This is a genomic window from Nocardia sp. NPDC024068 (genome assembly GCF_040638875.1).
Taxonomy (GTDB): domain Bacteria; phylum Actinomycetota; class Actinomycetes; order Mycobacteriales; family Mycobacteriaceae; genus Nocardia.
In genome coordinates this window covers 1-85699 of record NZ_JBEZYU010000023.1, presented here as the reverse complement: position 1 = coordinate 85699, position 85699 = coordinate 1, and the positions used below count along the sequence as shown (strand labels likewise).

Below are 85699 nucleotides of genomic sequence, written 5' to 3'. Positions count from 1 at the left end.
GGAGCGCAGCGACTGACCGGCGGGAGTGAAGAACCGGGTTAATAGGGCCCCACCCTCGAGCGGCGGAGCCGCTCCAAAATTACAGCCCGACCCTTCGCGGAGGCGTCGATCCGAACTCTCCTTGGCGGTGGGGTCGCTGCAACCTACCTTCCCGACCCTTGGCGGAGGCGTCGATCCGAACCCCCTTCGCGGAGGGGTCGCCTCAACCCACCCCTTCGCGAAGAGGCCACCCCAAATGCACCCTTGGCATACCGGCCACCCCAAATTTCTCTCTCGTAGGGGCCGCTCCCGGAACACTTTCCCTGAGTGCCTACTCCCAACCCCTCCCCGGCCCCCGCGGCTCCGGAGACGACGCCGATAATGACCCCATGAGCGGAGTGGAGCGGCCGCGGCGGTTGCGGCGTACGCCGGCACTGCGGCGGCTGGTGGCGGAGACCGGTCTGGAGCCGCGGCATCTGGTGTTGCCGATGTTCGTGGCAGACGGATTGTCCGAGCCTCGGGAGATCGGGTCCATGCCCGGCGTGTTCCAGCATTCGCTGGATTCGCTGCGCAAGGCCGCCGTGGAGGCGGTCGAGGCCGGTGTGGGTGGTCTGATGCTTTTCGGCGTGCCCCGGGCCGAGGACAAGGACGCGGTGGGCAGTGGTGCCACCGATCCGGAAGGCATCCTCAATCGCGGGTTGCGGGCGCTGGCGGCCGAGGTCGGTGACGCGACCGTGGTGATGGCGGATACCTGTCTGGACGAATTCACCGATCACGGGCATTGTGGGGTCCTGGATCCGGCGGGTGCGGTGGACAACGATGCCACCCTGCTCCGGTACGTGGATATGGCGCTGGCCCAAGCGGAGGCGGGCGCTGATCTGCTCGGGACCAGCGGGATGATGGACGGTCAGGTGGGGGTGATCCGGGATGCTCTCGACGAGGCCGGCCGCACCGATACCGCGATCCTGGCCTATGCCGCGAAGTATGCGTCGGCGTTCTACGGGCCCTTCCGGGAGGCGGTGTCCTCCTCACTGCAGGGGGATCGGCGGACCTATCAGCAGGACGCGGCCAACCGGCGGGAGTCGATTCGCGAACTCGAGCTGGATCTGGAGCAGGGCGCCGATATCGTGATGGTCAAACCGGCGATGTCGTACCTGGACATTCTGCGAGAGGTTGCCGACCGGTCGCCGGTTCCGGTTGCGGCGTATCAGATTTCGGGTGAGTATTCGATGATCACGGCGGCGGCCGAACGCGGCTGGATCGATCGGCAGGCCGCGATACTGGAGTCACTGACCGGTATCCGCCGTGCGGGCGCGGATATCGTACTCACCTATTGGGCGACGGAGGCAGCGCGCTGGCTATCGTGAACATGCCCGCGGATATCACTACCGCGCGGCAATTGTGGTGGGGCGTCATCGGTTTGGGTGTGGGACGGTTGTTCGTCTCCCTGGCCGATACGCTGGCGAACCGGGATCGGTTCAGTGCAGAGCTGCGGGAGCGAGTGCAGTCCACCGACCCACAGCTCACTCCGGCGATGACCGATCTGTTGGTGACCCTGGGTGCCGTCTTGGGCGTGATCCTGGGCCTGGCGGTCGCGGCGCTGGGTGTGCTGGTGGTTCACCAGCTGGGCAAGGGCAAGCTGTGGGCGCGGACGCTGCTCACGTTTGCCGGCGTGTGGCTGGTGATCACCGGTGTGGCCGCGTTGTTCTCCATCGGGATGGTGGACGGTGTCGGCCCGTTGGCCGGTGGCGCCGCGACGATCGTGCAGGCGGTTCTGGCGGGCGGCGCGATCTACCTGTGCCAGCGGCCGGAGGCGGCGAAGTGGTTCCTGCCGCGACGGCCGGGGGGCCCCGGAAATTCGTGAGAAGTCCTACCCGGCTTGCTGACCTGCATGTTGATTCCGGGTCACGGTACGACCCACATTCACATAACGAACGCGGAGTTTGTTTCCGGAATTCCGCCATGTATGGTGAGGGCTGTCACAGAGGACATGGGAACCGGTGGCCAGGGGTAATCGTCCGGTAGGGCGGCAGCTCAGGTCGTCCGGTGATCGGAGGCAACGATGCGAGTGGTGATCCAGCAGCCGCAGAGTATCCGGCGGGACATGCTCGTACTGAGCCTGTTGATTCTGTTCGGTGTCCTCACCGTCGCCGTACTGCTGATTCCCAGCATCGTCGGCTGATCCGGGTGCGTGTCGTCGCCGCCACGGATATCGATGGCTGAGCAGGCCGAAACCGCCGCGGAAACCGGAGAGATCCTGTTCTCGGAACCGGGTGCGCGCTGGCGGGCCGTGGCCTACGGTCCGATCGTCTGTTTCCTGCTGCTCGCGGTGGAGATCGCGGCGGGCGCCACTGTGCACTGGTTCGCGTTGCTGTTCTGCGCCGCCCTGATCGCCGCGTTCGCCGTCCTGCAGATATATGCCGCCCGGACACATGTCAGCGTCGAGCTCACCGATCGTTTCCTGCGCAACGGTCCGGAGACCACCACCGTCGCGTCGATCGCCGCGGTGTTGCCGGTCGATTCCGGCGAACCCTGGGAGGACGGCCGCGCTCTCGGTGAACTGACCGGGGTGCCGCGCCGGCGCACCGCGATCGGCCTGCGCCGTACCGACGGCGAATTGGTGCGGACCTGGGCCAAGGATCACCGCGCGCTGCGTGCCGCGCTCACCTCGGCGATCGAGCGACCCGCCGGGGACCCGGACACCGGTCGCGACGATTGATTATCGGCTCCGGCCCGGGCAGCATCAGGTGAATACACCGACCGACCGACCGGAGGAGATCCGTGAACCGCTCGTTCGTCGTCCCGGCCGCCGACCTCGCGGCGGCGATCCTGGCCCTCGCTCTGGCCGTGCTCTGCTGGCAGCTCGGCGTGCGGAACACCGACTTCCCCCCGACCGGTGAGGTACCGGCCTATACCGCGACCCGGTACGTGGCGCCGTGGCTGTTCCTGGCCACCGTGCTGGTGGCCGGGGCCGGGGCGGCGGTGATCGACGCGGCCGTGCGGGTGGTGCGGCGGGCGTGAGGATGTGTCGCGGCTCAGCCCACTGCTGATAAATGCGGCTCAGCCCCACTGCTGATAGATATCGAAGACCCGGCCGTGTGCTGCGCCCGGCGCGTGGAAGAACACGAGGACCGAGCCGTCGTTGTCGGCCGATTCGAGGATCACCTGACGCAATGAGGCGTGGACGCCGCCCTCTTCGTCACGGTAGAGACGGGTCTCACTGTTCAACCCGGCGCCGATCCGGGAGGGCGGGACCATATGGTCGACCAGGGCCGGGATCGGCCCGGCGGCCAGCGCTTGGGTTTCCTGGTGGTTGAGCCGGAGTCCGGCCCGGCTGTTGTCCGGGTCCACGACCGGATCGGCCGCGGCGGCCGTACCCGCTCCGAGACAGGTGGCCAGGACGCCGAACGCGACCGAGGCGAGTGACAGAGCCGCACCACTGATGGCAATACGCAAAACGACCTCCCCGGCCGGTGGTTCGCAGATTCTTCCGATTGAGACGACAGTACGCACTCGGGCCGCCGGCCTGCCGTATTTGGCTCGGCACGTGTCGAACGGGCGGCATATATCACGTATGCGCCACCCTGTCGTCGACTCTCCCGGAGGGGGCTGCCAAACTGGAGGCCGTGAGTTCTCTGCGCGTGGCCGGTACGGCAGTGCCGGCCTCCAGTCAGCTTTTCCAGCGAGCCGAAGCGGTTGTTCCCGGTGGGGTCAATTCCCCGGTGCGTGCCTTCGGTTCGGTGGGAGGCACGCCGCGGTTCATCACATCGGCGAAGGGCTGCTACCTGACCGACGCCGACGGTAACCAGCTGGTCGATCTGGTCTGCTCGTGGGGGCCGATGATTCTCGGGCACGCCCATCCCGCGGTGGTCGAGGCGGTCCGGGAGGTCGCCGGATCGGGTCTGTCGTTCGGCGCGCCGACGGCGTCCGAGGTGGAGCTGGCCGAGCTGATCGTCGAGCGGGTCGCTCCGGTGCAGAAGGTGCGGCTGGTGAACTCGGGGACCGAGGCCACTATGAGCGCCGTCCGGCTGGCGCGCGGCTACACCGGACGTACCAAGATCATCAAATTCGCCGGTTGCTACCACGGTCATGTCGATGCCCTGCTCGCGGAGGCGGGCTCGGGTGTCGCGACCTTCGCGCTGCCGAACTCGCCGGGGGTCACGGGGGCGCAGGCCGCCGATACGATCGTGCTCCCGTACAACGACCTCGAGGCCGTACGTGCCGCGTTCGAGGCGCATCCCGGCGAGATCGCCGCGGTGATCACCGAGGCCGCCGCCGGGAACATGGGCGCGGTGGCGCCGCTGCCGGATTTCAACGCCGGGCTGCGCCGGATCACCACCGACAACGGCGCGTTGCTCATCATGGACGAGGTGATGACCGGTTTCCGGGTGAGTCGTTCGGGCTGGTACGGGCTGGAACCGGTGGCTGCCGATCTGTACACCTACGGCAAGGTGATGAGCGGCGGCCTGCCCGCGGCGGCGTTCGGCGGCCGGGCCGATGTGATGGACCGGCTGGCGCCGTTGGGCCCGGTCTATCAGGCGGGCACGCTGTCGGGCAATCCGGTGGCCGTGGCGGCCGGTCTGGCCACGCTCCGCGCCGCCGGCGACGAGGTGTACGCGGCGCTGGACCGCAACAGCGAACGGCTCGGCATTCTGATCACCGAGGCGCTCACCGGCGCGGGGGTAGCGCACCGCGTGCAATTCGCGGGCAATATGGTCAGCGTGTTCTTCGCCGATTCTCCGGTACTCGACTACAGCACGGTCAAAGCCACCCAGACCTGGCGCTATCCGGCCTTCTTCCACGCACTGCTGGACGCCGGGGTCTATGCCCCGCCCAGCGCGTTCGAGGCCTGGTTCGTCTCCGCGGCGCTGGACGACGCGGCCTTCGACCGGATAGCCGCCGCCCTGCCCGCCGCCGCCGAGGCGGCCGCGAGCGCCGTACCCGAAGGAGCCGGCGCGTGAGCCGGCCCGAGCACGAGCAGGTGGCAGCCGAACCGGACGACCGTAGCGAACCGGTCCCGCCCGCCGACCCCGCCGCCGATGTCGCCGCCGCCCCGCCCCTGCCGGGCGACAGCGCGGCCGACGCCGAATCGGTCGAAACCATCGTGCATGTGCTGCGCCACGGCGAGGTGCACAATCCGCGCGGCATCCTCTACGGCCGGTTGCCCGGTTTCGGGCTGTCGGTCACCGGGCGCGCCCAGGCGGGCGCGGTCGCGCGGTCGCTGGCCGATCACGATATCGCCATGGTCATCGCCTCGCCGCTGCAGCGGGCGCAGGAGACCGCGGACCCGATCGCGAGCCGGCACGGACTCACCGTGCGCACCGACGAGAACCTCATCGAGGCCGGGAACACCTTCGAGGGCCTGCGGGTGTCGGTGGGTGACGGCGCGCTGCGCAAACCGCGGCACTGGTGGAAACTGCGGGACCCGTTCACCCCGTCCTGGGGCGAACCGTATCTGCAGATCGCGCACCGGATGCTGGCCGCGGTCAACAAGGCGCGGGTGGAGTCGGCCGGCCGTGAGGCCGTGCTCGTCTCCCATCAGTTGCCGGTATGGACGCTGCGCCGGTTCTTGCAGGGGCAGCGGCTCTGGCACGATCCGCGCGCCCGGCAGTGCGGTCTGGCCTCGCTGACCTCGCTGGTCTACCGGGGCGACACCCTGGTCGATATCGTCTACTCCGAGCCCGCGGGCGGTTCGGACCCGACGGTGCACGGCGCATGAGACGCCACATGGCGAGCGGGCCGGGCTCGGTGTCGGGATGAGACCAGCCGCCAAGGCGTTCGGGGGCCGGTTGTTGCCGGCGCTCGCCGCGCTGCTGTGCGTGGCGGTACTATCCGCCTGTTCCACCGGATCCGACGCGGTCGCCACCGGTGGCACTTTCGAATTCGTCTCGCCGGGCGGGCAGACCGATATCTTCTACGATCCGCCGTCCGCGCGGGGAACCATCGGGAAATTATCGGGTCCGGACCTCATGTCCGATGACGGCGAGACGGTCTCGGTGGACGATTTCCCCGGCCAGGTGGTCGTGGTGAATCTGTGGGGGCAATGGTGCGGGCCGTGCCGTGCCGAAGCGCCCGCGCTCGAACAGGTCTACGAACAAACCAAGGATCTCGGGGTCGCTTTCCTCGGGATCAATGTCCGTGATTTCCAGCAGGACAAAGCCCGTGATTTCGTGGTCGACAACCATATCGGTTATCCGTCGATCTACGACCCGTCTATGCGCACGCTGTTGGCGCTCGGTGGAAACTTCCCGACCAGCGTTATTCCCACCACATTGGTGCTGGATCGGGACCACCGGGTGGCGGCGGTTTTCCTGCGCGCCCTACTCGTTGAAGATCTAATGCCGGTGGTGCAGCGCATCGCCGCGGAGGGAGCATCATGAGAAGTCTTCGGTCTCGAGGCGTACGCCGGTACGGGGCGACTCGCCCGCCGCGCGGGGTACGTGCCGAGGTCCTGGTGAAATCGTCGCTGGGTTCGTGGGAGCTACAGCCCGCGACCACGACCGGTAGCGATCGGCGGGTGTCGAATTCGCGGCCGTCGGGCGCCCGGGGATCGACCGCGCCGGGTGGGCGTGACGAACGGCGCGCGAACACCGAACCCGATGCGGAGCGTAGTTCGCGTTGACGGTGCTGGCAGGAGTGGGGGAGTCATTTCAGCAGACAGCGGCCACGGGCCCGCTGCTGCTGGCCCTCGGCGCCTGCCTGCTGGCCGGTCTGGTGTCGTTCGCGTCGCCGTGCGTGGTGCCGCTGGTGCCGGGCTATCTGTCCTATCTGGCGGGTCTGGTGGGTGCGCAGGCGCCACCGGTGACCGTCGAGCAGGCCCGGCGCGAACGAGCCGGGCAACCGGTGCGCGGCGGGTCGACGGCGGTGCTGACCGAAACCGATCCGGCTGCCGAGGTCTCCGCGGCGACGCCTCCGGACTCCGCGCGGTTGCGGGTCGCGGGTGCGGCCGGGCTGTTCGTCGCCGGATTCACAGTGGTGTTCGTGCTGGCCACCGCCACGGTATTCGGGCTGATCCAGACTCTGAACGTCAATCGTGAGCTGTTGCAGCGGCTGGGCGGTGTGGTCACCATCGTGATGGGCCTGGCATTCATCGGCCTCATTCCGGCGCTGCAGCGCGATACCCGGATGGAACCCCGGCGGCTCGCCGGGGTCGCGGGCGCCCCGCTGCTCGGCGCGGTGTTCGCCCTCGGCTGGACCCCGTGCCTGGGACCGACCCTGTCCGGGGTGATGGCGGTGGCGGCCGGGACGGAAGGCACCACGGCGGCGCGCGGAGTCGCGTTGATCGTGGCCTACTGTCTCGGTCTCGGTTTGCCGTTCGTCGTGCTGGCCTTCGGGTCGGCCGGGGCATTGCGCGGTGTCGGATGGTTGCGGCGCAATTCGCGCACGATCCAGGTGATCGGCGGAATCCTGCTGGTCGCGGTGGGAATCGCACTGGTGACCGGGGCCTGGGATCAGTTCGTCGGCTGGGTGCGTGACGGTTTCGTCGCCGAGGTGACGCTGCCGATATGACCGTGACAGACCACCCCGAGGCGCCCCCGGTCCTACCGCCCCGGCAGTCCCCGCTGGGCCGTGCCCGGGCGGTGCTGCGTAACGGCTGGCGCGGGCTCACCAGTATGCGTACCGCGCTGGTGCTGCTGTTCCTGCTGGCGCTGGCCGCCATTCCCGGTGCGCTGCTACCGCAGCGGAGCCTGAACGAGCAGAAGGTCGTCCAGTACATCGCGGATCGCCCGGTGCTGGGCGAATGGATGGACCGTTTCGAGCTGTTCGACGTGTTCTCCAGTTTCTGGTTCACCGCGATCTATGTGCTGCTGTTCATCTCGCTGGTGGGGTGCATCCTGCCGCGCACCGTGGACCACTACCGGGCGCTGCGTACCCCGCCGGTGCGGGTGCCGCGGAATCTGGCTCGCCTGCCGCACCACCATCACGCGGAACTCGACGGAACCCCCGAGAGCGTCGTCGAACAGGCCCGCTCCCGGTTGCGCGGCTGGCGGACCGAGGTCCGCCCGGGTGAGCGCGACGGGGAGATGACCCTCTCCGCGGAGAAGGGCTACACCCGTGAGCTGGGCAATCTCGTATTCCATCTGGCCCTGGTCGGGCTGCTGGTGGCGATCGCGGCCGGGAAACTGTTCGGCTACGAGGGCAATGTGATCGTCATCGCGAACAACGGACCGGGGTTCTGCACCACCTCGCCGGCGGTGTTCGACTCGTTCCGGGCCGGCAATGTCAACGACGGCACCGGGATGACTCCCATGTGCGTGCGGGTGAAGAATTTCCGCGCCGACTATCTGGACAACGGCCAGGCCGAGATGTTCACCTCCGATATCGCCTATCAGGCGGGCGCGGATCTGGAGTCGGGAACCTGGCGCGACACCACCATCAAGGTGAACCATCCGCTGCGTGTCCACGGGGATCGCGTCTATCTCCAGGGGCACGGGTACGCGCCGACGTTCACGGTGACCTTCCCGAACGGCGAAACCCGCACCGAGACCGTGCAGTGGCAGCCCAACGATATGCAGACGTTCCTGTCCAGCGGTGTGCTGCGGGTCGATCCCCCCGGTGGGATGTATTCGAACGATACCGAGCGGCGGCAGAACCAGATCGCGATCGAGGGGCTGTTCGCGCCGACGGCCAGTTTCCACGGCACCTTGATGACGTCGGTGTTTCCCGGGATGACCGATCCCGCGGTGGCGGTGGACGTCTACCGCGGGGATACCGGCCTGGACACCGGCCGGCCGCAGTCGATTTTCGCGCTGGATCAAGAGATGGTGCGCCAGGGCCGGCTCGCCAAGGAGGCCCGGGTGAATCTGCGGCCGGGCGAATCGACCACGCTGCCCAACGGCACGCAGGTGCGGTTCGACGGTGCGGAAGAGTTCGCCAATATCCAGGTCTCGCATGATCCGGCGCAGCAGTGGGTACTGGTGAGCGCGCTGGTGATGATGGGCGGGCTGCTGGTCTCGCTGCTGGTTTCGCGGAGGCGGGTCTGGCTGCGGGTGACCCCGGAGGGTACCGTTGACCAACGACGCGTCGTAGTAGAGATGGGCGGGCTGGCCCGCACCGACCAGGCGGGCTGGGGCGGAGAGTTCGATCGTCTCCGGGAACGCCTGCTGGACGCGCCGGACAACCGGGCGTAGCGCCGAGGAGGCAGCGTGCCGCACCACATACTCGGCCACCGCGGTTGTCCACCGAGCACCGCGGTATGAACACGGGAGATGAATGATGCCGATCGACACCACTCTCGCCGGCTACAGCGACCTCGCCTACAAAACGGCGATCGTCGTGTACGCGCTGGTGCTGGTGCTACTGATCGTGCAGTACGCCTCGGCCCGCGCCAAACAGGTCAGCGAACGCGAACTGGTCCCGGCGGGCGGCGTCGCCGCGGGTAGCGATACCCCCGGCCGGATCCACGAGACACCGCGCGCCCCGCTGTCGCAGCGGCTGGGCAATATCGCCTTCTCGGTCCTGTTCGTGGCCGTGGGGCTGCATATCGCCTCGATCGTGCTGCGCGGTTTCGCGACCGGTCGCTTTCCGCTCGGCAATATGTACGAGTTCGTTTCCATGGCCACCGCGACCGCCGCGGTGGTCGGACTGGTGTTCATGCGCGACGAGCGCTACCGGGGGATGTGGGCGTTCCTGCTGGCTCCCCTGCTGGTCCTGATGTTCCTCGCGGGCACCCTGCTCTACGCCGACGCGGCGCCGGTCGTGCCTGCGCTGCGATCGTTCTGGTTGCCGCTGCACGTGACGATCGTGAGTATCGGCAGTGGTGTCTTCCTGGTCTCCGGTGTCGCGAGCCTGCTTTTTCTCTATCGGCTGCGTCAGCCCGAGGGTTCGGAATCGCGGAATGTGCTCGGCGCGATCGCGCGCCGGCTGCCGGACGCCCGCACGCTGGACCGGCTGGCCTACCGCACCACGATCATCGGCTTCCCGCTGTTCGGGGCGGGCGTCATTCTCGGCGCGATCTGGGCCGAAGCGGCCTGGGGCCGGTTCTGGGGCTGGGATCCCAAGGAGACCTGTTCGTTCATCGCCTGGGTGCTCTACGCCGCGTACCTGCACGCACGGGCCACGTCGGGTTGGCGCGACACCCGCGCGGCGTGGATCAATGTGGCCGGATTCGTGGCGATGCTGTTCAACCTTTTCATCATCAACCTGGTGGTTTCCGGTCTGCACAGCTACTCCGGACTGACCTGATTCGGTGCGGCATTTCCATCGTCGCAATGATCGTTATGCCCCCGCAATGCGCAGTTGCTATTGTTCGGTCGAGCAATAGCTGAACTGTTTGTGACTCGATGCGGTAAATCGGGTGCGACCGGTCATTTCCCCTCCACCACGCGGTAAAACGCGTCGAACAGCGAGGAGAGCGGCAGTGGATTCGGAGAATTTCAGTTCGGATACGGGCGGCGAGGTGGATTGCCGCACCTCGGAGGCCACGAATGAGGCGCTCATCTGTGGTTTGGAGCCCGACTCCCTGGTCAGACTGGTACGCACCGCGGTGGGGTTACCCGCCGACGCGCTCGACCGCCTCGCCGGGGTGGCCGATAAATTGCGGGCCGTGGAAGGACTACCGCAGGTCGACAGCACCGCCGATTAGCTCTCGGCCGGTACGCGGCGGGAAATGGCCCGGATAACGTGTTATCCGGGCCCGGCGATCAGGATTCCGTGGATTCCGAATCGCCGTCCCGGTGATTCCGCTGACGTGAGATACGCCAGAGGAATTCGGGGTCGTCATCGGGGCCGACGACTCGATTTCGACCGGCGCCCGGTGCGGGGGGACGCCCGGGGCCGAACGCCTTCCAGCACAGCACCGCGACCACCACGATCGCGATGAGTGCCAACAGGTAGATCACGTGGCTCACCTCCTCTATCGAGGTTAACCCTCTGGGCGACCGGCCGGTGATTCCGGCCGATCATCGCGGCCGATGCCGGCCGATCCCCGGCCGCGGGCGGCCGGGGTGCCGCTGCGGTTGCGCTGCCGCGTAGGCCCGGTGTCAGCCGTGCACGGTCGCCTCGGTGGTGAGCGATTCGAGCAACCGCATCACCTCCGATTCGCGGAACCGGCGATGGCCGCCCGGGGTGCGCAGGGAGCCGAGCCGCCCCGCATGTGCCCAGCGGGTGACGGTTTTGGGGTCTACGTGGAACAGGGCGGCAACCTGGCCGGGGGTCAGCAGGTTCTCCTGGGCCCCGACGGCAATCGCGGTCATGGCAAACCTTTCTGTTTCGTCACGTTTTCTCATCGGATTCCGACATAGTGGCACCGAGATGCCCGGGTACTCGAACCACCTACTGTTGGTAAAGGGGAAGTAATGGACAAAACGGATACGCCCGGGTGGCCGTTATCCGGAGTCCCTTACGCTGGTCAGGTGAGTGACGCGAACCAATCCGAGGATCAGACCACCCCCCGGCCCGGTGCGTCGCCGGGTCGCCGGCTCGCCCGCGACCTGGCGCTCTACACCCTGGCGCGGCTCGTACTGGTCGCCGTACTCACCGTGGTGATCATGGTCGGTGCCCGGCTGGTCGGTGTGGAGGTGCCACTGCTGGTGGGTGTGCTCTTCGCGATCGTGATCGCCATGCCGCTCTCGCTCACGCTCTTCAAGAGCCTGCGGGTGCGGGTGAACTCCGATATCGCGGCGGTCGACGAACGCCGCCGCCGGGACAAGGCTCAACTGCGGGCCCGGTTGCGTGGTGACACCACCGAAGAACTGTCCCGGACCGATGACGCGGACGCCGGTGACGAGACGCGGCCACCCGCCGAAGGGAAGACGAGGCCGGAGGGATCGGGCAGCGGCGGCCCGGAGTGAAGTCCTGCACACGCGGTAATCCGCGGGGCTGGGCGGACGAGGCGGTGCGTCTCATCGACGCCGACGCCCAGCGCAGCGCCGACACCCATCTGCTGCGTTATCCGCTGCCGGCCGACTGGAACGTGCAGCTGTACCTCAAGGACGAATCCACCCATATCACCGGCAGCCTGAAACACCGCCTGGCCCGCTCGCTGTTCCTGTACGCCCTGTGCAACGGATGGATCACCGAGGGCACCACGGTCGTGGAGGCGTCCTCGGGGTCGACCGCGGTGAGCGAGGCGTATTTCGCTCAGCTGCTCGGGCTCGAATTCGTGGCGGTGGTACCGGCCTCCACCTCACCGCAGAAGATCGCGCTGATCGAGGCGCAGGGCGGGCGCTGCCACTACGTGCGGCGGCCACCGGATATGTACACCGAGGCCGCGCGGCTGGCCGCGGAATGCGGCGGGCACTACCTCGACCAGTTCACCAACGCCGAACGCGCCACCGACTGGCGCGGCAACAACAATATCGCCGAGTCGATCTTCGACCAGCTACGGCTGGAAACCCATCCGGTGCCGGAATGGATCGTGGTGGGCGCCGGTACCGGTGGCACCAGCGCGACCATCGGCCGCTATCTGCGCTACCGCCGGCACAGCACCCGGCTGGCCGTCGTGGACCCGGATAATTCGGCGTTCTTCGGCGCCTACGAAACCGGAGCCCGTGATTACGCAACGGGTATGCCGTCGCGGATCGAGGGAATCGGACGCCCGCGGATGGAACCGTCGTTCGTGCCGGAAGTGGTGGATCGGATGATCCAGGTACCGGATCCGGCCTCGATTGCCGCGGCCCGGTTCGCGAGCCGGGGCCTGGGCCGGCGGGTCGGTGGATCCACCGGAACCAATTTCTGGGGCGCGTGCGCGCTGATCGCGGAAATGCTCGCCGCCGGGCGCAGCGGCAGTGTGGTCACGCTGCTCTGCGATGGGGGTGAGCGGTACGCGGGCACGTATTACAGCGACGAGTGGATCGCCGGACAGGGCTGGGACCTGAACGCCCCGACCGCTGTACTCGACGATTTCCTGACCACCGGTCGCTGGGACGCCTGAGGTCTGCCCCACGGCCGAGGTCTGTCCCACGGCTGGGATCTGTCGCACGGCTGGGATCTGTCGCACGGCTGGGATCCGCCGCGTGGCTGGGATCCGCCGCGTGGCGGCGGTCCGCTCGCAGCGGTGCGCAGCGCATACGATGGCTGCGGTATGGAGCGCGATCCGGGCCGCTCGGACGGCCCCACTCTTCTGAATCCGGTGCCGGCGGGCGAGTCGCTCGTCGTCGCCGTGCTGGGCCGGATCGCGCTGCGCCGCGAGACCGAGCTGGTGGCGGTTCCGGGTGCCCGGGCCCGCTCATTGCTGGTGGCGCTGGCGTTGCGGCCGGGTCGTAGCCGCACGGCGGCGGCCCTCATCGAGGAGGTCTGGGGCGAGGAACCGCCGCGGGCGCCGATGAACGCGCTGCATACGCAGGTCTCCCGGCTGCGCGCCGCGCTGCCGGACGGGGTGCTGGAGGCCGGGCCGGGTGGTTACCGGCTGGCGTTGCGCCCCGGCCAGGTGGATCTGACCGCGGTGGCGGAACTGATACGGCAGGCGCGTGCGTCGCTCCAGCGGGGCGATCCGGCGGCCGCGCAGGCGGCCGTACTGCGGGCGCGGGCGCTGTGGTCCGGTGAACCGGGCGCCGATATGCCCGCCGGCCCATTGGCCGACGAACTCGCCGGGGTGGCCGCCGATCACGCCGAGGCGCTCGACGATATCGATCTGGCGGCCCGGGAGGCGCTCGGCGATCTCGACGGAGCGGTAGCTCTGGGCCGCGCCCGGATGCGGGCCCGGCCGGTGGACGAGACCACCGCCCGCACCCTCATGCGACTGCTCGCCACCGCCGGGCGCGGTAACGAGGCGCTCGACGTTTTCGCGACCCTGCGTGCGGCTCTCGCCGCCGAACTCGGCACCGATCCGGGTCCCGCCGTCACCGAACTGAACACAGCCATCCTGCGCGGCCGCTTCACGGCGGGGGGTCCGCCGACCCCCGGCCGGGCGCCGGCGGACCCGCCCGTCACCGCGGCGGTGGGGGTGCGGGCGGCGCCCAATGCGCTGCTGGGGCGTGCGGACGATCTGGCCGAACTGTCGCGGCTGCTGCGGGTATCGCGGGTCGTCACGGTGCTGGGCCCGGGTGGCGCCGGAAAGACGAGGCTGGCCAACGAGATCGGGACGCGGATCGCGGCGGAACTACCGGTCGTGCTGGTGGAGCTGGCCTCTGTGCGCCCAGAGGGTGCCGGGTCCGGAGGGCGCCCGGAGGGTGTGGGGTCCGGAGGTGTCCTGGAGATCGAGACCGCCATAGCCACGGCGATGGGGCTCGGTGAGGCCGGTCGCGAACGCGGACTGCCGCCCTCGCGACCCCGGCCGGATACCGCCCGGCGGCTGCGGGACGCACTGTCCGCCCGCCCGATGCTGCTGGTGCTGGACAACTGTGAGCATCTGATCGACGCGGCCGCGGACGCGGTGGCGGACCTGGTGGGCAGCTGTCCGCAGTTGACCGTGCTCACCACGAGCCGTGGCCCGCTGGCCATCACCGCCGAGACCGTCTACCCGCTGGCCCCGCTGGCCATCGACCCCGCCGGGTCCCCCGCCACCGATCTCTTCACCGCCCGGGCTCGTGCGGTGCGGCCCTCGGTGCGGCTGGATATGGATGTCGTCGCCCGGCTGTGCCACAAGCTGGACGGCCTGCCGCTGGCGATCGAGCTGGCGGCGGTCCGGGCCCGGACGATGAGCGTGGAGGATATCGAACGGCGTCTCGATCAGCGATTCGCGCTGTTGCGCACGGGAGATCGCACCTCACCCGAACGGCACCGCACCCTGCACGCGGTGATCGAGTGGAGCTGGAATCTGCTCGAACCGGCGCAGCGGGTCACCCTGCGCCGGATGTGCCGGTTCCCCGCGGGTTTCACCTTGGCGGCGGCCGAATCGGTGGCGGGGGGTGCGGAGGTGGGCGATATCTCGGTTGCCGTGGACGGGTTGGTGGCGCAATCGCTGCTCACGGTTGTCGAAGAAGAGACCGAGGGCAGCGACCCGCGGTCGCAGGTCCGCTACCGGATGCTGGAAACGGTACGGGAATTCGGCGAGCAACAGCTCACCGCTGCCGACGACGCCGGATCGGAAACCGCTCTCGTGGAAGCGCGGATGGCCCGCTGGGCCTGCGAATTCGCGGTGGCGGTCGCCGATGATGTGCGCCGCGGCGACCAGCTGGAACCGGCGCTGCGGATGGCGGTCGAGCTGGACAATCTGGTGGCCGTGCTGCGGCGGGCCCTGGCGGTCGAGGATCGTGACACCGTGTACACGGTGTTTCCGGTGGTGGCCATGCGCTGGGTGGTCCACGGCGCGCATCTGGAATTCATGAGCTGGATTCCCCGGCTGTCCGCGGTCGCGCCACCGGCCCGGCCGTACGGGGTGTACGCCGAACTGGAGTTACTCGGCCATGCGCTGACCGCGCTGCATATGGCGTTCATGAACCGGGATCTGCGGGAACTGGCGCGAACCAGGCACCGGGTGCGTACGCTGCTGCGCACCGATACCGGGATGAGTGAGGCTTTCCGGTTCCAAGGGCGACTGCTGACCTGTCCGGCCGGTGGCATCCGATTGGCGCGGCTGCTGGCCCGCGGTGTGCGTTCGGCCGATACCGCGACCCGTGCGATCGCTCTGGTGGCCCGCGCGAACATCTGGGAGAACATGGGCCGCATCCACGGTTCGCGGCGCGACGGTCTGGCGGCGACCGCGCTCTACGGCGAATCGGAGGTCTGGAGCCGCGGGATGGTCGCGCAGCATCTGGGCTCCCTGGCCGGGCAGACCGGGCACTATCGCGAATCGGTGGCGCACTACGAGAACGCGGCCGCGTTGCTTCGCCGTATCCACGCCTACGAGGAAAGTCTGGAAGTCCATTCGTATCTGGCGATTTCGCTGGCGGGTATGGGGGAGACGGCGGCGGCGCGCCGGGAAATCGGCACGGCGCTGGGGCTTTCCGGTTCGGGCGCGCGGGGGCCGGAGCTGATCGACGACCCCGGTATCCGCTTCAACCACCGGTTGGCGATGATCGCGGCGGGGCTGGCCGAAATCGAGCTCGCCGAAGGCGATACCGACGCCGGGCTGGGGCATTTCCGGCGTGCCCTGCAATTGATGGGCTGGCCGTTTCGCGAAGCCGCACCCGGGCCGGGGACATTGCTGATGTGTTCGGCGAACCTGGCCGCGCATGTGCTGGCCGGCCGGGTGGAGCTGGTCGCCGATGTGGTACCCGCTGTCACGGCCTTCACGGCGACCCCGTTGGAGCAGGTACCGGATCTGCCGCGACTCGGCACGGTCGCCTGCGCGCTGGGTTCGGCACTGCTGGCACTGGACGAGCGGGACAGCCGCGGAGCGCAACTGCTCGCGCTTGCGCCCACGGTCGTGCCCCGGCAGGACTTTCCGGTGATGCGGTGGAAACGCCATCACGACCTGTGGCGGCCGCGCCTGGGATCGGCGTGGCCGGCGGTCGGACAGCTGACCCGCGGTACCGCCGGTGCGCGGATCGTGGAACTGCTGGGCGAGGTGGCCGCGCGGGGGCCCGCGGCCCCGGCGGGCTCGGCCGGGGGAGTGTGAACAACGGTCCGGCGAGCCCGCCGCGCGCTCAGGCCCGGCGCATATAGGCGCGGACGGTCAGCGGTGCGAAGACGGCGATGATCACCGCCGCGCCCACCAGCGACCACACCACATGCATGCCGACGTGCCCGTTGTTCATCAGGTCCCGGCAGGCCCACACCAGATGTGAGACCGGATTGATGTCGATGAACGCCTGCAGCCAGCCCGGCATGGTCTCCTTCGGGACGAAGGCCGGTGAGGCGAAGGTCAGCGGGAACATGACCATCATCGAATAGCCCTGTACCGCGGCGGCCTTGTTGGCGATCACACCGAAGAAGGCCCAGATCCAGCTGGTGGCGAACGAGCAGACCACGACCAGCAGGATCGCCGCGACGACACCGGCCGGATCGGGACGGAAGCCCATGATCAGGCCCATCACCAGGGTGAGGATCGAGGCGATCCCGTAGCGCACCATATCGGCGGTGAGCGCGCCGGACAGCGCCGAGATCCGGGCTATGGGCAGGGATTTGAAGCGGTCGAAAACACCCTTCTCCATATCTTCCTTGAGTTGCACACCGGTGACGACCGAGGTCATCACCACCGTCTGCACCAGGATGCCCGGGATGATCACCGGCAGATAGCTGTGCACATCTCCGGAGATCGCGCCGCCGAAGATGTAGGTGAACATGAGGGTGAAGATCACCGGCTGGATCACCACGTCGAACAGCTGCTCGGGATTGTGCTTGATCTTGAGCAGGCCGCGGTAGGCCATGGTCAGGGTGTTCTCGACGGTCCGGCGGAGGCCGATGCGGTCCGCCTGCCGGGGGATCGCCCCGGCCGCGGGCGGCGCGGGGGCGGTGAGGGTCGTGGTCATGCTGCGGTCCGTTCGGGGTCGGTATCGGTATCGGCCGGGTGGCCGGTGAGGGTGAGGAACACTTCGTCGAGGCTGGGCCGGCTCACACTGATCTCCTCGACGGCGATATCGCGTTCGCGCAGTCCGATCAGCAGGTCGGTGGTGTCGCCCGCGTCGGGCAGGGCGGCGGTGAGCCGGCCGGCCTCCGGGGTCGCCTGTGGTTCGGTGCCGAGCACCTCGGCCAGTACCCGGCGGGCGAGGTCGAGCTGGGAGCGGTCGGCCAGGGTCAGATGCAGGGAGGAACCGCCGATCGAGGATTTGAGCTCGTCGGCGGTGCCGTCGGCGATCACCCGCCCGCGGTCGATCACCGCGATCCGGTCCGCCAGCTGATCGGCTTCGTCCAGGTACTGCGTGGTGAGCAGCACCGTGGTGCCGTCCCGCACCAGGCCGCGGATGGTTTCCCACATCTGGGCCCGGGTGCGGGGGTCGAGGCCGGTGGTGGGCTCGTCCAGGAACAGCAGGGGCGGGGTCGCGATGAGCCCGGCCGCGAGGTCCAGGCGACGGCGCATACCGCCGGAGAAGTTCTTCAGCGGCTTGTCGGCGGCATCGGTGAGGGCGAATTCCTCCAGCAGGTCCGCGGTCCGGCGCCGGGACGCGGACCTGCTCAGCCCGAGCAGCCGGGAGAAGACCATCAGGTTCTCGGTGGCGGTCAGGTCTTCGTCCACCGAGGCGTACTGCCCGGTCACACCGATGAGGGAGCGGACAGTGGAGGGTTCCCGGACGACATCGTGTCCGAAGACCCGTGCGCTGCCGCCGTCAGGGCGCAACAGAGTGGCCAGCATCCGGATGGTGGTGGTCTTTCCGGCACCGTTGGGTCCGAGGACGCCGTAGACCGTGCCGGTCGGCACGGCCAGGCTCACTCCGTCGACGGCCCGCTGGGTGCCGAATACCTTGACCAGGTCGGTCGCCTCGATGGCGAGGCCGGCCGCTGATACGTGATTCGTCATGGGATTCACGGTCCCCTTCCGGTCTTGCATCGCTCTTGCACGGCGATTGCGCGCGCTGTCGTCAATTTTTGTTGACATTCCGCAGGGTGTCAATCAAAATTGACGCATGACGGAAGCGACGACACTGGCCGCGGCGGCGGGTAGCCCCGACCCCGCGGTCGGATTACGGGCTGTCCTGGCGTTGCGCAGACTGCTCGAGCGGCTGGAGGCGATCCAGGTGGCCAACGCCCGGAACCAGGGCTGGTCCTGGCAGGCCATCGCGGACGCGCTGGAGGTCAGCAAGCAGGCGGTCCATCAGAAATACAACCGGAAAGACAGGGGTCGGTAGATGTTCGAGAGATTCGCCAAGAGTGCCCGCTCGGCAGTGGTCGCGGCGCAGGAACAGGCACGCGCCCTGCGCTCACCGGAGATCCGGGTCGAACATCTGCTTCTGGGTTTGCTCGAATCGGGTGAGCCCCGGCTCCTGGCGCTACTGGAAGAGAACGGGGTGACCGGATCCGGGGCGTTGGACGAGCTCACGGAGGAGGTGAGCGGGTGGCCGCTCGGACCGGAGGACGCCGAGGCGCTGCGATCCATCGGTATCGACCTGGACGCCGTCCGTGAAAGCCTGGAGGCGAATTTCGGCGCCGACGCTCTCGACCGCGCGCGGCCGGCGCGGGAGTCCGAGGAGCACCGCGGCGGGTTGTTCGGTCATATCCCGTTCGAATCCGGCGCCAAGAAGGTCATCGAACTCGCGCTGCGGGAGGCGCTGGCCCGCAAGGACAAGACGATCGGAACAGGTCATATCCTGCTCGCGATCCTCCGCTCGCCCAATGCCGTCACCACCGAGATCCTCGGCGGCGCCGACCGGCTCGGTGGGCTGCGCCAACAGGTTCACCTGCTGCTGGACCAGGCGGCCTGAGCGGCCCGCGCATCGCGGGTGGGCCCAGGGTGCCGGGACCCGCCGCGGTGGCGCGGACGTTGTGCGGAGGTGCGAATTACCGGTGGATCCGCCGCGACCGCGCGCGGTGTGCTTAGCATGAGTCATGCAGCTTCTGCTCCGGTTGATCGGCACCGCATTCGCCATCTGGCTGGCCGCACTATGGGTCGGCGGCATCGAGATATTCTCCCCACCGGATCAGGGCAACGGTGCCAAAATCGTTGTCCTGCTCGCGGTCGCGGCGGTGTTCACCGTGGTGAACGCCTTCGTCAAACCGATCGTGCAGCTCCTGTCGCTGCCGCTGGTGATCGTGACCCTGGGCCTGTTCCTGCTGGTCATCAACGCGCTGATGCTGTGGCTCACCGCCTGGATCACCGAGGCCACCGATTACGGCCTGCGGATCGAGGGTTTCTGGGCGGCATTGCTCGGCGCGATCATCATCACGATCGTGAACTGGGCCCTGGGGATCATCCTTCCCGACAAGGACTGACCCCGAGCGGGCCCCGCGCAGGCCGGACCTATCCGGCCTGCCCGGCGGATGTCAGGTGCCGAGCCAGAGGGCGACAGCACTGAGCGCGGACCAGGCCAGCAGGGCCAGCCCCGAATCCCGTAGCGCGGGGATCAGCTCCAGACCGGAGCGGTCCGCGCGGACCGGGGCGTTCGCGCGGACCGCCAGCGGTACGGCCAGCAGGCCGGCCAACGCCCACGGGGTGCGCGCGAGCAGTACCAGGGTCATTCCGAACGGGACGGCCATCAGCACCAGATGCAGCGTGCGGGTCCGGGTATCGCCCAGTTTCACCGCCAGCGTCGTCTTGCCCGTTTCGGTATCGGTGGGGATATCGCGCAGATTGTTGGCAACCAGCACCCCGCTGGAGAACGATCCCACCCCGACCGCGAGGGCGGCCCCCGCCCAGTCGATCCGGCCGGCCTGCACGAACTGGGTGCCGAGCACCGCCACCAGACCGAAGAACACGAAAACGGCGACCTCGCCGAATCCGCTGTAACCGTAGGGTTTGCTACCGCCTGTGTAGAACCAGGCGCCCGCCAGGCAGACCGCGCCGACCAGCACCAGCCACCACGCGGACAGCGCGGCCAGGATCAGGCCGAGGATCGCGCCGACCGCCAGACAGGCCACCGCCGCCGCGCGCACCGCGGCGGGAGTGGCCAGCCCCGAGCCGACCAGCCGCAGCGGGCCCACCCGGTCGTCGTCGGTGCCGCGGATGCCATCCGAGTAATCGTTGGCGAAGTTGACTCCGATGATGAGCGCCATCGACACACCGAGCGCCAGCAGCGCCCGCCACCACACCGCACCGTCGATCGCGGCGGCGGCGCCGGTACCGGCCAGGACGGGGGCGATAGCGTTCGGCAGAGTACGGGGCCGGGCGCCCTCGAGCCATTGTGCTGCGGTAGCCATCACCGCAGCCTAGCCGCAGCGGTGATGGCCGTCCGGGCTCGTGACGGCGGGACCGGTCACTTGCCCGAACGGGCCGGTGCGGGCATCCTCGACAACGTTGGACTGATCTTCCTCTCGATGGGTAGCCGCCTGTCGAGGCGTAATCGGAGGAGAGGAGCCACAATGGCCCAGCGCAAGCCGCCCCGCACGACCGGACCCGGCGCTTTCGAGGAGGTGCCCGAGGCCGATCGCGCCGAACAGGCCGCGCCGGCATATCCCGACGATGCCCCCTACACCGATATCGACCCCCGTTCGGTACCGGACGACCAGGCCGTCCCCGACGAAGCGATTCCCGTGTTGGGCGATCGCGACACCTTGGAGGCCGATCCCGTCGATCTGGCCGAACAGGCCATCCCAGTTCCGCTGGGTGACGACTACGACGGCGCCTACACCGACGATGAACCCTGACCGCCGGCTCGGCAGGTCAGGAAGCCGAGCCGGCGAGCAGCGTTTTGCGTAGTTCGGCGCGGTCGGGTTTACCCGGGCCGAGCAGCGGGATCTCATCGACGAGCGTGAGATCGCGCGGTGCGGCGACCGCGTCGAGTTCGGCCAGCACATGGTCGCGCAGAGCGTCCAGGGTCGGCGGCGTAGCTCCCGGTGCCGGCACCACCGCCACCGCGACCCGCTGACCCAGCCGCTCGTCGGGCAGACCCAGCACTACGCATTCCGCTACCGCCGGATGCGTCGCCAGTACCGCCTCCACCACCTGCGGGATCACCAGCAGCCCGCCGGTGCTGATGGCTTCGTCCAGCCGGCCCCGCACGCGCAGCACACCGTCGTGGAACTCACCGGCGTCGTCGGTGCGGAACCAGCCCGGTTCGGCGAACGCCGGATGCTCGGGCATATTGCGATAGCCGGCGGCGATCATCGAGCCGCCGATCACTATGCGGCCGTTGTCTATCCTGATCTTCGCGCCGGTCAGCGGAACGCCGTCGTAGACGCAGCCCCCACAGGTCTCGCTCATCCCGTAGGTGCGCACGACGTTGATCCCGGCATCGCGGGCCTGCTCGTACACCGGTACCGGGGTGGCGGCGCCGCCGATCAGCACCGCATCCAGGTCCGCGAGCGCCGCGGTCGCGGCCGGCGCCTCGAGGACCTTGATGAGCTGGGTGGGTACCAGCGAGGTGTAGCGGCGTTCGCCGCGCATACCCGCGATGGCTCCCGTCAGCGCTTCGGGCAGGAAACCGCCGGAGACATCGACCACGGTGGGTTCGGTACCGGCCAGCAGCGAGCGCAACAGCACCTGGAGACCGGCGATATGGTGGGTCGGCAGGGCCAGCAGCCAGCTGCCCGGGCCGCCGAGCCGTTCATGGGTCGCGTCGCCGCTGGCCCGGAGGGCGGACGCCGTGAGCATGGCGCCCTTCGGCACCCCGGTCGTCCCGGAGGTGGTGACGACCAGCGCGATATCGTCGTCGATCGGTTCTCCCGGAGCGAGTGCGTCGCCGAGCCGCCGGGCCTCACGACGATCACTGGTCGGTACCGGCAGCCAGGCCGCCGACCCGCTGCCGTCCAGCACCTGACGCAGATGCGGTAGGACGTCGCTGACACCGCTGCCGGTGGGAATGGGCAGAGTACGCAAGGTTTTGCTCACGGCCGCGCCTTGTCCCCGGGTCGCCGGAAGGCCGTGCTTCGCTCGTCGTGCTCGCTCACGGCAGCGATGGTGTCATGACCGCGCGTACACGGCAGGCATGGGTCCGTGCTGCCGGGACAGGGCGCCGGCGCCGGATGATGGGATTGGGCTGGGCCAGGCATGGGACTGCGATTCACTCGACGGATGGTACGAAGGGGTCGCACCGGGCGTCGGTGATCGGGCGGCCATCCGATCGTATCGTCGCCCGGCGGGCCGGGGGTTGGCAACCCGGCAGAAAACCCGGTCGCACCCGCATCAGCGGGTATCGCGCCGCAGCGGATGCTGCTCCGGCACCTGTACCAGCACAATCGGCACCCCGTCCGGGTCTTTCAGCCACATCTCCATCAGACCCCACGGTTCGGTAACGGGCGCCCGGTCGATCACCACCCCCGCCAACGCCAGCTCCACCGCCACGGCGCTCACATCACGCACCTGCAACCAGATCGCACCCGCGAACCCCCGCGGAGAATCCGCCGACCCGCCGTGCCCGGCCACCTCGATCAAAGATTGCCCCGCGAAGAATACCGTGCCACCCGCATACTCCCGGGAAATCGCCAGCCCCAGGGCGTCCCGGTAGAAGGCCAGCGTCGTCTCGTAGTCCCGAGGCCGCAAAATGATCCGGCTACTGAGAATATCCATCGAGACCAGTCTATTTGGCCACCCCATGAAGTCGACCCCTCCCCGCCACCGAGTCCCTCCCCGGCACCCGGGAACGACCCACTCCCGCCCCTCGGTGCCGAGTTCAGCGAGGCCCTGAAAGGGTTCGGCCCGCGTCTGCTGTCAGCCCTCGAAGCGCACGTGGCGAAGCCACAAGTCTCGAGGGCTGACAGCAGACGCCAAGAGGGCCGAACCCCGCGCGCGCCAGCGCGCCAAAAACACAGCCGCGCCAATTTACACTGCAGACGTGGCCCGATGGCTGTTGCATGTCGACCTCGATCAGTTCCAGGCGGCGGTGGAGTTCCGGCGCCATCCCGAACTGCGCGGCCTGCCCGTGATCGTGGGCGGGAACGGGGATCCCGAGGAGCCCCGCAAAGTGGTGACCTGTGCCTCCTACCCGGCCCGTGCGTACGGGATCCGGGCGGGTATGCCGTTGCGTTCGGCGGCCCGCAAATGTCCCGACGCGGTGTTCCTGCCCTTGGACGTGCCCAGCTACGACGAGGCCTCCGACGAGGTCATGGCGGTGTTGCGGACCTTTACCGATCAGGTGGAGGTCTGGGGCTGGGACGAGGCGTTCGTCGCGGTCGATACCCAGGATCCGCCCGCTTCCGGCGAACCCGAGCGGACCGCCCGCGCGATTCGCGCTGCCATCGCCGAATTGGGCCTGACCTGCGCTATCGGTATCGGCGACAATAAGCTCACCGCCAAGTTGGCGACCGGATTCGCCAAATCCGTGGGGAAGTCGCCCGATACCCCGGCCGATCATCCGGGTTCGCGGGAGGGCATGTTCCGGCTCACGGCCGCGAACTGGTCGGAGGTGATGGCGCACCGGCCCACCAGCGCACTCTGGGGTATCGGGAACCGGATCGCCGCGCGGCTGTCCGAGCTGGATATTCATACGATCGGTGATCTGATGACGGCCGACCGGGCGCGGCTGGCCGCCGAGTTCGGCCCGACCAACGGACCGTATCTGTGGGTGCTGGGCCGCGGCGCGGGCGATACCGAGGTGGTGACCCGGCCGCCTCCGCCGGTAGGGCGTAGTAAATCGGAGACCTTTCCCCGCGACCTCACCGACCCCGTCGAGATCCGCGCCCAGGTCGCGCGGCTGGCGGCGGAGGTCGCCGAGGAGATCGCGGCGGCGGGCCGGATCGCGGTCCGGGTGGCGGTCACCGTGCGTACCAGCACGTTCTACACCCGTAGCAAACAGTCGAAGCTGGCCGAACCGACCACCGACGTGGCCACTGTCAGCGCGGCCGCGCTGCGCGTACTGGACCGGTTCCCGCTCGATCGGCCCGTGCGCCTGCTCGGGGTCCGCCTCGAACTGGCGCCCGTGGACGAGTCGCGCGACACCGGCCCTTGACCTAAATATTGGTTCAGCTTTTAGTGTCGGTGCTCTGGAGTTGGATCGACTCCGGAGCGGAAGGACACGTCCAATGAGCATGGAATCGGTCGCCTGGGACCAGATGTACCGGCGAATGAACGATCCCGGGGAGGAACGAGCGTTCAGCCTCGCCACGGCCCGGCGCATCCTCGGGTTCGCCCGGCCACATCGGCGCCGGATGAGCGCGTTCCTGGTATTCAGCGTGGTGGCGGCGGTTCTGGCGGTCGCCACGCCGCTGCTCGCGGGCCGGGTGGTCGACGATATCGTCAGCGGCTCCGCGCCGCGCACGGTGATCCTGCTGGCGGTGGGAATCGCCGTTCTCGCCGTTCTCGACGCCGGCCTGGGCCTGGTGATCCGCTGGCTGTCCTCCCGTATCGGTGAAGGTCTGATCCTGGACCTGCGCACTGCCGTGTTCGATCACGTGCAGCGGATGCCGATCGCGTTCTTCACCCGCACCCGCACCGGTGCGCTGGTCAGCCGCCTGAACAACGACGTGATCGGTGCCCAGCGCGCGTTCAGCGACACCCTCTCGGGTGTGGTGGCCAACCTGGTGACGGTGGTACTCACCCTGGTGGTGATGCTGCGACTGTCCTGGCAGATAACCGTGCTGGCGCTGCTCCTGCTACCGGCCTTCGTGATTCCGGCCCGGCGGATGGGCAACCGGCTCGCCCAGATCCAGCGTGAGGCCGCGGGCCTGAACGCGTCGATGAGTACGCAGATGACCGAACGCTTCTCCGCCCCCGGCGCGACGCTGGTCAAACTCTTCGGGCGGCCCCAGCAGGAATCCACCGAGTTCGCGCTGCGCGCCGAGCGGGTTCGCGATATCGGGGTGCGCACCGCGATGGTGCAGACCGTATTCGTCACCGCGTTGACTCTGGTCTCCGCGCTGGCGGTGGCTCTGGTCTACGGGCTGGGCGGATGGTACGCGCTGCGCGGTCAATTGGACGCCGGTGCGGTGGTGGCGTTGTCACTGCTGCTGACCAGGCTGTACTCACCGCTGACGGCGCTGGCCAGCGCCCGGATGGAAATCATGTCCGCCCTGGTGAGTTTCGAGCGGGTCTTCGAAGTGCTCGATCTGGAGCCGCTGATCACAGACTCCCCCACCGCGCGGCCGGTACCCGCCGGACCGGTCGCGGTGGAATTCGACGAGGTCCGGTTCGGATATCCGTCCGCGGAGAAGGTTTCGCTGGCCTCGCTGGAGGAAGTGGCGACCCTGGACGCCCGCGGCGGCGAGGAGGTTCTGCACGGCGTCACGCTGCGGGCAGAGCCCGGGCAGCTGATCGCACTGGTCGGCTCCTCGGGAGCCGGGAAATCGACCATCGCGCAACTGGTCTCGCGACTCTACGATGTCGATTCCGGCGCCGTCCGGCTCAACGGCGCCGATGTGCGCGAACTGACCACCCGTTCCATCCAGGACACGGTCGGGCTCGTCACCCAGGACGGGCATCTGTTCCACGACACCATCCGGGCGAACCTGCTGCTGGCCGACCCGGGGTCCACCGAGGAACAACTGTGGGACGCGCTGAACCGGGCCCGGCTCCGCGATCTGGTGGCCGCGCTGCCGGACGGACTGGATACGGTGGTCGGCGAACGTGGATACCGGCTCTCCGGCGGTGAACGGCAGCGGCTCACCATCGCCCGGCTGCTGCTGAAACAGCCGCGCGTGGTGGTCCTGGACGAGGCAACCGCCTCACTCGATTCCACCTCCGAGGCCGCGGTGCAGGCGGCGCTGACCGAAGCCTTACAGGGGCGGACGGCCCTGGTGATCGCGCATCGGCTCTCCACCATCCGCGCGGCCGACCAGATCCTGGTGGTGGAAGCGGGCCGGATCGTCGAGCAAGGATCGCATACCGAACTGCTCACCGCGGACGGTCGCTACGCCGAGCTGTACCGGACCCAGTTCGCCGACGAACCGGCGAAGGTCGTGGCCTGAGCCCGGCCCCGCCTCACCCGACGGTGACCGACCGGGAATGCCATCCGGTGGCGCCGTCGGGGGCGGGGCTCGCCCGCTGATCGGTCTGCGTGCTTCCCCGCCCGTCGGTGGCCCGGACCCGCAGGGTGTGGGTACCGGGCGGGGCATCCCAGCGCCACGTCCACTGCCGCCAGGTGTCGAGCGAGTACTCCGGCGCCAGCACGGCCGGCTGCCACGGACCGTCGTCGACCTGCACCTCGACCGCCGCGATACCGCGCTGCTGCGCCCAGGCCACCCCCGCCACGACGGTAGGCCCGGGCGCGAGGTCGCCGAAGGCGGCGGGGACATCGATCCGGGACGCGGTTTTGATGGGGCCGCGGGCCGACCAGCCGCGCTGGGTCCAGTAGGCCTCGGCCATATCGAATCTGGTGACCTCGAGATCGACCACCCATTTGGTGGCGCTGACGTATCCGTAGAGGCCGGGCACCACCATCCGAGCCGGATAGCCGTGCTCGACCGGCAGCGGCCGGCCGTTCATCCCTACCGCCAGCAGTGCGTCGCGGCCATCTGTCAGAGCGGCCACGGGGGTCCCGGCGGTGAAACCGTCGGCGCTGGTGGACAGCACCATATCCGCGTCGGGCCGCACCCCGGCCGCGGCGAGCAACTCCGCCAGCGGATAGCCGATCCAGCGCGCGTTGCCGATCAGATCGCCGCCGACCTCGTTGGAAACGCAGGTGAGCGTGACCACCTTCTCCACCGCGGGCCGCCGGCGGAGATCGTCCATACTCAGCACGATTTCGCGCTCGACCATGCCGTGAATACGCAGCCGCCAGTCCGCGCTGGTCACCGCCGGAACGCGGAGCGCGGTATCGATGCGGTAGAAGGTGTCGTTGGGTGTGACGAACGTGGTGAGACCGCGCACCGGCGGATCGGTTCCCGGCGGTACGGCCGCCGCGGGGACGCGCGGCCGGGGCAGGACGAACTGTTCCAGATCGGCCGCGACCGCGCGCATCCGCTCCCCGACCCAGCGCCCGGCGACCGCGCTTCCGGCCGCGACCGCGGCGGCACCGGCGGCGAGAGCCAGGAATCGGCGGCGGGACGGATCGGCGGCCGTACCCGTGATCGGTTCGGCCCGCGGGGCGCGCCCCGGCGCCCTGGCGATCAGGAGTCGCAGGGTACAGACACCGGCCGCGATCCCGAGCAGGATCGGAAGGGCGGAGACCGGAGTCGCGTTGGGGCGCAGCAGCACTACGACGCAGACGACCAGGCCGAGCGCCGCCAGCAGGAGACTGCCGTACGGGCCCCGCCGTTCGAGCAGTCCGGCGACGACGGCCAGGATCGCCATCACCACCGCCATGCACAGGAAGAGCACCGGTTTGTCCCGGGTCCCGAACTGGTCGATGGCGAACTCGCGCAGCGCGGCCGGGGTGTGGTCGACCACGGTGGCGCCGGTCGCCACGAACGGGGAGGCGTCGGGATCGATCAGGCCGGCGAGCAATTCCGCGATCCCGAGCACCATCGCGGCGGCGAGCAGACCGCACAGTCCCGCCGCGACCACGCCGATCCCGCGACCGGCCGGGCTTCGCGGATCGCTGCCCGTGGTTCCGGTGGTGTCCTGCATGAGCGCCCTCATTCCTGCGTCGGGCCGCCGGCCCGCTGCCCCCGGGGGTTCGTACCGACTCCCCATTGCGGATGGTGTCATTCCGGGCACGACCGGGGAAGACTGCCGGACCAGGCGTCACCGAACCGTCAGATATCGCGGGCGGGCGAACACCCGCCGTGACCGAATCGGTGCCGGGTGACGCGGTACGCGTCCGTCCCCGGCACCGATGAGTTGTGAGCCGCCTATCGCGGCCCGGGCGTGGGGCAACTCCGCCGGCCCGGGCGGCGGCAGCTTCCCCAGCCCGGGCGGCGGCAGCTCAGACGGACACCCACCGACGGGGGGCCGGAATGCGCACCCTCTTCGACGCTTTCCTCCCCCGGCCGGGCGGTGAACTCAGCCGAGTGTCACGGCGCCGAGCGGAGCGGTGGTCGGTGCCGGTGACCCGCCATCGGGTTCGAGGGTTACCGCGAGCCGGTCGGAGGTGGCGAACTCGGTGACATAGGGGTCGGCTTCCGCCGGCAGTTCGGGCAGCACACCGGCCGACCGCGGAACCCCGCTCGCATCGATCAGCCACAGCTGGTAGTCGCTGCCGTCCGGCGGCGCGGGTACCGCGTCGAAGGACACCGTGGCCGCGCCCAGCTCGGCGGATGTGTGCACGGTGAGTATTCCGGCACCGATGCCGACGGTGCTGGTCCGGGCATCCGGCCGGTCCCGAACCTGCTGCGCGGAGATGGTTCCGTCCGGACCTTCCTCCGCCCCCTCGAACACCCCGATACCGACGGCGACGCCGACCGCGACCACCACCGCCGCGGCGGCGGCCGCGAACCGTCGCAGAGTTCTGCGCCGCCGGGCCCGGGCCAGTTCGTCGGTACTCTCGGGTTCGGCGGATCCGGATTCGGTATCGACAACGGCATCCGTGTCATCCGGGTCGGCTTCCTCCGGCGACCCCGCAGTCGACGCACCGGTGTGCATGTCCGAGCGTGCTCCGGGCAGCGCGTCGAGTGCCGCGAGGATTCGGGCTTCCACCCTGGCCGGCGGCGGCTGCGCGTCGAGCACCGACAGCGCTCCCATGGCCTCCCGGACCTCGCAGACGGTGTCGTCGAAACGCTGGACGATATCCGGACCGGCGGCACGCAGGCGCTGTTCGATTTCGGCGCCTTCGGCATCCGATACGGCATCGAGGGCATAGGGAACGGCCAGATCCATCAGGTCGCTGCTGTTACCCGGCGAATCGGGCGGTGCGTGGTCAGGCATCGGAGGCAACCCCTGATAGGCAGTTCTGGAGCCGTTTCAGACCATCACGGATACGGCTCTTGATGGTGGGCAATGGTGATTCGAGCTGGTCGGCGACCTCCCGGTAGGTGCGACCGCTGTAGTAGGCGAGGGCGACCGCCTCCCGCTGTGTGGAGGTCAGTACCTCCAGACAGTCCCGGACGGCCGCCTCGTCCAGCCGCTGGTGCACGGTTTCGGAAACGATGTCGTGATCGCGACCCAGATGGGTGTGGCCGTAGACGATTTCGCGTCCGGCGGCCGACTCCTCGGCCCGCACCCGGTCGACCGCGCGGCGGTGGGTGATCATCATCAACCAGCCGATCGCGCTCGACCGGGCCGGGTCGTACCGCGCCGCCGCCGACCAGACCTGCAGGTACACCTCTTGGGTGGCCTCCTCGGCCGCGGTCGGGTTGCGCAGGATCCGCCGCGCGAGCCCGAACACCCGGGGGCTGGTCTCCCGGTAGAAATCGGTGAACGCTTGCCGGTCACCACTTCCGGCGGCCTGCAGGAGTTCGGAGTGACGACGGGCGGTGGCGTGGTCGTCGTGGCCGGCCGGGCGAGCCGCGCATACTTCGGGATTGTCGCTGGTCTCCGGTCCGGCGCCCCGGAGACGGATCGGTCCGGAGCCGGAGTCCTGCCGGTTCGTCATGATCGTGCCCTCCACTGCATGGGAAGGGGTTCGCCGCTCCCGTGCACGGGGATGGGTGCCCACTCCCCGTTGTTGTGCAGGTCACTGTGGCGATCCTGGCGCATCATGGGCTCAGTGTTGTCCACCGGGCAGGCGGGCGGGCACGAATCGCGCTCACGCGGGCGGCATGAGCACCCCGTCGATCATGTAGACGGTGGCGTTCGCGGTCTGCACACCACCGCAGATCACCGATGCGCCCTCGACCTCGAGGTTGTCGCCCGCACCGGTCACGGTCACGGGGGCGCCCTGCACGGTGGTGTGGTCACCGGCGATATCGCCGGGCTCGATCCGGCCGGGCACCACGTGGTAGGTGAGGATATCGGTGAGGGTCGCGGAATCGGTTTTCAGACCTTCGACGGCGGCCGGATCGAGTTTGCCGAACGCGGAATCGACCGGCGCGAAAACCGTGAACTCGCCGCCGTTGAGCGTATCCACCAGATTCACCTGCGGATTGAGCTGGCCGGATACGGCTTGGACCAGGGTTTTCAGCATCGGATTGTTCGACGCGGCCACCGCGACCGGATCCTGGGCCATCCCGCCGACCGAGCCCGCGCCGGAGGGCACCTGCGCGGCGTACTCGGCGCAGCCGGCTCCCACGAGCCCGGCGGCAGGGTCATCCGCGGCCCCGGCGGCGGAGGTCTGCGGGGCGCCGCTCGCGGGGGCGGGCGCGTCGGCGGAACTCTCATCGCTCGAACACCCCGTCGCTCCGAGGAGCGCGGTCGAGGAGATCGCTGCCAGCAGCACCACACGGTGTATGTGCTTCATGAGTTTCCATCACTTTCCGGCCAGGACGACCCGAGCGGCCGCGCTGCGAATATTGCTGGACGGAATTCGGCCGGCCCGGCGGCGCGGATGGGTGCGGGTGCGTATAGCCCGGGAAACCCGCCCACGTGAAAGCGGGCCGCGGAAACCGTTTCCGGTTCACCCGCGGCCCGCCGCTTCGGTGTGGATCAGGCGCTGACGGCCAGCGTCCGGTTATCCAGATCCGCTTCGCGGACCGGTTCGATGGCGTAGGCCAGGATCTCCGCGACATCGCCCACCGGCCGGACATCGAGATCGGCCAGCACATCGGCGGGGACGTCGTCCAGATCCGGTTCGTTACGCGCCGGGATGAACACCGTCTTCAACCCGGCCCGCTGGGCGGCCAGCAGTTTCTGTTTCACCCCGCCGATCGGCAGGACCCGCCCGTTCAGCGTGACCTCACCGGTCATCCCGACATCGGAGCGCACCGGGCGGCCCAGCGCCAGCGAGACCAGCGCGGTGACCATGGTGACACCCGCCGAGGGCCCGTCCTTGGGTACCGCGCCCGCCGGGACGTGGACGTGCAGATTGCGGTCCAGCACAGCGGGTTCGATACCGATCTCATCCAGATGCGATCGCACGTAGGTGAGCGCGATCCGCGCGGATTCCTTCATGACGTCGCCGAGCTGACCGGTCAGTGTCAGGGCGCGTTCGCCTTCCGCGGTGTTGGCCTCGATATAGAGGACGTCACCGCCGAGCCCCGTCACCGCCAGTCCGGTCGCCACTCCGGGCACCGCCGTACGTTCGGCCGAATCCGGGGTGAAGCGCGGCCGGCCGAGGTAGTCCTTCAGGTCCGCGATATCGATGACCAGGCCGTCGGCAACCGGCGCGGCCTCGCCGTCAGCGTCGTGACCCGGATCCGGGGCGGAGCCGAGTTCACCGGCGGACACCTCGGACAACCGAGTCGCGGCTTTGCGCAGCGCCTTCGCGATCAGCCGCTCCATCTGCCGCACACCGGCTTCGCGGGTGTAGTCGGCCGCGATCTCGCGCAGCGCCGCATCGGTGACCCGCACCTCGTCGGCGGTCAGCGCGTTGCGTTCCAGTTGCCGCGGCAGCAGGAAGTCGCGAGCGATGGCGACCTTGTCGTCCTCGGTGTAGCCGTCCACGGTGATCACTTCCATCCGGTCCAGCAGCGGGCCGGGGATGGTGTCCATGACGTTCGCGGTCGCCAGGAACAGCACATCGGAGAGGTCGAGATCCATATCCAGGTAGTGGTCCCGGAAGGTGTGGTTCTGGGCGGGATCGAGGACCTCCAGCAGCGCCGACGCGGGATCGCCGCGGAAATCGGCACCGAGTTTGTCGACCTCGTCCAGCAGCACCACCGGGTTCATCGAACCGGCCTCCTTGACGGCCCGCACGATCCGGCCCGGCATGGCACCCACATAGGTGCGGCGGTGTCCGCGGATCTCGGCCTCGTCGCGGACGCCACCCAGGGCGACCCGTACGAACTCACGGCCCAGCGCCCGCGCGACGGATTCCCCGAGCGAGGTCTTGCCGACCCCGGGCGGCCCGGCCAGCACCAGCACGGCACCGGATCCCCGCCCGCCCACGACATCCAGTCCGCGTTGCGCCCGCCGCGCCCGCACGGCCAGGTACTCGACGATGCGGTCCTTCACCTCGTCCAGTCCGTGATGGTCGGCGTCGAGCACGGCCCGCGCCGCCGCGACATCGGTGGAATCGGTGGTCTTGACCTGCCACGGCAGTTCCAGCACGGTATCGAGCCAGGTGCGGATCCAGCCCGTCTCCGGGCTCTGGTCACTGGACCGCTCCAACCGGCCCACTTCGCGCAGCGCGGCCTCCCGCACGGAATCGGGCAGGTCGGCCTGTTCGACCCGGGTGCGGTAGTCGTCGGCGCCGTCGGGCTCGTCCTCGCCGAGCTCCTTGCGGATGGCGTTGAGCTGCTGGCGCAGCAGGAATTCGCGCTGGCTCTTCTCCATGTTCTCGCGGACCTCGTCACCGATCTTCTCGGTGACCTCGGCCTCGGCGATATGCGCGGTGGTCCATTCGATCAGCCGGTTCAGCCGGACCGTCACATCCGGGGTTTCCAGCAGTTCGCGTTTCTGTTCAGTGGTCAGATAGGCGGCGTAACCGGCCGTATCGGCGATTGCCGAGGGGTCGGTGAGCTGGTTGAACGCGTCCACCATCTGCCACGCCTCGCGACGCTGCAGTACCGAGACGACCAGTTTCTTGTACTCCGCGGCGAGTTCGCGGGTACGGCCGTCGGCGGCGGGAGTGTCGACCGGTTCGGCCTCCACCCACAGCGCGGCACCGGGGCCGGTGACGCCGTGCCCGATCTTCGCGCGCCGTTCCGCCTTCAGCACCGCCGCGGGAGTGCCGCCGCGCATCCGGCCGATCTGTTCGATGGTGGCGATCACACCGTAGGAGGCGTAACCCTCGGTCAGGCGCGGGGCCAGCAGGACGGCTTCGGTCTTCGCGGCCTGTGCGGCGTCGATCGCCGCCTGTGCGGATTCGTCCAGTTCGATCGGTACGACCATGCCGGGCAGCACGATGGGATCGGTCAGGAACAGCACCGGAAGATTCTGGGGTGTAGTCACGAACGCAACCTCCAATACTTGAGCTACTGGGACTCAACTTCGAGAGGTTGGCCTTTGTTCCGCCCCGGCCCCGTGTTCGCCGACGGCGAATTTCCGGGCGCGATATAGCGGTCGCGGCTCAGGCTCAGTGACCCGCGAACGCCTCCGCCAGCCACCACGCGCCGCCGTCGCTGGTGATCTTCGCGTCGATCACCAGCGGGCGGCCGCGACCGGTCGCGCGGTACTCGTCGAGCCAGCCGCGTACCCCGGCGAGATCGGCGACCGTGCGCACCGTGATCCCGGTGGCGCCGAATCCCCGGCCGATGGCGGCGATATCGGTTTCCGGGAAGGTCACCGTGGTGTGGTCGGCGGCACCGAAATGATGGACTTCGGCGCCGTAGGCGGAGTCGTTGTACACGATCACCACCAGCGGCAGCTCGGCCCGGACCGCGGTGTCGAGTTCGGCGACGGCCATCAGGAAACCACCGTCGCCGGCACCCAGTACCGGCAGCCGTCCGGGCTGGGCGAAGGCCGCGCCGATGGCGGTGTGCAGGCCCAATCCGATGGATTGGAAGGCCTGGGTGAAACAGAAACCGAACTCGTCGGGCACCTCTAGGTGGGTGGCCGGGTAGCCCATGAAATTGCCGGAATCGATGGCGACCACCCGCTCGGACGGCAGCAGCTCGTCGAGTGCGATCGACAGCACCCGCGGATCGATCCGCTCGCCCGTGGAGGAGTCCGCGACGGGTACGTCACGCCAGCGGCCCCCCTCGACGAGCAACGCGGCCACTTCCGGGGTGCGGTAGCCGGTCACCGGCGCGGCGCCGGAGCCGCGGACCCGCGCCAGCACGTCCTCGGCGGTCAGTCCGCAGTCGCCGATCACGCCGAAGTCGACCGGGCGGTGCGCGCCGACGGCGTCGATATCGTCGTCGACCTGCACGACCGTGGCATCGGGGCCGATCAGGCGGCCGTGGCGCATGGTCCACATGTTCAGCGCGCAACCCCAGCCCACGATGAGATCGGCGCCCGCGATGAGATCGGCCACGACCGGTGTCGAGAACCCACCGGAGATACCCAGGCCGAACTCGTTCCCGGCGAAGAGACCGTTGGCCACGGCGGAGGTGGCGACCAGCGCGCCGCATTCCGCGGCAAGTTCGGCGAGGACCGGCCCGGCGCCCCGCGCGCCGCGGCCGGCCACGAATACCGGCCGTTGCGCCGCGTGCAGGGCCTCGGCGAGCCGGGTCACGGATCCGGTGTCGGGTCGCCCGCGCGCCGGGGCGACGGTCGATGCGATCGGTCCGGTCACGGTCGCGGGGGCCGCCGCGACGTCGATGGCGATATTCAGTACCACCGTGCGCCGCAGGGTGACGGCGGTTCGGTAGGCCCGGGTCACATCGGCGACCACGGTCTGCGCCGAATACACGCGGTCGGAGATCGCTCCCACACTGTGGGCCAGGGCGTCCTGATCCACCCGGAAGTTGGACCGCAACGCGGCCGCCGGACTGTCGGCGGCGAGCACGATCATCGGTGTCCGGCTCTTGGCGGCCTCGCCTATTCCGGTGACGGCGTTGGTGAGCCCGCACCCCTGATGCACCGAGACCACGCCGACCCGCCCCGACATCCGTGAGTACGCGTCGGCCATGGTGGCGGCGCCGCCCTCGTGCCGGGTCGCGGTGAACGGGGCCCCGCCCGCCCGCAGCGCGTTGGTCATCACGAAGTTTCCGCTGCCCACGACCCCGAAACAGTGGCCCGCACCGAGGTCTGCCAGCACCCGGCCCACCACGTCGGCGACAGTCGGGCCGTAGACCGCCTGTTCCGCTTCGGCCTTCAGCGGGTCGCTGCGCACTCGGCCGGCCGTCATGCGGCCGCGCCGGTGACGGCCAGTACGCGCGACGGGCTCCCGGTTCCGCCCACGATCGGCAGCGGGCTCACCACCAGCATCGCGCCGGTCGCGGGCAGGCGGCCGAGGTTTCGCAGCGAGGTGAGTCCGTATTTGTCGTTGCCGAGGAAGTAGTGGTGCACCGGGAAGGCGGGGTCGAATCCCCCGGCCAGCCCGGCGTCCACCCCGACCGTTTCCACGCCCAGGCCGGTGATATCGCGTTCGGTGGCCAGCCAGCGGGCACACTCGACCGCCACGCCCGGGGTATGCGAACCGGTGTCGTCGGTATTGAGGAATTCGGCCTCGGACCCGCCGCGCACCTCCCATCCGGTCCGCAGCAGCAGCCACGTCCCGGTGGTGAGGCGGCCGTGCCGGTCCTCCCAGGCCTCGACATCGGCGACCGTGAGCAGATAGTCGGGATCGGCCGCGACCTGCGCGGTGAGGTCGAGTACCGCCGCCGACCCGATGAGTCGGCGCACCGGGATCTGCGAGACATCGTCACCGTCGCGGCCGGTGATCCAGTGCACGGGCGCGTCGAGGTGGGTCCCGATATGTTCGCCGGTGTGGATGTTGTTGTGCCGCCAGAACGGGCCGGGCTCGTTGTAGGCGCTGACCTCCTCGAGACCGAAGTCGATCAGATTGGCGAACGGCGCGGGCAGGCGCAACGCGGGGGTGGCGCTACTCAGCGGGGTGGTGAGATCGACGACCTCGAGCCGGCCGGCGAGAAGGGCGTCGAGGAATTCGGTGAGCACCGGGGCGGGCGGCGGGTTGGTCATATCGGCACCTTATTCCTGAGCGGCGCTCACGGCCGCGGGTAGCGCTGATTGACACCCGGGACGGCCCGGTGACAATGTGATGATCTCCGATTCACAATCCGGCCCGAGGGGGAGCGCGCGATGATCACACTCTCGTCCGGAGTGTTGATCAACTGGGAGGAACTCACCGGTCAGACCAAATTCGTGGTGGATCTGGTCAGTTTCCCCATCTTCAGTGCCGCGGCCGGCTGGCTCACCAACTGGACCGGCGTGCTGATGCTTTTCTGGCCGCTACTGTTCCGGGGTGTCCGGATTCCCGGCCTGGATGTGCTCTACCCCTATCTGCCCCGGCGGGTGCAGGTGCTGCCGACCTTTTCCGAGGACGGTTCCCGTCTCGGTTTCCAGGGTTTCATCCCGGCGCGCGCCGAGAAAATGGCCAGTATCTGTGTCGACAAGGCATTGATGCGGATCGGCAGTCCACGGGATTTCATCCACGAACTGGATCTCGAGGGAATTGCCGATTACGTCGCCGCACTCGCCCAGAAACAGGTGAAGTCGATTGTCGACGAGGTGATGAACCGGGAAAACCCCGATTTGTGGCAGACCTTGCCCCGGGCCATGCGCCAGCTCATCTATCAACGGGTGGAGCGCGAGATGCCGGAGCTGGCCCGCCGGGCGTTCGACCAGCTCGGTGACAACGTGGATCAGCTCATCGACGTCAAGGGTTTCGTGATCCGGTATCTGCAGGACAATCCGCAGATCCTGAAGGATCTGACCACCACCATCGCGGCCCCGGAACTGAAGTTCATGGTCCGGATCGGTCTGCTGGGTGCGCCGTTCGGCCTGCTGCTGGCGCTCTATCTGCATATCCACCAAGACATTCCGGTGTGGGGATGGGTTCCGGCCTGGGTGATCGTGCTGCTGGTCTCGGCGGCGATCGGCGTGGTGGTGAACATCATCGCCATCCGGGTCGTGTTCACCCCCGGCGACCCGCAGCCCCGCTACAAGTACCTGTGGAAACAGGCGCTGCTGGCCAAACGGCAACCGCAGGCGGCGACCGATCTGGCGCATATCCTCGCCTACCAGGTGCTGACGCTGCCGAATCTGTCCGATGAGCTGCTGAACGGCCCCAACGGCGATAAGACCCGGATCCTGCTCGAACAGCTCATCTCCGATGAGATCCACCGTCAGCTCGGCCGGAGCACCTCGATGGTGCGCGCCGCTTTCGGCCGCCGGCAGTTCGACAACCTGAAGGTGGGCGCGGCGGGCGCGGCGGTGGGTCTGGCGCCTTCGCTGGTGGAGGATGCCGAATTCATCCGCGAGCAGGCGGAGACGATCGACGAGTTCGCGGCCCGCAAACTCCAGCAGCTGACCCCTGGTGAATTCATGGAGATGTTCTACGCCTCGGTGGAACAGGACGCCTGGCTGCTGTACCTGCACGGCGCGGCACTCGGACTGGTGGTCGGCGCAACCCACCTGCTGATATTCGGCTGGTAATCCCACGTACGGCCCGGCGTCAGCCGCGCGCGAAGCGACCGGCGGAATACAAGCAAGCGTGCTTGTATTTTTCGGGGGGCGCTGCGATGCTGGCAGAGCACCGGGACCGGTGCGCGACGGAGGAGAGCAACGATGGCCGACCTGAACGCGCTACTGCGCGATCTCGACGCGGAAGGCGCCGAACTGGAAGGTCTCGTCACCGGCCTGCCACCCGGCGACTGGGCCCGGCAGACCCCCGCCGCGGGCTGGACCATCGCCCATCAGATCGGCCACCTCGCCTGGACCGACGAGGTGGCGACGCTGGCCGCCACCGACGCGCGCACCGGCGGGACCGCCTTCACCGATCTGCTGACCGAGGCCGCGCCGCGGGTGGACACCTTCGTCGACGAGGCCGCCACGGAAGCCGCCGGGACCCCGGTACCCGAGCTGCTGAACCGCTGGCGCCGGGCCCGGACCGCACTCACCGAAGCACTGCGCACCGTCCCCGGCGATGCCAAGGTGCCCTGGTTCGGACCGCCCATGCGGCCCGGATCCATGGCTACCGCGCGCCTCATGGAGACCTGGGCCCACGGTCAGGATGTCGCCGATACGCTCGGCGTGCGCCGCGAACCCACCGACCGGTTGCGTGCCGTGGCCCATATCGGGGTGCGGACCCGGGATTTCGCCTATTCCGTCCGCGGCCTGCCCGCGCCCACCGACGAGTTCCGGGTCGAGCTGACCGCGCCGTCCGGAGCGGTGTGGTCGTGGGGCCCGGAAGGTGCGGCGCAGCGGGTCACCGGACCGGCTCTGGATTTCTGCCTGCTCGTCACGCAACGCCGTCACCCGGACGATCTGGCGCTGCGCACCACCGGGCCGGAGGCCGCCGAATGGCTCACTCTCGCGCAGGCCTTCGCCGGACCGCCGGGAAGCGGCCGGAAACCGGGTTCTTTCGCCTGACCCGCCGCGTCGGCGAGGCCGGCGAGCGTCACACCGGATCCGCGACAGCCGGACGTCGTTGGCCGGGTGCCTGCGCACGGCAGTCGAGTACGGCGCTCGCCGGCGGGTGAAAAGTACCCCCGGCCCGATACCCGAAACCTCCGATGAATCCTGTCCACCCGGGCAGATACTCACGAAATGTGACGCTTATCTCGGGTCCGGATGGGTAATCACAGGCAGTCGGCCCTCCACCTGGTCTGATACCGTCACCGGGCTCGTCGGCAGTGCATCACATGTGGTGTCCATCGGCTATCGAATCCGCAACTGCCCGAAATAAAACGGAAAGCTATAGTACTTTTGTCGGGCAGCCATGGAGGGAGGGCCCGTGGGCTTCATCAAATACGCAAGCGATGTGACGGCGCCGATCACCGTTGCCTTCGCTTATGCGGACAATCCCCTGTCCGTTCCGGACTGGCTGGCAGGGGCCCGGCACATCACACCGCACGGCAATGCGGAACGCGGCGATATCGAGCACGGCGTCGGCGCGCGATACGACATCGGCTACCGCTTCGGCCCGTGGCGGCCGACCCTGGTGTGCGAGGTCAGCGAACATCGCCAGGACGCCGTTCTCGGCTACACCTTGAGCGGCCCGCTATCGGCTCGGCTCACCCTGCGTTTCGACCCGCTGGGCCGTGGCAGATCGGTGCTCACCTGCGAGCTCGACTACGCCGACCCCCGCGGCGTCACCGCGATTCTGATCGACCGGCCGCGCGCGGCCCTGCTGCGCTCCGCCCTGCGTCGCACCGAGGCGCGGCTGCGCGCCGCGATCGAAGAGTTCCACGGTACGGACCTTGTCGGCCGCCATGCGTAGGGTACTGCCATGATCATCGTGAGTACCGACGGATCGTGCCTGCGAAATCCCGGTGGAGCCATCGGATGGGCGTGGGTGGACCACGCCGGTGGCACCGAAAGCGGCGGCGCGGCAACGGGTACCAATCAGATCGCCGAACTATGGGCTGTGCTCGAGGCCATCCGGGCCCATCCCGGCCCCGACCCTCTGTTGATCGAGAGCGATTCGCTGTACGCGATCAAATGCGCCTCCGAATGGCTGCCCAACTGGCGCAACAACGGCTGGCGCACCGCCAGCGGCGGCGCGGTGAAGAACCTGGAACTCATCCGGGATATCGATCACGCCATCGCGTCGCGCCCCGGCCCGGTGCGCTTCCGCTGGGTGCGCGGCCATGTCGGCAACTACTTCAACGAGCAGGCCGACGCCTTGGCCGGCGCCGCGGCCCGCAAAGCCGCGGCCACCTCCGGCACCGAACCCACCGGAACCCGTCCGGCCCCACAAACCTCCGCGGCAGCAGGGAAGGCTGCGGAACCGACGGCCACACCGGCCGTCGACTACGCGACAACAGCGCCGCTGCAGCTGTTCTGACCGTTCACACGGCCGGAATGCGCGCGCTGTTGTCGCCGTAGTAGTTTCAGACCGCCCGAATAGCCTCCGGCGGTGGTGGCTCGACCCACCGCCGGAGGCGCCCGGGGTTACACCCCGTCGACCTCGCGCTACTCCCGGAGCAGCATCACGGTGAGCCAGGTCAACCCGATGACGAGCACAACCAAGGCGAGATCGGCGCCGCTCACGACTCCACCACAGGCCATCGGTACCCGCGCGGGTAGACCTGCATCGGGGTCAGGAGTTGGGCGATATCGGTGATCGCGTGACGAACCGAGTCGGCATGCTCGAACGAGGGGACCACGACCGCGGACGCGTTGTGTTCCATCACGACACCGGCCACGATGAGCGCGGATGCCAATGGGCCGGTATCGAGGTAGACCGTCCAGACCAACCGGTACCCGTGCGTCTCCGCGACCCGGTAGACGTCTACCCCATCCCCTTGGACGTCGCTGCGGATCATCGCGACAGCTCGCGGCCGTTCGTCGGTCACTGCATACCCCTTGCGCCCGGCTCTCGGAGAGTGGATTGCACCCGCCGCCGGGGAAGCCGGGTCGACCCGGCGACGGGGCTGCGTCCAGACTGCTGTTCCACAAGGGAACATCCGACGACTCTCGAGGCGTCAATGCGTACATATTCCAGGCGACATTTAGGCGTCCAAGAGCTACCGTCTTGACATGGGAACCACGCCGAACACCGCACTGCGCGCGGCCCGGAACGCCCGCCTGATGAGTCAGGACGATCTCGCGCGTGCCCTCCGCGAGGCCGGTTGCGCCAGCGCAACCAAACGGCTTGTGCAGCGCTGGGAAGCCGGTCGTACGGTGAATCCACGTCCGTCACACGCGAGGGCATTGGAGAAGGTCATGGGACTACCGATCGAGACGCTCGGATTCGGCGCGGTTATGGCCGGCCGTAGCCTCTCCGGCCCGGACGGCAGTCAGCACGTCGAATCAGCCATCGGGAATATCGACCCCGCCCGGCGAACCGCAGCGCCGAGCGGCCGCACCCGCCTGCCCGGCTCGTACGCTGGTGTGTGGTTGTCCCGGTACGAGTACTACTCGAGCGGCCGGGACGCGACATTCACCGCGGCGCACTACGCCGTGGTGCTGCAGCACGACGACCGCCTGACGGTGCGGAGCCTGCCGGGTTCTTCTCCGTCGTCACTCGAGATGGATCTGAGCGTGGACGGGAATGTGTGCACTGGAACGTGGAGTGAGATCACCGCGCCGGGCGGCTACTATCGCGGCGCTCGGTACCACGGCTCGATCCAGCTGCTCATCGAGTTGACCGGTACCCGGATGGCCGGAAAGTGGGTCGGATTCGGTAAGGACTTCGAGGTGAACACCGGACCGTGGGAGCTGGTGTTGCAGGACTCCTCGACCTCGAAAGCGACTGTCGACACCTACAACCGAGCGCCGGACGGTACCTGACCGCGATATTCGGCAGCTGTCGGCGACATGTTGCCGACAGAAAGGTCCTGAAAAGCAGTCTTCCGGCGGTGGTTCGAACCACCGCCGGAAGACGCACAGACTATTCCGGAATCAGTTACCCGGTGCCGGAGCCGGCTGACCGCCTTCGGGGGCGGCGGGTGCCGGACCGCCGGGCGCCGGCGCGCCACCTTCGGCGCCCACACCCTGCAGCATCGCCAGGTCCCACTGGTTGACGATCCAGCGGTCGCCGTCCTTCTCCAGGCCCGCGACCACCGCGATGTCCTGCCGCTTCGGTTCGGGGGTCACCGCGTTGGTCTTCATCAGACCGATATTGACCAGCACCTTGGCGGACTTCTCGTCACCGGACTGGAAACCGCAGGTCGACTCGTCGACCCACGATTTCACCTTCGATTCGGTGAGCAACTGGCGCAGTACATCCCAATTCTGCTCCAGCGACTGCACGACGTCGGCGGTGGCGCCTTCCTTCATGGCGGTCATGAAACCGTCCAGATCGCCCTGATAGTCATAGGTATTCGTGGCCTGCGCGAAATCGCAGGCGGCCTTGGTGGATTCGTTCTGGGCGTTCAGTTCACCCTGGTTCTGCTGATAGGCATGGAAATACACCACTGTCGCGACGACCAGCGCCACCAGCACCACACCCGCCACGAAAGCGGCCACCATCGGCAGCAGTCCGGATTTGTTGTCGGAATCCTGGGCCGCCGCGGTCTCGTTCTTCGCCATAGCTTCGAGTCCTCGCTTCTCGTATGTCTCGCGGCCCGGTTACTGCTGCATCATCGGGGTATCGAAATTGGCCACCAGCCAGGTGCCGTCGATCTTCTGCATATCGACGTTCGCGGCGACCTTGACCCGGCCCGGCTGCTGCTGTGGCTGGGCGCCGGCGGTGGTGAACTGCTGGTCGATCACCAGCACCACGCGAGCGTTGTCGTCCGCACCGCTTTCGTAACCGCACTGCACGTCGGCGGCGGTGGAATTGACCTGGGTCTGGGCGAATCGCGTTTTCAATTCGGGGCCGATCTCGGAGACCAGTTTCTTCCATTCACCGGTGGCTCCCTGGTCCAGCCGGGAAATGTAGTCGTCGGCCTTGTCGCCACTGTAGGTGGCGAAACTGTTTCCGAAATCGCAGGCGGCCTTGGTGGCCGCGGCGCGGTGGTCCAATTCCTCCTGACGGTCGCCGGCCAGGAAGAAGAACACCCCGACCGCGACCACGGCCGCGACCAGCAGCACCGCGAACCCGGCCAGTGCGGGCAGCGGGAACCGGCGGGCCGCTCCTGCCTCGGATTTCTCGTCCTTGGCGTCGGACCCGGACTTTTCCGCGTCGCCGGACTCCGATGCCGTGACGGCGGCGGCATCCTTTTCGGCGGTGCCGGACTTTCCGAGCGAGACGCTGGCGTCGTCCCCCTCGTCCGATTTCGGCGCGGCGGCCTTGTCGACCTTCTCGGTCGCATCGGTGTCGACCTTCTCGGTCGCGTCGGGGTCGGATTTCACGCTGGCGTCGGTGCCGACCTTCTCCGTGGCCTCGGAGCCGGATTGCACGGTGGCGTCGGAATCGGCCTGCACCGTGGCATCGGGGTCCGCGGGCTTCTCGATCTTCTCGGTGGTATCCGCGGAATCCGTGGACTCGGACTTCGCGGTATCACCGCCGGTCGGCGCCTTCTCCGCAGTCTCGCTACCGGAGTCGGTGTGCTCAGCCGCGGCGTCCGCTGGCACACCAGTGCCTTCCGGCTCCAAGGGGTCGGAGACGGGTTTTTCTGTGGACATCTGTACTGATCACACCTTCCCGGCGCGGCTGGAGACGCGCCGTAATCTACCGGTCGGAAAACGACCGCCGGGTGTGGCGGGCATCTCTGCGAGAGTATGCACCGTCGCACCCGGCGCCGGACGACCGGTCTCTTCTACCGCACAGGCGGCAGCGTACGTTCGTTCGGGTCGACCCCCGGCGGGAGTGACGCCCCGTTGTCCGGGATATTGGGCCGCGGCGCGTTGACCGAACCACGGATCTGCTGCCCCGGCGGCGGGTTATCGCAGTAGTTCCACATCGGCAGGGTGCCGTCCTGGACCACCTGCGTCTTCACCGGAGTGGACTGGTACTGGCAGAAGGGCCGGAACCAGATATCCAGAATGGTGTGGAACTCGTTGTCGTGGGCCGGGACCCCGAGCGCCGCGCCGCCCTGTTCGAGCGCGGGGAACAGCGCGGCCAGCGCGGGCGTGCGCAACTGGGCCGCCCGGGTGACCGCGACGAAATTGTTGGTCAGCGCGGTGATCGGATCACTGGTGGTGTCCAGTGTCGCGGTCACGCTGGCGAACTGACCCGGCGCCTGATCCAGGACATTGATCAGCTCGGCATTCGCCTTGTTGAACTGGTCGAACAGTATCTGCGAATTCGCCGTCAGCGTACCCAGGTCCGGCTGGGCCTGGGAGGTGGTCGACGCGATGGTCCGCAGGTTGGCGATCAGATTCGTGGTCTGCGGCAGCAGCGACTCCAGGCCCGCGGAGACCAGGCTGACGCCTTCGATCAGCGAACGCAGCTGGTCGGGCCCACCGCTGAGCGCGGTATCGAGCTCGTTCAGGATCACCGCGAAATGCTCCGGATTCACCTGGGCGATGAGATCGCTGGAGTTCTCCAGCACCGATGACACCGGCACCGGGGTGCTCACCCGCTCCGGATCGAAGGTGATCTCCGAGCCGTCGGTCAGGAACGGACCCTGATCGGCGGCGGGCCGGAAGTCGATGTACTGCTCACCCGCACCGGAAAGCGCCTGCACGGCGACCTTGGTGTCCACCGGAATGTCGTAGCGCGAATCGATCTCGGCCTCGGCCTGGATGCCCGCGCCGTCGCCGACCAGCTCGAGTGAACTGACCTCGCCCACCCGGTACCCGCGCAGCGTCACATCGTTGCCGGGTTGCAGACCGCCGGAGCGGTCCAGATTCACCACGACCGTGTAGGTGCTGCGCAGCGGATTCACCCGCATGACGTTGACCAGCAGATAGGTTCCGCCGATCAGTAACGCCAGGACCAGGCCGATATTGGACAGCAGGATCTTGTGTTTGAACATCACTGGCCTCCCACCCGGTACTGCACGACCTGGAGGATCTGGATGAGGCTGCCCGCGAAGTCCTGGAGATCACGCACATCGTAGAAATGGCTGGTCCCGGGCGCGGTGAGCATGGCGATATCGAGGTTGGTGACATTGACCTGGGCTGCCAGGCTGCTGCCGCGGAAGGTGGCGTCCACCGGATCCCGCAGTTCGTGCAGGACATCCATCAGCGCACCGAAGTTGTCGCCGGTGGCCGCCAGCGCCGCCATCAGGTTGTTCAGATTGTCGAGGGTGCCGGCCAGATCGCCGCCGGTGGTCTTGGCGAAATCGCCGAGCGCGTTGCTCGTGGTGGCGATTTTGCCGAGCAGATCGCCCAGCGCCCGGTTGTTCTCGGCGACCGCGCCGATCATATCCGGGAGCGTATCGGCGACCTGGCCGAGTTCGGCCCGGCGGCTGTCGAGAGTGCCCGCGAGCGTACTGAACTCACCGAGCACACTGTCGATCCTGGCCGAGTTGGCGTTGATGCTGGACACCACGCCGGTGATCTCGTTGACCAGGTGCACCACCTGATCGCTACGGCCGCCGACGATCGAATCCAGTTCCGTGCCCAGCCGGGTCAGATGGGCGATACCGCCGCCGTTGAACATCAGCGATACCGACAGCAGCAGCTCTTCCACCGTGGCACCGGCGGAAGTCTGCTCGATGGGCAGCGTATCGCCGCTCTCGAGGAGTTGGGTCCCCTGTTCGGCGGGCGGTTTGGAGACTGCCACGAAGACATCGCCGAGCGGGGTCGCCTGCCGTAGTTCCGCGGTGGTGCCGACCGGCAGCTCGATATCCTTGCGGATCTCCATATCGACGATGGCCTGGAAGTTCTTGGTCTCGATATTGGTGACCACACCGACATCGGAACCGCCGACCTTCACCTTGGCCTGGTCGGGCAGGTTCAGCGCGTTCTCGAATACCGCCTGCAGTGTGAAGGTCTCACCGCCGGTGCCGGGTTTCGGCAGCGGGATGTCCTCCACGTTCAGACCGCAACCGGATGCCAGCAGCACGGTCCCGGCCGCCGCCAGCGCGGCGACGGTGCGGCGGGCCCGTCGGATCGTTCGCATCATTTCGTCAGTCCCAGCAGTGCGGCGGTGAGTCCGAAGTCGGGTCCGAAATCTTCGGGCCGGCCGGTACGGCAGCCGTCGGACTTCATCTGTATCCGTTCGCAGAAGAGGCTGACGATCTCGCCACCCGCGAGGTTGGTACCGATCAGCGCGTGCAGCCGGACATAGCCCTGCTCGTAGTTCATCGACCGGTGGATGTTCTGCAGCAGCATCGGCGCCACATCGACGACCTCGGTCACGCCACGCGAGTTCTGCCGCAGCTGATCGATCACCGTGTTCATCCGGGTCAGCGTGTCCACCAGCTGGTCCTGGTGGGCGGCGAAGATGGAACTGGTGTTGTTCAGGAAGTCGTACAGCTGCTGGAGTGTGCCCTGCAGACCGGGCGCCTGCTCGGCCAGCATGGTGGTCATCTGGGTGGCGTAATTGCTGAAATCGCGCACCGATTGGTCGTTCTCGGCCAGCATCGTGGTGAGCTCGTTGAGCTTGATGATGATGTTGGAGATGGCGTCCTTGTTGTCGACGCCGACCTTCAGCGCGCTGGAGAGCGCGTTGAGGGTGTCGCGCATCTTCTCACCCTGGCCGTTGAGCATCGGGTAGAGCACACGGCCCGACAGCGGCCCGACACCCTCCTGACCCTCCTGCGGTTTGAGCGCGTCGGCGAACTTGTCGATGGTCTTGAGCATCGTGTCCAGTTCCACCGGGACATCGGTGCGCTCCAGCGGCAGGTGATCGCCGTTTTCGAGCATATCGCCCTCGACGTAACGCGGGGTCATCTCGATATGGCGGTCGGTCACGATCGACGGCGACACCACCACGGCCATCGCGCTCTTCGGGATCTCCACGTCACCGTCGATGGTCATATGGACCTCGATCAGATCCCCGTGCGGCACGATCTTGTCGACCTTGCCCACCTGGAGCCCGAGCACGGTGATCGGGTTGCCCTCGTACATGCCGGCGATGTTCTCGAAATCGGCGGTGATCTTCATATCGCCGCCGATCACGTTGCTCACCGTCGAGCAACTGCCGATCGCCAGCGCCGACGCGCCGACCACGAGCGCCTTGGCCGCTTTCTTCGCGAGACCGATCTTCTTCGGATTCATCCCTGGCACCCCTCGGCGACTTGGGCGAAGCACAACCAGTTGTCCGGGAAAAGCCACGGGATACCGACCTCGGCGTAGTTGCCGTTACCCCAGGCGTTGGCCAGGTAGCGCACCGACGGCGGCATGATGGAAAGCAGCCGGTCCAGGTTGTCCTTGTTCTTCTGCAGACCCGCGGCCATGGTGTTGAGCTGGTCGAGGGTATTGCCGAACTGGTTGTTGTTCTGCGCGCCGATCGCCTGCAACTGGGCGGTCAGCGTAGCGGTGTTGTCGAGCAGGGTCCGCAGCAACTGCTGGCGTTCCACCACCCGCGAGGCGATGGCCTCACCCTGGGTGATGATCAGCAGCGCGCTGTTGCGGTTGTCGGCCAGGATGGTGGTCACCCGGTCGAGGTCCTTGAGCAGCTGCTCCACATCGCCCTTGCGGCTGTCGATCACCTTCGCGAGCGCACCGATACTGTCCAGCGACTGCACCACCAGCTCCGGGGAGCCCTGCAGCTGCTCATTGAACAGGTTCAGCGATTCCGAGAGCTTGCCCGGATCCAGATCCTGGAATTCCGGCGTGCCCTTGTCGATCACATCGGCGAGATCGTAGGGAACTGCGGTGTTGGTCTTCGGGATCCGATCGTCGGGCAGGCCGGAGCCGTCGCCGGGATCCAGATCGACGAAGCGGGCACCGAGCAGGGTCGCCATCTTGATGGACGCCCGGGCGTCCGGCCCGAGCTTCACATCATTTTTGACCTGCAGAGTCAGCAGAACATGGTCACCCTCGAGTTCGGCTCCCGAGACCCGGCCGACCGGCACACCGGCCACATCGACCTTATCGCCGATCGAGATACCCGCGGACTGCACGAACTCGGCCTTGATCGACTGTTCGCCGATACCGAGGGTGCGGAATCCGCTCGAGGCCAGCACCAGGATGGCCACCACGATGACCCCGATGATGCCGAGGCCGAAATAACGATTGTTGTTGAACCAGGTTTTGAATTTGGTCATGGCCGGCACACCGCCGATTGGGAATTGCCGCCGATCTGCGAGAACAGTCCGCGGGGGAACAGGACACCGTAGAGCGAGACATCCAGCCGGCAGATGTACGCGTTCGCGTATGCGCCTTCGGAGGTGAATCGTCCCGCGTCGGCGAGGATTGCGGGTAGGTCGATGGCGGCCTGATCCAGTTTCGCGCCGTTCGCCAGGAACAGCGTCAAAGCGTCACGTGTCGAATTCTGCACCGCCTCCAGCTTCGGCTGGATATTGCCGACCATTCCGACGAGTGCGGTGGTGGCGTCGGCGATCTGCTCGGTCGAACCGAGCAGCGACTGCCCCTGTTCGTACAGGCCGCCGATCAACGCCCTGGTCTGGGTAATCAGCGTCTCCAATTCGTCCCCTCGTTTGGCCAGGCCGGCCATCACACCACTGAGGTTGGTGATCACATCGCTGAGGATGGCGTCCCGGCGCTGGAAATCGGTCGCCATGGTCGCCGCCTGAGTGATGAACGAGCTCAGCGAAACCCGGTCACCCTGCAGCGCGAGGATGAAGGTCTCGGAGAGCCGGTTCACCTGTTCGGGTTCGAGCACCTCGAACAGCGGCTGGAACCCGTTGAGCAGCGCCGAGATATCGAACGACGGCTCGGTGCGGTCGACGGGGATGGTCGCGTCCGCCGGCAGCTGCGAGGAATCCCCGCCGGAACCGGGGGCCAGCGCCACATAGCGCTGACCGATCAGGTTCTGGTACCGGACCAGCGCCTTGGTATTGCCGAAGAGCGTCTGATCGTCCTGGACGATGAAGCTGATCTTGGCGTTGTGGTCGTCGGTGATCTCGATCTTCTCGACCTTGCCGACGCGGACGCCCGCCATCCGGACATCGTCGCCCTCGCGCAGGCCGAGCACATCGGTGAACACCGCGGAATAGGTCTTCGTCCCGCCGTCGACCGTACGGGCCAGCGTATTCCAGACCAGGACGGTGACCAGCACCGAAACGATCGCGAACAGGCCGAACCCGATCAGCGGTTTGCGTACCCCCTTCACGCGGCGGCCTCCTCGGTCACTCGCAGGGTTCCGCCTTCCATGATGGAACTCAACATCAGGTACTCCACGGACGACGGCTTGCGGCCGAGCAGTGTCTCCACCGCCGCGTCGCCCTCGTAGGTGATCGGCCGGGCCGCCGGAGCGGCACCGTTCCCACTGTCCGCCGCCGGCGCGGGGGCACCCGGGTCGGCCGGCGGGTTCTGCGGCTGTTCACCGGGCTGCGCGGCCGGCGCGGGCGCCGGTGCTCCGGGCAGACCCGGCAGTTGCGGAAGCCCCTGCGGGAAGAGACCTTCCAGCGGCGTTCCGGCGAACGGGTTGTTACCGGCCGGCGGCTGGGCCGGCGCGGGAGCACCGGTCTCCGTGGTGATGCCCGGGATCTGCGGCAGACCCGGGATCGGCGGTACCGGCGGCAGACCGTCGGCACCCGACAGCCGGCGCGGCTGCATCTGCTCGGGCAGGTAACCGGGGTCGGCCACGGCGGGCGCGGTAGCGCAGCTCGGGCCGGCCAGCTCACCGTAGCGCGGGCAGTCCGCCACGGTATTGGGGTTGAACGGGGTGAAGCTGACACCGGCGTTCCAGACCATCTGCCGCTGCGGACCCCAGGTGAACACCGTGCTCAGCTTGCGCGCCGAGGTGTTCAGATTGCTGATCGCATTGGTGATCGACGCCGGGTTGGAGGCCAGTGCGCCGAAGGTCTGGTTCATCCCCACGGTCAGCTCTTTGCCGAGGTTGGGATTACGGGCGAACAAGTCGTTCACCTGATCCACCGTGCCGCTGGCGCCGCTGATCAGATCGACCAGCTGCTGACGCCGATCGGCGATCGTGCTCGCGGTCTGCACCGAGGTGGCCAGTACGTCCATCAGTTCCGGCGCCGACTCGTTGAGCGCGTGCACCGAGCCCGACATATCGTCGAGGAAGACACCGAGGTCGGGGATCGACTGGTCCACCGAGGTGAGCCAGTTGTCGAGCCGCTCGACGGTCGACCCCGGTACCCGGCCGCTGCCGTCCAGCGCGTAGGACAGTGTGCCCAGCACCCGTCCGAACTGGATCGGGTCGATGGCGTCGAGGATGTTCTGCACCGTGGTCAGGGTGTCCTGCAGCGCGATGGTGCCCTGGCTGCGGTCCTCCTCGATCTCCGAGCCCTCGTCGAGGTGATCCTGGCTGGGCCCGTTGTACACCAGCTCGACCGAGGTGACGGCGAACAGGTTGCTCGGCACCACCCGGGCGGTGACCGTGGCCGGGATGCCGTCGGCGAACTCGGGCTTCAGCTCGATGTTCACCTCCTGCAGCTCGCCCTGGGCGGCCACCGACACGTCCTTCACCGCGCCCACGAGGACACCGCGGAATTTCACATCGGCCTGTTCGGGCAGACCGTCGCCGGTGGTGGTGAGATTCGCGGTGACCTTCACCTTCTCGACGAAATAGCCCTGATACCTGGCCATCAGAAAGCCGAGTATCACTGCGAAGACGACAAGGCCGCAGGTGCCCGCGATGAGCAACTGCTTCATCGTGGGCCCGCGCCCACTCGGATCGATGATCATTGCCTACCCCGAGATCCGGATTCCGGGGTTGACGCCCCAGATGGCCAAGGTCATGAAGAGGTCCGCGAAAACGACGATGATGATGCACATCTTGATCGCGCGGCCGGCCGCGACACCCACGCCCTCGGGGCCACCGGAGGCGAAGAAGCCGTAGTAGCACTGGATGAACGTGGTGATGGCGACGAAGACGATCGCTTTGAGCAGCGAATACAGCACATCCGTCGGAATCAGGAACTGATAGAAGTAGTGCTGGTAGGTACCGCTGGCGGTACCGCCGATCAGCTGCACGGTCAGCGAGCAGGAGATGTAGGCCATCGCCAGGCCGAGGCAGTACAGCGGCAGGATGGTGATCATCGCGGCGATCATCCGGGTGCTCACCAGATAGGGCAGCGGGCGGATCGCCACCGATTCCAGCGCGTCGATCTCCTCGGAGATGCGCATCGCGCCGAGCTGGGCGGTAAACCGGCAGCCCGATTGGGCGGCGAAAGCAAGGGCGGCGAGCAGCGGCCCGAGCTCACGCGTGGTCGCGAAGGCCGAGATGGCACCGGTGATCGGACTCAATCCGAGCAGGTCGAGCGAAGTATGGCCCTGGATGCCCACGGTGATCCCACCGAAAGCACTCAGGATGAGAACAACGCCGATGGTGCCACCACCGACGATGAGATTGCCGTTCCCCCAGGTGACATCGGAGAGCAGCCGCCAGACCTCTTTGGGGTACTGCTTGAACGCCAACGGCATCGAGCCGACCGAGCGCAGAAAGAAGAACACCTGATGCCCGAGCCGGGCCAGTAGTTCGACCGGTGCGCCGGCCGCATTTCGCAGTTGCTGCAGAGGTTTGAGCAGCGGGGGCACATAGGTTGCGGACACCGGTTCACACCACCTGTGGGGGGAACAAAGTGTTGTACACCTGGGTGAAGATCACATTAGCTCCGAACAACATCACCGCGGACATGACAACGGCGGTATTCACCGAGTTGGCGACACCGCCCGGACCACCGCGGGTATTCAATCCGGTATCGCAGGCGATGATTGCCGCGAGCAGACCGAACAACAGCGATTTCAACAGCGCGACAAACAGATCGAGCGTTACCGCAAACGACGCGAAGGTCGAGATATAGGAACCCGGCGTGCCACCCTGGGCGAAAATATTGAAAATGTAGCCGGTCAGAAATCCGACGAATACCACGAATCCGCAGAGCAGCACGCTGACCAGCATTGCCGCCCCGAGCCGGGGCGCCACGAGCCGGCGCAGCGGATCGACGCCCATGACCTTCATCGCGTCGATTTCCTCGCGAATGGTCCGGGAGCCGAGATCGGCGCAGATCGCGGAACCGACCGCACCCGCGATCATCAGCACGGTGACCAGTGGCGCGCCCTGCTGGATGATGCCGAGGCCGTTGGCCGCGCCGATGAACGATGTGGCGCCGACCTGCTGAGCAACCGCACCGACCTGGATGGATACGATGACACCGATCGGGATCGCCACCAGCAGAGTCGGCGCGGCGGCCACGTTGGCCATGAACGCGCACTGCCGGATGAACTCGTTCACCGGGAATCGGCCGCGGAAAATACTGACCACGAGTTCGGTAACCGCTTCGACCGCCATGGTCATCTGTCGGCCGAGCGTCTCCACTGAACGTCTGGGGTGGTCGCGCCAGTAGTCCCGCGTCCACTCGACCGCTCCGCTCAACCGAGAACCTGTTGGTGGACTCTTGGTCGACTGCACTGACTAACCCCTCTCGACGTCGGTTACCTACCCCGACGGCTGGTTTGCTTGAGGCACCTTACTACGTAGTAGTGCGGAACACACCATAGACGCGTGAGTGCGGTCATAGACGTTCGCCACCGCGCGCCGTGACCATCGAGTTATCCGAGACGCCTTGGTGTGTATCCCAACATGTCTCCGGCGATTTTGGAAGAACCTACAGCTGAGCGGGGGATAAACCGTTCTCGCTGCGCGAAAGCGACAAGAATCACGGTTCACTTAAATAACGGAGAGTATTCCTAAAAATTACCCATTCGCCGCGGCACGGAGATTCGACTGTTACTCGACCCGCGACCCGAAATCCGGGACGATTAATAGCGTTAAGCTATTCTTCCGAAGGTATCTTGGCCGGACTTCGCGCGGAATCCACCGCGTGCGGGAACCGCCCGGCCGAAGGCACGACCGATGAGCCGAACCCCGCTGTGGCACAAGCGAACCAGTGGGTAATGGTGACTCGGGGCGCGCATCGTGACGGTTGCTGCCACGATGAGGTGCCACACGTTGATATCGTGCGGGCTTCGAGGTCTGGAGGGATATGTTCAGGAAACTCGCCCAGGCGGCCGGTGCCGTCTTCGCCGTCGCGCTGAGTTCGGCGTTGCTCGGAACCGGGACGGTGGCCGCCGATCCCGGGCGGCCTGTACTCGGTGGGGGGTCGGGGCTCATCATTTCCTCTGAGCCGGGCCAAATGTCCGATATGGCGATTCAGTGCACACTGACCACGATCGGCCACGACGGCGCCGGCAGACTGGTCGGGCTCACCGCCGGCCACTGCGGAACCCCTGGGCACGAGGTGTATTCCGAACAGGACCCGGGAGCCGGCCCGCTCGGCCGGTTCGTGCATTCCAACCAGGAGCTGGACTACGCGATCCTGGAATTCGATCCGGGCCGGGTCACCCCGGTCAACCGGGTCGGCAACCTCAGCATCACCGGCCTCGGCGGGCCGGCGCAGTTCCCGATGATCGTCTGCAAGGAAGGCCGTACCACCGGCAACACCTGCGGTATCGCCTACGGCGACGTTTTCGCCAGCAGTATGGAGACCTGGTCGCAGATGTGCGTGATGGAAGGCGACTCCGGGGCACCCGTGGTCGTCGGCTCCACCCTGGTCGGCATGGTGAACGCCTATCTGGCGATCGCCTGCTTCGGCCCGGAGGTGGGTACGAATATGTCGACCATCATGGGCGATATCGACAACCGCAACAGCGTCGGATCGGGCTTCCGGCCGGTCTGACGGCGGTAGTCACCTACGAAAAAGAGCGGGCAACGTGCCCGCTCTTTTTCGTGTCGGCCCCTTGACGGGCGCTACGGGCGCGTCGTCACAGTTCGTCGACGCACACCACGAAGCGCCGCTCGGTGTAGACATAGCCGCTGCTACCGGCACCGCAGGCGCTCACATCGTCGGCGTTCTCCTCGATGGCGACCACCTTGACTCCGTCCACCGCCGAGGTGGCGGTGCAGTCGATACGCTCCGGGCCGGTAGTGCCCGTGCCCACATCCATACAGCCGCCGATGACCCAGTCGATATCGAGGCACAACGCGCCCATCTCGATCCCGTTGCGGCTCTCGGCGTAGTAGTTGTCGGCGTCGCCGACGCATTGCGCACTCTGCTCGGCCTTGCCGATCACCTTGTAGTTCGACTCGTTGCTCCCACAGGACGCCGCTTCGATCTCGGCGTCGGTGGTGGTCCCGGCCAGCGTGACGCAGTCACCCACCTCGGCATCGAAGCTCACCGAGCCACCCTCCTCGGTGGGGGTGGTGGTCGGCGCGGTCGATTCGGGCGTGGAGGTGGCGGTACCCGAACCCGGTCCGGTCACATCCACCGCGTCCACGGTCCCGGTCTCACTCATCGGTTGCGCACGACCCTCGATCGTGGAACTACAACCCGCGACCGCCAGCGCGGCCGCGGCCGCCAATCCGGCAATCGCCATCGTCACTCGGGACGAAGTCCATCCAGACACGCACAGTCCTCCCGCTGTGTCGCCGAACCCTGCTCCCGCGTCGAATCCGGACCTCATCACAGCCTTGCTTGGCACAACACGCCATGAATACACGATCGCGGCGCGACCGTCGACTCGGTGAGTCCGCGCACGTGCGGCGGGGCGCGGGCCGGTCGGCGCTGCCCGGGACGCGACCGAAATCCGGTGAGATATCTCATCGAGAGGTTTGACCGTGATCATTTCGTTTCCACTCCGACAGGCGGTCGGGGGGCCGGAAATGCCCGGGTGGGGGCATATCCCCCGGCCCGACCGGTAGCTCCGGCCGTAAAGGGTGACTACGACCACCGTTGATGCATAACAGCTATGTAACGACAATGGGCATTGGTCACGAAGACGTCAAGGCAGTAGGAAGGAAACCGGAGCGGAGGCGCACCAGTGTGGTTCGGGCACTATCAGCGCGACGCACCATCGCCCGTCGGGACCGCTCCACAACTCCACTACCGGCGGTGCTCGCACGACCTTTTCGACGGTTCTGGGAGTCCACGCGCGTGGAGGTGCTCCACCAAACTCCGCGAACACTCGCCGGGGTGCTCCGAAGGACGTCCGGTGGCCCACAGGCCCCGCACGCTCCAGAGTCGAAATGGACGGACGAACACTCTATGCATGTCACCGAGAACACCGGGTCGCTGTCGACCAGAAGCCGGGCTGCGCGCCGGCTCCGGCAGGGTGTCCTGTTGACGGCCGCGCTCGCCACTGCCACGACGGTGGCCACCGCGCCCGCCTACGCGCTGCCGAATCTGCCTTCGGGCTCGGCGGCGGGCGTCACCGAGCCCGGGCCGCCGCAGGCGAACTTCGCGCCCCCGGCGATCAACCCCTCCGAAGGGGAAGAGGTCGGCATCGCTCAGCCGATCATCATCAACTTCAAGGAACCGGTGCAGGACCGGGCCGCCGCCGAGCGGGCCATCAAGATCACCCCGTCGACCGAGGTCCCCGGGCACTTCTACTGGCGCAGCGACCAGCAGGTGCGCTGGCGCCCCAACGAATTCTGGCCCGGCCAGACCGATGTCGTGGTGGAAGCCGGCGGCAGCCGCAGCGCCTTCCATGTGGGCGACGCGGTGATCGCCACCGCCGATGACGCCACCAAAACCATCACCATCACGCGCAACGGCGAGGTCGAGCGCACCATGCCCACCTCGATGGGCAAAACCGACCACGAGACCCCCAACGGCACCTACATCGTCGGCGAGCAGCGCCGCGAAATGGTGATGGACTCCTCCACCTACGGTGTCCCGATCGACGACCCCGAGGGCTACAAACTCGACGTCGAGTACGCCACCCGCATCTCCAACAGCGGCATCTTCGTACACGCCGCCCCGTGGTCGGTGGCCTCGCAGGGTGTGGAGAACACCAGCCACGGCTGCCTGAACGTGAGCACCGAGGACGGCAAGTGGTTCTACGAGAACGTCAAGAAGGGTGACGCGGTGATCGTGCAGAACACCAGCGGCGGCACCATGAACAGCAGCGACGGCCTGGGCGATTGGAATGACGCCTGACGGTCTGTAGCCGGCAGATCGTGGCCCGCCCGGAATTCCGGGCGGGCCACTGCTGTCTATCGGCGCGGTGGTCTCACCAGATCCGGACCCGCTCGCCCGGGGCCAGGTAGAGGGCGTCTTCGGGGGTGAGTTCGAAGGCCTCGTGGAAGGCGTCGATATTGCGGACCACCGCGTTGCACCGGAATTCCGGCGGCGAATGCGGGTCCACCGCCAGCCGGCGCACGGCCTCCTCGGGGCGTACCTTGCTGCGCCAGACCTGCGCCCAGCCGAAGAACACCCGCTGCAGGCCGGTGAGGCCGTCGATCACGGGGGGCTGCTGCCCGTCCAAGGAGATCTTGTAGGCCTGTACGGCGATCGACAGGCCGCCGAGATCGCCGATGTTCTCGCCGATGGTGAACTCCCCGTTCACGGTGTGCTCGTCGGGGAGATCGGCGGGGGAGAGCCGGTCGTACTGGTCGATCAGGGCGCGGCTGCGTTTACCGAACTCCGTGCGGTCGGCATCACTCCACCAGTCGACCATATTGCCGTCACCGTCGTATTTGGCGCCCTGGTCGTCGAAGCCGTGGCCGATCTCGTGGCCGATCACCGCACCGATCCCGCCGTAGTTGGCGGCATCGTCGGCCTGCAGATCGAAGAAAGGCGGCTGCAGGATCGCGGCCGGGAAGACGATCTCGTTCATGCCCGGGTTGTAATAGGCGTTGACCGTCTGCGGGGTCATGAACCACTCGTCCCGGTCCACCGGTCCACCCAGTTTGTTCAGGTCGCGGTCGTGCTCGGCGGCGAAGCCACGCCGGTAGTTGCCCACCGGGTCGCCCGGGTCCACCGAAACCGCGGAGTAGTCGCGCCAGCGGTCCGGATAGCCGATCTTGGGACTGAACTTCTCCAGTTTCGCCAGGGCCGCCCGGCGGGTCTCGGGGCTCATCCACTCCAGTTCGGAGATATTGCGGCGATACGCCTCGCGCAGGTTCTCCACCAGCCGCACCATCGCGGCCTTGGCCTCGGGCGGAAAGTGCTCGGCGACATACAGTTTGCCCACGGCCTCGCCCAGCAGGTCCTGGACCAGCGAGACCCCGCGCTTCCAGCGTTCCCGGTTCTCCTCGGCGCCGGTGAGCGTCCGTCCGTAGAAGTCGAAGCTCTCCTCGACCAATGCGTCGGTGAGGTAGGCGGCCCGGGCCCGCAGCACCCGCCACCGCGCCCACAGCAGCCATTCCTCCAGCGGCTCGGACTCCCACACCTCGGCGAAAGTACGCAGGTAATCGGGCTGCCGGACAACCAGTTCCGCGAGCAGCTCCGGACCGGATGCCGAAACACCTTCGGCCAGACCGCCGACCCAGGCCGCCCAGTCGAATTCCGGGTGCCGCTCGGCGAGTTCGGCGAAGGTGGTGAGGTTGTAGCTCAGTTCGGCGTCGCGGCGGCGCACCACATCCCAGTGCCCCGCGGCGAGCTTACGTTCGACTTCGAACACCCGGGCTCCCACCGAGTCCCCGGATCCGGCCGAGTCCCCGCCCAGCAGGCCGGCGACGTGCGGATCGGCGGCGGCCAGCGCGAACATCCGGTCGATATGGGCGATATAGCTCTGCCGGACCTGGGCGTACTCATCAGAGCGGTAATAGGATTCGTCGGGCAGCCCGATACCGGACTGGGTCGCGTGCACCAGGTACCGCTGGGAGTTCTTGTCGTCGGTATCCACATACACCGCGACCGCACCGGAGACCCCGGTTCGTTGCAGCCGGCCCAGCAGCGCGGCGAACTCACCGCGATCGGTGATCCGGGCCAGGGCCGCCAGTTCGTCGGCGACGGGGGACAGGCCCGCGCTCTCGATCGCCTCGGTGTCCATGAACGAGGCGTAGAGGTCGGCGATCTTGCGGGCATCGGTACCGGGCTCGCCGGTGGCGGTGCGGATGATCTCCTGCACATCCAGCTCGGCCCGGTCGTAGAGCGTCCGGAAGGCGCCGTCCACCGCCCGGTCGGCCGGAATCTCGTACCCGGCCAGCCAAGCGCCGTTGACATGCGTGAACAGGTCGTCCTGCACTCGGACGGCCGGGTCGAGGTGGGTCAGATCGATACCGGAGGGGCTGGTCACGTCGGAAGTCACACAACCCAGTATGCCGGTGCCGCCCTCGTGCGGGCGCTACCTACGCCCGGCCCGTCCGGTCAGTTGGTGGGCTGCGGCGGTGCGATCGTCACCCCGTACTGGTCCTCGAATCGCTGGTTGAACTCGTCTTCGCATTGCGAGATCGCGGACTGGTCGCCCCCGGCCTTGCTCACACAGTCGACGAAGTCCTGGCCGCCGGAATCCTGCCAGATACCCCAGCCGACCACGGCGACCACGATCACGCCGATGATCCCCAGGATCCCGAGGATCAGCCCGATCACCGCCATGACCCCGCCGCCGCCGGTGCCGCGGCTCGACTTCACCATCGCGATCACGCCGAGAATCACCGCGATCAGCCCGAACAGGATGCCGCCGACGATGGTCCAGAAAGTCAGGACGGCGAGGATGCCGAGAACCAGGGCGGCGATCGCCATCCCCTTGCGCTTCGGCGACTCCTGCCAGTATTGCGGCTGTCCTCCGGGCCCCGGCCCCGGCCCCGGGCCCTGGCCGGGGTAGGGCTCCGGCGGCGGATAGCCGCCGGGCGGTTGGTACGACATACGTTCCTCCTCAGATGTCCGCACACCATTGTCGAGGTTCGACGCCACCGGGTCGACCTACCCGGACTATTCGGACGACTATCCCACGCCGAGCCGGGCGTGCATCTCCCAGATCAGTACTTCGGCGGGTTCGCGCGCGGTGAGGCGCTGCCCACCGGAAAAGGTCAGGCGCACCGCGTCACCCACATCGAGCAGGCCCACGCCCTCCATCTCGACCGCACCGCGGGCGACGAAGATATGCAGGTACGGCGCCTCCGGCAACTGCGTCGAGGACTCACCCTCCGGCGCCAGCTTCGCCACATGCAGCGCGGAATGGCTGCTGTTGATCGCGATCGCGGCACGGTCGCGGTACCGGGGCAGCCCGGACGCCACCGTCACCATGCCACCGGCGGCCAGCTGATCGTCGATCTCGAGTTGCTGATAGCCGGGGTCGATACCGGGTTCGTCGGGGACCACCCACATCTGCACGAAATGCACCGGTTCCTCATGCTCGGCCCGGCCCGGATCGACACGCCACGAGTCGTTCTTCTCCGAATGGCGGATACCGGTACCGGCGCTCATCCGCTGCGCGAGACCCGGATAGATGACGCCGCTGTGGCCCAGCGAATCCTGGTGTACCAGCGATCCCTCGAGGACCCAGGTCACGATCTCCATATCGCGATGCGGATGTGTTTCGAAGCCCTGGCCGGGCAACACGATATCGTCGTTGTTCACCAGCAGCAGCCCGTGATGGGTGTTCTCGGGGTCGTAGTGCGAACCGAAGGAGAACGAATGCTTGGAATCGAGCCAGGCTATCCGCGTTTTGAGACGATCACCCGCGCGATGGACTTCGATATGCGGCGTCGGCTGCGAGGACATCGCACGCCTCCCTTCCGGCTCGGGCACAATTACCTTTCTCGCGGGAAGTACCGCGGCGATACCCCGACCTCGTCGATTGTCCGCCCCCGGCATTTTACGCGAGCGACCTCGAAGTGAACGGATGGTGAGCACCCGCGGCCGAAACGGCGGCACGGCAGAAGTTCGCGGAAAATGGAATTACCAACCGGGGAGGTGAAAGATGCGGCCCGAAGCTCTCGCGCGAATCGAACAGCGGCTGCGCGCCGGTGCCGACCGCGACGGCATCACCGACCTGGTGGTGGGCGTCGCGGTCTTCCGGAACGGAAAACTCCTGGTGGTACGCCGGGTACCGGGCGACTACCTGGGCGGAATGTATGAACTCCCGGGTGGCGGGGTGGAATCGGGGGAGTCGCTGCTCGAAGGCGCGGTACGCGAACTGTTCGAGGAAACGGGGCTGGTGGCGCGGTGTATCACCGATTTCCTGGGCTGGTTCGACTACGCGACCCGCACCAAGGCCCGGGTGCGGAAATTCAGTTTCCTCGCCGAGGCCGAGCCCGGCGAGATAACTCTCGATCCGGATGAGCACGACGATTACACCTGGATAGACGCCGATTCGCTCGGTGCGCTGCCGATGGCCCCCGATATGCGCGAGGCGGTCGATCTGCTCATCGCCGAACGAGAGCCCGGTACGGCCGGAATACCCCCCGGGTCCCGAGGCCGGTAGCGTCGCGGCGGTGTCCAGCTCCGCGCCCGAACCCGCCGCCACGGACCGGACACCCGGCACGGGCGCACGCGACGACTCGCAGCGCGGGCACCGGCCCGGCGCGACCTCCCCGGACCCGAGCGAAAAGGTGAGGAAGACGCTCCGCGCTGGGCAGTGGAAAGCGCTCCGCGCTGGGCAGTGGAAAGCGCTCCGCGCTGCGGTCCGCGAGAGCCCCGGCGCCGTTCGCCTCACGCTGTTGCGGTTCACCGGGCAGTTCGGCGACGGGATGTTCCAGGCGGCGCTGTCCGGCGCGATCCTGTTCAACCCCGAACGCGAGACCGACCCGCTGGCCGTCGCCGCGGGATTCGCGGTACTGCTCCTGCCGTATTCGGTGATCGGACCCTACGCGGGGGCCCTGCTGGACCGGTGGGATCGGCGCCTGGTGCTGCTGATCGCCAATATCCTGCGGATGCTGCTGATCGGCGCGGTGGCCCTGGGCCTGCTGGCCGGAGCCGGGGCCGGGCCGTTGCTGTTGCTCGCATTGGCCGTCGTGGGAATCAGCAGGTTCACCGCGGCCGGGGTCTCGGCGGCGCTGCCCCTGGTTCTCACCCAGCGGCGGCTGATCCCCGCCAACTCGCTGCTGGCGACCATCGGATCGGCCTGCGCGGCCGCCGGGGCCGCGGCGGCGGTCGCGGTGATCGGCGCGGTCGGCGCGGGGGACACCGGATCCGCGGTGGCGGTGGCGGTGAGCGCGTCGGGTTCGGCGGCCGGGGTGTGGCTGGCGGCCGGATTCCGGTCCCGCGCGCTCGGGCCCGAATCGGATCCGGGCGCCTCGGTGGGCGCGGTCCGCGCGGTACTCACCGGATTGATCGTGGGCGCGCGGGCGGTCCGGCATTCGGCGGACGTCTCCGCCGCGATGATCGGTATCGGCGCCCACCGGGTGGTCTTCGGCGCCGACACCCTGATCATGGTGCTGGTGCTGCGTGAATCGCCGTCCGGCCACACGGCCGTCGACAGTGGTCTCATCGGCTTCGGGGTCGCGATCACCGCGACCGCCGCCGGTATGTTGCTGGCCGCCCTGCTCGCGCCCCTGCTCATTCCCCGGCTGGGCCGGCCCCGCACGATCTTGCTCGGCCTGAGCTGCGCGATCGTCGTGCAGCTCACGCTGGTGCTGCCGACCGCCCTCGCCGATCCCACCGGCCCGCAGCGCGCCCACCAGCTACTGCTCGCCGGCGCGTTCCTGCTCGGCCTGGCCGGGCAGACGATCAAACTCACCGGTGACGCCGCCATGCAGATCGATATCGCCGACGACCGCCGCGGCCAGGTATTCGCCCTGCAGGACACGGTGTTCAATATCGCGTTCGTCCTCGCGGTCGCGGCCACGGCGCTGATGGTCCCGACCGACGGGCGTTCGGTGACCGTGGTGCTGGCGGGTGCGGGCTGCTACGGGGTGGGGATCGTCGCCCTGCTCGTCAACGGTCGCCGCGTGCGGAACCGCGCGAGATGACCCGGCGCACCGGGCCCGGGCACGACCGACGACCGATGGAATGAAAACGGGCTTCGTGCCGAACCCGGTGGTCCCGGGTAGCGAACTCCTTACCGCGGTCCGGCTCAGGGCAGGCGTACCCGCCGCGTGACCGGATCGGGGAACAATGGGGGGCAGGCGCGAAGGAGGAGTGGCAATGGGGCTCGACCTCAACAGTGACCTCGGTGAAGGGTTCGGGGCATGGACCATGGGCGAGGACGCGTCCATGCTCGACATCGTCACCAGTGCGAACATCGCCTGCGGATTCCATGCCGGGGATCCCACGATCATGCGGCGCACCTGCGCGCTCGCGGTGCAGAAGGGCGTGCGGATCGGGGCGCATATCGGATACCGGGATCTGGCCGGATTCGGCCGGCGGGCGATGGCGGTCGCGCCGGCGGAACTGCGTGACGAAACCCTGTACCAGCTGGGCGCTCTGGACGGTTTCGCCCGGGCGGCCGGCGACCGGGTCCGGTATGTGAAACCGCACGGAGCGCTGTACCACGCCGCCGCGGCCGACGCCGGACTCGCCGACGCCGTGGTCGCCGCGATACGCGAATACGACTCCGCGCTCGCCCTGCTCGGACCTGCCGGTACCCAGCTGGAGGAATCGGCGACCCTCGCCGGGATCAGGTTCGTCGGCGAGGGGTTCGCCGACCGCGCCTACACCGCGGCGGGCGGATTGGCACCGCGCGGCACCCCGGGCGCGGTCCTCGATACCGATCACGCCGTCGCGCAGGCGGTGACGCTGGCGGAGACCGGGTCCGCCCGGATCGCGGGCGGCGACGCCACGGTGACGGTATCGCCGGACAGCATCTGCGTACACGGCGATACTCCGGCCGCCGTCGAGATGGCCCGCCGCATCCGTGCCGCGCTCGGCGACGCGGGAATCGCGGTAGCCTCCTTCACCTGAGCGGCCGGAACGGGGTGAGGTGATTGTCGCGCGAAACGGAGATCCCCGATATGGGGCGACGGGTGCCGGTGCGGGCCGCCGGAGACCGGGCCTTCCTGCTGACGCCGGAGGATCCGGACCGGGTCGGATATCTGGTCGAGCGGCTGGCCGGACAGACTCCCGCGGATATGGTCGACGCGCTGCCCGCGGCGGAAACCGTTCTGGTCACGCTGGATTCGGAATCGGCGGCGCGCCGGCTGCGGCCGGTCCTGGAGCGATTGGTGGCCGCGGCGGATACCGCCGATCCGGACGATGTTTCCCGTGGAACATCGGATGAATCGTCCGAACCGGTGCGGATACCGGTCCATTACGACGGACCCGATCTCGACGACGTCGCCCGGCAACTCACCCTGACGCCCGATGAGGTGATCGCGGCGCATACGGGCACTACCTGGCATTGCGCCTTCGTGGGATTCGCGCCCGGATTCGGTTATCTGGCAGCACCGGACACCCGGCTGAACGTCGCGCGACGCGCGAGCGCCCGGACCCGGATAGCGGCCGGGGCCGTCGCGCTGGCGGGCGGCTATTCGGCGGTGTACCCGCGGGAGACACCCGGCGGCTGGCAACTCATCGGCCGCACCGATCTGACCATGTGGGATACCGAACGCGATCCGCCCGCCCTGATCCGGGCCGGCACGCGGGTTCGTTTCGTGGACGCGGAGACCGTCCGATGATCGTGATCGAGAAGGTGGGCCCGGTGGCCACAGTGCAGGATCTGGGCCGGCCAGGTTGGTTCCACTCCGGGGTCGGGCCGGCCGGTGCCGCCGATCGCGGTGCCCTGCGGCTGGCGAACCGGCTGGTCGGCAATCCGGAGGGATTCGCCGGTATCGAAGTCCTGCTCGGCGGCCTGGTGCTGCGGGCGCGGGATACGGCGGTGGTCGCGGTGACCGGGGCGCCCGCACCCGCCACTGTGGACAACACGCCGGTGGGGCACGCGAGCCTGCTGGTACTCGAACCCGGGCAGCGGCTGCGGCTGGGGTTCACCACGACCGGCCTGCGCAGCTACATCGGGGTGCGCGGGGGAGTCGACGTCGCACCGGTCCTGGGCTCTCGCAGCTACGACACCCTGTCCGGGATCGGCCCGCCGCCGCTGCGCGAAGGCGGATTCATCCACACCGGTCCACAACCGCGCGATTGGCCGGCCGCCGACCAGGCGCCCCGGGCCGATCCACCCGAGATACTCGATATCCGCGCCCTCCCCGGCCCCCGGGACGACTGGTTCGCCGACCCCGGAGCCCTGTTCGCCGGTAGCTGGGCGGTCGGCAGCGATACCGACCGGGTCGGCGCCCGCCTCGACCGGGCGGACGGACCACCGTTGCGCCGGATCTCGTCCGCCGAACTCGCCACCGAGGGCATGGCCCTCGGATCGATTCAGGTCCCGCCGAGCGGGCAACCGGTCGTGTTCCTGGCCGATCACCCGGTCACCGGCGGCTATCCGGTGATCGCGGTGGTCGCGGACGCCGATATCGATCGGATGGCCCAGGCGCGACCCGGGCAGCGGCTGAAATTCCGCCGTATCGCGCCGACCCGCTGACACCGCCGTCCGCACGTGTTCGCCCCGCGGCCCGGTTATGCGGGTGGGTTCACCCGCGCGTGCATGAGGAAGACGTTGTAGGGCGTCCACGACGAAACGGTGAAATACAGATCCCGCGCGGTCGACCACGGATGGATGAACCCGCCGTAGGCCATGGGATAGTCGGTCGTCGACAGCAGTCGCACCGGCTCGGTCCACACGCCCTGCGGTTCGTCGGCGGTACGCAGCACGATCTCACCGCGCACCACATCCAGATAGACCATCTGCCAGCTGCCGGTCTCCGGGTCGACGCGCACCGATACCTCGCTGGCGGCGCCCGGGACCAGGGGAGTCGCCTGGAACTCCGCGGCCGGCATCCAGTTACCGTTCACCCAGTACTGGTACGCGGACCTGTTCAGCACCTCATCGGCGGGCACCCGGGCCAGACCGAGCATCCCGATCCGGCCGTTGGGGGTGCCGAACATGTACACGTGGTCGCCGTGGGGCACCATGGCCGCGACCTGGAACCGGCCCAGCCCGAACAGGTTCTCCCAGCGCGCATGCTGATCTTTCACCCAGGTGGCACCGTTGTCGTCGGAGTAGGCGAGGCCGCCGTAATTGGTCCACCACATCCCGGGGATACGGCTCCAGCGGTTCACCGACATATAGGACAGATACTGCCGGTCTCCGACGGCGAAACCGGAGGTCGGGATGGTGGTCGTCTCCCAGTTCTTGATCTTGCGGCTGCCCAGCAACTCGGCGGCGTGGCAGCGGCTGTCCTGCACCATGCCGTCCAGCGTCAGCCCGTCGGACAAGTCACGGTCGGTGCTGTAGCCCAGTACATTGCTGCGCCAGTCCTGGTCGGCGCCGCCCATCCCGCCGGGACGCCAGCCCGCGCCGAAGGTATCGCCGAAGGCGACAGCGATCTGCCCGGGCTTCGTCTCCCACATCAGACCCAGATCCGTGCCGTCGACCTGCCAGCGCATATCGGTCCGGTTCGGTGATCCGGGCCCGGTGAGCTGTTCGACGAGCCGCACCGATTCCACTGCCGGTATCGGCACGGGCGCCGCCGCCGGACCCGGTTCGGCCGGGGGAGCGGCCGGCGGCGGGGCGGGTTGCGGTTCGTCGCCGGGCCCACCGGGGATCGGGATCGGAATGGGTTCGATTTCCGGTTTGATCTGGATCTTCGGTATTTGCAACGGATCCGGGGAACCCGAGCCGGTACCGGATCCGGTCGCACTGCCGGGACCGCTTCCGGAGGCGGAACCGCTGTCCGGGCCGGCCGGGTCCGGTGCCTGCGGAGACGGATCGGTCGCGCCTTCCTCGGGCGCTGCCGGTTTCGGGGTGTCACGGATATCCGGGCACGGATTCCGGCACGGATCGGCGGGCAGCGGTTCGGGCGTGATCCGCGTGGTGTCCTGCGGCGGGTCGGGGATCGGCACCGGTGTGAACTGCGGAACCGGTACCGGGATGTCGATCTGTGGCGGGAGCTGCACCGCGGGCGGGGGTGGAGCCGACGGATCGGGCTCACGAGCAAGCGGATCGAGCCCGACCTCACCGCAACCGTTGACCGGGGGCGGCGCCCAGGGAAACGGCGCGGAATACGCGGACACCGGAACAGTGAGCCAGCCCACCAGCACCAGACCGAGAAATGTGAGTCCGCACCGGCGCGGCCGGAACTCCTGCGCCACAGCGATCACAGCAGTTCACCGTTCTGTCGAGCCGTATTGCCGATGTGAACTTACCCGAATCGGGCGCTACCGGCCGGGGTCGCCGGTCGGCACGGCCATGCCGCGGACAGAAACGGACGTGACCTCGCCGACTTTCGCGTAGGCCTGCACCCGGCGGGCCAGTACGCTCGGAAGCGATCATGGCCGCGTACTTCGATCCGGGGTCCCCGTTCTCCGCGCTACGGGCGATCGACCTGGGCAAACGACTGTTCGACCAATCCTGGCTCGAACAGTGGATCGGCTATACCACCGCCTGGGTGGAGCCGGTCGCCGATCTGGGCGCCGGAACGGTCACCGCGCTGCTGCCCGACACCCTGCTCACCGTGCTCAGCGAAGGCATCCTGAGCCGGTTCGGCGGCCGGGAGATCAGCGTCACCCTGCTGGGCCATCGGCTGACCGGCACCCTCGATGTCCTGAAGGTCCGGCGGCGCGGCGCGCATTTCCAGACCAAGTCCGTCCTACGGGAGCTGCGCTGGGACAACCGGGATATCCATGAGGTCACGGTGATCTCGCATGAGGTCCGGCTGGTACCGGGGGTGCCGACGAGGGTCCGCGCGAACCGGGTCGATATCGACGGGACCGTCACCGTGGAATCCGTACTCGGCTGGCTCGCCGACCGGCAGCGGGAATGGGAGCTCTCCGTCACCGACCGGGGCCGGATCCACGCCGTGCACCGGCGCAAACGGATCACCGCCGAACTCGACGCGTCGGTCACCGACGACACTCTCGAACTCGTCGTGCACCGCGCCCGGTGGTCCGGGATACCGGTGCCGCGCCGCTGGCGCACGATGAAGCCGATCCGGATCGCGGAACTACCCCACGGAGCGCGGGTCCGGCGGGCCGTCCGCGACGGTGACCTGGTCCGATTCACCATCGAGCTGGGTCCGGTCGACGGGTCGTTCGATCTGGCTCAGATCCGGTCGGCGATCGTCGCGGGTACCACCCTGATCGTCTTCTGACCTCGGTCCGCTCAGCCCTGGGTCTGCCACCACTGCTTCAGCGCCGTTTCGGCCTCGGCACGGGTGAGCGGGCCCCGATCCAGCCGCAATTCCTTGAGATAACGCCATGCGCGCCCCACCTCCGGGCCCGGTGGCAGGTCCAGCAACTCCATGATCGCGTTACCGTCCAGGTCGGGACGCACCCGGGCGAGGTCCTCCTGCTCCTGCAACCGCGCGATCCGCGCCTCGAGATCATCGTAGGTCGCGCGCAGCGCCGCCGCCCGGCGCTTGTTGCGGGTGGTGCAGTCGGCGCGCACCAATTTGTGCAGCCGCGGCAGCAGCTCGTCGGCATCGGTCACATAGCGGCGCACCGCCGAATCGGTCCACTGGCCCTTGCCGTATCCGTGGAACCGCAGATGCAGGAAAACCAGACGGGCCACATCCTCGGTGAACTGCTTCGGATACTTCAGCGCACGCATCCGTTTACGCACCATTTTCGCCCCCACCACCTCGTGATGATGGAAACTCACCCCGCCGCCGGGCTCGTTGCGTTTGGTATCCGGTTTACCGATATCGTGCAGCAGCGCCGCCCAGCGCAATACCAGGTCCGGGTCGCCGTCTTCCTGATCGATCGCCTGCTCCAGCACCGTCAGCGAATGCCAGTAGACGTCCTTGTGCTGATGATGCTCGTCGATTTCCAGCTTCATCTCGGGCACCTCGGGCAATACCCGCTGCGCCAGACCCGTTTCGCACATCATGTCGATACCGTCGATCGGATGCGCGCCGCCGATCAGTTTGTCCAATTCCGTCCGGACCCGTTCCGCGGTGATCCGATCGATTTCCGGCGCCATCTCCTCGATCGCCGCCCGAACCCGCGGATGCGCCCGGAAACCGAGCTGGGAAACGAAACGCGCCGCCCGCAGCATCCGCAGCGGATCATCGTCGAACGAGTCCTCGGGCGCGGCCGGGGTATCCAGCATCCCTTCGAGTAGCGCCGCCATCCCACCCAGCGGATCGACGAACTCCAGCGTCCCGTCGGCGCCGATCTTCACCGCCATCGCGTTCACGGTGAAATCCCGGCGCACCAGATCGCCTTCCAGGTCATCACCGAACCTGACCTGCGGATTACGCGAAACACGGTCGTAGGTATCGCTACGGAAAGTGGTGATCTCCAGCTGCTGCCCGTCCTTGGCCGCACTCACCGTCCCGAAAGCGAGGCCCCCGGTATCCCACAGTTGATCGACCCACCCCCGCAGTATTTCCTGCACCGCCTCCGGCCGGGCATCGGTGGTGAAATCCAGATCGGTGCCGAGCCGCCCCAGAATCGCATCCCGCACACTCCCGCCGACCAGATAGAGCTGGAACCCACGAGCAGCGAACATTTCCCCCAGCGGGGTCAGCACATCGGACAGCCGGCCCAGCGTTATCGCGGCCGCCGCCAGCAAACGGGTACGGCGATCCTGCACAGCGTCGTCGGACTCGGTCGAAACCACACGATGAGCTTATTGGCGCGCCCCCACCCCACGAGGTTCGGGAGGTGTTTCCACCACACCGGCGAGGAGGTTCGACCCCGAGAGCGCCCGCTATCAGGTGCGCCTACGGCTCATCCGCCCGCGCCACCCGTAATTCATCCGCATGCCCGGTTCCGCCGATCGGCCCACACTCTGGTGCCGAGTTCAGCGAGGCCCTTGAAGGGGTGCGGGCCGTCCCGTGTTTCAGGCCTCGAAGCAAGGCGGCGCAGCCGCGAGTCTCGAGGCCTGAAACACGGGACACCAGGGGCCCGCACCCCCGCGCCGCCGAAGGCGGCGCAAATAAACACTGCTCTAGTATTGCGTAGTGTCTCCGGCCGATCGCGCGAACAGTCGACGCCGCCAGCCCCGGCGCCGTGGTTCGGCCGGTGGTGCGGCGAAACCGCGCATGCGCACAGTGCGGGAGACCTCGGCCGGTGGGCTGGTGGTCGACGGGCTGGACGGGCCCGCGGATAAGCGGTGTGCCGCGTTGATCGGCCGTACCGACCGGCGTGGTCGGCTGCTATGGTCGCTGCCCAAAGGACATATCGAAGAGGGCGAAACCTCCGAGCAGACCGCTATTCGCGAGGTCGCCGAGGAAACCGGTATTCAGGGCGTGGTGGTCGCCGAATTGGGCAGTATCGATTACTGGTTCGTCACCGAGGGGCGGCGGGTACACAAAACAGTGCACCATTTTCTGCTGCGTTCGGTCGGTGGTGAACTGTCGGACGCCGATGTGGAGGTCACCCAGGTCGACTGGGTGCCGCTGAGCGAATTGAACTCGAGGCTGGCCTATGCCGATGAGCGCAGGCTGGCCGAGGTGGCGAACCGCCTGATCGACCGGATGGAGACCGGCAAGCGATGACGCGTGGAGCGAGTCGGATCATATTCGTGATCCTGACCATCCTCGGCTCGGTGACGGCACTGCCCGCCCTGCTCGTATCACCTGTGTACGCGCAGCCGACCGGGTCGGCCGAGGACGCGGCGACGCCGCAGTTCCTGAAGTTGTCGCTGGATTCGGTGAGCCCGGGCACGGTCACCGCGGAGAGTGATCCGATGCTGACGGTGACGGGGACGGTCACCAATATCGGGGACCGCGGGGTGGACGCGGTCGCGGTGCGGGTGCAGCGGTCGCGGGCGGTGGCCGATGCCAGCGAGTTGCGTACCGCGTTGAAGCTCGACCAGGTCAACTATGATTTTCCGACGCCTTTCCAGGATGTGGCGGGGCGGCTGGAGCCGGGTCAGCGTCAGCAGTTCACGCTGTCGGTGCCATTGCGCGACGCGGCGGGAACGTCGTTGAACATCACCGAGCCCGGTGTGTATCCGCTGTTGCTGAATGTCAACGGGACCCCGGATTACGGTGGCCAGGCGCGTCTGGACGATGCCCGTTTCCTGTTGCCCGTGCTGGGGTTGCCCGCGGCCGCCGACGGCAGCGGCCCGCCGGTGCCCGCGCCGGGTCATCCGCCGGTTTCGGCGACGGTGTTGTGGCCGCTGGCAGACCGGCCCCGGATGGTGGCGGGTCAGACCGGTGAACTGGATCGGACCGTCGAACTCACCGATGACGAATTGGCGGCGTCGCTGAGCCGGGGCGGGCGGCTCGACGAACTGGTCGGGGCTTTGGAGTCGGTGTTCGGCGCGGATCAGGCCGCCGATGGGCCGTCGTCGGCGGTTTGTCTGGCGGTCGACCCCGATCTGTTGCTGACGGTGCGGGCGATGACCGATGACTACCGGGTGCTGGCGAGCCCGTCCGACCCTGACGGCGCCACCCGCCCCGGTACCGGCACCGAAGCCGCGCAGCAGTGGCTGGACCGGCTGCGCACGCTGGCGTCGTCGATGTGCACGGTGGCTCTGCCATTCGCCCAGGTGGATGTGTCGGCGCTGGCCGCGGCCGGCGATCCCGCGCTCACCGCACGAGCGCTGGACGCGCCCGCGTCGATCGTCGATTCGATCCTGAACACCCGGTCGGTGCGTGGGGTGAGCGTGCCGGACGCCAGCAGTCTCGATCCCGCCGGTGCCCAGTTGCTGAAGGCTCAGGGATTCGGTACCGCCGTGCTGGCCGGCAACGCGGTGGCGCCGGAGGGGGGTGTGGGCGACCCGTACGCGGCAGTCCCCGATGTGGTCCGGTTGCCCGGGGTCGCGGGCGGGCCGCCGGCACCGGCGCCGGACAGCGGTACCACGCCGGATGCCGTTCCCGCGGGCGACCAGGCGCCGGCGGCGGGGCAGCCGGGTTCGGTGACGCCGCCGGCGCAGCGGTCGCCCGATGCCCGGCCGGGCACCGATCCGGCGCTGCGGGTGGCGACCTTCGATATCTGGCCGGCCGCCGCGCTGGCGGGTGTCGGTTCCAATCCGCCCACTCCGGCCTATGTGCCCGAGCAGGCCAGATACCCGGTGACCAACGATTCCCGCACCGCCCGCCTGCAAGATGCGCTGGGCGCGGTCTCGTGGCAGGCGTTGCATCCCGATCCGGGCCGGCCGCGGTCGCAGTTGATCATGCCGCCGCAGCAGTGGGGCGCGAACCGGGACGAAGCCGCGGCGGTGCTGCGTCAGCTGAAGCTGCTCACCGAGAACAAACTGGTGGATCCGCGGCCGTTCGGCGACCTGATCGGCCAGAATCCGGATCCCGCGCCCTACCAGCTGGCCCCGCTGGCGGAGGCCGCGGTGGAGGCGGTGCCCCCGCATTTCGCTGGGCCCGCCCGCGACCAATCGCACCGGATGACGCAGTTGATGCAGGCGATGGTGGAGGTGCCCGAGACCGAGCCGACGCCACGCGCTTTCCTCGACCCGCTGCGTGACGATCTGGTGCGGGCGCTGTCGCTGTCGGATAGGCGTGGAGGTCCCACGGCGCAGGCCGAGGTATTCGCCTGGCGCCGGATCGAGAAAGCGACCGCGGCGGTCGACGATATCTACCGGTCGGTGACCGTGTTGCCGCCGGGCGGCGTGTACACCCTGGCCTCGGAGTCGAGCCCGCTGCTGCTGGTGGCCCGGAACGACCTGCCCATTTCCATGCGGATCCGGTTCCGGATCGACGCACCGGCGGAAACGAAGATCACCGATATCGGTGAGCAGTTGCTGCCGCCCCGGGGCACCCGGTCGTTCCAGATTCCCACCGAGGTCAGCGATAGTCGCAAACTGGTCGTACCGATCTCGCTGAGCACCCCGGAAGGGGTCCCGCTGGGGCATGCGACATCGATCTCGGTGCGGTCGAACGCCTACGGGCAGATTCTCGCCATCATCACCGCGTGTGCCGCGGCTCTGCTGTTCCTGCTGGCCGGACGCCGATTGTGGCGGCGTTTCCACGGCGAGCACGACCCGGCCGACAAGGGTATCGATCCCGGTGTGCGGCGGCGGGTCATCCGATTGGGCCGGGCCCGGCGGCGCGACACTTCCCAGCCCGGGTCCCAATTGAGCCATGAAGCACAGCAGGTCGGGCGGCGACCACGGCGCCGCGAACGCGTGTAGGCCACCGCGCGGGAGTCCCCCCGGGCGCACCACACCAGTTCCGACCGCACACCCACTGGAGCCCCGGTGTCCCCGCCCGCCGCGGTCCTCGTCGGCCGCCCGCCGGGATCTGACCGGCCGGACGCTCGTTGTGGCGGTGTTTTCACGGGGTGACCAGGGGAGGGTGACCGGCGGGCACCGCCCGTGGAAGATGGAGAAGGTGCGCGCACCGGTGGTCCGGCTCGTCCCGGATGCCGGTGCGCGGTCGGATACGACGCGCGCCCGGACCGTACAGTTCGGTGCGCGCGGCGGCAATGTCCGGCGCGACACAGGGGACAACCGGCAAGCGGGGGTCCGGGCGATACAGGAGGCATGATGAGCGACGATGAATCCTCCGCTCATCGGCAGCAGCCCGGTCGACAACCCGACGCCCCGCGAGACCGCCGGGTCCCTCGCGCACCGTGGGAGCGCGTGCCCCCACCCTCCGAGCAGGAGCCGGATATGAGCGGCCGGCCCGGCGATACGGAGCGCGACCGGCACCGGCCCGAGGCGTTCCGCGAAGCGCCGCCGCAGCTACGGCGCAACAGCGGCCCCGACCACCCGCCGGCGCAATCGCCGCCGAGTCCGCGGCCCGCACCTCGTCCCGGACCGCATCCCGGCGAAGATCGCTACGCCCCCGGCCACCCCGACGCGCGGCCACGACCCCCGGCCCGGCCGCCGAACCCCCCATCGGGCGCGCGCCCGGCGGTACCGCCGGTGAATCCTGAACCCGGCGCTCGACCGGCGATGCCCCCCGCGAACCCACCTTCCGGGTCCCGTCCCGCCGTACCGCCGGCCAACCCACCTTCCGGGTCCCGTCCCGCCGTACCGCCGGCCAACCCACCTTCCGGGTCCCGCCCTGCCGTACCGCCCCCCAACCAACCCTCTGGGTCCCGCGGGGTACCACCGGCCAACCAACCCTCTGCTTCCGGCCCGGCCGTACCGCCCCCCAACCCACCGTCCGCGGCGCGCCCGGCCGTACCGCCCACGGGCCGGCCGTCTGTTTCACGGCCCCCGGCGCCTCCTGCCCAACACCCGGGGCCGCCCCCCGGCCCCGCCGGCGTGGGGCGCCCGCAGCCCGGCGGACCCCGCCCGCCCGGGGCCGGACTGCCGCCCTCGGCGGACCGGCCCGGCGGCGACCTTCCATCCCGGCAACCCCGGCCGGATGTCGGCGGTCCGGCCGCCGGACCGTCATCCGAGCCGTTCCCCGCCCAGCGGATGCGCCCCGCCCCACCGCCGCCCGGCCCCAACCGCCCCCCGGCCCATCCGGCGCCGCCCGCCGGCCGGCCCGCCCCTCCCGCGGCGGGCCGGCCACCTCAGCCACCGCAACGACCGGCAGCGGGCCACCCCGGACAGCCGGGGCGCCCGCCGGTGCCGCCGCAACGCCAGGCCCCGGTATCGCAACCGATGCGCCAGGTGCCGCCCGGACCGCAGCCACAACGACCGACACCGCAGCGGATCGCCGCCGCGGCCGGCCGGAACCGGCCGGGTACCGGGTCGATGGCGGCCGTCGCGGTGGACGAGAAACCGGCCGCCGCGGCGGACAAGCCGGACAACAGTCAGTCGAAACTGCTCAAGGATTCCGGATCGATCGCGATCGCGACGCTGATCAGCCGGATCACCGGTTTCGGCAAGCAGTTGCTGCTGCTCGCGGTGCTGGGCCCGGCCATCGCCAGTTCCTTCACCTCGGCCAGCCTGATCCCCAATATGATCGCCGAGTTGGTGCTGGGCGCCGTGCTCACCGCGATCGTGGTGCCCACCCTGGTACGGGCCGAACAGGAGGACCCCGACGGGGGCGCGGCGTTCATCCGCCGGCTCGTCACCGCGGCGGCGGTGATCCTCGGCAGCGCCGCGGTCCTGGCGACGGCGGCCGCACCGGTTCTGGCGACCCATATCTTCGTCTCCGCGGACGGCAAGGTGAACACCGCACTCACCACCGCGCTGACATTCCTGCTCGTGCCCGCCGTCCTTTTCTACGGTTTGTCGGCGTTGTTCACCGCCATCCTCAATACCCGGGGCGCGTTCAAACCGGGCGCCTGGGCGCCGGTGCTCAACAATCTGGTGGTGCTGGTCGTCCTGGGCCTGTACGCCCTCACTCCGGGGGAGATCACCCTGGACCCGGTGCGGATGAGCGACCCCAAATTGCTTGTCCTGGGCTGCGGTGTGACGCTCGGCGTCATCGTGCAGGCGGTCAGCCTGCTGCCGGCGATTCGCCGCCAGGGTATCGATCTGCGGCCGTTGTGGGGTCTGGACAACCGGCTCAGGCAATTCGGGACGATGGCCGGGGCCATCATCCTGTATGTGCTGATCAGCCAGATCGGCGGAATCTTCGCGAACAACATCTCCTCGCATGCGGACGAGGCGGGCCCCGCGATCTACCAGAACGCCTGGCTGCTGCTGCAATTGCCCTACGGCGTCATCGGCGTCACCCTGCTCACCGCGATCATGCCGCGGCTGAGCCGTAACGCCGCCAACGACGACACCCCCGCGGTCGTGGACGACCTCTCGGCCGCCACCCGGCTCACGATGATCGCGCTCATCCCGATCGTCACCTTCCTGACGGTGGCGGGTCCGCAGGTCGGCGACGCGCTGTTCGGGTACGCCCGCTTCGCCGAAGACGCCTCCCGGCTGGGCACTGCGGTCAGCTTCTCGGCGTTCACATTGATCCCGTATTCGCTGGTACTCATCCATCTGCGGGTGTTCTACGCCCGCGAACAGGCATGGACACCCACCTGGATCATCCTGGGCATCACCACGATCAAGATCCTGTTCTCCGCGCTCGCCCCGGTGATCGCCGACAGCAGCGAGCAGGTGGTCATCGTGCTGGGCGTCGCGACCGGCCTCGGCTTCACAGTCGGTGCGGTGATCGGCGGCTATCTGCTGCACCGCAGCCTGGGTGATCTGCGGATGGCCAATGTCGGGCGAACGGTCAGCCGAGTGCTGCTGGCGTCGCTGGCCGGCGGCGCGGTCATGCTGATCGCGGACAAGGTCATGGGTCTGGACCGGCTCACCGAATCCCTCGGCGGACCGGGCTCGTTCATCCGGGTGGGCATCACCGCGATCGTGATGTTCGCGGTGGCGTTCGGGCTGATGCGGCTGGCGGGGATTCCCGAGGTGGTCGCGATCACCGTCGCGGTCTCCCGCCGCCTCGGCATCACCCCGCCCGCGCCGCCGATCGACCTGGGGGTTCCGGCCGAAGACGAGCACACGACCCGGATCCTGCGTCGCCCCGACCCGTACCTGGCGTACTCCGGATTCGATTCGGCCATGGACGCACAGAGCACAATGGTGCTACCCGTAATCCGGCCGGACTCGGTTGACCGCACCGGTCCCGGGCAGTTCCCGTACCCTGTTCGGCAGACAGGCACAAGTGGCAGATCCGCCGATGTTGCGGCATACCAGGGCGAAGGAGGTCCGAGGGTGAGCGACGACGCGGTGGGCGACGTCCCAGCCGCCGATTCTTCTGGGAATTCGGCGAGCGGTCGCCTGTCCACCGATGTTCCCCCGGAGAGTTCGGAGCCGGGCGACCCGCGCAACAGGCGTGAGGTGGGACCGTCCGCGCCCGAATCGGACTACGGGCCCGAGCAGGACCTGGGATTCGACCCGGAGGACGAGACCGTCCGGTACGAACCGGACGATATCGAGGGCCGGCTGTCCGAAGAACAGGTCCACCGGACCGGCGCAACGGTGTCGGCCACGGATTCGGTCTACGACACCGGCATGATCCCGGTGCCGCCGATGACCCAGTCGAGCCGGGTCCAGCGCGGACCGAAACTCATCGCCGGTGCATCGGTCGCGGGCGGGCGTTACCGCCTGCTCGCCAACCACGGCGGGTCCCGCGGCCTGAAATTCTGGCAGGCACTCGATATCAAACTCGACCGGGAAGTGGCGCTGACCTTCGTCGATGCCGACCAGAAGTCGGGCGGCAATTCCGGTCAGGACGGTCCGCAGGCCATCCTGTCCCGGACCCTGCGGTTGGGCCGGATCAACTCTCCGGGCCTGGCCCGGGTGCTGGATGTGGTCCGCGGCAGTTCCGGCGGCATCGTGGTGGCCGAGTGGACACCCGGCCGGTCGCTGCGGGAAATGGCGGAAACCGTGCCGTCTCCCATCGGCGCCGCGCGCGCCATCCGGGTGCTCGCCTCGGCCACCGAGATGGCGCACCGCAGCGGTGGTGCGCTGTCGATCGATCATCCCGACCGCATCCGGATCAGCGCTTCCGGCGACGCGGTGCTGGCATTCCCCGGCACCCTCGGCGACTCCGATCCGCAAAGCGACGTCCGGGGACTGGGCGCCATGCTGTACGCCTTGATCACGGCGCGCTGGCCACTGCGGACCGGTGGTATGAGCGGTAACGCGGCGACCGTCGGCGGTCTGCGACCGGCCGACCACGGTCCCGACGGCACTCCCGTCGAACCCCGTCAGATCCGGCCCGAGGTGCCCTTCGAGATCTCCGCGGTCGCGGTGCGCTCCCTGGAACCGAACAAGGGCGTCCGGACCGCCGCCACCATCCAGCATGTGCTGGAACAGGCCTCGGTGGTCGACCAGAAGACCGATTTCATCCCGGTACTTCGCCTGGGCCAGCGGACTCCGGCTCCGGCCGACGAATCCCTGGCCGATCCGGAACTGCTCGCCGCCGAACGCGACAGATCCCAGCGGATGATGTGGATCATGGTGGCCCTGGGCATTCTCACGGCCCTGGTCGTCGGCATCGTCATCTGGTGGCTGGTGAGCGTTTTCGCACCGGGTGATTCCAGTGAACCGCTCAACGAGCAGCAGGTCATCGGTCTCACCACCAGCCGGGCTCCCGAGGAGACCGGTAGTCCGGCCGCACCGTCCACCACGGGCGCCGCGGCCGACGGGGTGCCGGTGCCGGCTTCGGGCGTGACGGTCTTCTCGCCGGAAGGCACCCCCGACGACCTCGCCGGGGCGGCCACGACCACGGACGGTGATCCGGCCACCTTCTGGCGCACCGATCAGTACTTCCAGCAGTTCCCGGCGCTGAAAAAGGGTGTGGGCCTGCTGGCGACCCTGCCCGGGCCGACCACCCTCACCAGTGTCTCGATCACCTCACCCACCCCCGGCACTTCGGTCGAGATCCGCACCTCTCCCACCGAAACGCCCACCCTGGATCAAACACAGCTGGTGGGTACCGCGGTCCTCGGTGACGGGGTGACGGAGGTGCCGATCCAAACGGATCAGTCGGCACGCTACGTCTTGATCTGGGTCACGGGCCTGGGCAACAACGGCGGCCAATTTCAGAGTTCGATCGCGGAACTCGGGTTCGAGGCCAAACCCTGACCGCCGCATCCGAGGGTCCGTGCCGCCTCCCGGTCCGGACCGAATCGGTTGCCGCCCAATCCACCGCCGGGATATGATCACGCGCGCGCTCTCAGGAGGGGAGCCCGGCGGGATGAGGGGTTCGTCTCGCACGCTGCCACACATCGTGGTTCCAGTAGTCGGCTCACGGCCGTCGTCACTGGTGTGAGCGCTGTCCAAGGGGTTGGCTGTTGTCGTCCGAATTGAACGCGGGGATTCGCGGAGAAACCGCGCAGTCCGCCGCGAGCGGAGCATATGAATCCGGTTTCGATTCGACGACCGATACCGAACTCCTGCGGGCCCACGCCGAGGGCGCACCACACGCCTTCGCCGAGCTCCTGCGCCGGCATCACGACCATCTGTGGCAGACCGCGGTCCGGGTTTCCTACACGCCCGAAGACGCCGCGGACTCCCTCCAGGAGGCACTGTTGTCCGCGCATCGCAACGCGGGCTCGTTCCGCGCCGAATCCGGGGTGCGGACCTGGCTGCACCGAATCGTGGTCAACGCCTGCCTGGACCGGATCCGTCGCAACCGTGCGCAGCGCGCCGTGGTGCTGCCGCCCGAGGTCTGGCCCGAGATATCGGACCGCTCGGACGAATACAGCCGCGTCGATATCTCGATAGTGCTCGAACGCGCGCTGTTCCATCTGCCACCCGACCAGCGTGCCGCGGTGGTCGCGGTGGATGTGGAAGGCTACAGCGTCGCCGACGCGGCGCAACTACTCGGCGTGCCGGTCGGTACCGTCAAGAGCAGATGTGCCCGGGCCCGGCAGCGATTGAAGGCCGAACTGGATTCGCTCGACGCGGAGGGGAACCGGATGTAGGTCCTTCGCGTCAGATCAAGTGACATATTTTCCCTCCCGAACGGTATGTACTCAGGGGAGTACGAACCACCCGCCGCAGGAATTGATACCCGAGTCAGATGGACGCAGCAGCATTGGAGGTGCGAAGGTCATGAGCCCCGTTCCGCAGCCTCCTTTCCCCGCGGAGCTGCTTGCCGACCTGCACGCGGGCAATATCGACCCCGAACTCGGCGCTCGGCTGTGGCCGGTCGTCCGACACGATCCCGAGGCCCGGCGCTATCTCGATTCCCTGGACGAGGTGAGCCGATCCCTCGCCGGCCTCGCCGGATCCGGCGATATCGTCCGGCCGATGCCGCGAGATATCGCCGCCCGGCTCGACAACCTGGCCGAATCTCTGGGCCGTGAATCCTCGGAGCAGGTTCGGCAAGCGAGCGAAAGTACCGAGGTCGCCCCCGCTGCTGATCCATCGGCCGCCGAGAGCTCCGGAACTGGTGCCGCGCCGCGTCCGCCCGGAAACCCCGGCGCCGCAAACGCTCCCGGGCCGGAGCCGGTTGTCGCGACACCGATCCGGCTCGACAGCCGTCGCCGTCGCCGGCAGGTCGCGGCGACGCTCGCCGCCGCCGCGCTCGTGGCGATCGCGGCGAGCGCCGCGCTGATCGGGCTGCGCTCCGGAGAGGGCGGAACACCGCCGACCGCCGCGCCGGCACCCGGCGAAAACCTCGGGCCGGGTGGCGAACTCGACACCGCGGTGGCTCTGCGCGCACTCGGCCGCAACGATGTCAGCGGCCGGCTTTCCGATCCCGCCGCACTCACCGCCTGCGTCCGGGCCGCCGGGATCGACCGCCCGGTGCTGGGCTCGACCGGGATGCGCTTCGATACCCGCGACGATGCCGTGCTGATCCTGGTCGGCGGGCGGGGCGGCGCCCAGATCACCGCTCTGGTTGTCGGCTCCGGGTGTGGTCCTGGCAACCCCGAGGTACTGGCCACCACCGATATCGGCTGACGCGGTGCGGGCGGTTACCGGGGGAACAAAGCGCGTCTACGCTGTTGTTGACCGAGACGTCCCCGTTAGTTCCTCCGGAAGGGCCCCATGAGCACGCCAGTTCGCGACCTGATCATCGTCGGCTCCGGTCCGGCAGGCTATACCGCCGCCGTATACGCCGCCCGCGCCGAACTCGAGCCGCTGGTCTTCGAGGGCACGCAGTTCGGTGGCGCCCTGATGACCACCACCGAGGTGGAGAACTATCCGGGTTTCCGCGACGGCATCATGGGCCCAGACCTGATGGAACAGATGCGTGAGCAGGCAAAACGCTTCGGTGCCGAGATCCGCACCGAAGACGTCGACGAGATCGACCTGAGCGGCCCGGTGAAGAAGGTCACCGTCTCCGGCGATGTATACGAGGCACATACGGTGATCCTCGCCATGGGTTCCGCGGCGCGGTACCTGAACGTTCCGGGTGAACAGGAACTGCTCGGCCGCGGCGTCAGCGCCTGCGCCACCTGCGACGGTTTCTTCTTCAAAGGCCAGGACATCGTGGTGGTCGGCGGCGGCGACTCGGCCATGGAGGAGGCGATCTTCCTCACCAAGTTCGCCTCCAGTGTCACCATCGTGCACCGGCGCGAGGAATTCCGCGCCTCCCGCATCATGCTCGAACGCGCCAAGGCCAACGAGAAGATCCGCTTCCACACCAACGCCGAGGTCGCCCAGGTGCACGGGGAGACCAGCGTCACCTCGCTGACCCTGCGTGACACCCGTACCGGCGAGACCTCCGAACTCGCGGCCACCGGTCTGTTCGTCGCCATCGGCCACGATCCGCGCAGCGAACTGGTACGCGGCCAGGTCGATATGAACGACGAAGGCTATGTGCTGGTCCGTGATCCCGGCACCCAGACCACCGTCGAGGGCGTCTTCGCCGCCGGTGACCTCGTCGACCACACCTACATGCAGGCGATCACGGCCGCCGGCACCGGCTGCCGTGCCGCGATCGACGCCGAGCGCTGGCTCGCCGAAAAGGGCGATATCACCAGTAATACGGTGCCGAACGCCGACCATCCGGTCGCGGTACCCGCAGCAAACTGAGCGGCGAGCCGCTCCGCAACCACTCGAGCGGCTCGCCGCTCCTGAACCACCCGGGCGGCCTGCCGCCCGATACGCGGCAGAACTGCCACGTGGAGATCAAGGAGAACAGTCATGTCCGAGAGCACCAATACGGTCACCGTCACCGATAAATCCTTTGTCGACGCGGTGCTGCAGAGCGAGAAGCCGGTGTTGGTCGACTTCTGGGCCACGTGGTGCGGGCCGTGCAAGATGGTCGCCCCGGTTCTGGAGGAGATCGCGGGGACGCACGCCGAGAAACTCACGGTCGCCAAGCTGGATATCGACGCCAATCCCAATACCGCCCGTGATTACCAGGTGATGAGCGTGCCGACTATGATCCTGTTTGCCGGTGGCAAGCCGGTGAAGCAGATCGTCGGGGCCAAGGGCAAGGCTGCACTCCTGCGGGAAATCGAAGACGTTATCTGACGTCTCGAATGGGCCGTCTGGCCGCCATGACGCGGCGACCCGCCGTAGTATGCCCTGACCATGATTGTCGAATCCCGGTCCGGGTCTGACAGAATCGACCACGCTCCGTCGTGCGAGGGTGTACGCCATCGCATGAGTGGGTACCCGGGATTGACGGAAGGAAGGGCCCTCACGCATGCACCGACTTCGTCACGGCGACACCGGTCCAGCCGTAGCAGAGGTTCGGAGCACCCTGGCAAGTCTGGGGTTCCTACACGCGCACAACGGTGTGGGTGCCGATGGCGCGGGTGAGTATTGGAAAGACACCGATGCCACCTTCGATTATCAGCTCGACTCCGCGGTGCGTGCGTTCCAGCAGCACCGCGGATTGCTGGTGGACGGGGTGGTCGGCCCCGCCACCTACCGGGCGCTCAAAGAAGCGTCCTATCGTCTGGGCGCCCGGACTCTCATATACCAACTCTCCGCCCCTCTGTACGGCGATGATGTCGCCACCCTGCAGCGCCGGCTTCAGGACCTCGGCTTCTATGTGCACCGGGTCGACGGATTCTTCGGACCGCATACCCACGAGGGGTTGACCTCGTTCCAGCGGGAGATCGGATTGTCCGCGGACGGTATCTGTGGACCGGACACCCTGCGCTCCCTCGAACTGCTCGGCGCCCGGGTCACCGGCGGCAATCCGCATCGGATCGCGGAAGAAGAAGTGGTTCATCGCGCCGGGCCGCAGCTCACCGGTAAACGCATCGTGATCGATCCGGGCCTGGGTGGGTCCGATCGCGGCCGGGCCATACCCACCGACCTGGGCGAGGTGTACGAAGCAGAGATCCTGTGGGATCTCGCCAGCCGGTTGGAAGGCCGGATGGCCGCCACCGGTATGGAGACCTTCCTGTCGCGCCCGTGGGGGAGCAACCCCACCGATGTGGAGCGCGCGGAAACCTCCAACGCATTCGACGCGGATCTGATGATCTCGCTGCGCTGTGCGTCCAATACCAGCCCGATGGCCAACGGTGTCGCCGGCTTCTATTTCGGGAACTCGCACGGTTCGGTGTCCATGATCGGGCAGGTGCTGGCCGGATTCATCCAGCGTGAAGTCGTCGCGCGGACCTCACTGCAGGACTGCCGCACCCACCCGCGTACCTGGGATCTACTACGGCTCACCAAGATGCCGACGGTCCAGGTGGATATCGGCTACGTGACCAACCAGTACGACGCGTCGGTGCTGGCCAGCCCACGAATGCGCGATGTGATCGCCGAGGCCATCCTGATCTCGGTGAAACGGTTGTATCTGCTGGGCCAGGACGACCAGCCCACCGGTACATACACTTTCGCCGAACTGCTGGCCGAGGAACTCGCCGCCGCCGACAGCCGCTAGCGATTTCCCCGGCCGCCGGCCGGCGACTTCAGAAGGTCAGCACCCGGGTCGGCACTGTCATCGACGCGGCGGCGAGCAGTTGGTCGAGGGCATGCTCAACGTCTTCTTTCCACCCGTGGTCGGAATCGAGCTCCAACCGCATCCGCGGGAAACGGTGATGCGGTGCCACGACCTCGAACCCGACTTCTTCCAAGAAGTCGGCCTCGATCATGCAGTTCTCCGGGGTGCATTCCAGCGACGAGCGACGAGCGCCGCGATCCGGCACCCCGATTCGCTCCATCAACCGCATGGTGCCGCTCGGCCGGTCCGACAGCGCGGTACTGGCCGGTGCGCCCCGTATCCCGAAGGCCTCCAGCGCACGGACACCGCGGCGGACCAGGTCGGTGACCACAGCTTGAACCAGTCGATAGGCGATATCGCCGTCGAAGTCCGGAAATTCCGTTCCCAGTGTGGTCAGCAGGATCGCGTCCGGGCTCACCGGTGAAGTGGGGAAGAGGCCGGCCCGCGGCACCACCCGCGGCGGCGCGTAGAGCGCGCAGCCAACCGTTTTTTCATCGATTGTGGCGAGCTGACCGCAGGAACCCCATTCGAGCATGACCGTCGAAATCCAGGCTTCCTTCTCGAAGACCGGATCACTGAACTCACAGGAGTCCGCCGCCACCGCGGGATCCATTTCCCAGAACACGCACCTGCGGGCATGCGCCGGTAACCGACTGATGCCCTCCAGGGTTAATCCCGTGACGCTGGTCGCCACCGCTCTGCTCAGCCTCCAGCTATCCGATTCGTCTATGCTCACGCCGCATCAAATTTTTCTTGCAAGCAAGAATATGCGATCAAGCCAACCCGCCTCATTTCGCGTCACCGTGGTCTTCGGTCGTGGCCCGACGCCGGGTGAAATACCGCTGAACATTCACTGTCACAGTGACGTTTCATGGCCGAGGCAGGGTCACACCGACGACAAGTCGAAAATTCAGTTGTTGAGCGTAGTCTCCAGCATCATGCTGACGATCCGCTCCAGATCGTCCACCGATCCGAACTCGACCACAATTTTGCCCTTTCGCTTACCGAGACTCACCGAAACCTGCGTATCGAATGATGACGACAACCGGTCGGCGACATCTTGGAGGCCGGGGGAGTGGATCGGTGGCCGACGCGGCGCAGGTGGCTTGGCCGGCTCATTCTCCCGGTTCGCCAGCTTCACCGCTTCTTCGGTGGACCGCACCGATAGACCCTCGGCGACGATCCGCGCGGCCAGCACCTCCTGTGTGTCCGCACCACCCTCGAGTCCGAGGAGCGCCCTGGCATGCCCCGCAGACAACACCCCGGCCGCGACCCGGCGCTGCACCGGAATCGGCAGTTTGAGGAGCCGGATCATATTGGTCACCACCGGACGCGACCGGCCGAGCCGAGCCGCCAGCTCCTCCTGGGTCACCCCGAACTCTTCCAGCAGCTGCTGATACGCCGCCGCCTCTTCGAGCGGGTTCAACTGAACGCGATGAATGTTCTCCAGCAGAGCATCGCGGAGCATCGCGTCATCGTTGGTCTCCCGGACGATCGCGGGAATGGCATCGAGGCCGGCCTCCTGACAGGCCCGCCAGCGCCGCTCGCCCATGATGAGCTGATAGCGATCCCTACCCGGTTCCAGCTCCCGGACCACGATGGGCTGCATCAAACCGAACTCGCGGATCGAATGCACGAGCTCGGCCAGCGCCTCATCGTCGAAGTACTGGCGGGGCTGCTTCGGGTTCGGCTCGATCTTGTCGGGTGCGATTTCCCGATAGACCGCGTCGCCGGCCGAGGTCAGCTCCGTGAGCTCCGCCGGTTCGGGCACCTCGTGCAGATAGGTCGACGCGGGCCGCGGCCCAGGATCCAGTCCGATCACTGCGTTGGCCGCCTCGGCGCCCAGACCGCCGGCCACGGGGGCCGGTCCCGTCGGGATCAACGCCGCCAGACCGCGCCCCAGCCCACCTTTTTTCGACTGACTCACCGGCCTACCCTTTCCCTTGCCCGCTTCCACAACCACGCCCGATCACACCCGATCCGTCTACTCACTCCGTGCCGTCCGCGACGGCGGCGTATCGCGCCGCCCCACGTGCGGCCATCTCGCGTCCCGCGTCCAGATAACTCATGGCACCCCGGGAACCCGGATCGTAGTCGAGCACCGTCATCCCGTAGCCCGGCGCTTCGGAAACCTTCACACTGCGCGGGATCACCGAACGCAGAACCACATCACCGAAATGACTGCGCACCTCCTCGGCGACCTGGTCGGCGAGTTTGGTCCGGCCGTCGTACATGGTGAGGACCACCGTGGACACATGCAGTTCCGGATTCAGATGCGATTGCACGAGTCCGATATTCCGGATCAGCTGGCCCACACCCTCGAGGGCGTAGTACTCGCATTGAATCGGGATCAGCACTTCCCGAGCCGCGACCATCGCGTTGATGGTGAGCAATCCCAGGGAGGGCGGGCAGTCGATCATGACGTAGTCGATGTCGAAGCCCGCGATATTCGCTTCCTGGATGGCACCCTTGAGCCGCGCCTCGCGCGCCACCATGGAAACCAGCTCGATCTCGGCGCCCGCCAGATCGATCGTCGCCGGGATACAGAGCAGATTATCGCTGTGCGGACTCTGCTGGATCGCGTCCTGAACCTTGATCTCACCGATCAGCAGTTCGTAGGTCGAGGGGACACCGGAGTGATGCTCGACGCCCAGGGCGGTGCTGGCATTGCCCTGGGGGTCCAGGTCGATCACGAGCACCTTCATGCCCTGATGCGCCAGCGCCGCGGCCAGATTCACCGTCGTCGTGGTCTTGCCGACGCCGCCCTTCTGATTGGCGACGGTGATGATGCGTTGCTCATGCGGTTTCGGCACTGTCACCTTTCCTGGATGCATTAGCTGGCTCGCACGGTGCGCCTCGGCGGCGATCGGCGTCTCTGACGGGGAGATGTGACCGTAGGGCGTACTCCCTAATGCCTCCGGGCCGATATTGCTGTTATCCAGCATTCCCGGTACGCGTGATGTTTCCCGTGAAACATTCGCTGAACCGCTCGACATAGACCGCTCCTAACGCGAGAACTGCAAGATCACGTGGCCTGACGGACGCCGGCGTCATATCGTCGAAACCAGCCGGACGGGATCGAATCATGATCCACGACCAGGACCGCGGCGTCCGTGTTGACCGGGCGGCTTCGCACCGATGCGTGGTCACGCGAAGCTACCTCCTCCGACGCTGACGCTGAGCCGCCAGTCGACCGAGCGGAGCATCATCACTGCGATACGAAGTTTCCTCCGTGGCACCGACGCTCACGCCCGACGTTGAATAGCTTGCCAGTCACGGACGGGATAAGAAAGCTGAATCGCTGCGACGCGCCCGCGACACGCACAACTCCGCTGTTTTCGTCCTGTGACGCAACCTCCGGAGACCGGTTTGCGCCCGAATCGCATCGATGTTTCCCGTGAAACATTGATGCGGGAGCCGGACGTCACGCACCATCGGAACTGGGTGGCACCGATCCACTACGGTTCTCAACTCCGAGCCTTCCTTCGGAAGCCGTGAGATGGAGCTCCGGGCCCGCGGTACCGCCGGGCCCGCAGACCGGTCCGACCGGGATCAACGGACGGAAGACAGCCACCGCCGTACACCGGTGCCGATGACACATGAAGGGCGGCGGTCGGAACGGTGCCGATTCCGCTCCTTTTTCTCCGGATTTCATTTCGTCAGGGGGAGTAGAACGGATCGGCCCTCCCACACCTCCTCGCCAGGCCGGCAACACCTGTGCCGTCTGCGAGTTATCGCGGCATCAACTTGGCGGCCACAGCTTCGGGACCTCAATTTCGACTGGGCAACGGCCGGACATGGGGTAGCAGCCGTGCCGAACGGCGAGCGGTGGCCAAGTGAGCGGTGGCCGAGTGCGATGCGCGATGCGCGATGTCCGATACGCGGTGGTGAAGACGCGATGCGCGATGCCCGCGGTGTGGTGGTGCGGTGTGGTGCGCGGTGCGGTGCGTGGTGCGTGGTGCGGCGTGGTGCGGTGCGCGGCGTGGTGCGGTGCGCGGCGTGGTGCGGTGCGCGGTGCGGTGTGGTGCGGTGCGGTGCGTGGTGCGGTGTGGTGCGGTGCGTGGTGCGGTGTGGTGCGGTGCGGTGCGTGGTGCGGTGTGGTGCGTGGTGTGGTGTGGTGTGGTGTGGTGCAGTGTGGTGCGATGCGGTGCGCGGTGCGACGCGATGCGGGGGAGCACTGCGGGGGGGGGGGCGCACTGCGGGGGGGCGCACTGCGCACCGCCGCGGTCCCCGGTGCGCAGTGCCGGGAGTGCGATGCGGGGTGTCGTGCCGGGGATGCGATGCCCCGGGGGTGCCATGCCGGATCAGTACATCGTCCGAACCGCTAGCTCTCACCGATTGCTGCTCACCCACGAGACTCGACGCCAAGCGAGGCCGCGCTTCTCACCTGTCCGAGACTCCACCGCATTCCCGTTCACTTCACCCGTGTCCAGCGGAACCCCCAAAGCCATGGGTTCGTGTAACCGTCCCCCTCGACTCGACCTCGACTTTGTCCGGGACCCGACCTCGGCAATGAATCGCCCCGGCATGTCGGGAGGCTTCGTCTCTTGAGCGAGGATGAAGTCTGTGAGTTCGAAGAAGTACCCGCAAGAGCTGCGTGAGCGGGCCGTGCGGATGGTCGCCGAGGTCCGGGATCAGCACGATTCGGAATGGGCCGCGATCGGTGCGGTCGC

At 67.9% G+C, this 85699-nt stretch carries 75 protein-coding genes and 1 pseudogene; 41 read left to right on the top strand and 35 right to left on the bottom strand.

What is annotated here, in order from left to right:
- The first annotated feature begins 368 nt into the window (after positions 1-368).
- The 4 genes from hemB to AB0F41_RS18975 all read left to right on the top strand — a co-directional run bounded on the left by hemB (position 369) and on the right by AB0F41_RS18975 (position 3000).
- Positions 369-1346 carry a porphobilinogen synthase gene (gene hemB / locus AB0F41_RS18990; protein ID WP_357425460.1) on the top strand — a complete coding sequence of 326 codons (978 nt, stop codon included), beginning with the start codon at positions 369-371 and terminating at the stop codon, positions 1344-1346.
- 2 nt (positions 1347-1348) lie between these two features.
- Positions 1349-1843 (top strand): hypothetical protein, encoded by a 495-nt coding sequence (locus tag AB0F41_RS18985; protein ID WP_357425458.1) that lies wholly within the window; start codon positions 1349-1351, stop codon positions 1841-1843.
- A gap of 351 nt (positions 1844-2194) precedes the next feature.
- On the top strand, positions 2195-2698 hold the full coding sequence (locus tag AB0F41_RS18980) for a hypothetical protein (RefSeq protein ID WP_357425456.1): 504 nt from the start codon (positions 2195-2197) through the stop codon (positions 2696-2698).
- 62 nt (positions 2699-2760) lie between these two features.
- Complete coding sequence (locus AB0F41_RS18975; protein ID WP_357425454.1) at positions 2761-3000, top strand: hypothetical protein; 240 nt, start codon at positions 2761-2763, stop codon at positions 2998-3000.
- 39 nt (positions 3001-3039) lie between these two features.
- Here AB0F41_RS18975 and AB0F41_RS18970 read toward each other — a convergent pair whose 3' ends face one another.
- On the bottom strand, positions 3040-3435 hold the full coding sequence (locus tag AB0F41_RS18970) for a hypothetical protein (RefSeq protein ID WP_357425452.1): 396 nt from the start codon (positions 3433-3435) through the stop codon (positions 3040-3042).
- 179 nt (positions 3436-3614) lie between these two features.
- Between AB0F41_RS18970 and hemL the strand changes: the two genes are divergently transcribed.
- From hemL to AB0F41_RS18935, 7 genes are all read left to right on the top strand, one after another.
- The gene (gene hemL, locus AB0F41_RS18965) at positions 3615-4940 is read left to right on the top strand and encodes a glutamate-1-semialdehyde 2,1-aminomutase (protein WP_357425475.1); all 1326 of its coding nucleotides are present in this window, start codon (positions 3615-3617) and stop codon (positions 4938-4940) included.
- Positions 4941-5038: 98 nt separating this feature from the next.
- Positions 5039-5698, top strand: coding sequence for a histidine phosphatase family protein (locus tag AB0F41_RS18960; RefSeq protein WP_357425473.1), 660 nt, complete (start codon positions 5039-5041; stop codon positions 5696-5698).
- Between the two features lie 37 nt (positions 5699-5735).
- The gene (locus AB0F41_RS18955; protein ID WP_357425450.1) at positions 5736-6359 is read left to right on the top strand and encodes a TlpA disulfide reductase family protein; all 624 of its coding nucleotides are present in this window, start codon (positions 5736-5738) and stop codon (positions 6357-6359) included.
- 238 nt (positions 6360-6597) lie between these two features.
- On the top strand, positions 6598-7488 hold the full coding sequence (locus AB0F41_RS18950; protein WP_357425448.1) for a cytochrome c biogenesis CcdA family protein: 891 nt from the start codon (positions 6598-6600) through the stop codon (positions 7486-7488).
- Positions 7485-9110, top strand: coding sequence for a cytochrome c biogenesis protein ResB (locus AB0F41_RS18945; protein ID WP_357425446.1), 1626 nt, complete (start codon positions 7485-7487; stop codon positions 9108-9110). The genes AB0F41_RS18950 and AB0F41_RS18945 overlap by 4 nt, the downstream gene beginning before the upstream one ends.
- An 85-nt stretch (positions 9111-9195) precedes the next feature.
- Positions 9196-10164, top strand: coding sequence for a c-type cytochrome biogenesis protein CcsB (gene ccsB / locus AB0F41_RS18940; protein ID WP_357425444.1), 969 nt, complete (start codon positions 9196-9198; stop codon positions 10162-10164).
- A gap of 175 nt (positions 10165-10339) precedes the next feature.
- Positions 10340-10564: a hypothetical protein gene (locus AB0F41_RS18935; protein ID WP_357425442.1), complete on the top strand. Its 225-nt coding sequence runs from the start codon at positions 10340-10342 to the stop codon at positions 10562-10564.
- A 58-nt stretch (positions 10565-10622) separates the two neighbouring features.
- On the opposite strand, the gene AB0F41_RS18930 is transcribed toward AB0F41_RS18935, so the two are convergent.
- Both AB0F41_RS18930 and AB0F41_RS18925 read right to left on the bottom strand, forming a co-directional pair.
- Positions 10623-10820: a hypothetical protein gene (locus AB0F41_RS18930; RefSeq protein WP_357425440.1), complete on the bottom strand. Its 198-nt coding sequence runs from the start codon at positions 10818-10820 to the stop codon at positions 10623-10625.
- A 141-nt stretch (positions 10821-10961) separates the two neighbouring features.
- The gene (locus AB0F41_RS18925; RefSeq protein WP_357425438.1) at positions 10962-11174 is read right to left on the bottom strand and encodes a BldC family transcriptional regulator; all 213 of its coding nucleotides are present in this window, start codon (positions 11172-11174) and stop codon (positions 10962-10964) included.
- A gap of 159 nt (positions 11175-11333) precedes the next feature.
- Here AB0F41_RS18925 and AB0F41_RS18920 point away from each other — a divergent pair.
- The 3 genes and pseudogenes from AB0F41_RS18920 to AB0F41_RS18910 all read left to right on the top strand — a co-directional run.
- Positions 11334-11660 (top strand): annotated as a pseudogene (locus tag AB0F41_RS18920) (DUF4229 domain-containing protein); the annotation flags it as partial.
- Between the two features lie 107 nt (positions 11661-11767).
- Positions 11768-12853: a PLP-dependent cysteine synthase family protein gene (locus tag AB0F41_RS18915; protein ID WP_357425436.1), complete on the top strand. Its 1086-nt coding sequence runs from the start codon at positions 11768-11770 to the stop codon at positions 12851-12853.
- A 150-nt stretch (positions 12854-13003) separates the two neighbouring features.
- On the top strand, positions 13004-16420 hold the full coding sequence (locus AB0F41_RS18910) for a BTAD domain-containing putative transcriptional regulator (protein ID WP_357425434.1): 3417 nt from the start codon (positions 13004-13006) through the stop codon (positions 16418-16420).
- A 28-nt stretch (positions 16421-16448) separates the two neighbouring features.
- Here the strand turns inward: AB0F41_RS18910 and AB0F41_RS18905 are convergent, their stop codons facing one another.
- Complete coding sequence (locus tag AB0F41_RS18905) at positions 16449-17273, bottom strand: ABC transporter permease (protein ID WP_357425432.1); 825 nt, start codon at positions 17271-17273, stop codon at positions 16449-16451.
- Positions 17270-18259 (bottom strand): ATP-binding cassette domain-containing protein, encoded by a 990-nt coding sequence (locus AB0F41_RS18900; RefSeq protein ID WP_357425430.1) that lies wholly within the window; start codon positions 18257-18259, stop codon positions 17270-17272. The genes AB0F41_RS18905 and AB0F41_RS18900 overlap by 4 nt, the downstream gene beginning before the upstream one ends.
- 106 nt (positions 18260-18365) lie before the next feature.
- Between AB0F41_RS18900 and AB0F41_RS18895 the strand changes: the two genes are divergently transcribed.
- The 3 genes from AB0F41_RS18895 (at position 18366) to AB0F41_RS18885 (ending at position 19668) form a co-directional block, all read left to right on the top strand.
- Positions 18366-18587 (top strand): helix-turn-helix domain-containing protein, encoded by a 222-nt coding sequence (locus AB0F41_RS18895; RefSeq protein WP_357425429.1) that lies wholly within the window; start codon positions 18366-18368, stop codon positions 18585-18587.
- Positions 18588-19160: a Clp protease N-terminal domain-containing protein gene (locus AB0F41_RS18890; RefSeq protein ID WP_357425427.1), complete on the top strand. Its 573-nt coding sequence runs from the start codon at positions 18588-18590 to the stop codon at positions 19158-19160.
- Between the two features lie 124 nt (positions 19161-19284).
- Positions 19285-19668 (top strand): phage holin family protein, encoded by a 384-nt coding sequence (locus tag AB0F41_RS18885; protein WP_357425425.1) that lies wholly within the window; start codon positions 19285-19287, stop codon positions 19666-19668.
- A 51-nt stretch (positions 19669-19719) separates the two neighbouring features.
- Here the strand turns inward: AB0F41_RS18885 and AB0F41_RS18880 are convergent, their stop codons facing one another.
- Entirely contained in the window at positions 19720-20592 is an 873-nt protein-coding gene (locus tag AB0F41_RS18880; protein ID WP_357425423.1) for a 1,4-dihydroxy-2-naphthoate polyprenyltransferase, read from the bottom strand.
- Positions 20593-20754: 162 nt separating this feature from the next.
- Here AB0F41_RS18880 and AB0F41_RS18875 point away from each other — a divergent pair, with 162 nt between their 5' ends.
- A complete protein-coding gene (locus tag AB0F41_RS18875; protein WP_357425421.1) occupies positions 20755-21039 on the top strand; it encodes a hypothetical protein in 285 nt (94 codons plus the stop codon).
- Between the two features lie 16 nt (positions 21040-21055).
- Here the strand turns inward: AB0F41_RS18875 and menE are convergent, their stop codons facing one another.
- Positions 21056-22222, bottom strand: a complete 1167-nt coding sequence (gene menE, locus AB0F41_RS18870) for an o-succinylbenzoate--CoA ligase (RefSeq protein WP_357425419.1) — start codon at positions 22220-22222, stop codon at positions 21056-21058.
- A 294-nt stretch (positions 22223-22516) separates the two neighbouring features.
- The gene (locus tag AB0F41_RS18865) at positions 22517-22900 is read right to left on the bottom strand and encodes a VOC family protein (protein ID WP_357425417.1); all 384 of its coding nucleotides are present in this window, start codon (positions 22898-22900) and stop codon (positions 22517-22519) included.
- 265 nt (positions 22901-23165) lie between these two features.
- On the opposite strand from AB0F41_RS18865, the gene AB0F41_RS18860 reads away from it, so the two are divergent.
- Together AB0F41_RS18860 and AB0F41_RS18855 are read left to right on the top strand one after the other, a co-directional pair.
- Positions 23166-24278 carry a DNA polymerase IV gene (locus tag AB0F41_RS18860; protein ID WP_357425416.1) on the top strand — a complete coding sequence of 371 codons (1113 nt, stop codon included), beginning with the start codon at positions 23166-23168 and terminating at the stop codon, positions 24276-24278.
- Between the two features lie 73 nt (positions 24279-24351).
- On the top strand, positions 24352-26232 hold the full coding sequence (locus AB0F41_RS18855) for an ABC transporter ATP-binding protein (RefSeq protein WP_357425415.1): 1881 nt from the start codon (positions 24352-24354) through the stop codon (positions 26230-26232).
- A 13-nt stretch (positions 26233-26245) separates the two neighbouring features.
- Here AB0F41_RS18855 and AB0F41_RS18850 read toward each other — a convergent pair whose 3' ends face one another.
- From AB0F41_RS18850 to AB0F41_RS18820, 7 genes are all read right to left on the bottom strand, one after another.
- The gene (locus AB0F41_RS18850; RefSeq protein ID WP_357425472.1) at positions 26246-27730 is read right to left on the bottom strand and encodes a molybdopterin-dependent oxidoreductase; all 1485 of its coding nucleotides are present in this window, start codon (positions 27728-27730) and stop codon (positions 26246-26248) included.
- 477 nt (positions 27731-28207) lie between these two features.
- On the bottom strand, positions 28208-29068 hold the full coding sequence (locus AB0F41_RS18845; protein ID WP_357425413.1) for an anti-sigma factor: 861 nt from the start codon (positions 29066-29068) through the stop codon (positions 28208-28210).
- Positions 29061-29735, bottom strand: coding sequence for an ECF RNA polymerase sigma factor SigK (sigK, locus tag AB0F41_RS18840; protein WP_357425411.1), 675 nt, complete (start codon positions 29733-29735; stop codon positions 29061-29063). The genes AB0F41_RS18845 and sigK overlap by 8 nt, the downstream gene beginning before the upstream one ends.
- Positions 29736-29888: 153 nt before the next feature.
- Positions 29889-30539 (bottom strand): fasciclin domain-containing protein, encoded by a 651-nt coding sequence (locus tag AB0F41_RS18835; protein ID WP_357425410.1) that lies wholly within the window; start codon positions 30537-30539, stop codon positions 29889-29891.
- Between the two features lie 185 nt (positions 30540-30724).
- On the bottom strand, positions 30725-33130 hold the full coding sequence (lon, locus tag AB0F41_RS18830; protein WP_357425408.1) for an endopeptidase La: 2406 nt from the start codon (positions 33128-33130) through the stop codon (positions 30725-30727).
- 124 nt (positions 33131-33254) lie between these two features.
- Positions 33255-34970, bottom strand: a complete 1716-nt coding sequence (locus AB0F41_RS18825; protein ID WP_357425406.1) for a thiamine pyrophosphate-binding protein — start codon at positions 34968-34970, stop codon at positions 33255-33257.
- On the bottom strand, positions 34967-35764 hold the full coding sequence (locus AB0F41_RS18820) for a cyclase family protein (RefSeq protein ID WP_357425404.1): 798 nt from the start codon (positions 35762-35764) through the stop codon (positions 34967-34969). The genes AB0F41_RS18825 and AB0F41_RS18820 overlap by 4 nt, the downstream gene beginning before the upstream one ends.
- A gap of 120 nt (positions 35765-35884) precedes the next feature.
- Between AB0F41_RS18820 and AB0F41_RS18815 the strand changes: the two genes are divergently transcribed.
- The 4 genes from AB0F41_RS18815 to AB0F41_RS18800 all read left to right on the top strand — a co-directional run bounded on the left by AB0F41_RS18815 (position 35885) and on the right by AB0F41_RS18800 (position 39593).
- Complete coding sequence (locus AB0F41_RS18815) at positions 35885-37240, top strand: hypothetical protein (protein WP_357425402.1); 1356 nt, start codon at positions 35885-35887, stop codon at positions 37238-37240.
- A gap of 132 nt (positions 37241-37372) precedes the next feature.
- Complete coding sequence (locus AB0F41_RS18810) at positions 37373-38176, top strand: TIGR03084 family metal-binding protein (RefSeq protein ID WP_357425400.1); 804 nt, start codon at positions 37373-37375, stop codon at positions 38174-38176.
- 364 nt (positions 38177-38540) lie between these two features.
- Positions 38541-39026: an SRPBCC family protein gene (locus AB0F41_RS18805; RefSeq protein WP_357425398.1), complete on the top strand. Its 486-nt coding sequence runs from the start codon at positions 38541-38543 to the stop codon at positions 39024-39026.
- 9 nt (positions 39027-39035) lie between these two features.
- On the top strand, positions 39036-39593 hold the full coding sequence (locus tag AB0F41_RS18800) for a ribonuclease H (protein WP_357425396.1): 558 nt from the start codon (positions 39036-39038) through the stop codon (positions 39591-39593).
- Positions 39594-39795: 202 nt separating this feature from the next.
- Here AB0F41_RS18800 and AB0F41_RS18795 read toward each other — a convergent pair whose 3' ends face one another.
- A complete protein-coding gene (locus AB0F41_RS18795) occupies positions 39796-40104 on the bottom strand; it encodes a hypothetical protein (RefSeq protein ID WP_357425394.1) in 309 nt (102 codons plus the stop codon).
- A 184-nt stretch (positions 40105-40288) separates the two neighbouring features.
- Here AB0F41_RS18795 and AB0F41_RS18790 point away from each other — a divergent pair, with 184 nt between their 5' ends.
- Complete coding sequence (locus tag AB0F41_RS18790) at positions 40289-41041, top strand: helix-turn-helix transcriptional regulator (RefSeq protein WP_357425392.1); 753 nt, start codon at positions 40289-40291, stop codon at positions 41039-41041.
- A 111-nt stretch (positions 41042-41152) separates the two neighbouring features.
- Here AB0F41_RS18790 and AB0F41_RS18785 read toward each other — a convergent pair whose 3' ends face one another.
- The 10 genes from AB0F41_RS18785 to AB0F41_RS18740 form a co-directional block, all read right to left on the bottom strand.
- On the bottom strand, positions 41153-41782 hold the full coding sequence (locus AB0F41_RS18785; RefSeq protein WP_357425390.1) for a hypothetical protein: 630 nt from the start codon (positions 41780-41782) through the stop codon (positions 41153-41155).
- Positions 41783-41821: 39 nt separating this feature from the next.
- The gene (locus AB0F41_RS18780; protein WP_357425388.1) at positions 41822-42769 is read right to left on the bottom strand and encodes a hypothetical protein; all 948 of its coding nucleotides are present in this window, start codon (positions 42767-42769) and stop codon (positions 41822-41824) included.
- Between the two features lie 185 nt (positions 42770-42954).
- On the bottom strand, positions 42955-44115 hold the full coding sequence (locus AB0F41_RS18775; RefSeq protein ID WP_357425386.1) for an MlaD family protein: 1161 nt from the start codon (positions 44113-44115) through the stop codon (positions 42955-42957).
- Positions 44115-45209, bottom strand: coding sequence for an MCE family protein (locus tag AB0F41_RS18770; RefSeq protein WP_357425384.1), 1095 nt, complete (start codon positions 45207-45209; stop codon positions 44115-44117). Before AB0F41_RS18770 ends, AB0F41_RS18775 begins: the two co-directional genes overlap by 1 nt.
- The gene (locus AB0F41_RS18765) at positions 45206-46306 is read right to left on the bottom strand and encodes an MCE family protein (RefSeq protein WP_357425382.1); all 1101 of its coding nucleotides are present in this window, start codon (positions 46304-46306) and stop codon (positions 45206-45208) included. Before AB0F41_RS18765 ends, AB0F41_RS18770 begins: the two co-directional genes overlap by 4 nt.
- Entirely contained in the window at positions 46303-47298 is a 996-nt protein-coding gene (locus tag AB0F41_RS18760) for an MCE family protein (protein WP_357425380.1), read from the bottom strand. The genes AB0F41_RS18765 and AB0F41_RS18760 overlap by 4 nt, the downstream gene beginning before the upstream one ends.
- The gene (locus AB0F41_RS18755; RefSeq protein ID WP_357425378.1) at positions 47295-48326 is read right to left on the bottom strand and encodes an MCE family protein; all 1032 of its coding nucleotides are present in this window, start codon (positions 48324-48326) and stop codon (positions 47295-47297) included. The genes AB0F41_RS18760 and AB0F41_RS18755 overlap by 4 nt, the downstream gene beginning before the upstream one ends.
- On the bottom strand, positions 48323-49867 hold the full coding sequence (locus tag AB0F41_RS18750; RefSeq protein WP_357425376.1) for an MCE family protein: 1545 nt from the start codon (positions 49865-49867) through the stop codon (positions 48323-48325). Before AB0F41_RS18750 ends, AB0F41_RS18755 begins: the two co-directional genes overlap by 4 nt.
- A gap of 3 nt (positions 49868-49870) precedes the next feature.
- Positions 49871-50734: an ABC transporter permease gene (locus AB0F41_RS18745; protein ID WP_357425374.1), complete on the bottom strand. Its 864-nt coding sequence runs from the start codon at positions 50732-50734 to the stop codon at positions 49871-49873.
- A 4-nt stretch (positions 50735-50738) separates the two neighbouring features.
- Positions 50739-51557: an ABC transporter permease gene (locus AB0F41_RS18740; protein ID WP_357425372.1), complete on the bottom strand. Its 819-nt coding sequence runs from the start codon at positions 51555-51557 to the stop codon at positions 50739-50741.
- Between the two features lie 610 nt (positions 51558-52167).
- Between AB0F41_RS18740 and AB0F41_RS18735 the strand changes: the two genes are divergently transcribed.
- Positions 52168-52860, top strand: a complete 693-nt coding sequence (locus AB0F41_RS18735; RefSeq protein ID WP_357425370.1) for a serine protease — start codon at positions 52168-52170, stop codon at positions 52858-52860.
- A gap of 85 nt (positions 52861-52945) precedes the next feature.
- Here AB0F41_RS18735 and AB0F41_RS18730 read toward each other — a convergent pair whose 3' ends face one another.
- The gene (locus AB0F41_RS18730; RefSeq protein ID WP_357425470.1) at positions 52946-53557 is read right to left on the bottom strand and encodes a hypothetical protein; all 612 of its coding nucleotides are present in this window, start codon (positions 53555-53557) and stop codon (positions 52946-52948) included.
- Positions 53558-54225: 668 nt separating this feature from the next.
- Here AB0F41_RS18730 and AB0F41_RS18725 point away from each other — a divergent pair.
- The gene (locus AB0F41_RS18725; protein WP_357425368.1) at positions 54226-55119 is read left to right on the top strand and encodes a L,D-transpeptidase; all 894 of its coding nucleotides are present in this window, start codon (positions 54226-54228) and stop codon (positions 55117-55119) included.
- 73 nt (positions 55120-55192) lie between these two features.
- Here the strand turns inward: AB0F41_RS18725 and AB0F41_RS18720 are convergent, their stop codons facing one another.
- From AB0F41_RS18720 to AB0F41_RS18710, 3 genes are all read right to left on the bottom strand, one after another.
- Positions 55193-57214 (bottom strand): M13-type metalloendopeptidase, encoded by a 2022-nt coding sequence (locus AB0F41_RS18720; protein WP_357425366.1) that lies wholly within the window; start codon positions 57212-57214, stop codon positions 55193-55195.
- A 59-nt stretch (positions 57215-57273) separates the two neighbouring features.
- Positions 57274-57771, bottom strand: a complete 498-nt coding sequence (locus AB0F41_RS18715; RefSeq protein WP_357425364.1) for a DUF4190 domain-containing protein — start codon at positions 57769-57771, stop codon at positions 57274-57276.
- Between the two features lie 78 nt (positions 57772-57849).
- A complete protein-coding gene (locus AB0F41_RS18710; RefSeq protein WP_357425362.1) occupies positions 57850-58629 on the bottom strand; it encodes a pirin family protein in 780 nt (259 codons plus the stop codon).
- Positions 58630-58828: 199 nt separating this feature from the next.
- Between AB0F41_RS18710 and AB0F41_RS18705 the strand changes: the two genes are divergently transcribed.
- From AB0F41_RS18705 to AB0F41_RS18685, 5 genes are all read left to right on the top strand, one after another.
- A complete protein-coding gene (locus AB0F41_RS18705) occupies positions 58829-59332 on the top strand; it encodes an NUDIX domain-containing protein (RefSeq protein WP_357425360.1) in 504 nt (167 codons plus the stop codon).
- Between the two features lie 127 nt (positions 59333-59459).
- Positions 59460-60818, top strand: coding sequence for a hypothetical protein (locus tag AB0F41_RS18700; protein ID WP_357425468.1), 1359 nt, complete (start codon positions 59460-59462; stop codon positions 60816-60818).
- Positions 60819-60993: 175 nt separating this feature from the next.
- Entirely contained in the window at positions 60994-61749 is a 756-nt protein-coding gene (locus tag AB0F41_RS18695; protein ID WP_357425358.1) for a 5-oxoprolinase subunit PxpA, read from the top strand.
- 23 nt (positions 61750-61772) lie between these two features.
- The gene (locus AB0F41_RS18690) at positions 61773-62462 is read left to right on the top strand and encodes a carboxyltransferase domain-containing protein (protein WP_357425356.1); all 690 of its coding nucleotides are present in this window, start codon (positions 61773-61775) and stop codon (positions 62460-62462) included.
- On the top strand, positions 62459-63322 hold the full coding sequence (locus AB0F41_RS18685) for a biotin-dependent carboxyltransferase family protein (protein ID WP_357425355.1): 864 nt from the start codon (positions 62459-62461) through the stop codon (positions 63320-63322). The genes AB0F41_RS18690 and AB0F41_RS18685 overlap by 4 nt, the downstream gene beginning before the upstream one ends.
- A 35-nt stretch (positions 63323-63357) precedes the next feature.
- On the opposite strand, the gene AB0F41_RS18680 is transcribed toward AB0F41_RS18685, so the two are convergent.
- Positions 63358-65001 carry a DUF4185 domain-containing protein gene (locus AB0F41_RS18680; protein WP_357425353.1) on the bottom strand — a complete coding sequence of 548 codons (1644 nt, stop codon included), beginning with the start codon at positions 64999-65001 and terminating at the stop codon, positions 63358-63360.
- A 170-nt stretch (positions 65002-65171) separates the two neighbouring features.
- Here AB0F41_RS18680 and AB0F41_RS18675 point away from each other — a divergent pair, with 170 nt between their 5' ends.
- Complete coding sequence (locus tag AB0F41_RS18675) at positions 65172-65990, top strand: hypothetical protein (RefSeq protein ID WP_357425351.1); 819 nt, start codon at positions 65172-65174, stop codon at positions 65988-65990.
- Positions 65991-66001: 11 nt separating this feature from the next.
- Here the strand turns inward: AB0F41_RS18675 and AB0F41_RS18670 are convergent, their stop codons facing one another.
- Complete coding sequence (locus AB0F41_RS18670; RefSeq protein ID WP_357425349.1) at positions 66002-67462, bottom strand: CCA tRNA nucleotidyltransferase; 1461 nt, start codon at positions 67460-67462, stop codon at positions 66002-66004.
- 343 nt (positions 67463-67805) lie between these two features.
- On the opposite strand from AB0F41_RS18670, the gene AB0F41_RS18665 reads away from it, so the two are divergent.
- From AB0F41_RS18665 to AB0F41_RS18630, 8 genes are all read left to right on the top strand, one after another.
- Positions 67806-68342 (top strand): NUDIX hydrolase, encoded by a 537-nt coding sequence (locus AB0F41_RS18665; protein WP_357425347.1) that lies wholly within the window; start codon positions 67806-67808, stop codon positions 68340-68342.
- Between the two features lie 26 nt (positions 68343-68368).
- A complete protein-coding gene (locus AB0F41_RS18660; protein ID WP_357425345.1) occupies positions 68369-70936 on the top strand; it encodes a DUF6049 family protein in 2568 nt (855 codons plus the stop codon).
- Between the two features lie 1518 nt (positions 70937-72454).
- The gene (locus tag AB0F41_RS18655) at positions 72455-76252 is read left to right on the top strand and encodes a murein biosynthesis integral membrane protein MurJ (RefSeq protein WP_357425466.1); all 3798 of its coding nucleotides are present in this window, start codon (positions 72455-72457) and stop codon (positions 76250-76252) included.
- A 311-nt stretch (positions 76253-76563) separates the two neighbouring features.
- Positions 76564-77094 carry an RNA polymerase sigma factor SigM gene (sigM, locus tag AB0F41_RS18650; RefSeq protein ID WP_357425464.1) on the top strand — a complete coding sequence of 177 codons (531 nt, stop codon included), beginning with the start codon at positions 76564-76566 and terminating at the stop codon, positions 77092-77094.
- A gap of 130 nt (positions 77095-77224) precedes the next feature.
- Positions 77225-78076 carry a hypothetical protein gene (locus AB0F41_RS18645; protein ID WP_357425343.1) on the top strand — a complete coding sequence of 284 codons (852 nt, stop codon included), beginning with the start codon at positions 77225-77227 and terminating at the stop codon, positions 78074-78076.
- A gap of 87 nt (positions 78077-78163) precedes the next feature.
- On the top strand, positions 78164-79153 hold the full coding sequence (gene trxB, locus AB0F41_RS18640; RefSeq protein ID WP_357425341.1) for a thioredoxin-disulfide reductase: 990 nt from the start codon (positions 78164-78166) through the stop codon (positions 79151-79153).
- A 111-nt stretch (positions 79154-79264) separates the two neighbouring features.
- Entirely contained in the window at positions 79265-79597 is a 333-nt protein-coding gene (gene trxA / locus AB0F41_RS18635; RefSeq protein WP_357425339.1) for a thioredoxin, read from the top strand.
- A 175-nt stretch (positions 79598-79772) separates the two neighbouring features.
- Positions 79773-80966 carry an N-acetylmuramoyl-L-alanine amidase gene (locus AB0F41_RS18630; RefSeq protein WP_357425337.1) on the top strand — a complete coding sequence of 398 codons (1194 nt, stop codon included), beginning with the start codon at positions 79773-79775 and terminating at the stop codon, positions 80964-80966.
- Between the two features lie 28 nt (positions 80967-80994).
- Here the strand turns inward: AB0F41_RS18630 and AB0F41_RS18625 are convergent, their stop codons facing one another.
- The 3 genes from AB0F41_RS18625 to AB0F41_RS18615 all read right to left on the bottom strand — a co-directional run bounded on the left by AB0F41_RS18625 (position 80995) and on the right by AB0F41_RS18615 (position 83971).
- Complete coding sequence (locus tag AB0F41_RS18625; RefSeq protein ID WP_357425335.1) at positions 80995-81720, bottom strand: GNAT family N-acetyltransferase; 726 nt, start codon at positions 81718-81720, stop codon at positions 80995-80997.
- Positions 81721-81936: 216 nt separating this feature from the next.
- Positions 81937-82953 (bottom strand): ParB/RepB/Spo0J family partition protein, encoded by a 1017-nt coding sequence (locus tag AB0F41_RS18620; RefSeq protein ID WP_357425333.1) that lies wholly within the window; start codon positions 82951-82953, stop codon positions 81937-81939.
- Between the two features lie 61 nt (positions 82954-83014).
- Entirely contained in the window at positions 83015-83971 is a 957-nt protein-coding gene (locus tag AB0F41_RS18615; protein ID WP_357425462.1) for a ParA family protein, read from the bottom strand.
- Between the last annotated feature and the right edge of the window lie 1728 nt (positions 83972-85699).

Excerpts from the sequence above, each read along its gene's own strand:
- AB0F41_RS18905 (WP_357425432.1), bottom strand. The coding sequence starts at position 17,273 with ATGACCACGACCCTCACCGCCCCCGCGCCGCCCGCGGCCGGGGCGATC.
- AB0F41_RS18815 (WP_357425402.1), top strand. The coding sequence starts at position 35,885 with ATGATCACACTCTCGTCCGGAGTGTTGATCAACTGGGAGGAACTCACC.
- AB0F41_RS18715 (WP_357425364.1), bottom strand. The coding sequence starts at position 57,771 with ATGTCGTACCAACCGCCCGGCGGCTATCCGCCGCCGGAGCCCTACCCC.
- AB0F41_RS18785 (WP_357425390.1), bottom strand. The coding sequence starts at position 41,782 with ATGGCGAAGAACGAGACCGCGGCGGCCCAGGATTCCGACAACAAATCC.
- AB0F41_RS18725 (WP_357425368.1), top strand. The coding sequence starts at position 54,226 with ATGCATGTCACCGAGAACACCGGGTCGCTGTCGACCAGAAGCCGGGCT.
- AB0F41_RS18655 (WP_357425466.1), top strand. The coding sequence starts at position 72,455 with ATGGCGGCCGTCGCGGTGGACGAGAAACCGGCCGCCGCGGCGGACAAG.
- AB0F41_RS18875 (WP_357425421.1), top strand. The coding sequence starts at position 20,755 with ATGGCCCAGCGCAAGCCGCCCCGCACGACCGGACCCGGCGCTTTCGAG.
- AB0F41_RS18825 (WP_357425406.1), bottom strand. The coding sequence starts at position 34,970 with ATGACGGCCGGCCGAGTGCGCAGCGACCCGCTGAAGGCCGAAGCGGAA.
- AB0F41_RS18710 (WP_357425362.1), bottom strand. The coding sequence starts at position 58,629 with ATGTCCTCGCAGCCGACGCCGCATATCGAAGTCCATCGCGCGGGTGAT.
- AB0F41_RS18705 (WP_357425360.1), top strand. The coding sequence starts at position 58,829 with ATGCGGCCCGAAGCTCTCGCGCGAATCGAACAGCGGCTGCGCGCCGGT.
- AB0F41_RS18770 (WP_357425384.1), bottom strand. The coding sequence starts at position 45,209 with ATGATGCGAACGATCCGACGGGCCCGCCGCACCGTCGCCGCGCTGGCG.
- AB0F41_RS18760 (WP_357425380.1), bottom strand. The coding sequence starts at position 47,298 with ATGACCAAATTCAAAACCTGGTTCAACAACAATCGTTATTTCGGCCTC.
- AB0F41_RS18900 (WP_357425430.1), bottom strand. The coding sequence starts at position 18,259 with ATGACGAATCACGTATCAGCGGCCGGCCTCGCCATCGAGGCGACCGAC.
- AB0F41_RS18695 (WP_357425358.1), top strand. The coding sequence starts at position 60,994 with ATGGGGCTCGACCTCAACAGTGACCTCGGTGAAGGGTTCGGGGCATGG.
- AB0F41_RS18955 (WP_357425450.1), top strand. The coding sequence starts at position 5,736 with ATGAGACCAGCCGCCAAGGCGTTCGGGGGCCGGTTGTTGCCGGCGCTC.
- hemB (WP_357425460.1), top strand. The coding sequence starts at position 369 with ATGAGCGGAGTGGAGCGGCCGCGGCGGTTGCGGCGTACGCCGGCACTG.
- AB0F41_RS18810 (WP_357425400.1), top strand. The coding sequence starts at position 37,373 with ATGGCCGACCTGAACGCGCTACTGCGCGATCTCGACGCGGAAGGCGCC.
- AB0F41_RS18880 (WP_357425423.1), bottom strand. The coding sequence starts at position 20,592 with ATGGCTACCGCAGCACAATGGCTCGAGGGCGCCCGGCCCCGTACTCTG.
- trxA (WP_357425339.1), top strand. The coding sequence starts at position 79,265 with ATGTCCGAGAGCACCAATACGGTCACCGTCACCGATAAATCCTTTGTC.
- AB0F41_RS18925 (WP_357425438.1), bottom strand. The coding sequence starts at position 11,174 with ATGACCGCGATTGCCGTCGGGGCCCAGGAGAACCTGCTGACCCCCGGC.
- AB0F41_RS18630 (WP_357425337.1), top strand. The coding sequence starts at position 79,773 with ATGCACCGACTTCGTCACGGCGACACCGGTCCAGCCGTAGCAGAGGTT.
- AB0F41_RS18835 (WP_357425410.1), bottom strand. The coding sequence starts at position 30,539 with ATGAAGCACATACACCGTGTGGTGCTGCTGGCAGCGATCTCCTCGACC.
- AB0F41_RS18730 (WP_357425470.1), bottom strand. The coding sequence starts at position 53,557 with ATGGCGATTGCCGGATTGGCGGCCGCGGCCGCGCTGGCGGTCGCGGGT.
- AB0F41_RS18855 (WP_357425415.1), top strand. The coding sequence starts at position 24,352 with ATGAGCATGGAATCGGTCGCCTGGGACCAGATGTACCGGCGAATGAAC.
- ccsB (WP_357425444.1), top strand. The coding sequence starts at position 9,196 with ATGCCGATCGACACCACTCTCGCCGGCTACAGCGACCTCGCCTACAAA.
- AB0F41_RS18765 (WP_357425382.1), bottom strand. The coding sequence starts at position 46,306 with ATGAATCCGAAGAAGATCGGTCTCGCGAAGAAAGCGGCCAAGGCGCTC.
- AB0F41_RS18845 (WP_357425413.1), bottom strand. The coding sequence starts at position 29,068 with ATGCCTGACCACGCACCGCCCGATTCGCCGGGTAACAGCAGCGACCTG.
- AB0F41_RS18985 (WP_357425458.1), top strand. The coding sequence starts at position 1,349 with ATGCCCGCGGATATCACTACCGCGCGGCAATTGTGGTGGGGCGTCATC.
- AB0F41_RS18645 (WP_357425343.1), top strand. The coding sequence starts at position 77,225 with ATGAGCCCCGTTCCGCAGCCTCCTTTCCCCGCGGAGCTGCTTGCCGAC.
- AB0F41_RS18685 (WP_357425355.1), top strand. The coding sequence starts at position 62,459 with ATGATCGTGATCGAGAAGGTGGGCCCGGTGGCCACAGTGCAGGATCTG.
- AB0F41_RS18820 (WP_357425404.1), bottom strand. The coding sequence starts at position 35,764 with ATGACCAACCCGCCGCCCGCCCCGGTGCTCACCGAATTCCTCGACGCC.
- AB0F41_RS18865 (WP_357425417.1), bottom strand. The coding sequence starts at position 22,900 with ATGGATATTCTCAGTAGCCGGATCATTTTGCGGCCTCGGGACTACGAG.
- AB0F41_RS18675 (WP_357425351.1), top strand. The coding sequence starts at position 65,172 with ATGGCCGCGTACTTCGATCCGGGGTCCCCGTTCTCCGCGCTACGGGCG.
- AB0F41_RS18890 (WP_357425427.1), top strand. The coding sequence starts at position 18,588 with ATGTTCGAGAGATTCGCCAAGAGTGCCCGCTCGGCAGTGGTCGCGGCG.
- AB0F41_RS18980 (WP_357425456.1), top strand. The coding sequence starts at position 2,195 with ATGGCTGAGCAGGCCGAAACCGCCGCGGAAACCGGAGAGATCCTGTTC.
- AB0F41_RS18790 (WP_357425392.1), top strand. The coding sequence starts at position 40,289 with ATGGGAACCACGCCGAACACCGCACTGCGCGCGGCCCGGAACGCCCGC.
- AB0F41_RS18750 (WP_357425376.1), bottom strand. The coding sequence starts at position 49,867 with ATGATCATCGATCCGAGTGGGCGCGGGCCCACGATGAAGCAGTTGCTC.
- AB0F41_RS18910 (WP_357425434.1), top strand. The coding sequence starts at position 13,004 with ATGGAGCGCGATCCGGGCCGCTCGGACGGCCCCACTCTTCTGAATCCG.
- sigK (WP_357425411.1), bottom strand. The coding sequence starts at position 29,735 with ATGACGAACCGGCAGGACTCCGGCTCCGGACCGATCCGTCTCCGGGGC.
- AB0F41_RS18735 (WP_357425370.1), top strand. The coding sequence starts at position 52,168 with ATGTTCAGGAAACTCGCCCAGGCGGCCGGTGCCGTCTTCGCCGTCGCG.
- AB0F41_RS18615 (WP_357425462.1), bottom strand. The coding sequence starts at position 83,971 with ATGCTGGATAACAGCAATATCGGCCCGGAGGCATTAGGGAGTACGCCC.
- AB0F41_RS18885 (WP_357425425.1), top strand. The coding sequence starts at position 19,285 with ATGCAGCTTCTGCTCCGGTTGATCGGCACCGCATTCGCCATCTGGCTG.
- AB0F41_RS18945 (WP_357425446.1), top strand. The coding sequence starts at position 7,485 with ATGACCGTGACAGACCACCCCGAGGCGCCCCCGGTCCTACCGCCCCGG.
- AB0F41_RS18800 (WP_357425396.1), top strand. The coding sequence starts at position 39,036 with ATGATCATCGTGAGTACCGACGGATCGTGCCTGCGAAATCCCGGTGGA.
- AB0F41_RS18850 (WP_357425472.1), bottom strand. The coding sequence starts at position 27,730 with ATGGTGCTCGGGATCGCGGAATTGCTCGCCGGCCTGATCGATCCCGAC.
- AB0F41_RS18895 (WP_357425429.1), top strand. The coding sequence starts at position 18,366 with ATGACGGAAGCGACGACACTGGCCGCGGCGGCGGGTAGCCCCGACCCC.
- AB0F41_RS18775 (WP_357425386.1), bottom strand. The coding sequence starts at position 44,115 with ATGTTCAAACACAAGATCCTGCTGTCCAATATCGGCCTGGTCCTGGCG.
- trxB (WP_357425341.1), top strand. The coding sequence starts at position 78,164 with ATGAGCACGCCAGTTCGCGACCTGATCATCGTCGGCTCCGGTCCGGCA.